Below are 115,343 nucleotides of genomic sequence, written 5' to 3' on the forward strand. Positions count from 1 at the left end.
TACTAGAAAATGCAGGTCTTGATGCTAAAGAAACTGCTAATGCAGTATGTGAAGCTTTAAGAGCAGAGTTTGTTCAAGCTATTGGTTTTAAGTTTACTATTTACAAGAGAAATATTGATGAGCCCAAGATACTTTTTCCAGGTCATGAACAGGCAAAAGCTAAGGTCAAAAATAACAATGTTACAAAAAAAGGTAAACCAACTAAAAGAGCAGTTAGATAATTAATTAGATTATTTTAGAAGAAATAAGTTAAAAAATATAGTGACAATTGGGAAAAATTGTATTATACTATTAACAATAAATTTAAATTAGCAATCTTATCAAGAGAGGCAGAGGGACTGGCCCTATGAAGCCCGGCAACCAGTATATTTTAATATACATTGGTGCTAAATCCTGCAGCAATTACGCTGAAAGATGAGTATAAACCCGTCATATGGCTTGAGTTTATACTCAAGCTTTTTTAATTGGCATATTTATATATATAAATAAATTAATATAATCAAAAGTGATGGGGGTATGTAACAGTGAAGATAGGAATACTAGGGTATGGAACAGTAGGAAGTGGATTAATAGATTTAATAGAGAATAATACTTTAAAAAGAGAAATAGAAATAGCTGGAATTTTAGTTAAAAATAAAGAGAAGCATAAATCAAAGAGATATTTTGATAAGGTAACAACAGATATAGAAGATATATTTAACAAAGATGTTGATATATTAGTTGAAGTAATTGGAGGACTAAATCCAGCTCTTGATTATGTAACAAGAGCTCTAAATAAAAAAATACATGTAGTAACAGCAAATAAAGATTTATTAGCTGAAAGAGGTAGTGACCTTATAGAGCTGGCTAACTTAAATGATGTTAGCATTAAATTTGAAGCATCAGTAGCAGGTGGTATTCCAGTTTTAAAGCCATTAATAGAATCATTAGAAGGTAATAATATAAAAAGTATAAATGCTATTTTAAATGGAACATGCAACTTTATATTATCAAAGATGTATGATGAAAATTTACCATATGATGTAGCTTTAAAACAAGCACAAGAACTAGGATTTGCAGAAGTTAATCCAGATGCAGATGTATTAGGATATGATAGTGCTAGAAAACTATCTATATTATCTACTTTATCTTATGGGAAAATAGTGTATTGGAAAGATTTGTTATTAGAAGGGATAACTTCAATAGATGAAAAGGATATAGAATATGCTAAGAAATTAAATTGTAAGATAAAATTAGTTGCTAGAAGTAAATATGAATTGGGAGAAGTAAGTGGATTTGTTAGACCTGCATTGGTGGATAATGATAATATGCTGTCTAAAATAGATAATGAGTTTAATGTAGTAATTATAGTGGGAGATTCTGTAGGAGAACTTTCTTTTGTAGGTAAGGGTGCTGGAAGAGGTGCAACAGGAAGTGCTGTTTATGCTGATATCATAGATATAATAGATAATAGGAGTTCAAATATAAAGTCTTTTTCAAAAGGTAAATTGGATTTGAGTGGGCTTATAGAAGATGAATGTAGTGCAGTAGTTAGATTTAGTGAATATAATAAAGATGGAATTTTAAAATGTTTAGATAAATATGTAGATAGCTATAATATTATAGATGAAGAAGAATTTGCTATTTTTATAAATGCAAAATCAGAACATGAAATTGATAGGTTCTTAGAAGATGTAAAGAGAAATGAATATAGTAAGTCAGTTAAAAAACTATTAAAAGTAGATTAAAATATCTATGTAATGACTGTAAAAATTTAAAGGTGAAGAAAAACAAAAAGTTTATTTTGTTTTTCTTCACCTTTTTAACAGCTGGTGACTTAATAAGATAATAGAAAAATAGATAGATTATAACATTTTACTTATTCAATAAAAAAATTTTCACTCGCCTCGTTAATAGCTTGTTGAGTTACCCTTATATATCGCTGTGTAGTGGCTACAGAGCTATGGTTTAAGAGTTCCTTAACTAATTCTAAGTTATTGTTACTCTTTTCAAATTGAGTAGTAGCATAGAGCTTTCTAAAGCTATGTGTGCTTATGTTATACAAATTTAAGTATTTACAAATTATTCTCAATTGTTTCTGGATAGCTTTTGTCTTTATATTTACTAAGTAGTCATCTGATTTAAGATTATACTTTCTTGCATGTTCATTTATAGATTCAATTATATTTTTGTTAACAGGTCTATACTGTAGTTTACCTGTCTTTTTTTCATTTATTTCCAACATATTACCTTTAAAATTACCTATTTTTAATCTTAAAATATCTGATATTCTTAGACCTAAATTAGCTTCTAACATTAGTGCTAATGCAACCTTAGGATTCTTTCTAAATCTTTTTTCAACGCCATTTTCACTATAAATAAAGCCCGTATGTAGTAGTTCCATTATCTTTTTATATTCGTCTATTTCTATAGGTCTTGTTGCCATTTTCAACCACTCCTCTTAGTTTGATTTGATAAGTTTAGGTCGGTATTTATTATATAATATAAATGAAATATTATATATTGGAAAAATATACCAATTACTTTATATAAGTGTGCTATATGTGATTAAGGAGAATTTTTGAAAAATATTGTTATAAAAAATTATCAAAATTGTGATGAAATAACTATGCTGATAAAGTAATTAAAAAGGTTATTAAGATTATGACAAATATAATTAGAAAATGGAAGCATTTAGTTAATTTTTATACATTTTATTTTTTTCGAAATAAGTTTTTTATAAAAAAAGTATTTTTATATCTAATTAATTTTCCACTTGTAGATAAATTTCTCATGTGTTTTTTAGCAACAAATAAAGCTGAAATTAAGTAGATTATTATTACAATTTGAAGAATAGTGTCATAATAGCTAAGATAATAGAACCAAATTAAGTTATTATATATAACATTATATGTATCAGCAAAGCTAGAAACTAATACAGTAGAGTTTGCAATAGGATAAAGTATAAAAATAAATAAACCTGCTAAAAGTCCATGTGCAAACTTACTTAATATGTATAATTTTAAGTCTATATCTGTTTTTGATAAAAATGTACAACATTGAGCTAGTATGGACAATCCGCTAAATCCTATCAGAAAACTAGCCAAAGATGCTCTTAGGATTTCTGGGGCACTTGTTATACTAGATACCTTATTACAACCAATTGTGATTTCAAATAGACCGCTTACAAATGCTTGACAGAGCTCCTTATTGACACCTAAAAGTGAAAGTGGTAAATATATAACTGATGCTATTAAAGAGATTACATTAAATAGTGATAGTATTTTAAATACTACCGAAAAAACAATTACAAATCCACCAACTGTAAGTAATGTATTTACTCCATTAAAGACAGCATTTCCAAATAGAACAAAAAAACCATTACCACTAGAACTTCTAATATTAATTATGTTTTTTATGTTTGTTTTTAAATCTAATTTTGTCTTTGGAAGATTTTCATTTCCATAATTTCTGAAAAAAAGACCAACCAATATAGTTCCCAAGTAATGGCATAAAATCATCAAGTAACCTAAATTTGAATTTTGAAACATACCTGTACCAACTGAGCCTATTATAAATAAAGGTCCTGATGTAGAACAAAAAGATACCAGTCTTTGGGCTTCATGCTTAGAAATCTGTTTATTGCTTCTAAATTCAGAAGCTAGACTTGCTCCCACTGGATAACCAGATACTGCTGATATTGCAAAAGCTAAAGCACTTTTTCCTGATACATTAAACACAAGTCTAGTTATGGGATTAATAATAAACCCTATAATATCTACTATTTTTAAATCAACAATTAGGTTTGCACCAATTATAAAAGGGAGTAGCGATGGGACTAGAACATTAGACCATATGGAAAAACCCTCTCTTGCAGATTTTATAGCTTCATTTGGGTATAAGATAATGCCTAAAACTAGAACCCCAACTATGATAGCTGGAGCGAAAAAACCAATAATTTTATTTTTTTTCATAATATCACCTGTAAATTTGAGTTATAAGATATTATATTAAAAGTAACAAAAATATATGAATGTAATGGCTTAAGATATATAATAGATATATATTATAACAACGACTACTACATGGGAGGAAAAAATGTTTAATAGTATAGCTAGTAAAAAAGTTTATGAACAAGTAATTGAGCAAATTCAATATAAAATATTAAATGGAGAGTTAAAAAAGGGTGATAAACTACTATCTGAAAGAGAATTATCTGAACAAATGAATGTAAGTAGAACCTCTATTAGAGAAGCTATCAGGGTTTTAGAAACTATGGGTGTGATAGAAAGTAGACAAGGTGAGGGTAATTTTATATGCACAAATATAGAAAAAACTTTAATAGAACCTTTATCTATGATTTTTAAACTGAATAATGGTACACTTGAAGACATACTAGAGCTTAGAATAATTTTAGAAATTGAGATTGCAAAACTTGCTTCAAAGAGAATAACTTCTTCTGAATCTATAGAATTAAAAAGTATAATAGATGAAATGAGAATAGAAACCAATAAAAAAGATAATAATCAAATTTTGGTTTTATTAGATCAAAAATTTCACAGCAAATTGGCTACAATAAGTAAAAATTATTTAATTCAAAGTCTTTTTATAACAGCCTCAAAATTGTTTGATGGATTTATAGAGGATGCAAGAGAGAAGATAATTGCAGAACCTTTAAATGAAACTATCTTGCTTAAGCAACATGAAGCTATATATAAGGCAGTTATAGAAAACAATACTGAACTTGCACATGAAAAAGCGAAAGAGCATATGAGATTTATAAGTAAAAACTACAGAAAAAATGAAAATTAAAAGTTTGTTATAAAATAAATTATTCTTGCAAATAGAAGATAATGGTACTATTATATAAATGTAAAACTGGTATGACCACATACCAATTTTATAGTTTATTATAATGGGAGATTAAAGATGGTAAAGTTAAAAGTACCTTATTCAAAGCAAGGAATGATTTTAGAAATACCTAACAAACGTTTTCTTGGTGTCTTGGAATCAAAATCGGATAATTATGTAGAACATAAGACACAAGAAGAAATAGTTGAAGAATCTATGAATAATCCAATAGGCTCTTTATCATTGGAAGAGTTAGTTAAAGGAAAAAAGAATGTAGTCATAATTACAAGTGACCATACAAGACCTGTTCCAAGTAAAGTAACTATGCCAATTCTTTTAAGAAGAATTAGGAAAGCTAATCCTAAAATTGATGTGAAGATTATAGTAGCAACTGGTTTTCATAGGCCAAGTACAAGAGAAGAATTAGTTTATAAGATGGGAGAAGAAATTGTAGATAATGAAGAAATAATCATGCATATATCTACTGATGATGAAGCTATGTGCAAGGTGGGTGTATTACCTTCAGGTGGGGATTTATATATAAATAAACTTGCATATGATGCAGAACTTTTAATCGCAGAAGGTTTTATAGAACCACACTTTTTTGCAGGTTTCTCAGGAGGAAGAAAAAGTGTACTTCCAGGAATAGCCTCTGCAAAGACTATAATGTATAACCATTGTAGTGATTTTATAGATAGTGACAATTCGAGAACTGGAAAATTAAAAAATAATCCTATTCATGAAGATATGGTATATGCAGCTAAGGTTGCCAAACTAGCATTTATATTGAATGTTGTAATAGATAAAGATAAAAAAGTAATAGCATCATTTGCTGGTGATGTCGAAAAAGCACATACCCGAGGTTGTGAATTTGTAACAGAACTCTCAAAAGTAAATTCCATAAAGTCAGATATTGTAGTGAGTACAAATGGTGGATACCCATTAGACCAAAATATTTATCAAGCAGTTAAGGGGATGACAGCAGCAGAGGCTACCTGTAAAGAAGGTGGAGTAATAATAATGATTGCAGCATGTAATGATGGTCATGGAGGTCAATCCTTTTATGAAAATGTAGCAAATGCAGATTCTCCAAAACAACTTTTAGAAAAAATTAGAAGTGTTGACAGATGTGATACAGTTCCAGACCAATGGGAATTTCAAATATTAGCAAGAATACTATCTAAGTATACTGTAATAATGGTAACAGATAAGTGTAGTCCTGAAATGATAAAGAAAATGCATATGAAACATGCATTTAATTTTAAGGATGCTTTAGAGATGGCTACTAATATAGTCGGTGAAGATAGTAAAGTTACAGTTATACCTGATGGAGTATCAGTGATAGTTAAATAAAAAAGGGGTGTAGTTTATGGAAATTTTGACATGTATTAAACAAGTACCTGGAACAACCACAGTAGAGGTTGATGAATCCACAGGTGTATTGAAAAGAGATGGAGTAGATTCAAAAATGAATCCTTATGATTTATATGCTTTAGAAACAGCACTTAGAATAAAAAACGACATAAAAGCTAATTTAAAAGTACTTACTATGGGTCCTCCGCAAGCAAAGAAGGTAATAGAAGAGAGTTTTATGATGGGGGCAGATGAAGGAGCTTTAATAAGCGATAGAAGATTTGGAGGGGCAGATGTCTTGGCAACTTCTTACACTATATCGCAAGGTATTAAAAAAATGGGTAGAGTAGACTTAATAATTTGTGGAAAACAAACTACTGATGGTGATACAGCGCAGGTTGGACCTGAAGTAGCCGAGTTTTTAGATATACCTCATGTAACTAATGTTACAAAATTAATTGAAATCAAAGAGAAAAGCATAGTTGTTGAAATAGATATGCCAAATGATTTACAAGTATGTGAAATTGAGTATCCTTGTTTGATAACAGTAGAAAAAGATATTTTTCAACCAAGATTGCCTTCATTTAAGTTAAAGTTAGAAACTAAAGAAAGAAAAATACCTGTGTACAGTTTAGATGATTTTGAAGATAAGGACGAAGATAATTATGGATTAAATGGTTCCCCTACTCAAGTTGTAAGAATATTTCCTCCTAAGCCAAATACAGATAAAAATATTATGAGAGGCAATCCAGAAGAGTTAAGTTCTGTGCTTATAAATAAATTAGAGGAATTAAAATTAGTCTAAGGGGGAAGAAGAAATGTCAAAAATAGTTGTAAATCAAGATAAAATAACTGATTTAAAAAGAGTACTAGAAATTTGTCCTTTTGGTGCTATAGAAGAAAAATCAGGTAAGGTAGAAATAAGTGCTGGCTGTAAGATGTGCAAATTGTGTGTCAAAAGTGGACCCAAAGGTGCATTTGAATTTATAGAAAGTAATAAAGCAAAAATAAATAAGGATGAATGGAAGGGAGTAGCAGTATATGTAGAACATCATAATGGAAATATACATCCTGTAACATATGAACTTATAGGAAAAGCTCGCAAAATGGCATCAAAAATAAAGCAACCTGTATATTGTGTATTTGTAGGAAAAGATATAAAAGATAAATGTAAGAATCTTATCTCCTATGGTATTGATGAAGTATTTGTATACGATGAAGATGAATTTAAAGAATTTAGGATAGAACCATATGCAAAGGCAATAGAAAACTTTATAAATAAAATAAAACCAACAATAATGTTGGTTGGTGGAACTACATTAGGTAGGTCATTAGCTCCGAGGCTTGCTGCTAGATTTAAAACAGGGCTTACAGCAGATTGTACAATACTTGATGTGCAATCAAATACTGATTTAGACCAGATAAGACCAGCATTTGGTGGAAATATAATGGCTCACATAAATACACCCAATAATAGACCTCAATTTGCCACTGTAAGATATAAAATATTTTCAGTTCCAGAAAAGGTAGAAAATGCTACAGGAAAAATAACTTTATGTGAAATAGAAAAAAAAGAATTAAAATCTAAGATTAAAGTACTGAGTGTAAAAGAAAAAAATAAAGAAGTTGGTCTTGAAGAAGCAGAAGTAATAGTAGTTGCAAGTAGAGCAATAAAGAAACAGGAAGATATGGATATGATATATAAATTAGCTGACAAGTTAAATGCTCAAGTAGCAGGAACAAGACCAATTATAGAAGCAGGTTGGATAGATGCTAAAAAACAAATAGGTCTTAGTGGTAGAACTGTAAAGCCTAAATTAATAATAACTTGTGGTGTATCTGGAGCTGTTCAATTTGTTGCAGGAATGCAAGGAGCTGATTATATAGTAGCTATAAATAAAGATGATAAGGCACCTATACTTGATGTAGCACACTTAGCTTTAATAGGAGATATTTATGATATTATTCCTAAATTGATAAAAAAAATAGAAAATAAAAAAAATGATAAGCAAATATATGTGGCATCAGCAGCTGAATAGGGGGATAGAGATGTATAAATCAATTGATAAAAAAGATATAGATTTTTTAATAGATATTTGTGGAGATGAAAATGTAGTAGTTGGAAGTGATATAAATGAAGATTTTTCACATGATGAACTTGGAGGAATAGAAAAATATCCTGAGGTTTTAGTAAATGTGATTGAAACCGAGCAAGTATCTAAAATAATGAAATATGCATATGAAAACAATATACCAGTTACGCCAAGAGGACAAGGAACTGGTCTTGTAGGAGCTGCTGTTGCCATAAATGGTGGAATAATGATTAATCTATGTAAAATGAATAAAATACTTGAGGTTGATTATGAAAATCTAACATTGACAGTAGAACCAGGAGTTTTGCTTATGACAATAGGTCAATATGTTCAAGAGAGAGACTTATTTTATCCACCTGACCCAGGTGAGAAGAGTGCTACAATAGCAGGTAATATAAATACTAATGCAGGTGGAATGAGAGCAGTAAAATATGGTGTTACAAGAGATTATGTTAGAGGTCTTGAAGTAGTATTACCAAATGGAGAAGTTATAAATATAGGGGGAAAAGTAGTTAAAAATAGTTCTGGATATAGTATAAAAGATTTATTAATAGGTTCAGAAGGAACTTTAGGAATAGTTACAAAAGCGATATTAAAATTGCTTCCTTTACCAAAGAAAAGTGTAAGTTTACTTATACCTTTTCCAAATTTATCAATGGCAATAGAAACTGTTCCTAAAATAATAAAATCGAAATCAATACCAACAGCCATAGAATTTATGGAGAGAGATGTAATATTGGCTGCGGAAGAATTTTTAGGTAAAAAGTTTCCAGATAATACATCAGATGCTTATCTTCTACTTACGTTTGATGGAAATAGTATTGAAGAAATTGAAAAAGAATATGAAAAAGTTGCTAATCTGTGTTTAGAAAATGGAGCATTAGATGTATTTATATCAGATACGCAAGAAAGAAATGATTCCATATGGTCAGCCAGAGGTGCTTTCTTAGAAGCTATAAAGGCATCTACAACAGAAATGGATGAATGTGATGTCGTTGTACCAAGAGACAAGGTAGCAGAGTTTATAAGATATACTCATGAGCTTCAAGATGAGTTAAAAATAAGAATAAAAAGTTTTGGTCATGCAGGTGATGGAAATCTACACATATATATATTAAAAGATAGTATGGATGAACATACTTGGAAAGTAAGATTAAAAGAAGCTTTTGATTGTATGTATAAAAAATCTAGAGAACTTAATGGTCAAGTCTCAGGTGAACATGGTATAGGATATGCAAAAAAAGAGTATTTACATGAATCAAAATCAGATGCCTATATGATGTTAATTAAAAATATAAAAATAGCTTTTGACCCTAAAAATATTTTAAATCCAGGAAAAATATATTAAATATATAAATGTTATTTTTAAACATAAAAGTTATAAAAAACAGGTTTAAATTTAATAACTTAAATTTACTTTTTAATGTTAATAGTATTTGTAAATATTAATATTATTTATAAAGATTTTAGGATGGCAATGTTTATTTAACTTTAGAAATATGAAATATTATTTAAGTTAAGTTGGTGTTACCATCCTAAAAATATGAATACACATGTGAAGCGTATTTTATCTATAAAAAATATTTGTAATTATAAATACATCTTATTAATTTAATGAGGTTATTTAAAAAACTTATTTTACATATATTGGACGAGTGTAAAAGTCCATAGGACCTTTTACTAAACCTTGATTATTTCTATAATATACTGAGTTGTATATATTTGTAGATTTTATATCATAACTTATAAGTGTTTTAAAAATAGCATCATCTAATGAAAATGATATATTTGAAAATTTATTTATTATGTCTATGTTAGATTTATTTTTTATCTCTTTTAGAACTTCTCTACCTTTGTCATTAAAAGCAAGTATTCTTATATAAGGAACAATATCTATATCTTTTACAAGGTGAATATCGCTTTTTTTTATGCCTAACAATATATTATTTAAAGTTCTCTTGATTTTAGTTAAAGTATATCTCTTAGATTTAATTGATAATTGTAATTCGTATAAAGAATTAGATGTAAAAATATCTTTGTAAATTTTATTTTCTATACCTTCATTTACTTCAAAATAATCCTTTAAATTGGATATGTCCCTAAGTATGATTGTCTTTAAAGTATCAAAAAATAATTCATCAAACATAGGAAAAAATTTATTATCTATTTTTTCGTTTAATATACTATAAGTTTTTTCTGGAATAACTTTTTTTAATTGAGAGATATTACAATTTTCCTTAAGTGAAGTTCTTATAGCAGTAGCAGAGCAAATACTATTATCAATTTCTTTAGAGTTGTACTCTGACTGAACTCTGGAAATAGTAAATGGCTTTATATTGCTGTTTAAATTGATAAGATTTTTTATATATTCTATACCAAGTATATTATTTGATGAATTTAATATTTTTAATAATTGTTCTTTTGTAGTTTTTTGAGATAAGTCGCTGTTTTCATATTGGTGTATATAATCAAAAAGTGAATTAGCTCTAGCCACTGGAAATAACATACCATCATCTAAATATTTTTTTAAAAGTAATTTAAATTCTTTTGGCTCATTTGCTAAAATCTCTGCAATACTATAAAGAATATCTGTGTTTCCCTCTTCACTACCAAAACATACAGAACTTATGCAGTTTAGAGAATTTAAAATTGTTATGGCACCATGAGAAAAAATTTCGGCACTTTGGCAAGCAAACATAGTTGGTAATTCTATAACTAAGTCTACACCATTTTCGACAGCAATTTTTGCTCTAGTATATTTATCAAATAAAGCGGGCTCACCTCTTTGAAGAAAGTTTCCACTCATGATTGCCACTGTATGTGTTGCATTTGTTTTTTCTATAGATTTAGATAAATGATAGATATGTCCATTATGAAATGGGTTATATTCAACTATTAATCCAAGTATATTCATAAAATGCTCCTTTTTCCTTTGTTTATTTTATCTATATTGTAATTTATTATAATATGTATAAAATTTAAATTTTTAATTACCTAGCTAAAAAACATAAAAAAATTTGTTAAAATGTAGAAATACTACATAACAAGAAATCAGTTAAGTGTTATTAAAATAACTTTATTAAGCCTTTATATTATATTATTATAGCAAATGGGAAAGAATAATCTACATTAAGTTAATTTGTTAATAAATTGTTATTAAACACACAATTTGCTGTAGTAGAAATATGATATAATATAAAAAAAAGTATATACTTTTATATTAAAAGGTGATATATTATTTATGAAAATCGTTTAATGTATACAATAATATATCTATGACAAAATAATAAAATATAAGTTTTTAGACATTTATTATGAATCAAAATTGATTACATATCATTTATAAAAATCTAAGGAGGAAATAATAATGAAAATATTAGTATTAAACTGTGGGAGTTCTTCATTAAAATATCAATTAATAGATATGAGTAATGAAGAAGTTTTATGTATAGGATTAGTTGAAAGAATAGGAATCGAAGGTTCTATACTTAAACATGAAAAAGCAGGAAGAGATGATAAATACATTGTTGAACAACCAATGAAAGACCATAAAGATGCAATAGCATTAGTATTAGAAGCTGTTGCTCACCCAGAATTTGGTGCAGTTAAAGAAATGAAAGAAATAGATGCAGTAGGGCATAGAGTTGTTCATGCTGGAGAAAAATTTGCAACTTCAGTAGTAATAACTCCAGAAGTAGAAGAAGCTTTAAAAGAATGTATAGATTTAGCTCCACTTCATAATCCAGCAAACATAATGGGAATTGATGCTTGTAAGGCTATACTTCCAGGTGTACCAATGGTAGGAGTATTTGATACTGCTTTCCATCAAACAATGCCTAAATCTTCATACTTATATGGTTTACCTCATGAATTATATACTAAATATGGAGTAAGAAGATATGGGTTCCATGGAACTTCTCATAACTATGTATCTCAAAAAGCAGCAGAGATGTTAGGAAAAGATATAAAAGACTTAAAAATAGTAACTTGTCACTTAGGAAATGGTGCTTCTATAGCTGCTGTTGATGGTGGAAGATGTATAGATACATCTATGGGATTCACTCCATTAGAAGGATTAATAATGGGAACTAGATGTGGAGATATAGACCCTGCTATACTACCTTTCTTAATGAGAAAAGAAGGTTTAGATGCTGATGGATTAGATAAATTAATGAACAAGGAATCTGGAGTATATGGAATGACTGGAATTTCTAGTGATTTCAGAGATATAGAAGATGCAGCTAAAAATGGAGATGAAAGAGCTCAAGCAACATTAGAAGCTTATGTTAAAAAAGTACAAAAGTATATAGGTGCTTATGCTGCTGAAATGAATGGATTAGATGTTGTAGTATTTACTGCTGGTGTAGGTGAAAATGGAAAGGCTATAAGAGCAGACATAGCTTCTAATATGGAGTTCTTAGGAATGAAACTAGATAAGGAAGCTAATGATGTTAGAGGAAAAGAAACAGTAATATCTACTGATGACTCTAAAGTAAAAATGCTTTTAATACCAACTAACGAAGAATTAATGATAGCTAGAGATACATTAAGATTAGTAAAATAATTTAATTAAACTTATGCCTATCAAGTAAAAATACTTGACAAACAAATGCTAGATTTGTATAATAAATTTGGTGATATGTTGAGGTGAACTTAATGAAAGTTAGCATAGAAAAAATAAATAGAAAAGAAACTGACAAAATAGACTTGAATTTTTGTGAAAAAATTGATACTATTAGTTATTGTGATGAGATTTACAAATTAGTATCACCTGTAAATTTAAAAGGTAAAGTATCAAAGACTAATAAAGGTTTGTATCTAGATATAGATGTTAATTTTACAATTGTTGACAATTGTTCAAGATGTCTTAAAGAAGTAGAAATACCATTAGAGTATTCTATACAAGGTTTTTTAGTAAAAGAAGAAGATTATGATGAAGATGAATTTGAGGAGTTTGATCCTTTTATATTTGATGGTGAAGAAATCGACCTTATTGATATAATAGAACAGACATTAGATTTTAATGTGCCTCATAAAGTTCTTTGTAGTGAAAACTGTAAAGGTCTTTGTCAAGGATGCGGAGCAAACTTAAATAAAGAAGAATGTTCTTGCAGTGAAATTACAAACGATGAGGAATACATAGATCCTCGTTTTGCTAAATTAAAAGATTTATTTAATTAAATTTTGACTAAGGAGGTGGCGTAAATGGCAGTACCAAAGCGTAAAACGTCTAAATCAAACACAAAAATGAGAAGAGCAGCTAACTCAAAGATGGAAGCAACAGGATTTGTAAGTTGCCCACAATGTCATGAGCCAAAATTACCACATAGAGTGTGTCCAGACTGTGGATATTATAAAGGTAAAGAAGTTGTATCTAAGTAATAGCTTCTAAAAAACATGTAGAGTGTACTCTACATGTTTTTTTTGTACATATAAAAAAGATGATTTACTAGAGAAATAAATGGATTTTATGCATATTAAAAATTAGAAAAATAATAATATAAGTATTGAAAATTTTTGTGTGTTACTATATACTACTATTAGTAGCTGGTACTAATTACAGCTATAAAATTTGGAGGGAACATGAAAAAGAAGAGTAAAGCCCAAAGACAACAAGAGCTTATAGATATGCTAAAGACTGATCCTTTTTATACTGATGAAGAATTATCAAGTTTGTTTAATGTTAGTATACAGACAATAAGATTAGATAGAATGAGTCTAAACATACCAGAGCTAAGAGAAAGAGTCAAATCAATAGCAGAAACTCAGAGTTCAAAAGTAAAGACTTTAGGAGTAAAGGAAATTACAGGCGAAATCATTGATTTATCTGTAGGGCAATTAGGTATATCTATGTTAGAAGTTACAGAGGACATGATTTACTCTAAAACTAATACTTTGAAAGATACGTATATATTTTCTCTAGCAGATTCATTAGCAATGGCTATAATAGATGCACCTAAAGTTATTATGAGAGTTGCAAATGTAAAATGTTTTAAGTTGATAGAACAACAAGACAGACTTATAGCAAAAGCAGAAGTGTATAGAAATATAGACAAAAAGCATTATGTAAAAGTTGTTATCAACAATAAAGCCCAAGAGCAAATATTTAGAGGGAAGTTTATCTTTGAAGAGTTAGATTAGGAGGAAAATCATGAAAATAGTAATAGATGGAATGGGTGGAGATAATGCACCAAAATCTAATGTAGAAGGCGCAGTAAATGCTATAAAAGAATATCAAGTAGATTTAATAATCACAGGAGATAAAGATTTATTAGAAAAGGAATTTTCAAATTATGAATTTGATAAAAATAAACTAGAAATAGTTCATACTACTGAGATTATAGAAAATGAAGATAAACCAGTTAAGGCTATAAGAAGCAAAAAAGATTCATCTATGGTAGTAGCATTAAACCTCGTAAAAGAAGGTAAGGCAGATGCTATAATATCAGCTGGAAACACAGGAGCTTTACTTGCTGGTGGATTATTTGTAGTCGGTAGAATAAAAGGAATTGATAGACCTTGCTTATGCTCAGCAATACCAAATGTAAAGCGAGGAATGACACTTATAGCAGACTGTGGTGCGAATGCAGATTGTAAATCTAAGAATCTAGTTGAATTTGCAGCTATGAGTAATATTTACTCAAGAAAAGTATTGGGACTTGAAAATCCTAAAGTGGCACTAGCAAATGTTGGACTAGAAGAAGGTAAAGGCAATGATTTAGTTAAAAAATCATATGAGGAAATTAAAAAATTAGATTTAAATTTTATAGGGAATGTAGAAGCTAGAGAGGTTATAAATGCATATACAGATATAATTATTTGTGATGGATTTACAGGTAATATATTACTTAAATCTGCTGAAGGGGTAGCCCTTTCAGTTATGAGTCTTATAAAGGAAACTTTTATGGCTAGTACAAAAAGCAAAATAGGAGCATTACTTATAAAAGATGATTTAAAAAAATTAAAGAGTTTTATAGATTATTCTGAGTATGGTGGAGCTCCACTTCTAGGATTAAATGGAGGAGTTATAAAGGCTCATGGTAGCTCTGATGCTAAAGCTATAAAAAATGCTATAAATCAAGGTATAAAATTTACAAAAGGAAAAGTTGTTGAGGATATCAATCAATTTATAAGTAAATATAATGAAGAAAATAAAAATAACGAAGATGAATAAACTCGTTTTGGAGGTTTAATATATAATGAATACAAAGGCTGGAATATTAGGTGTGGGAAGTTATCTACCTGAGAAATCATATGATAATTTTCACTTCGAAAAAATAATGGATACATCAGATGAGTGGATAAGCACTAGAACTGGTATTAAGGAAAGAAGATTTGTAGAAGATAATGAAGCAACTTCTGACCTAGCATCTAAGGCTGCTTTAAAAGCTATAGAGTGTGCAAAGTTAAACGTAGAGGACATAGAGTTGATTATTTTGGCAACAATTACTCCTGATATGTCTTTGCCTTCAACTGCATGTATAGTACAAGAAGCAATAGGAGCAGTGAATGCTACTGCATTTGATATATCAGCAGCTTGTTCTGGATTTGTATATGGAGTAACTATTGCAAAGCAATTTGTGGAAACTGGTTGTTATAAAAATGTACTTGTAATAGGAGCAGAAACTTGCTCAAAGTTTCTAAACTACAATGATAGGTCAACAGCAGTATTATTTGGAGATGGTGCTGGAGCAGCTGTTATTGGACCTGTAAGTGAAGGCGGAATCCTATCTACACATATGGGTTCTGATGGTAGGGGAAAAGATTGTTTAAAGATACCTGCTGGAGGTTCAAGACTTAGAGCAAGTAAAGATACTGTAGAAGCTAATCTACATACAATAGAGATGGCAGGTAGCGATGTATTTAAGTTTGCAGTTAGAAAGATGGCAGAAACATCTTTAACAGCTCTTGAAAAAGCAAATTTAAATACAACTGATATAGACTATCTAATACCACATCAAGCTAATATAAGAATAATACAAGCTTCTTCTAAGAGATTAGGGCTTGATATGAATAAGGTTTATGTAAATATAAATAAGTATGGAAATATGTCTGCTGCATCTATACCTGTTGCGCTAGATGAAGCATATAAAGAAGGAAAAATCAAAAAAGGTGATAATGTAGTTTTAGTTGGCTTTGGTGGAGGTTTAACTTGGGGAGCTTCAGTTGTTAAGTGGACTTTATAGTACAAAACATCTAAAATTCTTTAATTAACAAAATTAGCTTTATCTAAAAATTAAAGTTAATTTACAATAAAAAGTTTACTTTTGATTTTAAGTGAAGGAGAATGATATGAATAAAATTTGCAAACTGTTAAATATAAAATACCCAGTTATCCAAGGGGGAATGGCATGGGTAGCTACTGCATCATTAGCAAGTGCTGTATCTAACGCAGGTGGACTTGGAATAATAGCAGCAGGAAATGCACCAAAAGAAGCTATAAAGGAAGAGATTGTTAAATGTAAAGAATTAACAGATAAACCTTTTGGTGTAAATGTAATGCTTATGTCACCATTTGTAGATGATATAATAGATTTAATTATAGAAGAGAAGGTTCAAGTTATTACTACTGGTGCTGGAAATCCTGCAAAGTATATGGACAGATTAAAAGAAGCTGGAACAAAAGTTATACCTGTAGTACCAACAATAGCTTTAGCGCAAAGAATGGAAAAGTTAGGAGCTACAGCAGTAATTGCTGAAGGGACAGAAGGTGGAGGACACATAGGAGAACTTACTACTATGGTGTTAGTTCCACAAGTTGCTGATGCTGTTAATATACCTGTAATAGCAGCAGGAGGTATTGTAGATGGTAGAGGTATTGTTGCTTCATTTGCACTGGGTGCGAATGCAGTTCAAGTAGGAACTAGATTTATTTGTAGTGAAGAGTGTTCTGTACATTTAAACTACAAAGAATTAGTGTTAAAAGCAAAAGATAGAGATGCAATTGTTACAGGAAGAAGCACAGGTCATCCAGTAAGAACATTAAAAAATAAATTATCAAAAGAATTCTTAAAGATGGAACAAAATGGAGCTACTCCTGAAGAATTAGACCAAAAAGGTACAGGTGCTTTAAGATTTGCAACAGTAGATGGAGATATAGAAAAAGGTTCATTTATGGCAGGTCAAAGTGCTGCTATGGTAAAAAAAATAACACCTTGTAAAGAAATTATAGAAACTATGGTAAATCAAGCAAAAGAGATTATGCCAGGCATAGAACTGTAAATCAGGAGGAGCATGATGGGAAAAGTTGCACTAGTATTTCCTGGTCAAGGAGCCCAGTATGTAGGGATGGCTAAGGATTTATATGAAAATAACGAGGTTGCCAAAAATGTGATAGACGAGGCTTGTAGTGCCTTAAATATAGATTTAAAAAAGCTTATGTTTGAGGGTAGTGAAGAAGAACTTTCTAAAACTGAAAATACTCAACCAGCTATGGTTACACATAGTGTAGCTGTACTAAAAGCGATACAATCAAAAATAGATTTAAAATATGATGCATGTTTAGGTTTATCTTTAGGAGAATATAGTGCATTAGTTGCAGCAGATGCAATTGATTTTAAAGATGCTGTATGCCTAGTTAAAAAAAGAGGTAAATTTATGCAGGAAACAGTCCCAACAGGGGTTGGAGCTATGGCAGCGATTTTAGGTTTAGATAGAGAAATATTAGGAAGTGTTGTAAAAGACATACAAGGAGGGATTGTAGAAGTAGCAAATTACAATTCTCCTGGTCAGATAGTTATATCTGGTGAAAATGAAAAGATAGAAGAAGCAATGGTAAAATGTAAAGAGGCAGGAGCAAAAAGAGCTGTTAAATTAAATGTAAGTGGGCCTTTCCACTCATCAATGTTAAGAGAAGCTGGAGTAAAACTAGCTAGTGAATTAGACAAAGTTAATATGACTAAGCCTAAAGTTGATGTAGTAGCAAATGTAAATGCAGATTACTATGAAAATGAAGGTAAAGACTTGCTTATAAAACAAGTAAGTTCTTCTGTACTTTGGGAAGATTCTATAGAAAGATTATTAAATGATGGGTATGATACTTTTATAGAAATGGGACCAGGAAAAACTTTAAAAGCATTTATTAAGAAGATAGCCTCTAATAAAAAAGCAAGTGTGAATATTTACAATATAGATGGTATACATTCTTTAAATGAATTTGTACAAGATTATGGAAATGGAGAGATATAATGATAAATCTTACAGGACAAGTAGCAATTGTTACTGGTGGCTCTAGAGGTATAGGGAGAGAAATAGCAAAGAAACTAGCATCTCTTGGAGCTGATATAGTAATCAATTATACTTCTAAAGAGGATGAAGCCCTAAAAACTAAAAGTGAAATAGAAGGTATGGGTGTAAAATGTACTTCTATAAAATGTGATGTATCTAAATCTGATGAAGTAAATCAAATGATGGACTCTATTATAAAAGAGTTTGGAAAAATTGATATATTAGTTAATAATGCAGGTATAACTAAAGATGCATTACTTATGAGAATGAAAGAAGAAGATTTTGATAGAGTTATAGATATAAATTTAAAAGGTGTATTTAATTGTACAAAAGCAGTTATTAAACCTATGATGAAAAAGAAATATGGTAGAATAATAAATATGACTTCAGTAGTTGGAATCATGGGAAATGCAGGTCAAACTAATTACTGTGCATCAAAAGCTGGCGTGATTGGATTTACAAAATCTTCTGCAAGAGAATTAGCATCAAGAAATATAAATATAAATGCAGTGGCACCAGGATTTATAGAAACAGATATGACTAAAGTACTAAGTGATGAGGTAAAAGAATCAACACTATCAAATATACCAAAAAAATCTTATGGTAAACCAGAAGATGTAGCCAATGCTGTAGCATTTTTAGTTAGTGATATGTCAAGTTATATAACAGGACAAGTGTTAAATGTAGATGGTGGAATGGTAATGCAATAATAAAAAATAATACTTTAAAAAGTAGAGAAATCTATTTAAAATAAAAATTAAAATAAAAAATCTTAGGAGGAACACAATGTTTAATAAAGTTGTAGAAATAATAATAGAACAATTAGGAGTAGAAGATAAAGAAATAACTATGGAAACATCATTAATGAAAGATTTAGAAGCAGATTCATTAGATGCAGTAGAAATAATAATGGCACTTGAAGATGAATTTGGTATAGAAATACCAGATACAGAAGCAGAAAACTTCAAATCTATAGGGGACATAGTTAACTATATAGAAGCTAACAAATAGTCGAGCTTTAAAAAAGTGGAGGTATCAGATGAATAAAAGAGTAGTAATAACGGGACTTGGATGTGTTACACCATTGGGAACAGGAAAAGAAGAGTTCTGGAACAATATAAAATCTGGAGTATCTGGTATAGATAAAATAACTAATTTTGATGCTAGCACATATCAAACTCAAATAGCAGGAGAAGTTAAGAATTTTCATCCAGAGGAATATATAAGCAAAAAAGAATTAAAGAGATTAGATAAATTTGCTCAATTTGCAATAATTTCTGCAAAATTAGCAGTTGAAGATGCAAATCTTGATTTAGATAAAGTTGATAGAGAACGTGTTGGAGTTATAATAGGCTCTGGTATAGGTGGGGTTGAAGCAATAGAAACTCAACATAAAATTCTTTTAGAAAAAGGAAACAAAAGAGTAAGTTCACTATTTGTACCTATGATGATAGGAAACATGGCAGCAGGTCAAGTTTCAATATTTTTAGGAGCAAAAGGACCTAATACTAATGTATGTACAGCTTGTGCATCAGGAACTCATTCAATAGGTGATGCCTTTAAGGTTATACAAAGAGGAGATGCAGATATTATGGTAGCAGGAGGCTCTGAAGCTGCTGTAACAGGACTTGCATTTGCTGGATTCTGTAATATGAAGGCTATGTCAACTAGAAATGATGACCCTAAAACTGCATCACGCCCATTTGACAAGGACAGAGATGGATTTGTAATGGGAGAAGGAGCAGGTATTGTTATATTAGAAGACTTAGAACATGCTTTAGCAAGGGGTGCAAAAATATATGCAGAAGTAGTAGGATATGGTTTAACTGCTGATGCATATCATATGACAACTCCAGCTGAAAATGGAGAAGGAGCAGCTAGGTCTATGAATATGGCTTTAAAAGATGGAAATGTTCCACTAGAAGAAGTAGATTATATAAATGCTCATGGAACTTCAACTTATTATAATGACCTATATGAAACTATGGCTATAAAAACTGTATTTGGAGAAAATGCATATAATTTATGTGTATCATCGACAAAATCTATGACTGGTCATTTATTAGGAGCATCAGGTGCAATAGAAGCAGTTGTTTGTGCAATGAGTATAGAAGATAATTTTGTACCTCCAACTATAAATATACAAGAAGTTGGCGAAGATTTAGATTTAGATTATGTTCCAAATAAGGGTAAAGAAAAAGATATTAGATATGCACTATCAAATTCTTTAGGTTTTGGTGGGCATAATGCTACAATTGTACTAAAAAAATATGTATAAATAAATGACAAATATTAAAAATAACATTAAAAAACAAGCACTTGTTTTTGACCTTATAAATTTATATTAACTAAATTAAAAGTCCCCTAAATTAGAATAAATGTCTAATTTAGGGGACTTTTTTATTAAATTTTAATTCTAGCACATGTTGTAAATCATTTTGATATATTGTATCATAAATTATTGAGAGGTTATATATATGCAATTTTTCATTCTACAATATACAGAAGGAGGGCTAAAATTTTGAATTTTAGACTACCAAAGAAAAGTTTACCCAAAAAGATAATTTTTATAGCTATAATACTTATTAGTATTATTTTGTTTATAGGGTATGATCAAAATGGACTTAAAGAAAGAGAAATTATAAATAAGGGAAAATATATGTCTGAAAGTCTTGTGTCGGATAAGAAGTATGATGAAGCAAAAAAAATGGTCAAAACTTCTTTTGAATCTATCCCAGAAAAAAAATACAATAAAGTATATAATGAAGTTTGGGATATGTTAAAGACTATTTCATATGTCCCAGATGGAACGAAGATAATTATTGATTCGTTAGAAAAGATGAGAACATCAGATGTAAAATTATCTGATGAATGTAGATTTGGTATAGAGAAAAGACTAGCATCAGTGTACATAATGGATAATAATTATTCTAGCGCAGTAGATTTAACTGTAAAGTCTATAAAATTAGCTGAGAAATTAGGGGATAATTATGAAAAAGCAAGACTAGATGTTGATTTGGCGAGCATACTTTTAAAGGTAGGTGGATATGAAACAGGAGAAAAATTAATAAAGGATTCTTTTAAGATAGATGTTGATGAAGATGAAAAAAATGGAATGGTTAGATTATATGCTCTTATAAATTTAGCAGAAATATATGTAGAGTTGGGAGAATATGATAAAGCCATTGAAACATGTAGCAATGTAAAAGACTATAAAAAGTTTGTAAACATAGATGATTACAATGATTTTGAAATAATGGCTTCTATAATGCAGGCAAATGCACATGTAGGAAAAAATGAGATATCAAAGGCAAAGACTCTTTTAGAAAGAGCTGATTATCTTATAAAATATGATAAATCAATTCATATATTAGATAAAGGTATGTATTACTATATGGCAATGGGAAATTTGGAATATAAAAGTAAAAACTATGATTCTGCAATAGATAACTATAAAAAAAGCCTAGAGATATCTACTAAAAGAAAGTTAACTCAAGAGAAAATAAAAACCTTAAATGAAATATTGAATATATATGAGAAACAAGGGAATGTAAACTCTGTAAATAAGTACCAGAAGATATTAATAAATGAATATAAAGAGAGCAAAAGTATAAGAGATTCGGAAATTAGTTTTTATATAATTGATAAGGTATCACGTGAAAGTGAGTTTTTTGAAAAAAGTAAAAAAGAAATTAAGTCTTATAAAATATTATTTAGTGTAATTTTAATTATTACATTAGGTTCTACTTTTTTATATAATAGATTGAAGTACTTTAAAGCACAAAATTTACATGATGGACTTACAAATGTTTATAATAGGAAAAGTTTTGATATTATGTATAATAAGTACAGAGAAAAAGATGATAACTTTGCACTTGTAATGATAGATATAGATAATTTTAAACTTATAAATGATAATTATGGACATAAATTTGGAGACGTTGTCATAAAGGGTATAGTAAATACTATTTGTGTTATGCTTGAGCAAGAAGATAAAGTATTTAGATATGGTGGAGAAGAGTTTTCTGTATTGATAAGAGATAAATCTGGTGAAGAAGTGTTTGATATAATTGACAATATAAGAAATGCAATTGAAAATAAAAAATGGGGTGAAGATGTGACTGTAACTATAAGTGCAGGTATAGCCCATGTCTCTGATAGCAAAAATATATTAGAAGAAGCTGATAAAAATCTATATAAAGCAAAACAGCTTGGAAGAAATAAAGTAGTGTACAAATAATTGTATATTATATAGATATGAGGTATAAATATGAAGCAGTCAATAGCTATAGTAACAGATAAGATAACTAAACTATCATCTTTCTTGGAAGAAAATATACGATTAGTTTTAGAAAATTATCTTGATATAAATCATTATTATTTAGAAAATTTAAAAGATGATGATAAAATACAAGGTGATTTTGTTTTAGTAATGAATGATGACAGATTAAATAGCATGAGAAAGCATTTAGTACAAGATAGTAAAATTATAGTTGTGAGAAGAACTCTTAAAGAAAAAGAAATATATGGATTGTTTTCAATACCATATGGAACAGAAGTATTAGTTGTAAATGACACAAAAGAAACTACTTTAGAAACAATAAGTCTGTTTTATAAGATAGGAGTAAAAAATTTAAAGCTTACTCCATATATTGAAGGACAAACCTATGAAAATATAGATATAGCCATAACACCTGGAGTAACCCAAAAAGTACCAAATTATATAAATAAGGTAATTGATTTAGGAAATAGATACATTGATATATCTACTTTTATAGAGATAATAAATGGGCTTAAAATTGATGTGAAGGAAATAAGAAAAAATCTGATGGTATATTCTGAACGTCTAATAAGCTTAGATAATGGTGTCAAAGACAATTATAGACAATTATTTCTAAAAATAGAAGAACAAGATGTTATATTAAATTTGTCAAAGGATGGAATAATATTTACTTCAATAGATGGTGTTGTAAATACATTTAATAAAGAAGTATTAAAAATTTTAGGTATAGACAGAAATATACGAGGAAAAAACATAAAAGATATTATCTCTAAAGATTTGGATATTTTACTTGAAGATAAAGAAATTGCTGATGAAGTTGTATTTACAAATAAGAAATATATAAATGTAAATAAAAAAAATATATTTTCTATGGGTAATAAAGCTGGTATATACTACAATTTACAAGAAATAACCTATATAAAAAAATTAGAACAAAATCTTACCAATAAATTAAGAGAGCAAGGTCAAATAGCAAAGTACACATTCAAAGATATAAAAACTAAGAATAAGAGGATGACAAAGTGTATAGAGTTAGCTAAAAAAATATCTAAATCAGACCTTTCTGTTTTAATAATAGGAGAGAGTGGAACTGGTAAAGAATTATTATCCCAATCAATTCACAATAACTCTAATAGAAGTAATCAGCCTTTTATAGCAGTTAATTGCGCTGCAGTTCCAGATAGCTTATTAGAAAGTCAGTTATTTGGCTATGAAAAAGGCTCTTTTACAGGAGCATTAAGAGAAGGGAAAAAAGGTCTATTTGAACTTGCAAACAATGGAACTATATTTTTAGATGAGATTGGAGATATGCCTCCATTATTACAGACAAAATTACTTAGAGTACTTCAAGAAAAACAAGTTATGCCTATAGGTTCCCACAATGTTATAAATATAGATGTTAGAATTATAGCTGCGACAAATAAAAATTTACCTAAAATGATTAGAGAAGGTAAATTTAGAGAAGATTTGTATTATAGATTGAATGTACTACCAATAGACATACCATCATTGAGGGAGAGAAAAGAAGATATAATAACTCTCATGAATTTCTTTTTGGAAAAGGACATAAAAATTTCTCCTGAAGTTGAGGTTATTTTAGAAAAATACAATTGGCCAGGAAATATAAGAGAGTTGCAAAATGTTGCTTCTTATGTAAGTTTAATGTGTGAAAGTATGGTTTTTAAAGAAGACCTTCCACCTTATATAAAGACAGAATATATTAGTAGTTTTGATGATGGGGTTAGTTATACCAAAAAAGAATTTGAGTATATACTTAGAATACTATATGAAAGAAAAGATTTAACTTCTGGAGTTGGAAGAGGTTTTATAATAGAAAAACTTACAGAGGAGGGTATTGAAATATCTGAAAGTAAAGTAAGAAAAGTATTGTCTTATTTGAGTGAGTGTGGATACATATCATCTAAATCTGGAAGATGTGGAAGTCAAATAACACAAGAAGGTATAAAGTTTTACAATAATATAAATTAGGTATATTAAAGTAAAAGATTCTAAATAGAAATATCTTAGAACTTGGAAAGATATATATAAAAGTTAAACCATCTTATGCTCAAATTAACATTTAATACTATATATTAAAAGCATATAAAAATAAATTAAATATAAATAGGTTTAGACAATAGGTTTAGATAGGTAATAGGTTATAAGTAAATAACCCATTACCTATTTTTATTTGCAAAAAAATTTGTATTTATATCTAAAAATAAAAAAATATTTGATGGAAGCATTGTGAATACTTGATAAATAATAAATAAACGTAAAGTATAAATTTTGGCATATATATTGCTAACTATAGAGATAAGACAACAAAATAATTGGGAGGTTTAATTATGAAATACAAAACAACAGGGACTTGTGCTACAGAAATTGAATTTGAGGTAAAAGATGACAAAGTTACAAATGTAAATTTTGTTGGTGGATGTGATGGAAATTTAAAAGGATTAAAAGTATTGGTTGAAGGTATGAATATAGAAAATGTAATTCAAAAACTAAAAGGAATAGAGTGTAAAACAAAACCAACATCTTGTCCAGACCAACTTTCTCTAGCATTAGAGAATTATATAAATAAAAAATAAGTACATAAAACAATCAACTAGTTAGGAGTTTAATTATGAAACCAATAATAGGTATTTTAGGAAATCTGATAATAATGGAAAATGGAATGTTTCCTGGGCTTGAAAGATCCTATGTAAATAATGATTATATAAACGCAGTATTAAAGGGAGGAGGTAGCCCAGTTATTATTCCAGTAAATACAGATAGAGAAGTTATAAAGAGACAGATTGAGATGGTTGATGGAGTTTTAATATCTGGAGGATGGGATGTTAATCCTCAATTATATGGTGAAGAAACAAGAGAAGAAACAACGTTTATATATCCCGAAGTAGATGAATTTGATTTAATTGCTATAAGTATAGCTTTAGAACTTAAAAAGCCAATACTAGGTATATGCAGAGGGCTACAAATATTAAATGTAAGCCTAGGTGGAACTTTATATCAAGATAATAGTCTTGTTAAAGGAAGTTACATAAAACATACACAATCTTCTAAAAGACATGTAGCTACTCATAAGGTAGATGTTCAAGACGGGAGTATTTTAGAAGGTATTTTAGGAAAACAATTACTTACAAATAGTTATCATCATCAAAGTATTAAACAACTTGGTGAAGGATTAAAAGCCATAGCATACTCAAAAGATGGTATAATAGAAGCTATTGAAAAAGAGGATGAAAATTTTGTAGTAGGAATACAGTGGCATCCAGAAATGATGGTAGATTATTGTAATAAAATGGAAAAGTTATTTAAATATTTCGTAAATATTTGTTCAACTTTATAATATACCTTGGGGGGATTAAACATGAACGAAAAAAATAAAATGGGATTAATAAGTATTATACTTTTAGGTATTAATGCGGTTGTAGGAGCAGGAGTTTTCCTATTACCAGGAAACGCAATGAAGGCATTTGGTGTTGCGAGTATATTTGTATATATGTTTGATATGCTATTAGTTTTATCTATGGCGTTTTGTTTTGCTGAAGTGGCAGGTAAATTTAATAAAAATGGTGCTGCATATGTGTACACCAAAGAAGCATTTGGAGATTTTTTTGGATTTGAAGTAGGTCTTATGAAATGGGTAATAGGATGTATTTCTTGGGGAGCGTTAATAGTAGGTTTTCCTACATCTTTATCAGCAGTATGGGCTCCTGCAGGTGACCCACATATACAAAAAATTATAATAGTAGCTATGATAGTTGGACTTACAATTATAAATTTATTAGGAGTATCTTTATCAAAAATTGTACAAAATGTTATAACAGTAGGTAAGCTAATTCCATTAGTATTATTTATAGTAATAGGTGTATTTTTTATAAAAGGAGCTAATTTTACTAATTCAACGATGGTACCACCAGGAGCAGGAGTTACAGAATTTGGAGCAGCAGCACTTTTAATGTTTTATTCATTTACAGGGTTTGAATCTATAGCAGTAGCAGCAGAAGATATGGAGAATCCTCAAAAAAATATACCTATAGCAATTATAAGTGTAATAGTAATTGCATCAATAATATATATATTAAATCAAGTTGTGTGTGTTGGTATTTTAGGAGATAAATTATCCAGTACAGCTACTCCTGTTGCAGATGCGGCGAGAATATGTTTTGGAAATATGGGTGCAGGATTAGTTACTTTTGGGACATTAGTTTCTGTTGGTGGAATTTGTATGTGTGGTGCTTTTGTAAATCCAAGAAGCTGCGTAGCTTTAGCTGATGACAAAATGTTACCAAGAATGTTTGCAAGGAAAGATAAAAATGGCACACCATATGTAGCAATAATAGCAACTATGATAATTACTATACCAATAGCTTTGTCTGGAAGTTTTGCTGAATTAGCAGCAATAAGTGCAGTTGCTAGATTTATACAATATATACCTACTTCTCTATCAGTGTTAGTATTTAGAAAGAAAAGACCAGAATTAGTAGGGACTTTTAGAACTCCATTTGGAGCAGTAATTCCTTTAATTGCAGTGTGTGTTGGTACATGGTTATTATTCCAGGCGTCTATGCACCAATTAGTTATGGGATTAGGAGCATTAGCAGTTGGAGTACCACTATACTTTATAATGAAGTCTTATAACAGAAAAGTTTATGGAGAAGATTTAAAGAAAGTTGTTTAAATTATATTGTAAATACTATTTAACTAGCAGAGGAATATTATCAAAAAATTGAATATAAATAAATATATATAAGGTTATATTAAAATATTATTAAATTTTTATTTTAGTATAACCTTATATTGTTATTAATACATGAAAAATATTGTAATACATGTAAAATAATAGTATTATGTTTATTAGATAAAAAACTTGTTAGGAGGTAAATTTATGTCAGAAATAACTTTAAAGAATGGTATAGAAGTATCTATTAGAGAAGGCGTAAAAGAAGATGCCCAAGCTATTATAGATTTTTATAATGAAGTAGGTGGGGAAACTCATTTTCTTTCATTTGGGAAAGATGAATATAAAATATCTTTAGAAGACCAAGAAAATTCTATAGAGTCAGCAAAAGCATCTGATAACTCAATAAAATTAATTGCATTTATAGATAGAGAGATAGCTGGTATTGCTACAATTGATTCCAATCAAAAAGCAAAAGGAAAGCATGTTGGAGTTTTAGGAATTGTTGTTAAAGAAAAATACTGGGGAGCTGGATTAGGTAAAAGACTTATGTTAGACCTTATAGAATGGTGTAAATCAAATGGAATAACTAAGAAAATAACTCTTGTTACTAATGAAGAAAATCATAATGCTATAGAATTATACAAAAGAGTCGGATTTGAAGTAGAAAGTATATTAAAGAAAGAATGTTATTACAATGGTGTTTATACTGATTTGATAGGGATGTCACTTTTATTAGGAATATAATTAGTGTACATTTTATCTCGAAAAAATCATATTAAGTATGGTATAATTAAAAAAAGAATATAACTTAATATAATTTTGGAGGACGAATTATGAAAAATCTGTGTAAAATATCAGATGAATATTTAAATAGTAAACTTAAATATTTAAAGTTATTATCAAAACAATATCCAAGCATATCGAAAGCAAGTACAGAAATAATAAATTTAGAGGCTATATTAAATCTTCCAAAGGGAACTGAACATTTTATAACAGATGTACATGGCGAATATGAGCCATTTGTACATGTTTTAAAAAATGGTTCTGGTGTAATAAAGAGAAAAATAGAAGAATTATTTTCAAATACAATAAGAGATAGTGAAAAAAAGATGCTAGCAACTCTTGTATACTATCCTGAACAAAAACTAGACTTAATAATTAAACAAGAGGAAAATATAGATGATTTTTATAGAATAAATATCTATAGACTTATAGAACTTTGTAAGTATGCTTCCAGCAAATACACTAGGTCAAAAGTTAGAAAACTTTTACCAGAAAATTTTAAATACATAATAGAAGAACTTTTACATGAGCATATTAAAAGTGAACATAAAGAAGAATACTATAAAAGTATAGTTGAGACAATAGTTGATATAGGTATAGCTAAAGAGTTTATAATTGCAATTTCCACGGTTATACAAAAGTTAGTTGTTGACAGACTACATGTAATAGGTGATATTTATGATAGAGGTCCAAGACCAGATATAATTGTAGATAAGCTTATTGAACATCATTGTGTAGATATTCAATGGGGAAATCATGACATACTATGGATGGGTGCAGCATCAGGTGAAAAAACTTGTATAGCAAATGCACTTAGAATTTCGGCTAGATATGCAAACCTAGATATCGTAGAAGATATATATGGGATAAATCTATTACCTTTAGCTACTTTTGCAATAGAAATGTATAAAGATGACCCATGTAAAGAATTTATTCCTAAGATTAATGACCAAAGTGTGACAACAACAGAAAAGTCTTTGATGGCAAAAATGCACAAGGCAATAAGTATAATTCAATTTAAACTTGAAGGTGAAGTGATAAAGAGAAGACCTGAGTTTGAAATGAAGCATAGGCTTTTGCTTAACATGATAAATTATGAAGAAGGAACAATTACTTTAAAAGGAAAAACATATAAACTAAAAGATACTTATTTGCCTACAATAGACAAAAAAGACCCATATAAATTGAGTATTGAAGAAAAAAATGTTATTGAAAAATTAGTGTCTTCATTTAGAGGTAGCGAAAAATTACAAAAGCATGTTTCATTTTTATTTTCTAAAGGAAGTATATATTTAAAGGCAAACTCAAATTTATTAATTCATGGATGTGTCCCATTGAATGAAGATGGAAGCTTTATGTCTATGAATATAATGGGAAAAGAGTATAAAGGTAAAATCCTTATGGATAAGATGGAATCTCTAGCAAGAGAAGGTTTTTTCTTTAAAGATAAAGCAGAAGAAAAATTATATGGTATGGATATTATGTGGTATTTGTGGACTGGAAAATGTTCATCATTATTTGGAAAAGACGATATGACTACATTTGAAAGATATTTTATAGCAGAAAAAGAGACTCATAAAGAAAATAAGAATCCATATTTTAAGCTTAGAGAAAGTGACGTTGCTTGTGAAAGAATATTTGAAGAATTTGATTTAGAACTTGATGAATCGCATATAATAAATGGGCATGTTCCTGTAGAAAGTAAAAATGGAGAGAGTCCAATAAAAGCTAATGGAAAAATTCTTGTTATAGATGGTGGTTTTTCTAGAGCCTATCAAAAAACTACTGGTATAGCTGGATACACTTTGATATATAATTCTAGAACTTTACAACTAGTATCACATGAACCATTTAATTCTGCTGAAGAGGCTATTGCAAATGAAAGCGATATCTTATCGACAACTGTTGTAGTAGAGCATAAGGCAAAGAGAAAAATGGTTAGAGATACTGATGAGGGTGTAAAAATACAAGAAGAAATAGAAGACTTAAAATTGCTTTTAATGGCCTATAAAAAAGGGCTAATAAAAGAAATGTAGATAATAAAAAACTAAGATAACTCTATTCTTGAGAGTGGTCTTAGTTTTTATTTTTATAATAATTTACTTATTAAGTGAATCCTAAACAATAGGGTTCATTTTTTTATAGATAAATATTATTAAAAAAATTATATAGGTTTTGGTAATATTCCTTGTCCTTTATAAATAGAATTATATAAACAAAGGAGGAGGACAAGAAATGAATAAACTTTCAGATGAAATAATAAACTCTCTTTCTACAAACATAAGAGAGAAGGTAGAAAAAATCTCAGACAATAATCTAAACATAGAAGAAATTAGATTACGTTCACAAAAACCATTGATACTAAATGCAAACTCTAAAGATTATTTTTATAATCAAAAAACTATGGAACTTGATTTAAATCAGCACAATTCATATATAGTGACAAGGGAAGATATAGAGCAAACTTTTCAAATAATATGTAAATACTCAATACATTCATTTATGGATGATATAAAAAAAGGGTTTATAACTTTGAGAGGAGGCCATAGAGTAGGGTTAGTTGGAAAAGTAATAGTAGAAGATGGACAAGTCAAAAATATAAAACACATATCATCTTTAAATATAAGAGTATCAAGAGAAGTCATAGGATGTTCAAATAAGATTTTAAGTCATATCATAAAAGGTAAAAATCAAATTAATAATACTTTGATAATATCGCCACCTCTATGTGGAAAGACAACTTTAATTAGAGATATAGTAAGAAATTTAAGTAATGGTAATGAAGAATATGGATTTAAAGGATTGAAGGTAGCACTAGTAGATGAACGTAATGAGATAGCAGGAGCTTACTTAGGTGCTCCACAGATGGATGTTGGAATAAGGACTGATATAATAGAAACTTGCCCAAAAGATTTGGGTATTACAATGCTTTTAAGGTCAATGTCGCCAAATGTTATTGTGACAGATGAAATTGGAAGTGAGAAAGAAATAAAGGCATTATATACAGCATTAAATGGAGGTATTGGATTAATAACTACTGTACATGGAGATTCAATGGAAGATATACAAAATAGAAAAGAGTTAAACAGACTCTTAGACAAAGAATTGTTTAAAAAAGTTATAATTCTTTCTGCTAAGAAAGGTGCAGGGACAATTGAAAAAATTTATGATTTAGAAGAAAAGAGATGGTACTTTGCAAATTAAGATAATTATTATAGCACTCTTAATAGGAAGTAGTTATTTGATAGGTGAACATATATACAAAACCTATACACGAAGACACAAACAACTAAATGATTTAATAAGAGTTTTAGAAATATTAAGGATGGATTTATCTTTTGGGCTTTATACATTAGAAGAAATTTTTAGAAGGATAGGATGCAATAAAGACTTTTGTTTTTGGAGTTTTTTCTATCAAATTTCAGAAGAACTTCACAATGAACAAAGCAAAACTTTAGAAAAAATAATATCAGAGAATACTGAAATTTTAGTTAAAGAAACTTATCTTGGAAGTAAAGAAATTGAGGAATTAAAAAATCTAATTCTTACATTGGGAAAAAGTGATGTAGAGTCCCAACAAAGAATGATAGATTTATCTATAGAAAATCTGAAAAAACAAACCTATGAAACAAAAGAAGACATAAGTAAAAAAGGGTTGCTATATAAAAAATTAGTAACCTTTATAGGCATAGGTATATGTATTATATTGATTTAATATGGGGAGGTTTATTATGGAGATATCATTGATATTAAAGGTTGCAGGTGTAGGTATTCTAATATCAGTATTAAATATGATATTGGAAAAAACAGACAGAAAAGATTGGGCAGGGCTTACTACTTTGGCAGGTGTAATAATCGTGTTGGGGATGGTAATAACAGAAATAAGTGATTTATTCAATACTGTAAGAACAATGTTTCAACTTTACTAAAGAGGAGGGAGTAATTTGGAAATAATGCAATTAATAGGAATTGCAATCATTTCAACTACACTCTGTTTAGTAATAAAAAAAGATAGACCAGAAATAGCAAATTTCATAGCAATAATAACTGGAGTAACAATATTATTATCAGTTATGTTTAAGCTAAATTTTATAATAGATAGTATACAAGATTTAGCTAATAAAGCTAATATTCCAACTATGTATATATCTTTAATAATAAAATTAATAGGAATAGCATATTTAATGGAATTTGCAATACAACTTTGTAAAGATTGTGGGGAAGGAAACATTGCTTCAAAACTAGAGTTTGGAGGAAAAATAATAGTTATGTCAATGTCTTTCCCTATACTTTTATCCATTGTAGAAATGGTGGTGAATATAATTCCATAGTTATTTATATTAAGGTAGATAGCTATAGATATATTAGTTGTTATTTAAAGGATATTTTGTTGTATTGAGGTTTATAGAGTGAAGAGAGGCATGGTTGCTTATGAAAAAAAGATTTTTACCAATGATTATGGGATTTGTATTGACTTTCTTTTTTGTAAATATCTTTGCCATTATAATATTTGCTAATGAGGTTCCAAGTAGCGAAGATAAAGAATATGGTGAAGCTAAGAGTAGCATAGATAAATATATTGATGGTCAGTTAGACAAGTTAGATATAAATGAAATTCAAGATTATATAAATAAAGAAATAGTTATTAATGATGTTAATTTAAAATCGTTTGTAAAAGACCTAATTAGTGGAGAAAAAAATATTTTAGATTTATTTAATAAAGATGGACTGAAGATATTGATGTTTGATGAGTTTAAAGCAAGTTTAAAGGTAGTAGCAGTAATTTTAGTATTAGCTTTACTGTCATCTATTTTAAAAAGTTTAGAGAATTCTTTTTCATCAGGTGCAGTTAGTCAAATAGCAACGTATATAATATTTATTACAATGGTATCGCTCACTTTAATTGGATTTAAAGATGTACTACAAATTTGTTATGATGCAATAGACCATACTGTAGGTCTTATGCAAGTTATAATGCCAATACTAATAACATTTTTACTTTTAATTGGATTTCCAATAACATCTACTACTTTAAATCCTATTTTTATAGGAGGAGTGACATTTATAAATGTATTTTTCAAGAAATTTTTATTTGTATCAGTAACTGTTGCATTTGGAATTCTAATAATAAACAATTTATCAAAAAACATAAGGCTAAAAAGATTTTTTTCTTTTGTCAAACAAATAAATTATGTTTCTATTGGGGCTATGTTTACCGTATATTTAGGACTTGTATCTATACAAGGCTTATATGTAACTAGTTTTGATAAATTCAGTGTAAAAACTGCGAAGTTTGCTATAGGTAACTTTATACCAGTTGTTGGTGGATTTGTATCAGATTCTGTGGATATTTTACTATCTTCATCTCAACTTATAAAAAATATATTTGGTGGAATAGGGCTTATCTTACTCATTGGGATTTGCTTGCTTCCAGTGATAAAGATTTTATCCGTCATAGTGGTATATAAATTGGCAGCAATAATTGTAGAGCCTGTGGGAGAAGATGGAATATCAAATTTTTTAAATGAAGTTGCAAATCTAATGATAATAATGTTAGCATCAGTAATTGCTATAACAATAATGTTCTTTGTGACTGTAGCTATTTTGACCTCGATAAGTGTTGTAAGTCAAGGGTAATGTATAGATTAATAAAGAGTAATTACTTTTAATCTAAATATTTTAGAGAGGAGGATGCTATGTTAGAGGGCATAAAGGCATGGATAGTTAGTATTTTAATAGGAGCATTTATAGTAAATATAGTTGATATGATTTTACCTAGTTCCAAGATAAAGCCGTATGTGAACTTGGTGTTAAATTTTATATTCGTATTTATTGTAATAACTCCAGTGGTAGGATTTTTTTCAAAAGACATGAGCTTAGAAGATAGAATTTTAAAATCTATGGGAAATTACAATAAGGAATATGTAGATAGTACAAATGCTTTAGCAGAAGAGACTGGAAATACTAGCTTATCTAAGGGATATGAAGATGGTTTGAAAGAAGTGCTTAAGCTAAAGCTTGATGAATATGGTTATGATTTAGAAGATATAGAGCTTAATGGTGCAAATATAAATAATATAAAAATAAAAGAAAAAAATAATATGTCAAAGAGCAATAGTGATGAAGAAAATGAAAATAATAGTACTAAAGGAGATGAAGATAGCATAAACTCTAATGACAAAGAAAATTCTAAACAAGTTTTTAAAAAAGGTACAGAGTATGGACTGAATCTAAATGAAGACAAACTAAAAAATGACCTAATAAAAGTGCTTGATGTTTCTATAGAAACTATACAAATTGATAAATAGGAGTTGGAAGAATGTTTAAAAACTTAAACGACAAAGATAAGAGAAAGGTATATTCACTAATAACTATAGCTGGAATATGTGTGGTATCATTAGTACTATTATCTTGTTTTCCAAGTAGCAAAACTGATGAAAAAGTTGGAAAAACAGATGCTGACAAAAAGACTGAAAAACAAGTTGCTAAGGAACATGAAAAAGACGATTTAGAATCAAAATTAACAACAATACTATCTAAAATTGATGGAGCAGGAGATGTTGATGTAATGATTACATTTGAGTCAAGTGAAGAAATACAACCTGCTTTTAACTCAAACCAAACAACAGAAACAACAGAGGAGAAAGATGCACAAGGTGGAGAAAGAACAGTTACAACTTCAAGTGAAAATAAAACAATGATAACTTCAAATTCAAGTGACCCTGTAGTTATAAAAACTACAGAGCCAAAGATAAAAGGAGTGATAGTAGTAGCAAGTGGAGCTAGTAATCCAAATGTCAAAGAAACACTTTATAGTGCAGTTCAAACATCATTACAAGTAGCAGGTCATCAAGTAGAAATATATTCTAAATAAATACATATAACCGGGGGGATAAATGAATGAAGTTTAATTATAAGGGAAGAGGATTTGTAATAATAACTTTAACTGCAATGTTAGTAATAGTAGGAACAGTAAATTATCAACTTAGTAAGAAATCTTTACTAGAAACATCAAAAGAATTTAAAGCATATGAAGAAGCTCAATTACAGAAGAATACTACTGATGATAGTGATAGTAGCAATAAAGAAGACTCAGATGCTACAGATAAACAAAATAGCAAAGAGAGTGCTGACATTGATATAGTTGATAGTAAGGCTAGTAAGGTTAAGGAAAAAGTAACTGAAACAAGTAAAGAAATAAAAGCTCAATTATCATCTGAAAAGAATATGAAAAAAGCATCTTATATTTTAGATATGAAAATGAATAGAGAAAAACAAAGAAATGAATTAGTTCAGGATTTAAATGAAATGATAAATAATCCATCTACAACAGAGGAATCTAGAAAAGAAGCTTCTAATATGAAATTAAATATAGTTAAAACTCAAGAAAAAGAGCTTCAAATAGAAAATCTTTTGAGTACAAAGGGATATGAAGAAGCATTAGTTTATATAAGTGATAGCAAAGTCAATGTTGTTGTAAATGAAGCTAAATTAGATAAAAAAGATGCAGCAAAAATATTTGATTTGGTTGCAGAACAGGCTAATGTAAAGTATGAAAATATTAAACTTACAAATAATAATACTAAGTAAAATATAAACCTCAGAATTAACTGAGGTTATTTTCTTGCAAAGTAGAGTTGTATTTGGTATTATTATACTTATAAAAATAGTTCCTTAAAATCAGGAGGTAAGTTTTAATATGGAAGATAATAAATTTGGACAAGTAAAAATATCTAATGATGTAATAGCTACAATAGCTGGTTTAGCAGCATTAGAAGTTGAGGGCATAGAAACTACAGCAACATTAACAGATAAGTTGTTAAAAAATAATGGAGTAAAGATACAAATAGAAGAAGAGGATGTTAATTTAGACGTAATGGTTATGATAAAATATGGCATGTCAATACCAGATACAGCTTTTAAAGTTCAAGAAAATGTAAAAAATACTGTTGAGACAATGACAGGACTGAAGGTTTCTCAAGTAAATATACACATTCAAGGAATCAGCTTTAAGAAAGATAAAGCTGATAAAGAAGAAGTAAAAGCAACTAAGAAAAATTAATATTAGCCCTCTGAAAAGTCAGAGGGTTTTTTGTTGGCATTTGATTTTATATAGATAATTAAACTTAAAGGAGAATTTTAATTGATGAAAAAAGATAGGGCACAAAAAAGTACAACAAGGGAATATATAATGAAACTTATATACCAAATAAATATTAATAAAGAGGAGTTTGAAGGTTTAGACGATAAAGTGGATTCTTTCTTAAAAGATAATTCAGAACATATTATAAATAGATATGAAGAACTTACACTTAAGTACTCAAATAATGCAAAATTAAAATTAGAAGATACTAAACTTGAAGATATAGTAGATAGAGAATATATAAATACAGTATGTAAAGCACTAAGAGAGAATCATGATGAGATAGATGAATTAATAAATAAGCATGCTAAAAATTGGACAGTAGATAGAATGCCAAAGGTAGATGTGTCTATACTTAGATTATCCGTGTGTGAAATAGTTTATTTAGACACTCCTAATAAAGTATCAATAAATGAAGCTGTGGAGCTTGCAAAGATATATTGTGATGATAAATCTCCTAAATTTATAAATGGAATATTAGGAAGTGTTGTTGATGAAATTGGACAATAATATAATAATTGGAATTGATACTAGCTGCTATACTACTTCTATAGCAGCTATCTCTTTAGATAAAAAAGTTATTTTTAATGAAAAAATAATGCTAGAAGTAAAGGAAAATTCAAAAGGATTGAGACAAAGTGAAGCTGTGTTTCAACACATAAATAATTTAGGATTACTTAGTGATAGGATAAAATCATTTGGGGACAAATTTGTCATAGAGGGAGTTTGTTCATCTATTAAGCCTAGACCAGTTGAAAATTCATACATGCCTGTATTTAATGTTGGGTACAATTTTGGAAAGTTATTATCAAGTATACATGGATGTAAATTTTATGAAACGACTCATCAGGAAAATCATATTGAGGCTAGTTTATTAAATAGTAAATTAAAAAATAATAACAAATTTATTTCTGTTCATATGTCAGGTGGCACTACAGAGATACTTTTAATAACTAAGCATGATAATAATTATGATGCAAATAACAAAGATTTAGATGTAATAACTAAAATAAGCAATAAAAAAAACTTAGATGCAATAGCTAAAATAAATACTAAAAAAGATGATAAAAGTAAGTTATACAATAATTTTGGATATAATATAGATATAATTGGAGGAAGTAAAGATATTAGCTTTGGGCAACTTATAGATAGAATAGGTGTCAAGCTAGGATATAAATTTCCTTCAGGAAAATATCTAGATGAAAATGCTTTAAATTGTAATCTTAAAATAGAAAGTGGTCTAAAAACTTCTGTAAGAAAGGGATATATGAATTTATCTGGATTAGAAAATCAGGTGAATAAAATTATAGATGACAATAGAGATAATATTAGTAAAAATAAAAAAGAATATATATCTAAATTAGTACTGGATTCAGTAGTTAGAAACATGTTTAAATCTTTAATATATTTATGTGAAGCTTACAATGTAGAAGAAGTAGTTTTTGCAGGAGGAGTTTCTGCAAGTAAGTATATCCTCAAAGAATTAAGTTTAAAACTAAGTAAAAATTGTATAAAAGCTCATTTTACAGAGCCACAATATTCAACTGATAATGCTGTTGGGTGTGCTATAATAGGATTGAATAACTTTTTAGGAGAAAAAATATGAAACTAAGAGCTTTAGATATAAGTGAAGCAAATTCATATATTAAAAGAATTTTAATAAATGACCCAATACTTTCTAATCTTAAAGTTAAGGGAGAAATTTCTAATTTTAAAATACATAGCAGTGGAAATGTTTATTTATCGTTAAAGGATGAAACTTCAAAGCTAAACTGTGTAATTTTTAAAAGTAATTTTAATCGTAATCTAAAATTAGACAATGGAGTAAAGGTTGTAGCTAGTGGATATATATCAGTTTATGAAAGAGATGGTGCATATCAATTATATATTAATGAAATTGAAATAGAGGGAATTGGGAATTTACACATAGAATTTAACAAATTAAAAGAAAAACTTAATAAAGAAGGTTTGTTTGATTCCAAATACAAAATACCTATCCCTAGAATGCCAAATTCAATTGGAGTTATAACATCTCCAACAGGAGCTGTTATAAGAGATATAATAAATGTAATAAAAAGAAGATATCCAAAGGTCAATATAAAGCTTTATCCAGTAACTGTTCAAGGAGATAGGTCAGCAGAAGAAATATGTGAAGCAATTAGATTTTTTAATCATATGAAGAATGTGGATACAATTATAGTTGGTAGAGGTGGGGGTTCAATAGAAGAACTTTGGTCTTTTAATGATGAAATGGTAGCAAGAGAGGTTTTTAACTCTCAAATTCCAATAATATCAGCAGTTGGTCATGAAACTGATTTTACTATTTGTGATTTTGTGTCTGATATGAGAGCACCCACACCATCAGCAGCAGCTGAGATTGCAACTCCATCATTAGATGACATAAAATATAAACTTGGGAATATAAAAAGCAGACTTAACAAGTCTCTTATAAATCAAGTTGAATTAGACCAATACAAGTTAGAATCAGTGTTTAATAAAATAAATAACTATTTAGATTCTTACATAATAAAAGATAAAGTTATACAATTGGATAAAATATATGATAAAATAATTTTTGGAATAGAAAATAATTTAAAATTAGAAGATGAAAAATTAATAAAGGTTGGAGCATTACTTCATAACCTAAGTCCATTAGCCACTATGGACAGAGGTTATAGTATAGTTCAAAAAAACGGAAAAGTAATAAATAGTATAAAAAGATTGAAAACTGAAGATAACATAGATATAGTATTAAAAGATGGAAATTTAGAATGTATAATAGATAAAATTGAAAATAAAGAGGTATAATATGAACTTAACCTATGAAGAAGCTTACAAAAGATTGGAGAGCATTTTAAATGAGTTAGAATCTAAAAATGCTAGCTTAGATGAATCTTTAAGCTTATATGAAGAAGGAATTAGTCTTTATAAACATTGTAATAAGCTTTTGGATGATGCAAAATTAAAAATAAGTAAATTTAATCAATTAGGAATAGAAGAGGATTTTAGAATAGAGGAGGAATAAAAGTGGAATTTAAACAACATTTAAAAGAAAAAGCAAGTTTTATAGAAGATATACTTAAAGAATATATGCCAAAAGAAGAAGGTTATCAAAAAACTGTTATTGAGGCTATGAACTACAGCTTGAGCGCTGGAGGTAAGAGATTAAGACCAATACTTACACTAGAAGCCTGTAAGGTAGTTGGAGGAAATGAAGAAGAAGCTATACCTTTTGCTATTGCAATTGAAATGATACATACATACTCACTTATACATGATGACTTACCAGCTCTTGACAATGATGATTTAAGAAGAGGAAGACCAACAAACCATAAAGTATATGGAGAGGCAATGGGAATTTTAGCAGGAGATGCTTTACTGAACTATGCTTTTGAAGTTATGCTTGCAGGTTCAATAAATAAAGAAAATCCAGAAAAATATCTAAAAGCTATAAATGAAATTGCTAAAGGTGCTGGAATATATGGAATGATAGGTGGGCAAGTGGTAGATGTAGAAAGTGAAAATAAACAAATTGAAAAAGAAAAATTAGATTATATACATATGAATAAAACTGCTGCAATGATGGTTGGATGTATGAGAGCAGGAGCAACTATAGGTGGAGCAAATTCAGAACAAATGGAAGAAATAACTAAATATGCAAAAAATATCGGATTATCATTCCAGATAGTAGATGATATACTAGATATAGTGGGAGATGAAATAAAATTAGGGAAAAAAGTTGGCAGTGATATAGAGAATCATAAATCAACATATCCATCTCTTTTAGGATTAGATAAATCTAAAGAAATTGCACATAATTTAATAGATGAGGCAAAGAAGAGTATAGAAAAATTATCTGACAATGTAGATTTTTTAAAGGGATTGGCTGAATATATAATAGATAGAGAATATTAAAATATACAGCTAAAATCGAGGAGGGAAAAATGAACTTTTTTTCGGAGATTTTTAACAATGGGGCTTTGGGAATAAGTCTTATTGCTTGTTTCTTAGCACAATTTATAAAGATATTTACTGGGAAGGGAAAGAGAATTGAGTTTTCAAGAATACTCATTTCAGGAGGTATGCCTAGTTCTCATAGTTCTTTTGTTACAAGTTTAGCTACAGTGGTAGGCATTGAAAAAGGGTTTAATTCTACTGATTTTGCTATAATTACTGTGCTTGCACTGATTATAATGTATGATGCAGCAGGTGTTAGACGTGCTGTTGGGAAACAAGCTACTATATTGAATCAGATGGTAGCAGACCTTCAACATGGAAAGCATATAGAGCAGAAGAAATTAAAAGAATTAATAGGTCACACACCACTAGAGGTTTGGTTTGGAGCTTTACTTGGTATAGTAACAGCTTTAATATTGATGTAAATTTAAAATTTACAAAATAAAAGGTGAGGATAATATGTATAAATATTTAGATAAAGTAAATTCTCCAAAAGATATAAAAAATATGAGCATAGAAGAAATGGATTTACTTGCAAAGGATATAAGAAAGTTTTTAGTAAAATCTGTTTCCAAGACAGGAGGACACTTAGCTTCTAACTTAGGTGTAGTTGAGTTAACATTAGCACTTCATAAAGTGTTTGACAGCCCTAAAGATAAATTTGTATGGGATGTAGGACATCAGTCTTATGTTCACAAAATGGTTACTGGAAGAAAAGATTGTTTTGTATCTTTAAGACAATTCAACGGACTAAGTGGTTTTCCAAAGGAGAGTGAAAGTCCTCATGATATTTTCGACACAGGACATAGCAGTACATCTATTTCTGTGGCAACAGGTATTGCCTGTGCTAGAGATATAAAAAAAGAAAGCTATAGTGTTATATCTGTAATTGGAGATGGTTCTATAACTGGAGGTATGGCACTTGAAGCTTTAAATCAATTGGGATATATAAATACTAATATGATAGTAATTCTTAATGATAATGAGATGTCTATAGATAAAAATGTTGGTGGAATGTCTAAATATCTATCAAGTATTATAAGAAATTCAACAGTTGTTAAAATGACAGATGAAGTTGATAAGATTTTAAATGTTACATCAACAGGTGAAATTTTATCTAAGACTGCACATAGATTTAAGGACAAATTAATATATAGTTTTTCTCCTCAAGATTGTTCATTTTTTGATTCATTAGGTATAAAATATTATGGTCCTATAGATGGTCATAATACTAAAGAATTAATAGAAACACTTAGAAAAGCTAAACATAAAAAAGGACCTGTGCTTTTACATGTTATTACAAAAAAAGGAAAAGGATATAAATTTGCAGAGGAACAACCTGATAAATATCATGGAGTATCAAAGTTTGATATAAAGACAGGCGTAACATCTTCTAAAGTTAAGTCTATGTCGGTTAGTGTTGGTGAAAAATTGGTTGAGATGGCTAGCAAAAACGAAGAAATAGTAGCTATAACAGCTGCAATGCCATCTGGAACAGGATTAAACTTATTTGAAAGTGCTTACCCGAAAAGATATTATGATGTTGGTATAGCTGAACAACATGCAACAGGGTTTGCGGCAGGTCTTGCAAAAAATGGTATGAAGCCTTATTTTGCTGTATATTCATCATTTTTACAAAGAGCATATGACCAAGTTATTCATGATGTATGTATAACAAAAAAACCAGTTACTTTTCTTATAGATAGAGCTGGTCTAGTTGGAAATGATGGTGAAACTCATCATGGTATGTTTGATTTAAGTTACTTAAATTCTATTCCAAATATTATAGTGATGGCTCCAAAAGATACAAGAGAAATGGAACTTATGATGGATTTATCATTAAAATTGGATTCTCCATTGGCAATTAGATATCCAAGAGGAAATAGCTATTACCTAAATAAAGGAGAATACAAAGAAATTAAGTTAGGAAAATATGAGATATTAGATGATGGACAAGATACAGTCATACTTTCTATTGGGAATATGGTGAAACATGCTCTAGAAGCTAAAGAAATATTGTTAGAAGAAGGTATAAATCCAACAATAGTTAATGCTAGATTTTTAAAGCCTATGGATGAAGATATGTTGCATACTTTATTTAAGAATCATAAAAATGTAGTTACAGTAGAAGATAATGTTATTACTGGCGGATTTGGAAGTAGAATAAGTAAATTTATTATAGATAATGGATATAAAGTAAATATACTTAATATAGCAATACCAGAAGAGTTTATAAAACATGGCAATGCAGATGAACTATATAATTTTGTAGGATTATCGCCAAAGTGCATTGCTGATAAAATAAGAGAGTTAATATAAATAATATGGATTAAATTTAATATAAAATTTAAAATTTGTCACTTAGAATAAATATCAAGTGTGTTACTTCAAGCTACTTTAGTCAATATTAAAGTAGCTTTTAACAGAAAGGTAATTTTATGAAGAAAAGAATAGATTTATTGTTAGTAGAGCAAGGGCATTTTGAAAGTAGAGAAAGAGCTAAAAAAGCAATAATGGCTGGATTAGTTTTTGTTGATAATCAAAGATGTGATAAGGCAGGTACAGAAGTAAAAGAGGATTGTGCTATAGAAGTAAAAGGAAACCCAATACCATATGTTAGTAGGGGTGGATTAAAGCTTGAAAAAGCAATGAAGAACTTCGACTTAACTATTGATGGAAAAGTATGTATGGATATAGGAGCATCTACGGGTGGTTTTACAGACTGTATGCTAAAAAATGGAGCTATAAAAGTATTTTCCATAGATGTTGGTTATGGTCAGCTTGCGTGGAAATTGAGACAAGATGATAGAGTTGTGTGTATGGAAAGAACAAACATAAGGAATGTAACAATAGAAGATACAAAGCAATTTGCAGATTTTGCATCAATTGATGTATCTTTTATATCATTGAAACTAGTACTTCCAAAAGCAAAAGAATTAGTTATTAATAATGGAGAAATTGTAGCCTTGATAAAACCTCAATTTGAAGCAGGAAGAGAAAAGGTAGGTAAAAAAGGTGTAGTTAGAGAAAAATCTACACATATAGAAGTTATAAAAATGATTTCTGATTTTTCAGTACAAAATGGATTTGAAATTTTAGGATTAGATTTTTCTCCAATTAAGGGTCCAGAAGGAAATATAGAATATCTAATTCATTTAAAGAATGGAAATGAAGGATATGAATTTGATAGTGATATGTATGACAAAAAAATAGTGGAAGTCGTTGAGGCTTCTCATAATTTAGATAAATAGAATAAAAGGGGGCTTAGACTTGATCCTCGAATTATATATGAAAAATTGTGCCTTAGTTGAAGAACTAAGGCTGGGTATTGATAAAAACTTAAATATACTTACGGGAGAAACTGGTTCAGGAAAATCTATAATAATAGATGCGCTTGGACTTTGTCTAGGTGAGAAATATGACAGGTCTTTTCTAAGAAAAGGTACAGATAAGGGACTTGTTGAAGCTATATTTTTCTCAGATAACGTGTATCTAAAAAAGATATTAGATGAAAATGATATAAGTATAGAAGATGATAATTTATTGGTTATAACTAGATTGATATATTCAGATGGGAAAAGTACTGCTAGAGTAAATGGAAGGACTGTTAAAGTATCTTTTCTAAAGGAAATTGCATCTACACTTATAGATATACATGGTCAACATCAAAATCAAGCTTTATTCAATAAGGATACACACTTAAAATTTTTAGACTTATTTGGAGAAAATGAACTAGATAAGTTTAAAGATGATTATAGAAAAATTTATTACAAATACAGCGAAGTAAAGAGAGCTTTGAACTCTTTAACAGAAAATAAAGATGATATGCAGATTCAACGAGAAATAGATTTATTAAGGTTTCAAATAAATGAAATTGAGGCTGCAAATTTAAATAAAAATGAATATGAAGATTTATTAAAACAAAGAGATGTCTATAGAAATAGTGAAAAGATATATAATAATTTAAACTTAAGTTACAGTAAATTACATAATGGTGAATATAATGTTATTGACTTGATAGGTATTGCATCTAAAGAGCTTAATGATATATCTAAATATGACAGTGTTTTAAGTGAATATAGTGAAACTATAGAAAGAATAATGTATGAACTACAAGATATATCTAGTGATATAAGAAATTACAAAGATAATATAGATTTTGAACCTTATGAATTAGAACAGATTGAACTTAGAATTGATGAGATTAATAACTTAAGAAGAAAATATGGAGATAGTATAGAAGCTATATTTGAATATTATGAAAAGACAAAAGATAGACTAGATGAGATATTAAATAGAGATGAAAGAGTTGAACAATTAAAAAATCAATTAATAAAAATAGAAGAAGAGCTAAAAGTAAAAGCTAGCAAACTGACTAAAGCAAGAAATAAAGTGGCAATTCAATTAGAGGAAGTACTTCTTGATGAATTAAAGAGTCTAAATATGAAAAATGTAATGTTCAAAGTCAATTTTGAAGAAAGTTCATTTACTTTAAATGGAATAGATGATATTGAATTTATGATATCTTTTAATTTAGGAGAAGATATCAAACCTATATATAAAGTTGCATCAGGTGGTGAAATGTCTAGATTTATGTTGGCATTTAAGACTATATTAGCTGATATAGATGATATAGATACTTTAGTATTTGATGAAATAGATACAGGGATAAGTGGCATAGCTGCACAAATTGTTGGTGAGAAATTGAGTGATATAGCAAAGAAAAAACAAATAATATGTATAACTCATTTACCTCAAATTGCTGCAAATGCAGATACCCATTATTGTATAGAAAAAGATACTTCAAATAATAGAACATTTACAAATGTTAAGAAATTAAATCAATCTCAAAGAAAAAATGAAATTGCAAGACTTATAGCAGGTAATAATATAACAGAAAAAACTATAGAACATGCAAGCGAAATTATTGAAATGGCTAAAAAGTGTTAGTGAAAGAGCTTATTTTAAATAGATGTAGAGAATATTTAATCTAGATACTTTACATCTATTTTTTATGATGAAAATATTTTAAAATATTTTATCTGGATATCAAAAATAAATAAAAATTATAATTTAAATAAATCTTGTATAGACTTGTAACTGTAAAAATTTTAAGTTTTTGAGTATAATATTATGTATTAAAGTAGTAGTGGGGGGGTATTAAATGAATAAAAAAAATACTATGTACTTAATTTTTATAATCATAGTTATTATAGTATTAGGGTATATTTTATTAACTATTAATAGTATCAAGAATAATCTTGACACTTCTAATGATAAATTAGATTATTTATCACAAGAAATTATGAATACTAAGTCAGATATTAGCAATATAATTAATGAAGAAATGTCAAAAAGTTATATAACAAAAAGTATTGATTTAAAAGTTAAAAAATTAGAAAAAGACGAATGTGTAATTGATGTAGATACACAATTGAGCAAACTTGGCAAGGATGGAAAAGTAATCTTTATGTATAAAGCAGATAGTGATAAATGGAATGAGATTGAGATGACAAAGCATGGAGAATTATCATATACTTGTGAAATAAAAATAACTACAGGTAGTGAATATGATTATAAAGTAGTTACAAGTGGTACAATATCTGAAAGTTCAGATGTTCAAAAATTGACTAAGTCTGATTATATGCCTGAACCACCTGTATTTAATTATGGAATAAGGGACAATAAGGAATACTTTATTGAAATATTGGAAAACAGCAATTTATTTAATCATGAAAGTGAAAAATCAAAAAATAAAGTTTATGATGATATAAAGTTAGAAAATGTAGATATTATTGTAAATGAAGGTAAAGGTGATACTGTATATAAAGCTAAGTCTGCTAAATTATCAAATGGTAGTAAAGATGATAATATAGATAGAGAGCAAGTAAATTATGAGGCTAATTTTCCTAAAAAGGATATTAATGATATAATTTATATTAAAGCAAAGCTTACATACAATAATGGAATAGAATATATAAAAGATATAACTGAAGATATAAGTGTTGGTTTGGAAGATTTAGAGAAATAAATATATTTAAAATAATTTAATCAATAAAATAGAGTATAAATAAAACATCTATAATTTTATTTATACTCTATTTTTTTATTTATAATTTTAGCTCCATATATCTAGCCCCTTCAATTGGATTATAAGTATAAGGATTTATATCATAAAAACCAATTTTTTCGTATAAACCTTGAGCGCTTTTCATGCTTGGAAGAGTATCTAGTCTCATATATGTATATCCAATCTTTTTGGCTTCTTTTACGATTTCTTCTAATAATATTTTTCCTATTTTAAGTCCTCTAAATTTATCTCTTACATATAACCTTTTTAATTCACATACATCATTTTCAAGTTTTTTTAATGCAACACAACCTGCTAAATTTTCATCAACAAATGCTAGTATTAATGAGCCTGAAGGTTTTTTATACTTTCCTGGAAGTGTTTTTAATTCATTATTAAAGTCCTGGAAACATAAATCTATATTCAATGAATTTGAGTATTCAGTGAATAAAATCTTTACATTTTCAAGATTTTCTAAATCATTTGCTTCAACAAATTTTAAAATTACATTTTGAGTCATTTTATTTATCATTATATAAATATATTTATATAATGACTTCACCTCCTTGATAGATATATATTTTTATTAATATCAATTAGATTTTAATACCATGACCTTTTCTCCACCATAGTCAAGTTCTCCATTAAACTCAAATCCAAAGCTTTTGTAAAGTCCAATAGCCATTTTGTTGTTATCGAATATACTAAGGTATAACTCATTGCAATTATATTCATTTTTAAGATGATTTATAAGGAAATCTAAGGATGCTTTTCCATATCCTTTACCTTGATACTTTGAGTCAATCATGAATCTATCAAGCCAAACTCTGTCATCTTCTAGGCGACCGTACATAGCAAATCCTATCAGTATATTGTCATCATATATTCCAACAGGTATCCAAGCTGTTATAAACTTAGACTCAGCAATAGAAAGTGCATTGCTTTCTATATAATCTAATTGATTTTTATCTACAGACAAATTAACTAAATCATGCCAATTATTTATATCTGCAATTCTTACATTTAATTTCAAAATATTACCGCCCTTCAAACTTTTTACCACAATATAATACTATCATATTATAGGATAAAAAGCACTTAGTAAGATATACAACGAGGTTTTTAAATGAATAAATTTTTACGAAAAAGGAATTATAAATACATAATAATACAGCATAGGAGTAGATGAATATATGAACAAAATAAATAAGAATTTCAAAAATATTTGGATAATATTAGGAGCTGTATCGATTTTTATGATGGTTATAATTTTTCAAAATAAAAATTGTAATACAAATAAGGAGACCCCAATAGAAACTTTTACAATTAAGAATCATGATAAAAAATATGTATATCCACTTGGAAATATAATTGGAGTGAAAGCAAATACAGATGGTGTATTGGTTTTAGGATATGAGGAAGAGGATGTAGATTATATTGGAGGCATACAGATTGGCGACAATATAGTAAAAATAGATAATAAAAAAATAAAAGATAGTCAGGATGTATCAAAGATTTTAAATGAAGCTAAAAAAAGTAAAGTAGAAGTGACTTTTGAAAGAAAAAATAAATATAAAACAGAGACAATAGAAACTAAAAAAGAAAATGGTAATTATAAACTTGGATTATGGGTGAGAGATAAGATATCTGGAATTGGAACTATGACTTTTTATGACCCTAATATGGAAAAATTTAAAGCAATTGGTCATGCTATAAAAGATTCGGACACTAATGAACTATTAAAGATTAAGCAAGGGTATATATATAAACCAGAAAAACTAAAAATATTAAAAGCTAGTAATGAAAAAGTAGGCAGAATAAAAGGTGATTTTAATGATAGTAATCTGATGGGAAATTTTTCGAATAACTCAAAATTAGGTATAAGTGGTAATATTACAGAAAAACAAAATAAAGAATTTAATTTAGCAAATAAAGAATTACAATTAATCGAAGTTGGAAGACCTCAAGATGTAAAAATAGGGGATGCAATAATTCTTTTTGAAGACAAAAACAAAAATATAACAAGCTATGATATAAAAATAGAAAGTATAGTATATGATAAAGGAAATTATAGAGATATGGTAATAAAAGTTGTAGATGATAAGTTATTGGAATACACAGGGGGGATTGTACAAGGGATGAGTGGGGCTCCAATAATACAAAATAATAAAATTATTGGTGCAATAACTCATGTTTTTAGAGATAATCCGAAAAAAGGATATGGTATTTTTATAGATGAAATGATAAAATTGTAGGTGAGGCATTAAAAAAATTTATTATTTTATCACTTATCTAGGAGGAATATAATTTTGAAGTGTCGAATATGCTTTAGAGTAGATAATTAGGAACAATTTGTGTAAAAAGTTTAGTTTTCTGTAATAAGAAGATGTTTTTTAATGGGGGGATTTTTAGTGGAAAAAATCAAAATAGTTTTAGCAGACGACAATAAGGATTTTTGTCAGGTATTAAAAGAGTATTTGTCTAATGAGGATGATATCGATATATTAGGCATAGCTAAAGATGGGATTGAAGCATTAGATTTAGTAAAAAAGACACAACCAGATTTATTAATATTAGACGTAATAATGCCACATCTGGATGGATTAGGTGTAATTGAAAAATTAAATACTATGGATATACCTAAAATGCCAAAAATAATAGTACTATCAGCAGTAGGTCAAGATAAGATAACTCAAAGCGCAATAAATCTAGGAGCAGATTACTACATAGTAAAGCCGTTTGATTTTGTTGTGTTTATAAACAGAATTAGAGAACTAGTTTCTAATAGAGTTACTCAAGTAGAGCCAAAGCCTAGACCAGTTCAAGAAACTCAAATGACAAGAAGTGATTTCGTTAAAAATGTAGGTAATATAGAAACAGAAATCACAAATATAATACACGAAATAGGAGTACCAGCTCATATAAAAGGGTATTTATATCTAAGAGAAGCTATAAAAATGGTCATTGATAATGTTGAACTTTTAGGTGCAGTAACAAAAGAGTTATATCCAAGTATAGCTAAAAAATTCAATACAACACCAAGTAGAGTTGAGAGAGCAATAAGACATGCCATAGAAGTTGCATGGAGTAGAGGCAAAGTTGACACAATAAATCAATTATTTGGATATACGGTACACAATACTAAAGGAAAACCAACTAATTCAGAATTTATAGCAATGATTGCTGATAAATTAAGATTAGAACATAGTATGGTTAAATAAATAGACAGAAAAAGTAAGACCTTTTAATGAAGGTATTGGCAATAAATATGCATTACAAACAGCAAAACGGTATAACCAATAGGGTTATACCGTTTTGCTGTTTTAATATATAATAAAAGCTTTATTTTTTCTTTATTATTTATTTAATATAATTTTATTATAATATGGCCATATTATGTACCTTTGTCAGTTGTAGATTAATGTTGATTTGTTTTTTAATATAAAAATATACTTTAACAAGTCGAAACATTAATTTTTAAAGTATATTACAAAAAGTATTAAATAAAAAAATCATAAAATATAGTGTTATAATGATTAAAGATGTAAGACCAACTTAAAACATTTATTTTATTCTTAAGTAATGCTATAATATAATGTGATTTTAATAATGATAGTGGAGGTTTAAAAATGAGAGTCGAGGCCCCTATAAAAGTAGATCGAAAAACTAAAAAGCTTGCTAAAAGAGTTGAAAGTGGGGAAATAGCAGTTATAAATCATATAGACATAGATGAAGTTGCTGCAAACTCTTTGGTAGAAGCCAAAATAAAACTTGTCATAAATGCGGCTCCTTCTATAAGTGGTAGATATCCTAATAAAGGTCCAGGAATATTGACTGAGAATAATATCTTAATAGTTGATAATATTGGAGAAGAATTATTTGAAGAATTAAAAGAAGGACAGACTATAGAAGTTATAGATGGAAAGATATATAGAGAAGGAGAATTTTTAGGTGCAGGTGAAGTTTTAGATAAGTATGAAGTTTCGTATCAAATAAAGGCTGCTTATGAAAACTTAGCCGTAGAATTAGATAGATTTATAGACAATACTATAGATTATGCTAAAAAAGAAAAAGGATTTATACTTGGTGAAGTAGAAATTCCAAAAGTACAAACTAATTATGCAAATAAGCATGTATTAATAGTTGTAAGAGGTCAGGACTATAAAGAGGATTTAAGTACAATGCTTTCATACATAGAAGAGGTAAAACCTGTTCTAGTTGGTGTTGATGGAGGCGCAGATGCTTTAATTGAGTTTGGATATACTCCAGATGTAATTGTGGGAGATATGGATAGTGTAAGCGATGAAGCTTTAAAAAAAGCTAGTGAAATAGTAGTACATGCTTATACAGATGGTAGAGCACCAGGTCTTAAGAGAGTTCAAGAACTAGGTTTGGATGCAGTTGTATTTCCTGCACCAGGAACTAGTGAAGATATAGCTATGCTTATTGCGTATGAGTATAAAGCAGAGTTAATAGTAGCAGTGGGTACACATTCAAATATGATTGATTTCCTTGAAAAAGGAAGAAAGGGAATGGCAAGTACTTTTTTAGTTAGACTAAAGATAGGTTCTAAGCTTATAGATGCTAAAGGAGTTAACTTGTTATATAGAAGTAAGCTAAAGATAAAGTACATATGGGCGTTAATAGCAACAGCATTATTTCCTGTGTTGGTAGTTGCATCATTGTCACCAGGAGTTCAACAATTTATACAGTTAATGCAATTGAAATTTAAGGTATTATTACAGATGTAAATTTTAGGAGGATAAATATGCATATTAATATGAAATATTATATAGTCACTATTGGGGCTATATTTATAGCTTTGGGTATAGGCATGTTAGTAGGATTTAATTTAAATAATAATCAACAATTAAGCGAGCAGCAAGCAAATATAATAAATGACTTGGATGATAAATTTAATATTTTAAAAGAAAAAAATGATAAACTTGATGTAGATTTAGCAAAGGTAAATAAAGATTATGAAGAAGCAATTAATTTTATAAATAAAAATGTGGACAAGGTTTTAATTGGTTCATTAAGTGGAAAAAGTATAGGAATAATATCAGCTAATGAAAATGATGATTATACAAAAAATATAGAAGATATAATAAACAAATCTAATGGTAGTGTTGCATTTAACATAGTGTTAAAAGAAAATATAACAAATCCAGAAAAATTAAAAGAAATCTCAAGTAAATTAGGTACAGAAATTAAAAATACAAATGATGCAGTTAATTATATAATTGATACCTTGAAAAAGGAAGATGCAAGTGACATTTTGACATATCTTCAAGAACTAGATGTAATAAAATTTAACTCTATTGGTGACACATATCTAAAATATGAATCTGTTGTAATAGCTGGTGGAAATGATGCAAAAGATAATACAAAACAATTTGACAAAATAGAAAAATTTGTAGTTTCAAAAATAAAATCAGAAAATAAATATTTAGTAGAAGTTCAAAATACAGGAGTTAAAACTTCTTATGTAGAATTATATTCTAAAAATAAAGTTGCAACTATAGATAATATTGATGAAGGTGTAGGAAGTGTATCTCTAGCTATGCTTTTACAACAAGGTAATATAGTTGGTAATTTTGGTAGATTAGATACTGCAACTTCATTGTTGCCATCTATAAAATAGAAATAATTTTAAGGAGAGAAAAAATGGATTCTTATATAAGTATAATAATACCAGCTTATAATGAAGAAAGTAGAATAAACTATACATTAGAAAGTATAGTTGGAATTAAAGAAATAAATGAAATAGTAGTTGTAGATGATGGTTCAACAGATAATACTGCTAAGGTTGTATCTGAATTAAAGAATGAAAAAATTAAATTTTTTAAGTTAGATAAAAACAGAGGTAAAGGATATGCTTTAAACTATGGGCTTAAAGTATCAATGAAAAGCGCAAATATTATAGGATTTTTGGATGGAGATCTAGGTAGTTCGGCTAAAGAAATTGAAAAATTAATTGTACCAATATTAAATGGTGAAGCTGATGTTACTATAGCAAAGTTTCCTCCTGCAAAGAAAAAAGGAGGTCTGGGATTTGTAAAAGGTTTAGCTAAAAATTCTGTTTTTGAGATGACAGGAGTTGAACTAGATGCAACTCTGTCAGGTCAAAGAATATTTAAAAGAGAAGTTTTAGAAAAATTTGATGAAATACCTTTTGGATATGGTGTTGAAGTTGGAATGACGATTGATATACTAAAGTATGGTTTTAAAATTAAAGAAGTATTAGTAAACATGACTCATAATGAAACTGGCAGAAATTTAAAAGGATTTATTCATAGAGGCAAGCAGTATTATCATATAAAAAAGGTTTTAGGACAAAAAAAGAAAGAATGGAGGTAGTATCTTAGTGAAAGATTATATACTTTATACCATTTTATTATTAACAGGATTATTTGGAACCTATGCTGCAATACCACTATTTAAAAATTTATTGATAAATGGAAATATACTTAGACCAAACTACAAAAAAGATATGATACCAGTAAGTATGGGAATTGTATTTTTACCTATGCTTGTGATTAATGGAATAATACTTGCATTTTTTACTACAGAATATAGAGATTTAGCATATATATTTATGTTTATGTTTGGTATGATATCCATGTTTTTTGCAGGAATACTAGACGATATTATTGGAAATAGAAATGTAAGTGGTCTAAAAGGTCACTTTAAAAGTTTATTTAAAGGAAGTCTTACAACTGGAGGCTTTAAGGCCTTGTTTGGTGGATTTGTAGGACTTATAGTTTCTGTGTCTATATCAAAAGACATAATAGATATAATAGTAAATACATTAATAATAGCTTTATCAACCAATTTAATGAATCTTTTAGATTTAAGACCAGGAAGAGCAATAAAAGCATATTTATTTATAATGGTGATTGTATTTTTAACATTGACAGGATTTGTTCAAGTTCTTCCACTGCTTATAGTTCCAAATGTACTTGCATACTTTAATTATGATTTAAAGGCAAGAGCAATGATGGGAGATACTGGTTCAAATGTTCTTGGAATGTCTATTGGAATTCTAATTTCTTTTGGATATCCATTTAATATCAGACTGGGATGGTTAATATTTGTAGTTATTATGCATATATTTACCGAAAAATACTCATTGACTAAAATAATAGAAAAAAATAAATTATTAAATTTTATAGATAAGTTGGGAAGGTAGCATTATGATAAGCAAAAGAGTGGGGATTGTTGAGTCAATTGTAAGTCAAACTGAAACGTTGGATGATATAAGAGTAAATATAAATGGAGAAATACAAAGAGCATACAATTATCCAAAACTGTCTGGAGTAGTAGATATAGGGGATGAAGTAGTTTTAAATACAACAGCAGTAGAACTAAGTCTAGGAACTGGTGGATACCATTTTGTAATAACTAATTTAAACAATTTGGAATCTAGTTTAATTGAAGGTGGTCATATAATGAAACTTAGATATACACCACTTCAAATAAAGGTAGACGCTGTTGAGGAACAAGAAAGCATTTATCATGATAAATTTGATGATTTTACAGAGTTAGAAGGCCTTCCTGTTGTAGTAGGAACTCTTCATAGTATGTTAACTCCATTTGTAGCTTCATTTAAAAGAAATAACCCTAATAAGAAACTAGTATATATAATGACTGATGGAGCATCTCTTCCAATTTATTTAAGTAAAAATGTAGATACTTTAAAAGAAAAAAAATTAATAGATAGTACAATAACTATAGGAAATGCATTTGGGGGAGACTATGAGTGTATAAATATATACACTGCATTGATTACAGCAAAAGAAATATTAAAAGCCGATGTAGTATTTGTAAGTATGGGACCAGGAATTGCTGGTACAGGTACTAAATATGGATTTACAGGAATTGAACAAGGTCCAATTCTTGATGCTGTAATAAAGCTTGGAGGACAAGCAATAGCAATTCCAAGAATTAGTTTTGCTGACAAACGAGAAAGGCATCAAGGTATTTCACATCACAGTATGACTGTATTTGAAGAAATTGTAAATGTAAATATAGATATACCAATAACTATATATGATGATGAAAAATTAAAATTTATAAAAGAACAAGTTAAAGCTAGTGGTTTAGATAAAAAGCATAATATAATTTATATAGATAATAATAAAACGAAAGAGGATTTAGACTATTTTAATCTAAAAGTAAAAAGTATGGGAAGAAATTATGAGCAAGATGAGGCATTTTTCAAAGCTGCAAGTACAGCAGCATATTACTTAATGGAGGTTTAAGATGGTATTAGAAGAAAAAACTATTAGTAGTGATAGAGTTTATACAGGTAAGGTAATTACTTTAAAGGTCGATACTGTTGAAATTCCAGGACAAGGATATCAAAAGAGGGAATTAGTAGAAGTTGGTGGTGCAGTAGGAATAGTTGCAATTACAGATGATAATAAAGTTGTATTAGTGAAGCAATTTAGAAAACCTATAGAAAAACCAATTTTTGAAATTCCAGCTGGTAAGCTAGAAAAAAATGAAAGTCCTAAAGAATGTGCTGAGAGGGAGCTAAAAGAAGAAACTGGTTATAGTGCAAAAAATATTAAGCTAATACATAAATTTTTCACTTCAGCAGGTTTTTCTAATGAGATAATGTTTGTATATTTGGCAACAGGTCTTACTCCAGGAGAAAATAATCTAGATGCAGATGAATTTTTAGATGTTTACGAAGTTGAACTTGAAGAAGCCTATAATATGGTATTAAAAAATGATGTTGAAGATGCAAAAACTTCTATTGGATTATTATTAGTAAAAGATATGTTTAAAAATTAATATTTATAAAAATGAATAACCCCTTGTCCTACAGCATATTATTTTATAAAGGACAAGGGGGAATAAAATTGAGAAAAACATATAGAAAAAATGATTTTAGAGAATTAAATAGACAAATAATTATTATAGGATTGTTGTTTATGATGTCTATTGTTATTGGGTCCTATATAAATAAAATATTACCAGGTTCTAATGATAATATATTAAACAATATAAATCCTGCTGTAGAGTATTATAATCTGAATATAAATGTAAAAGATACCGTTCTACAAAATTTAAAGTCAGATACAATCTTTATGGGCTCGATAGCTCTATTAAGTCTATTTGTAGTAACAATTCCAGCAGTATTAGTAATTTTTGTATTAAAGGGAATGTCAATTGGATATACAATAAATAGTTTTATATTGGCATTAAAATTTAAGAGTGCAAAAATGATTTTGATAATATTATTTAAAAATTTGATTATTATTCCATGTGCAATCATATTAACATTAATTAGTTTAAGCTATTTTAAAGAGATGGTTTATGAATTTAAAAAGAAAAATAGAAGAAATATGCAGTTTTTAATTAAGAGGTACATACTAAATATTATAATTATAATAGCACTATCATTGGGGTTGCAATTAATATTAAATACTGTAAGTATTGGTATTATTAAGTTCCTAGTTAAATAAAGGAGTTTATAATGGATATTATAGAGGGATATATAGATTACATAAAAGATAAAAAAAAATTATCAGAGAACACAGTGGCATCATACTTTATGGATATAAAAAAATATATGGAATATATAAATCAAAAAAGCATTAAACTAGTAGATATAGTAGAAAATGATATTATAAGTTATTTAATAAAGTTGGAAAAAGATAATGTATCAATAGCTACAATAGCAAGGATGATATCATCTATAAAATCTTTTCATGATTATTTATTTTTAAATCATGTATGTACAAATAATCCTGCAAAGGATATAAAAAAACCTAAGGTAAAAAAAGAAAATATAAATATACTTACAGAAGAAGAAATTGAAAGATTATTAAATTTTCCTAAGTTAACAACACCTAAATTAATTAGGGACAAGGCTATTTTTGAAGTATTATATGGTACAGGTATAAAAGTATCAGAGCTAGTAGATATGAATGTAGACGATGTTGACTTGGATATTGACTATATATATTGTAGTTCATGCTGTAAAAGCCAAAGAGTGATACCTCTTTGTGATATTACAAAACTTTATTTAGAGAAATATTTAAAAGAAGCAAGACCTAAAATAGCTGTAGAAGGTGAAAAGTCATTATTTGTAAGTTCATTAGGACAAAGATTTACACGACAAGGTCTTTGGAAAGTTATAAAAAAATATTCTAATTTAGCTAATATAGATAAAAACATAAATCCTACAATGCTTAGACATTCATTTGCTATTCATCTTTTGAATGAAGGTGCTAACATTGCTGTTGTAAGTAAAATCTTAGGAAATGTTAATTTGTCTAGTTTACAAGTATATTTAAACCACATAGATAAAAACGTGAGAAGAGAAATAAAAGAAAAACATCCTAGAAATGATATTGATATAGAGTTACAAAAAGTAGAAGCTAAATAGACTCTATAGCAAATTTTATAATTTAAAAGGAGCATATTTATATGAGCAGAGTAATTTGGATTGTAATTGATAGTGTTGGAATAGGAGCATTACCTGATGCTGAAAATTTTGGAGACAGTAAGGATGTAAGTACTCTTGGAAATATATTTAAAGAATATCCAGAAATACAAATTCCTAATATGAGAAAATTAGGTATAGGAAATATAGATGGTGTAGATTTTTTTGAAGATGAAAAAGAGCCAATAGGATGCTTTGGAAAATGTAAGGAAATGTCTCAAGGAAAAGATACTACTACTGGTCACTGGGAAATGACTGGGATAATAGTTGATAAACCTTTTAAAACATTTGAACATGGATTTTCAAAAGAAATTATAGAAGAGTTTGAGAAAAAAACTGGAAGAAAAGTAGTAGGAAATAAGCCAGCTTCAGGGACTGTGATAATTGATGAATATGGAGAACATCAAATAAAAACTGGAGATGTAATAGTATATACTTCAGCTGATAGTGTATTTCAAATAGCAGCTAATGAAGAGGTGATTCCACTAGAAGAGTTGTATAGTATGTGTAAAATAGCTAGAGAAATAATGATGGGTGATAATGCAGTGGCTAGAGTAATTGCTAGACCATTTATAGGTAAAAAAACAGGTGAATTTGTTAGAACTTCAAATAGAAGAGATTATTCACTGGACCCATTTGAACCAACTGTACTTGATAATATAAAAGAATCAGGTCTTGAAGTATTAGCTGTTGGAAAAATAGAAGATATTTTTAATGGTAAAGGAATTACAGAAGCTATTCATACTAAAAGTAATATGGATGGAGTAGATGAAACTTTAAAGTATATGAAACAAGATAATAAAGGCTTGATATATTCAAACCTTGTTGATTTTGACTCAAAATATGGTCATAGAAGAGACCCAGAAGGATATAAGAAAGCACTTGAAGAGTTTGATAATAGACTTCCTGAGATAATGAGCAATATGAGAGAAGACGATATTCTTATAATTAATGCAGACCATGGAAATGACCCAACATATAAAGGTACAGACCATACAAGAGAATATATTCCAGTAATGATTTATGGTAGTAAGATTAAAAAAGGATTTAATTTAGGAATAAAAGATACTTTTGCTGATATTGGAGCAACTGTTGCAGATATATTGGATGTAAAACTGCCTAAACATGGAACGAGTTTTAAAAAAGATTTATTTTAAATATTAAATAGAAGATAAATATATAAGCTAATAAAAATTATCTTAATAGAATGAATGGAGGGATTGGAATGTTTGAAAAGATAGAACAAAGTAGTAAATTTATAAATTCTAAAATTAATATAAAGCCTAAAGTTGGTCTAATATTAGGTTCTGGGCTTGGTGATTTAGCAAATGATATAGAAGATTCTGTCATAATTAAATATAGCGAAATTCCAAATTTCCCTGTTTCAACAGTAGAAGGACATGCTGGGCAACTTGTTATTGGAAAGCTTGCAGGAAAAGAAGTAATTGCTATGCAAGGAAGATTTCATTACTATGAAGGTTATTCTCAAAAAGAAGCCACTTTTCCAGTTAGAGTTATGAAAGCTCTTGGAGTCGAAATTATTGTAGTAACTAATGCTGCTGGTGGTGTAAATAAGCAATTTAAACCAGGGGATTTGATGATTATAAGAGACCATATAAATTTTAGTGGTAGTAATCCATTAGTAGGAAAAAATGATGATAGACTTGGAGATAGATTTCCAGATATGTCAGATGCATATTCATGTAAATATATAGATATAGTTAAAGAGTGTGCTAAAGAATACAATATAGATGTAAAAGAAGGTGTATATATGTTCTTTAGTGGACCCAATTATGAAACACCAGCAGAAGTAAGAATGGCTCAAATATTGGGGGCTGATGCAGTTGGAATGTCAACAGTTCCAGAAGTTATAGTAGCAGCACATTCTAATATTGATGTTATTGGTATATCTTGTATAACTAATATGGCTGCTGGTATCTTAAATCAACCATTAAGTCATGAAGAAGTTATACAAACTACTCAAAAAGTCAAATCAGAGTTTTTGAACTTAGTTAAGAGTACAGTTAAGAATTTATAGAGGATTTAAGTAAATTTATTATAAAATAGATAATGTACAATTTGAAAATAATTAATAAGGAGCTGTCTTGATATAGAAAAGTATTTCTAATAAGAGACAGTTTTTTATAATATTATAATATATAAATATGTTTATAAATTTATTTACATTATTACAGGTTAGAATGGAGATTTCAAGTATGAGAATGTATGATATTATAAAAAAAAAGAGAGATAATTTAGAACTTAGCAAAGAAGAGATAAATTACTTTATAGAAAACTATTCTAAAGGAGATATACCTGACTATCAAGCTTCTGCACTATTAATGTCTATTTATTTAAATAAGATGAATAGACAAGAAACTGTATATCTTACAGAGGCAATGATGCACTCTGGTGATATGATAGAGCTTTCAGATATCGAGGGTATAAAAGTAGATAAACACAGTACAGGTGGTGTCGGAGATAAGACTACAATAGCTCTTATTCCTTTAGTTGCTTCATGTGGAGCACCAGTTGCAAAAATGTCTGGAAGAGGTCTTGGACATACTGGAGGAACTATTGATAAATTGGAAGCTATACCAGGTTTTTCTACAGAAATGGATATAAATAAATTTATTGATTCTGTAAACAAGCATAAAATAGCAGTTTGTGGTCAAAGTGCAAAGGTAGCAATTGCAGATAAAAAAATCTATGCTCTTAGGGATGTTACAGCAACTGTAGACAATATATCATTGATAGCATCTAGTGTAATGTCTAAAAAGCTAGCTTCCGGAGCTGATGCAATCGTATTAGATGTGAAAACTGGAAATGGGGCATTTATGAAGACTTTAGAGGAGTCTTTTGAATTGGCAAAAGCTATGGTTGATATAGGTGTTGGTATGAATAAAGATACCATAGGAATTGTGACAGATATGGATGAACCTCTAGGCTTTGCTGTTGGGAACTCTTTAGAGGTTATAGAAGCAATTGAAACCTTAAAAGGAAATGGACCAAAAGACCTTGTTGAATTATGTGAAGTTTTAGGAGCATATATGCTGGTTTTAGCAAAAGTTGCATGTAACTTTGATGATGGTATTGAAAAGATACAAGAATCAATAAAATCTGGTAGAGCTATAGATAAACTTAAAGAGTTCATAGAAAATCAAGGTGGAAATAAAGATATAGTTGATGATTATTCTCTATTTAAAGAATCAAAGTATAAGTATCCAATCAAATCAGATAAATCTGGGTATATAAGTAAGATTAAGGCAGAAGATATAGGCATATCAGCTATGATTCTTGGAGCTGGTAGAGAAACTAAAGATGATATTTTAGATTTATCAGTAGGAATAATTTTAGAAAAAAAAGTTGGAGATTATGTAAAAAAGGGTGAAGTTTTAGCATATATGCACTATGATGATGAGAAAAAACTTACATTAGCAAAGGATAGATTCGTCAATTCATATTCTATTGTAGATGAAGAAATAGAAAAAAATAAATTAGTATATGGTATTGTAACTAAAGATGAAATTAAAAAATTTTAGAAAATTTTAGAAAAAGTGATTATAAAAAGCCTAACATGTTAAAAATAGTGTTAGGTTTTTTATTTTTTTGAAAAGTTTGAGAAGTATTAAATATATAATAATAAAAATATATTTTAAAGTATTTTTTTATAATATAAATAAGTTTATTCGACAAGATGATTGAAAATTACAGTGCTTAGTTTTATAATAGAAAATGGACAAATATACATAAGGAGTAGATTATATTATGAATTTTAAAAAAAATAGATTGAAAATAGTAGCATTAATAGTTGTTATTTTAATTGTTGTGGTAGGTATATTTGTGTCTATGCAAATAGGTCCTTATGACAAAAATAACAAAGAAGATGTAATTATTGACATTCCAAGTGGAGCATCAGTTGGAAAAATATCTGACATACTATATGAAAATAAATTAATAAAAAATGAATTATTGTTTAAATTGATAGTAAAAGTAAGTAATAAGGCACCATCTATAAAATCAGGAACATATTTACTTAATCAATCGTATTCAAATAATGATATAATAAGCCTTTTAGCTTCAGGAAAAATATATCATGATGGTGTAAAAGTAACTATTCCAGAAGGGTCTACATCTAAAGAAATTATATCAATATTAGTAAATAAAAACTTAGGAGATAAAACTACCTTTGAAAATCTAATAAAAAAACCTCAAGAGTTTTATGACAAGTTTACATTCTTAAAAGAAGATGGAATAACTTCTTTAGAGGGATTTTTGTATCCAGAAACATATTATTTTAATTCAAAGAAACAATCAGAGGAAGATATTTTAAATGAAATGTTAAACGTATTTGATAGTAAATATACAGACAAATTTAAAAAGAAACAAAAAGAATCAAAGATGACTCTTCAAGAAGTAATGGAGATGGCTTCAATAATTGAAAAAGAAGCTGTACTTGATAAAGATAGACCAATAATTGCAAGTGTATTTTACAATAGACTTAAAGTAGGTATGCCTCTTCAATCAGATGCAACAATACAATATATATTTGAAGAAAGAAAGAAAATTGTAACTTATAATGATTTAAAAATTGATTCACCATATAATAGTTACAAAAATAAAGGATTACCTCCTACACCAATATCAAATCCTGGTATAAAATCTATTGAGGCAGCACTTTACCCAGATAAAACAGATTACTTGTATTTTGTAGCAAAGATTGATGGAGGAAATAACTATAGTACAAACTATCAAGACCATTTAAAATATGTTAAAGAGTACAAGGAAGCGAGAGATAAACAAGGTAAAGATACAAAAACAACAAATAATGAAAATACCACAAAATAAACAATGATTATAAAAAGTCTAACAGGGTAAGAATAATGTTGGGCTTTTTTATTGAAAATTGTTATTCTTAGATTTATAATAAAGAAAGTGTAAATATACAGAGCAATATGAATTTAAAAAATAATAAATTAAGACAAAATTTTGATGTTTATTATTTTAGGGAGTGTTTTTTATGAGTAATATAGTTAATGACTTGGTTGAAGATTATATAAGAGTAACATTAAAAGAAAAAGAAGGACTTTTAAAAGATTTGGAAATTTATGCTGAAGAAAATAGTGTTCCTATAATACACAAAGAAGTTTCAGACTTGTTAAAAGTTTTATTAAAGATTCAAAAGCCGAAAAGAGTTTTAGAAGTAGGATGTGCAATTGGTTATTCTTCTATTTTCTTTGCAACAATCATAGGAAAAGGTGCAGATATAATAACTGTTGAAAGAAGCGAAAAAATGATAGAAAAAGCAAAAGAAAATATAAAATTAGCTGGATTTGAAAATAATATAACTATACTAGAAGGAGATGCAGAAGAAAAATTGAGTCAAATCCAAGGTGAATTTGACCTTATATTTATAGATGCAGCAAAAGGTCAATACAAGCTATTTTTTGATTTAGTTATAGATAAGCTAAAAGATGGTGGACTATTAGTTTCTGATAATATTTTATATAAAGGAATGGTTGCACATGATGATTTTGTTGTAAGAAGAAAGAAAACCATAGTAAAAAGAATGAGAAATTATTTAGATTATATATGTAATTGTGATTATTTGAGTACATCATTGATACCAATCGGAGATGGTGTGGCATTAAGTTATAAAGAAAGTAAAAGAGGTGACGTAGATGGAATTAAATAAAGTTGAACTTTTAGCTCCAGCAGGTGATTTGGAGAGATTAAAAATAGCTATAACATATGGAGCAGACGCTGTCTATATAGGTGGAGAAATCTTTGGAATGAGGTCTGCTGCAAAAAACTTTAGTAAAGAAGATATGGCAGAAGGTGTAGCTTTTGCACATGAGAGAGGGAAGAAAGTCTTTGTAACAGTAAATATAATACCTCACAATGAAGATTTCCTACAATTAGAAGCTTATTTATTGGAGTTAGAAGAGATAGGAATAGATGCAGTTATAATAGCTGACCCAGGTGTTCTTAGTGTAATTAAAAAAGTAATTCCAAATATGGAAATACATTTAAGTACACAAGCAAATACAACTAATTATCTTAGTGCCAATTTTTGGTATGAACATGGAATAAAAAGAGTTGTAGTGGCAAGAGAATTATCATTTGATGAAATATCTGAAATAAGAGCTAAAACACCTTTAGATATGGATATAGAAGCTTTTATGCATGGAGCTATGTGTATCTCTTACTCAGGAAGATGTTTGATAAGTAATTATATGACTGGAAGAGATGCAAACAAAGGTTCTTGTGCTCAATCTTGCAGATGGCAATATCATTTAGTTGAAGAAAAAAGACCTGGTGAATATTTCCCTATATATGAGGATGAAAGAGGTACATTCTTTTTTAACTCAAAAGATTTGTGTATGATAGAATACATACCAGAATTAATTAAATCTGGTATAACAAGCTTAAAAATAGAAGGAAGAATGAAGACATCATATTACGTAGCAACAGTTGTAAGAGCATATAGAATGGCAATAGATGAATTTTATAAGGACCCTGAAAACTGGAAATTTAATCCTATGTGGATGGAAGAGTTGAAGAAAGGGAGCCATAGACATTTCACATCAGGTTTTTACTTGAATAAGCCAACAACAGAAGACCAAAATTATCAATCAGCATCATATGTTAGAAACTATGATTTTATAGGTATAGTTAGAGAGACAGAGGATGAAAATGGGCTTATTGTAGTTGAACAGAGAAATAAAATGTGTGTTGGTGATGAAATAGAAGTTATGGGACCTTATAAAGAAACTATGTTTACTAAAATAGAAGAAATGTACAACAAAGAAGGAGAGCCTATAGAATCAGCTCCTCACCCTAGACAGATAGTTAAGTTAAAACTATCTGTAAAAGTTGAGAAAGATTATATGCTTAGAAAAGTTATAGAAGAAAAAGTTGAAGAGTAATAAAAATTTAATAAAAATAGTATTAGCCCCTTAGAAATTGTCAATAATGAAATTATCTAAGGGGTGATTTCATGTCAAAAAAGAAGACTCCATTTTTTAAAAAAGTGGGAAAGAGAAGCTGGTATATATTTACTATAATTTTAATAATTTATAGTGGTTTAATATATAGGCTAGTTGATATACAGGTATTAAAAGGTGATAAGTACAAAAAAAATGTTGAATCGCAGAGTGTTGAGAAAGTAGAGTTAAATAGTGGACGAGGCATAATTTATGATAGAAATAATAAGAAACTTACAGATACAAGTAAAGTTCAGATTTTAGTTGTTGAGAAAGAAAAATTAAATAACAACTATAAAATACTGGAACTTGTTAAGAAGGCTACGAAGATGGATGATTTGGAAATATATAAAATTATACAAGAACAATTGGCACATCCTATAATACAAATTCAGACCGAAAATATTGATAATAGCATGAAAAAACAACTTGAGAAGAATGGTATAATGTTAGAAGAAAAGACTATGCGATATTCACAGGATGGTTTATTATCACATACAATAGGTTATATAAAAGATGATGATAAATCAGGTCAATTGGGGATAGAAAAAAGTATGGATAGTGTGCTTAGAAACTCAAATGAAAAATATATAAGTGCCTTTAAAGCAGGAGATGCGGGAAACGAAAAATCTCTAAATATTTTAAAGGGAAGTGTAAAAACAATTGATGAAAAAGATAAAGATAAACATTTAAAAACTACTATTGATTATGATATTCAAAAAAATTTAGAGCAAATACTAAATAAAGAAGAAAATCCAACAGCAGCAGTGATTTCAGACGTATCTACAGGTGAAATTCTTGCTATGTGTTCTAGACCTAATTTTGACCAAAATAACATAGCAAAGAGTTTAAAGAGTAAAAATGGAGAATTTGAGAATAGAGTCATAAAATCGACATATCCGCCAGGTTCTGTGTTTAAGATGGTAGTGCTATTTTCTGCGCTTGAAAATGGAGTTGTAGATGAGAATTATACCTATAATTGCAAAGGTAAAACTAAAGTTGGAAATAGTAATGAAATATTGCGATGCAATAAACTAGATGGACATGGTCTTCAATCCTTACAGCAAACTTTTTCTAATTCATGTAATCCAGCATTTTTAGATATAGCAATGAAAGTTGGTAAAGAGAAGATATTAAAATCTGCTGAAAAATTACATTTATTTGAAAAGGTTGATATTGGTCTTGATGAAGAACGAATTAGAGAAGCTCCAAAAAATATATCAATACGTAATTTAGCTATAGGTCAAGAAAATATAGAATTTACACCACTCCAAATAAATCAAATGACCCAGATAATAGCTAATAATGGAACATTTGAACCATTATATTTATATAAAAGTCTTGTAAATAATGATATGGAGACAGTAAAAACCTATAAGTCTTCAAAAAAAGAAGAAATTATTTCTCCTTATGTATGCACACAAGTAAAAGAAATTATGAAATCTGTTTCTAAAGTTGGAACAGCTAAAGTCCTAAAGGATTTAGAAGGAGGATGTGGGGTAAAAACTGGTACAGCTCAAAGTAGTCTGAATAAAAAGCCAATAGATCATGGTTGGATAACTGGATTTTATCCAGAGAAAAGACCTAAGTATGTAATAACTGTGCTAGTAGAAGGAACTCAAAAGGAAAGTAAATCAGCAATACCTATATTTAAAGAAATATGTGAAAGTATAAAATAAAGTCATGTATTATAAAATTTAAGGATATATCGTAATTTTAATTTTTAGGCAAGTTGTTTTGTCTAATGTTATACGATATATCCTTCTAAAAATATAATATTAATTTTCTTGAACAAGCTCTTTTTCTAGTTTTTTAAGAGCTTTTTTTTCGATTCTGGACACATATGATCTAGAGATATCAAGTCTTTGTGCTATTTCTCTTTGAGTTTTATACCCATAAGGAGTTAACCCGTATCTTAACTGGACAATTTCTCTTTCTCTAGGAGTAAGGATTTTGTTAAGTTGTTCATATAGTTTTCCAACTTGAACTTTTAACTCAACTTCGTCAAGAACATAGTTGACATCTGTACCAAGTATATCCAAAAGACTTATTTCATTACCTTCTTTATCTGTTCCGATAGGGTCTTGTAGAGATACTTGTGATTTGTTTTTTTTGTTAGATCTGATATTCATTAAAATTTCATTTTCAATACATCTAGAAGCGTATGTTGCCAATCGAGTTCCTTTATCTATATTATAAGTTTCTATAGCTTTTATTAATCCTATTGTACCTATAGATATTAAATCATCTTGATCTTCTGTCGAATTGTTATATTTTTTTGCGATATAAGCTACTAATCTCATGTTTCTTTCAATCAATATATCTTTTGCACTTTTATCATTTTCTATTTTAAATTTAGTTAAATACTCAATCTCTTCTTCAGGGGTTAAGGGTTTTTCAAAAGATTTAAGCGCTGCCAATAAGTCACCCCCCTTTTTAACGGTCACTTTAAATTATATGAAGGAGACTTATCCAAGTTGACTGTTATTCAATAAAATAATATGTATACTGTTAGAATTTAAAACATATATTTACAAACTTTTGGCTGTAATATAACATTAAAAAGAAGAATTTAAGTTTGATTTTTTGTTGAATATATAAAAAATAAGACGGATAAATTATTAGTTTATTTGGTATAAATTGAATTTTAGATGTCAATAAATAAAAGGGAGAAAGATATGATTATAAATAGCGAAACAAAGCTTATATGTCTTTTAGGACATCCAGTGAAACAAAGCTTCTCACCAATCATGCATAACTACTTATTTGAAAAATACAAACAAAATAATGTTTATGTATGCTTTGATGTAGAGCCAAAAGACTTATGGAAAACAGTAGAGTCCATAAAAAGTATGGGTGTAGAGGGTTGTAATGTGACAATACCTCATAAGGTAAATATAATTAAATACTTGGATTATATTGATTACAAAGCAAAATTAGTTGGAGCAGTTAATACGATTAAGAATGAAGGAGGTAGATTAAAAGGATATAATACTGATGGAGTTGGATTTGTAAAAGCTGTAATTGAAAATGGGTTTGACCTAAAAGACAAAAAGGTCATGATATTAGGTTGTGGAGGTTCGTGTAGAAGTATTGCTATTGAACTTGCATTTAACAATGTAAAATCTATAGAAATAAGAAATAGAAGTATAGATAAAGCAAGGGAAATATCAAATATAATAAAATCCAGTTTTAAATTAGATGTAGTCTATAGCACTAAAGAAGTTGATAAAAATGATTTAAGCAAAATTGATATACTTATAAATACTACACCAATAGGTATGGGGAATAACTTATGTCCAATAGATGAATCATTGATTCCAAGCAAAAAAATACTAGTATGTGATATAGTATACAAGCCTCATGAAACAAGCCTTATAAAATGGGCGAGAAAATACAATTTAGATGTTATATTTGGAATTGATATGTTAATAAATCAAGGTCTAAGTGCATTTTGTATATGGACTGGAATAAAGTTAGATAGTAATGAAAATAGTTGTATAAAAGAGCTTTATGAAAAGAATTTATAACTAAATCCTTAAGATTTAATTTATAGAATAAAAATATTAATGAGAGGTTTTTTATTATTGAAAACGAAAAAGAGTGGTTTTATATCAATTGAATGTATAATGAGTATCGCCATATTATATGTAGCTGTGTATTTGGTATCTACATCTTTATATAACTGCTATAGTTTTATTAGTAAAAATGTATCCAATAGAGAAATGTTAAATATTGCAAAGAAATACTTGGAAGATGAGAAATATAAAATAAAAAATAATGAATATCAATTGACTGAGGATGAAATAAATAAAAACTACATAAAAGGTTATGAGATAAATAGCACAGTGAAACAAATTTTAAACTATTATCAATGTTATGAGATAAATATGGAAATTAAGAGTGATTTAAAACAATTAAGATTTAAGAGTTATGTTACGAAATAATAAAGGTTCTATATTAATAATAACATTGATAATATTTTCTATTATAAGCACTGTATGTATTATGTGTATAGGTTTAATTTATAGTAATGATAACTTATTTGAATTAGAATATAAAGATGCTAAGTTAAGGGAAGTTTCTTTAAGTGGTATAGAAATATCAATAAGTAATGTTCTTTGCTGTGTGGAAGAAGCTATTAATATATCTAATAATGAAGAAGAATTTAGAGACTATTTCTTAGGAAATAATATGATTGATTGTATAAAAAAAATAAAAGATATATCTTATAGTAATTTAGAAGAAGTTCATTTAAAAATAGAAAACAATACTATATATGACAAAGGAGATTTTTTTGAATTTGACATAACAAGTACAGCTAGAGAGAAAGACTTTTTAAAAGTAATAAAAGTGAGCGTGAAAATTAAAAATCCATGGGTAGGAGTTGATATTAAAGATTATACAGAGGCTGATTATAGTGATAAAGATTCTATTGAAACATCTGATGAGTCTAAATCGTTTGACCAAATAGAACTTTCAACTATATTTGAGACTGACAGTAAAGATTTTGATAATCAAAACACTAATGGAGAAGAAGAAATCGACCAAGAGATAATAGAAAATATAAAAAAGAACTTTGATGAAAAAAACTTAGTATATATATATAAGTATAGGGGTGTATAACTTTGAAAAAAGAAGGAATGTGACTGTAATAGAATTAGTAGTATCCATAAGTATAATACTATTGATAACTACAATATGTTTTCCAAAAGATAATCTTGAAAATCATAAAATAAATTTATTTGCACGTCAACTTTGTTCAGATATAAGGTATGTTAGACGAATTAATATGTTTAGCAACTACAATACATATATATACTATATAAAACAAAAGGAACAAGAAGGATATGTATTGAGAAAAGATGGCAAAGATGTTAAATCCATAGTACTGCCTAGAAATGTAAGAATCGCAAGAAGTATTGAAACTATAAAATTTAAATCTGATGGCTCACCTCAAAGAGCAACTACAATAGAGATATATAATGGTAGATTAAATAAAACTATAACAATAACACCTGTAAGTGGAAGAGTACTTTTGAAAGAGGGAAAATATGAAACGTAAATGTGGATATTTACTTTTAGAAAGTGCAGTATCTTTAACTGTAATTGTAGTACTGGTGATAACTTTATATTCTATATTTATACTTACAATGAATTTAAAAGTTAAAATAGAAGATAAAATGGAGTTACAACAACAAAGTATTGAAATTACAAAATCTATAGAAGGAATCATTGGTAATTCTAAGGGTATAATAAACTTATCTTCTAATGATGAAGGTTTAAAAAAAATGACATCCATAAAATGTAGATATATAGATGAAAATACAACTTATAATGAAGCATATACAAGCAACAAAGAAATTATATTAAATGAGAGACGAAATAAGTTGTTTGTAAATTCTTTAAATGGTGAAAGTAGTCAAGCTGGTGGATATGAAATTGGTGATTATGTAGATGAAATGTATGTCTCAATGTCTAATAATGGAGAATATATTAATATAATCTTGAAATTATCAAAACGTAATCAAAGATATGAAACTGAGTTTAAAGTAAAAATATGGAATTTTATTAAAAATGTATAATTTTAAGTAACAGTATAATTTTTAGGTAACAGTATTATTAATGAAGAAAAATGTTTTAAATTTTCATAAAAGTTATTCTGTAAAAATCTAAAAAATTATGTTTATCCATTGTTTTTAAATAAAAAGTAATGAGTAATAGTGGAAAGTATAGTTGTAGAGATAAATAATATCAACATATAAAATGTATAAAGTGTGATTATAGATGTAAATAATAAAAATATAGGATAAGTAATCTGCCAAATACTTGTTTATATTGTATAACTTATGATATTATGATATTAGTAAAAATTTGTAATCCTGACTTGACAGAATTCAAGTAAGAGATATAATTTTAAAGGCATAGTAATGTAAAATTTACTAAAAAATAAGAAATTTATTTTAATATGGAGGAACAAAAAATGGTATCAGCAGGTGATTTTAGAAAAGGTGTTACATTTGAAAAAGATGGACAACCATGTTTAGTAGTTGATTTTCAACACGTTAAGCCAGGTAAAGGAGCTGCTTTCGTTAGAACTAAATACAGAAATTTAAAAACAGGAGCTATAAGAGAAGAAAGTTTTAATCCAAGTGAAAAATTCCCTAAAGCTGTAATAGATACAAGACAAATGCAATATCTATACAATGATGGTGAGTTATATTATTTTATGGACCAAGAAAATTTTGAACAAATACCATTAAACTATGATCAAGTTGAAGATGCAATTAAATTCTTAAAAGAAAATGAAGTTGCTACAATAAGATTTTATCAAGGACAACCATTCCAAGTGGAAGCTCCGAACTTTGCAGAGTTAGAAGTTGTAGATACAGAGCCAGGAATAAAGGGTGATACAGCAAGTAATGTAACTAAAGCAGCTACAGTTGAAACTGGTGCAGTTGTTCAAGTTCCATTATTTATAAATACTGGAGATAAAGTAAAGATAGATACTAGAACAGGTGAATATTTATCAAGAGTATAAAAATTTATGTATATAAAAGCTTATATGTCTTAATAATATAAGATATATGAGCTTTTAGTTTATATATTAAAAAGAAAGCGAGGGGTGTTACATGAAACATTTATATGAAGAAGTTGCATACTTAAAAGGTTTAGCAGAAGGTTTAGAAATAAGCACTGAAAGTAAAGAAGGGAAAATGATACATAAAATAGTTGATGCATTAGAAGTATTTGCAGAAGCTATTGTAACATTGGATGAAGAACAGGAAGAACTTCAAGATTTTGTTGAATCTATAGACGAAGATTTAGCAGATTTAGAAGAAGATATTGCTGACATGGAAGATGACCTTTACGAAGAAGATGAAGAAAATGATGACGATGAGGACTTCAGCTATATAGAAATGGAATGCCCAAATTGTGGAGAATTAGTAGAAATAGACGAAGATTTATTATATGATGATGACGTAGATGTTGTTTGTCCTGATTGTAAGGCTGTAATATTATCATCAGAAGATGATTATGATGATGATGATTGTACATGTGGTGGTTGTTCGAATTGTGATGATAGAGAATAAAAATTCATAAGAAATAAAACTGCCTATGATGCCTATGAGATATTTTGTTTCATAGGTAGTTTTATTTTTATGAGGACAAGTATTTTAGATTTTGGTTTTGCAATAGTTGCACAAAAATAGTACACTAGAATTTATAGAATAGGATTTTGGAGGGATGTAATAATGAAGATAAGTAAAAAATTACTAGATAATATACAAAGATTTGAAGATGTTATAAATTATAAATTTAAAAATAAAGAATATATACTAGAAGCTCTTACACATAGTTCATATTCTAATGAAAATAAGAGATATAATTTTAATGAAAGATTAGAATTTTTAGGAGATTCAGTTTTAGGCATAGTGATAAGTGATTATTTATTTAATGAAGAATCTAATCTGCCCGAAGGGGAATTGACTAAGCTTAGAGCAAATATAGTTTGTGAGGATTCATTAAGTGAAGTTGCAAATGATATAAATTTAGGGGTTCATATGTTACTGGGTAGAGGTGAAGAAGCTACTGGAGGTAGACATAGAACTTCAATATTAGCAGATGCATTTGAGGCTGTAATAGCAGCAATATATCTTGATGGAGGATTTGAAAGTGCAAGACAATTTATATTACACCATATGGAAAATATAATTTACGATTCAAGAAAGGGAAATATATTTAGAGACTATAAAACACATCTTCAAGAAGTATTACAAGGAAATGGAGAAAATAATATTTGGTATAGGCTTATAGAAGAAAAAGGACCAGACCATAATAAAAGGTTTGTTATGGAAGTGGGAATTAATGAAGGTGTTTTGGGGATAGGAGAAGGTAAAAGTAAAAAAGAAGCAGAACAATTGGCTGCTAAAGTAGCTTTAAAGAAAAAATTATGGGAAAAATAAATATAATATGTAAAAATATAAAAAGAAATATTTAGATTAGAAGGATGTTGTAGATGAAAAAGAGAATTATACCTATATTTGTTCCTCACAAAGGTTGTCCTCATGATTGTATATTTTGTAATCAAAAAAAAATAACAGGTGTGAGTACTGATGTTACTAGTGAAGATGCAAGAAATATAATTGAAGAATGTCTAAAGACTATAGATAAGGATGCTGATGTAGAAATAGCATTTTTTGGTGGAAGTTTTACTGCCATAGATGTAGATATACAAAAAAGTTTATTAGCTGTTGCCAAAGAATATGTAGAAAAAGGTTTTATAAAAGATATTAGAATGTCCACAAGGCCAGATTGTATTAGTGAAGAAATATTGGAAATGTTAAAAGAATATAAGACAAGTATAATAGAGCTTGGAGTACAATCCTTAGATGAAAAAGTATTGTTAGATAGTATTAGAGGTCATCAGTCAGAAATTGTATATAAGAGTTCAAAGTTGATAAAAAATAGTGGAATTAAACTTGGTTTACAAATGATGGTTGGGCTTCCAGCTGATACAGAAGAAAAATGCATATTTACAGCCAAAAAATTTGTAGAGCTTAGACCAGATTGTGTAAGAATTTATCCAACTTTAGTGGTAAAAGAGACTGGTCTGGAAAAATTGATGGAGCAAAACGAATATAAGCCATTTACACTTGACGAGAGTATAAGAATAGTAAAAAAAGTACTTGTATTATTTTATGTTAATGATATAAATGTAATAAGAGTCGGGCTTCAAGCTACTGATGATATACAAATGGGAAAAGCTGTCTTAGCGGGTCCATATCACCCTGCTTTTAGAGAATTAGTAGAAGCTGAGATGATAAAAGATTATTTAGAATTTCTTATTTTACAAAATAAAAATATAAATAACGTGTTGGTGAAGTCTAATAAAAAGAATATTTCTAAAATAATAGGAAATAAAAAAACAAATATTAAATATATGAAAGAAAATTTTGGTGTGATTTTAAAAACACAAGAATCAGATTTAGATATAAATCAATTAGAAATTGTGTTAGATGGGAAAAGTTTAATTATTGCTAATATGAGAGACATCCATAGAAAATTGTATGACATTTATAACCTTTAGTTTTAACAATGAAGGGAGAGAAACGATTTGTATTTAAAGAGACTAGAGTTAAAGGGATTTAAATCCTTTCCAGTAAAGACAGATATTATTTTTAAAGAAGGAATAACAGCGATAGTAGGACCAAATGGAAGTGGAAAAAGTAACATATCTGATGCCGTAAGATGGGTATTAGGAGAACAAAGTATCAAAAGTCTTAGAGGAGACAAACTTGAAGATGTAATATTTGCAGGTACAGATACAAAAAAACCCATGAATTACTGTGAAGTAGCTCTTACTATTGACAATTCTGAGAATCAATTAGAATTAGACTTTACAGAAGTGACTATAAGAAGAAGAGCTTATAGAAATGGAGAAAGTGAATTTTTTCTAAATAATAAGAGTTGCAGATTAAAGGATATAAAAGAAGTCTTTTTAGATACTGGTATTGGAAAAGATGGTTATTCAATCATAGAGCAAGGAAAAGTAGATGAAATATTGAGTAATAATCCTTTAAGTAGAAGAAAAGTTTTTGATGAAGCTTGTGGTATATCAAAATATAGATATAAAAAACAGGAAGCAGAAAGAAATTTAAGTAATACAAAAGAAAATTTAGAAAGAATAGATGATATATATATAGAAATTGAAAATCAATTAAAACCTCTTTTTAATCAACAAACAAAAGCAAAAAAGTATTTAGAAATAAGTGAAAAATTAAAAATATTAGAAGTCAATAATTTTATAAGAGAAATTGAAGGAATAGAAAAAGAACTGAGTGAAGTTGATGAGCATAGTAAAGTTCTTGAAAAAGAACTTAAAGAAAAAGAAGAACAAAAAAATGTTGTAGAGAAAAAACAAGAAGATGTTGATAAGGAGATAGAGGTACTACAAGATGTAATTGAAAAATCTGTAGATTATATAAATTCAATTAAAGGTGTTATATCAAAAAAAGAGTCACAGATAAATTTAATTAAAGAAAGAATAAAAAACTTTACAAATGAAATTCATAGAAAAAATTCTGAAATAAACAATATAAAAGAAAAGCTAAATGAAAATAAGGTATACATAAAAGAATTAGAAAGTAATAAGTCTTCAAATAGCGAAGAGTTATCGATATTACAAGAGAATATAAAAAAGTTAGAATCTAGTAAAGAAAATCAAAGGATGAAGTTGGAATCTTTAAATAATGATATAGAATTATTTAAAGAAAATATAATAGATATATTAAATAAGAAGCAAGAATTTAGTAATAAGTTATCTGCTTTAAATGCAAATAAAGAAAATATGAATATCAGAGATGAAAACATAAACTCAGAAATAGCAGAGTTAAACCAAAATGTCCAAACAAAATCTTCTGAATTAGATAGTATAAATAAAGAATTTAATATGAAAAAAGAAAATTTAAACAATGTGAATAACAGAAATAAAAAATTAACTGCTGATTTACAATATTCTATTAATGAACTCAATAAGGTAGAAGATGAAATACAGAAAAGTAAATACAATCTAAATGGATATAACTCAAAGTTAAATGTTTATATAGATATGGAAAATCATTATGAGGGATTTAATAGAGGTGTAAAAGAAGTATTAAAAAATAAGGATTTAAGAGGTATTCATGGAGCGCTAGGACAGATTATAAATGTTCCTGAAAAATATGAGAAATCCGTAGAAGCAGCACTTGGTGCTTATATGCAAAATATAATAACTGATGATGAGTTTAGTGCTAAATCTGCAATAAACTATTTAAAGAAGAATAATTTAGGAAGAGTAACATTTCTGCCATTAAATATAATTAAATCAAATAAAATAAGTTTGGGAAATTTAAAAGCAAATACTAAATTTATAGGAATAGCAAGTGATTTAATTACGTTTGATGAAAAATATAGAAATATAATTGAAAATATACTTGGAAGAACGATATTTATAAATAATATAGATGAGGGGATAAAATTTGCAAAAGAAACTGGTCATAGATTTAAAATAGTAACTTTAGATGGTGAAATCTTAAATCCAGGAGGTTCTTTAACAGGAGGTAGTTTAAAAACTAACGGAAATATATTATCAAGAAAAAGATTTATTAACGAATATACAGAAAAAATAAATGATGTTAAGGTTGAGATTTCAGGTCTAGAAATTACAAAAGAATCTCTAAATAAAAATATAAAAAATATAAAAAGTGAAATTGACTTAGTTGAAAATGAAGTAAAAGATTTAGAAAAAAGCATTATAATAAAGAGTACAAGTATAGAAAATATCGAATCTGAGATTGAATCTTTAAAATCTAGCATTACTAGATTAAATAATGAGAAAAGTGATTTGGGTTCTAACTTGAATTATACTCTCGAAAAAAGTGACATTGTTAAAAAAGAGATGGAAGCACTAGAAAATACATACAATCAAAATAAAGAAAAAATTGATATATTAAGTGATGAAATAAAAAAATATAATGATTTGTATGATAAAGAAAAATCTGAATTTGATGAATTAAACCTAACTTTAGTAAAGAAAACAGAAGCTTATAATAGTATAGTTAGAGATATAAAAAGAATATCTGGTGAAAATTACGAGTTAGAAGAAAAAACCAAACAATTAGATGAATCATTAAATTATGAAGAACAAGAAATAGTTAAGTTACAAGACTCTATATCTATTGAAGAAAAAGAAAAAGAAAACTTAATTAAGCAATTAGGGGACAGCAATAGAAATCTTGAAACTAGAAAAATAGCTAAAGATGACTTGAAAAATAACTTTGATGAAATTGGTAAAGAGTTAAAAATTATAGATAGACAACATATAGAACTTAAAGAAAGTTTATTTAAGGTTGGTGGAAGATTAGAAAGATTAAAAACTAGTCAAGACACATATATAAATAAGTTATTTGAACAATATGAAATGACTTTAGTACAAGCATTGGAAATCAAAGATGAAAATCTAGAGATAGATAGAAAATTCTTAGAAAATTTAAAGAGAGAAATAAGAAGTCTTGGGAATATAAATATAGATTCTATCAAAGAATATGAAGAAATAAAAGAAAGATATGATTTTTATAGTGAACAAAAACAAGATTTAGAAGAATCTATGGAGGAAATAGAAAAACTTATACATACATTAGAAGAAAATATGAAATCTGAATTTGAGGTTAAATTTGAAGAAATAAGTAAAAACTTTAAGTATGTGTACAAAAGACTTTTTGGTGGTGGATGTGGAGAATTAACTATTTTAGATAAAGAAAATTTATTAGAAAGTGATATATTAATAACAGCTCAACCACCTGGTAAAAAAATGAAGAATTTAAATCTACTGTCTGGTGGAGAAAAAGCTCTAACTGCAATAAGCATATTATTTGCAATATTAATTACAAAACCAACACCATTTTGCATATTAGATGAAATTGAGGCTCCACTTGATGATGCAAATATATTCAGATTTGGAGAATTTTTAAAAGATTTATCTAAAGAGACACAATTTATATCAGTAACTCATAGGAGAGGAACTATGGAAGCTGCTGATTATATATATGGGGTTACAATGCAAGAAAAAGCTATTTCAAAAGTTATTAGTTTAAAACTAAAAGAAGCTCAAGAGATAACTGATATTATATAACTTAGATTGACATAGGAGGAAGAATAGTGTTAAAAAAATTATTTGGTTTTGGCAAAGACAAGGATAAGGAATTAGAAAAAAAAGATGTTGGCTCAGAAGAAGAAATAGAAACTGGTGCTGACAACTTAGAAAATGTAGAAGAAACAATTTTTTCAGGGTTTGAGGAGGAAGTTGTAGATAAAGTAGAAGATATTCCAGAAAAAACTGAAGAAGAAGTTGTTGATGAAAGTGCTGAAGAAGATAGAGAGATAGAAGATAAGATAGATACTAATGAACAAGATGTAGAAGAGATAATAAATAATGATTCTCTAGGTAGTGAAATAGAAGCATTAAACAATGATAATAATGATGAAGAAACTGAACATGAAGATTATGAAAATAAAGAAGAGAAATATGAAGAAAAGAAAGTTAATTTGTTTGAAAGATTAAAACAAGGATTAACAAAGGCAAAACAAGGAATAACTGATAGAATAGATGAGGTTTTAAAATCATATACAAAAATAGATGAAGAATTGCTTGAGGATTTAGAGGAAATTTTAATAACAGCAGATGTTGGTGTAAATACAACTATGGACATAATTGAGAAACTAAGAGATAAGATAAAGCAAAAGGGAATTACTGAACCAATAAAGGTAAGAGAAGAACTTAAATCTATAGTTGAAGATATCCTTACAAATGAAAACTCTACATTAGACATAGAACCAGCTCCATGTATAATCCTAATGGTAGGTGTAAATGGAGTGGGTAAAACTACTACGATAGGAAAATTGGCAAATAGATATAAAAAAGATGGAAAAAAAGTTTTATTAGCAGCAGCAGATACATTTAGAGCAGCAGCAACAGAGCAATTAGAAATCTGGGCAAATAGAACTAATGTAGATATAATAAAGCATCAAGAAGGAGCAGATCCAGGAGCAGTAGTGTTTGATGCCATAAAGGCAGCAAAAGCTAGAAAGGCAGATTTATTAATATGTGATACAGCCGGAAGATTACACAACAAAGCTAATCTTATGAATGAACTTGGAAAAGTATTTAAAATAGTAGATAGAGAATTTCCAGAAGCAAAGCGTGAGGTACTTCTTGTAGTAGATGCCACAACAGGTCAAAATGCAGTTGTTCAAGCTAAAACATTTAAAGAAGTTGCAGATATAACAGGTATAGTACTTACAAAACTTGATGGAACAGCAAAAGGTGGAGTAGTGCTTGCAGTAAAGTCAGAAGTAGATGTACCTGTAAAACTTATTGGAGTTGGAGAAAGAGTAGAAGACTTACAGGATTTTGATGCAAAATCATTTTCAGATGCATTATTTGGTAACTAGTATTCTTTTAAAAATAATGGTTGACAAGAGTGTTTATATGATATAAAATACAATAGTGTAAAGTAAATAACCTTTACAGTATACTGCTAGGAAGTGTAAGATATGAATATAGAAAAAATGGTCGAAATTGGATTGTTATTTGAACAGTATAAAGAATTACTAACTGATAAGCAAAAAGAGATAGTAGCTCTATACTATGAAGAGGATTACTCTTTAGGTGAAATCAGTGAGAATTTAAGTGTATCAAGACAAGGTGTATATGATACATTGAAACGTTCAGAAAAGATACTAAGAGATTATGAAGAAAAGCTACATTTAGTATCTAAGCTTCAAGAACAGGAAAAAAATATTAAATTTATAAGAAATAAAATTATTGACATTAAAGAAGATTTATTGCACAATAGAGATTGTGCTAATTTAATCCCTAAGCTAGAAAATATAGAAGATGTATGTAGGGAGATGATAAAATGATATTTGAAGGATTGTCGGATAAACTACAAGGGGCATTCAGTAAGTTAAAGTCAAAAGGAAAACTTACAGAAGCAGATGTAAAAAATGCTATGAGAGAAGTTAAACTTGCTCTTCTTGAAGCAGATGTTAACTTTAAAGTAGTTAAAGATTTTATAAAAAAAGTTCAAGAGAGATGTGTTGGACAAGAGGTTATGCAAAGTTTGACACCAGCTCAACATGTAATAAAAATTGTAAATGAAGAACTTACAAGTTTAATGGGAGATGTACAAAGTAAAGTAATGATTTCCTCAAAACCTCCTACAATCTTAATGATGGTTGGATTGCAAGGTGCAGGTAAAACTACGACAGCAGGAAAACTTGGAGGATATTTTAAAAAGCAAGGTAAGAAGCCTCTATTGGTGGCTTGTGATATTTATAGACCAGCAGCTATAAAGCAACTTCAAGTTGTTGGTGAAAAATTGGATATACCTGTATTCAATATGGGAGATAAAGAAAGTCCAGTAAATATTGCCAAGGCAGGTTTAAGTCATGCAATTAAAAATGCTAACGATTTGGTTATTATAGATACTGCTGGTAGACTTCATATAGATGAAGTGCTTATGGATGAGTTAAAGTCAATTAAGTCAGAAGTTAAGCCACATGAAATACTTTTAGTTGTAGACTCTATGACAGGACAAGATGCAGTAAATGTTGCAGAAAGCTTCAATGAAGCACTTGGTGTTGATGGAGTAGTATTAACTAAATTAGATGGAGATACTAGAGGTGGAGCTGCACTTTCAATAAGAGCAGTAACACAAAAACCTATAAAGTTTATGGGTATGGGAGAGAAACTAGATGATATAGAACCTTTCCACCCAGACAGAATGGCATCAAGGATATTAGGTATGGGAGATGTATTAAGCCTAATAGAAAAAGCACAAGAAAGTATGGACTTAGAAAAAGCTAAGGAATTAGAACAAAAAATCAAAAAACAAGAACTAGATTTTGAAGATTTTTTACAACAAATGGAACAAATACAAAATATGGGACCTCTAGACAAGATACTTGGTATGATGCCTGGTATGGGAAATATAAAAGACCAACTTGGAGATGTAGACTTGAATGGTAAAGAAATGAATAGAACTAAAGCCATAATTCAGTCAATGACTACATATGAGAGACGTAACCCAGGAATATTAAATGCTTCTAGGAAAAAAAGAATAGCTAGAGGTAGTGGAACTACTGTTCAAGATGTAAATAGACTTATAAAACAACTTAATGAAATGAAAAAAATGATGAAGATGTTTGCTGGTTCACAAAAAAGTATGAAGAAAAGGGGCGGCTTAGGCGGTTTACCTTTTTTTAAATAAAATATAAAAAATAGTAAAAATTATTCGGAGGTGACTGTAATGGCAGTTAAAATAAGATTAAAAAGAATGGGAGCTAATAAAAAACCTTTCTACAGAATAGTAGTAGCTGATTCAAGAGCTCCAAGAGATGGAAAATTCATAGAAGAAATAGGATACTATAATCCAATTTCTGAACCTAAACAAGTAAGAATAAATGATGAAAAAGCTATAAAATGGTTAGCTACTGGTGCTCAACCAACAGAAGTAGTTAAAAAATTACTTGTAAAAAATGGAGTAATAGAAAAATTCGAAGCTTCTAAACAAGCAAAATAATTTTCTCTTAGCAATTAGTATAAGTAAATACTTATTGTTGAGGTTACTTTAGGAGATGAAATATATGAAAGAGCTAGTTGTAGATATAGCTAAGGCTCTAGTTGATAATCCTGACTCAGTTGTTGTTGAGGAATTTAAAGACAATGACGGTATCGTCTTAAAGCTTACAGTTGCTCAAGATGACATGGGTAAGGTTATTGGGAAGCAGGGAAGAATAGCTAAAGCTATAAGAACTGTCGTAAGATCTGTTGCAAATAGAGAAAACATAAAAGTTTCTCTTGAGATAGTGTAAAGAGGAGGATTAGGTATAGTGCCTAGTCCTTTTTGTATAACTGTGTACAGTTTTGAGAATTTATGATGATATGGTAACATAAGATTAAATTTTTTTGAGAAGGTGATAACATGAAAGAAAAATTAACTCATTTTAAGGTAGGGCAAATAGTAAACACACAAGGTCTAAAAGGTGAGGTAAGAGTTTATCCACTTACTGATGATATAGATAGATTTGATGAATTGAAAGATTTTTATTTAGGAAAAGATTTAAACAACAAGTGGACTGTAGAAAATGTAAGATATAAAGGTTCTATGGTTATAATGAAGATAAAAGATATAGACACTATAGAAAAAGCAGAAAAGCTAAAAAATAAATTTATGTATGTGTCTAGAGAAGAGAGTAGAGACCTTGAAGAAGGCGAGTTTTTTATAGCAGACATGATTGGTTTGGAAGTTTTAACTATAGAAGGAAAGTATGTAGGAGTCTTGGAGGATGTACTTCAATATTCTGCAAATGATGTCTATGTAATAAAAGGTGAAGAAGATAAAGAATTTATGATACCAGCTATAAAAAAATTTGTACCTACTATAGATATGGATGAAAGAAAAATGATTATAGACCCTATTAAGGGTATGATAGATTAGGTGGTAATATGAGATTTCACATAATGACGCTTTTTCCAGAAATATTTAATTCATACATGAATGAAAGTATAATGAAAAGAGCAGTTGAAAAAGGCATAATTGATGTGCATATATATAATATAAGAGATTTTTCTAATAATAAACATAAAAAAGTAGATGATTATCCATTTGGAGGAGGAGCTGGTATGGTGATGACTCCTCAACCTATATATGACACATATAAGCATATAATAAAAACTCATAATATAAACAATCCAAGAGTAATTTATTTAACTCCCAAAGGTAAAGTATACAATCAATCTATAGTCAAAGAGATGTCTATCCAAGAGGATATAATACTTTTATGTGGTCACTATGAAGGAATAGATGAGAGAATTATTGATTTAATAGTAACTGATGAAATTTCAATTGGAGATTATGTACTAACTGGAGGAGAACTGCCTGCACTTATAATGATAGATTCTATATCAAGGTTAATTCCAGGAGTATTAAATCAGGACGAGTCATTTGAAGAGGAGTCATTTAAAGATAATCTATTGGAGTATCCTCATTACACAAGACCTAGAGAGTTTGAAGAGTTAAAAGTACCAGAAGTGCTTTTATCAGGAAATCATAAAAAGATAGATGAGTGGAGACGAGAAGAATCTATAAGAATAACTAAGGAAAGACGATTAGACTTATATAAAAAATCTCAAGAAAAATAAAAACATATACAATAAAATTTAATATACATGTATACAATAAAGTGGGTATAAATGGAATTAAAAATATAAAAATGCTTGTAATAACTATAGAAGTATAGTATAATATAAAATGTTGAAAATACGGGCGTTCCTCTGTTTACACTGGTCGGGTAGTTAAGAACGTCTATGATATTTAGGAGGAAGAAAGATGAATGAAATGCTAAGAGCAATTGAGCAAGAACAATTAAAAAATGAAGTTCCTAATTTTGGACCTGGGGACACAGTTAAAGTACACGTTAGAATTATAGAAGGTAAAAGAGAAAGAATACAAATATTCGAAGGTGTAGTATTAAAGAGACAAGGTGGAGGAGCAAGAGAGACTTTTACAGTTAGAAAAATGTCTTTCAATGTTGGTGTAGAAAGAACTTTCCCAGTTCACTCTCCAAAAATAGAAAAAATAGAAGTAACTAGAAAAGGTAAAGTAAGAAGAGCTAAACTAAACTACTTAAGAGGTAGAGTAGGTAAAGCTGCTAAGATAAAAGAAGCTAGAAATAGATAATTAAAAACTTTACTTATAAATGGGGGGCTGATTTATCAGTCCTCTTTCTATTTTAACTGAAATCATAACAAATAATTAAATTGTAAGCAGATATGATTATTTGTTGAAAATATACTATTTATTGATAGATTTAGGAATTTTAAAATTGAAAATAAAATCAATAAATATTGGATTATATTTTGAAATAATACTAAAAATAAGAAGATAATATTATGTAAAGTATGATGTTAAAAGGGTGACAATGTAAGGTTTTAAGTAGATATATTTTTTAGTAAAATTAGGTAACAATAACATACTATTTTAAAGGAGTGATATACATGTCAAATGAATATGAAGAGTATCTTATGGATAATAATCTACATATAAACTGGTATCCAGGCCATATGAAGAAAACCAAAGAATTAGTAAAAAATAACTTAAAACTAATTGATGTAGTGGTTGAACTTTTAGATGCTAGAATACCATTTAGTAGCAAAAATCCAGATATAGATATGCTTGTAGGAGATAAGCCTAGGGTAGTTGTATTAAATAAAAGTGATATGGCAGATAGAGATAAGTTAAATCAATGGATTGAGTACTACAAAAAGAATAACATAAAAGCTATACCAGTAGATACATTAAAAGGTGTAGGTGTAAATAAGATAGTAGAAGAATGTAAGAATGTAACTAGAGAAAAAATGAGTTCTTTAAAAGATAAAGGAAGAAAAGAAAGAGCTATAAGAATAATGATAGTTGGTGTACCAAATGTAGGAAAATCATCTCTTATAAACAAATTAACAGGTAGAAAAAGCACTCAAACAGGAGATAAACCAGGAGTAACTAAAGGTAAGCAATGGGTTAGATTAAAGGGAAATCTTGAACTTTTAGATACACCTGGAATACTTTGGCCAAAGTTTGAAGACCAAGAAGTTGCTTTAAACTTAGCATTTAGTAGAGCTATAAAAGATGAGATTTTAGACGTTGAGACCTTAGCTTTAAGACTTATAGAAAAACTTATGGTAATAGAGCCAGAAAAGTTGAAAGCTAGATATAAATTAGATTCTTTAGGAGAAACTCCAATTGAAACAATGGATATGATTGGTCATAAAAGAGGATTCATAACAGGTGGGAAAGAACTTGATTATACACGCATAGCTGTAACTGTCTTAAATGAGTTTAGAGATGGAAAGATAGGCAATATAACACTAGAAGTACCAGAGAGTGTTAAAAGATAGATTTTAAAGCTGGGTTAAAAAATTAATATTATAAGTAAAAAAAAACCTTTTTTTAAAAGGTTTTTTTTCTTTTCTGAAATATAGACAAAAATTGTCACATGAAAGTATAAATTAGATTAGAAAACTTTCAAAAATATTAATTTAAGACAAATATACCTAATTTTTTGAAAATTAAAATCAGTATGATAATTTGCAATTTTGGTATATTGACGTGCTTGTTTCATATAATATATAATAAGCACAAATAAATACAATATATTAAAAATTTAATTTATTTAATTTTATTAATTTAATAATAGATTCTTATTGTTTTAGTTAATTTATTTATGCAAACGTGAACAATTGAGAAATTTTGTTAATTTAATAAGGTTAAAAAGGGGGATTTTATAATGGGTAAGACCAAAGATGTAATAGTATTTGGATTTGCATTATTCGCAATGTTCTTTGGAGCAGGTAACTTAATATTTCCACCATACTTGGGAATAATTACAGGTCCAGAATGGTTAATTGCCTTCTTAGGATTTACATTTGCCGATGCTGGTTTGGCACTTCTAGCAGTAATGGCTACAGCTAAATTCGATGGAAACGTAGTAGAAATGTTTAAAAGATGTGGTATGAAATTGGGAATTCTTATAGGTTGTGTAGATATTTTATGTATAGGACCATTCTTAGCTATACCAAGAACAGGTGCAACAACTTATGAGATGGGTATGATGCCTTTATTTGGAAGCTCAATTCCAGTGTTATTATTCTGTATAGTTTATTTTGCGATATCATATGTATTAACAGTAAGACCATCTAAGGTCGTAGATATAGTTGGACAGTTTTTAACTCCAGCTCTTCTAATAGCTTTAGCATTTATAATTATAAAAGGTGTTATATCTCCTCTTGGAGAGGTAATAGATAAACCTATGATACCTAATGTATTTGCAGAAGGTATTGGTCAAGGTTACCAGACAATGGATGCATTTGCAGCAATAGCACTTGCATCAGTACTGATAGTATCTCTAAATGAAAAAGGATATACTAGTATTAGTGAAAAGTTAAAGATGATTGGTAAAGCAGGTATTCTTGCTTGTGGAGGATTGGCACTAGTTTATGGTGGATTATGTTTCCTTGGAGCAACTGTATCAACAATGTATGGAACAGATGCAGTACAATCACAAGTAATAGTAAATATAACACAAGGATTACTTGGAAATGTTGGAAAAGTTATTTTAGCAATAGTAGTATCTCTAGCATGTTTAACTACATCTATAGGTCTTACATCTGCAACAGGGCAATATTTTTCTAGACTTACAAAAGGTAAGTTAAGTTATGAAAAAATAGTATTAGCCGTATCTGTATTCAGTGCAGTAGTAGCATCTTTTGGTGTTGGAACTATAATAAAGATAGCATCTCCTATACTAAGTATAGTTTATCCACCATCAATTGTTTTAATAATATTGGCTTTCTTTAATGAAAAAATTAAGAATGATAATGTATACAAAGGAGCAGTATATATGTCATTGCTTGTAAGTATATTAACAGTTATATCTAGTTATGGAGTAAGCGTTCCAGTAGTAAATTCTTTACCTCTTCATACATTAGGATTTAACTGGGTAGTTCCAGTTATAATAGCTGGAATAATTGGTAATTTTATACCATCAAAGAGTCAATCTAATACACTTGGTACAAATTAAAACTTATTTAATTGAAATATAAGCATCTGAAAATAAAAGAGTTATCTATAATAAATGAAACTATTTATATAGATAACTCTTTTTATTTTTGAGTATATACTAATTATTTGCATTTAATATAGTAAAAATTAGCTAGAAGTATTAAAAAAAAATAATGTTTATTTTTTAACAATAATGAGTATTTATAAAAGCTATTTAAAGGAATATTAGAAGTTCAGATATGTGTATTAGTTGACTTTTACAAAAATATTATATAAATAAAATTGTGACAATAATAAAATAATAAAATAAAATTTAAGGCATTTGAACATATAAATAACTTATGTAAATTACTAAATTGTTTTTTAATTGGATTATATTAAGATTATTTAGTAAATTCTAAAAAATAAGTAAACTAAGATGAATACTAGCAACTGCAAAGTTTTAACAAGTTGGAACTTATAATATAGTTTCTATGAAGAAAAATAAATCAACAAATCATAATAAAAAATTTTCAGAAAAAATGATTTGGAAGCACTCTAGCAAGTAAAAAGTCTATAAGCGTAGAATTGGAATTACGTAAAATTAATAGTGAATTTAGCAAAATAAATACAAAATACTACAAGAATTAACGTAAATAGAAGTTATGACAAAAGGAAAACGATTTTCTAAGTATCATAATTTTGAAAATTAAAAAAATTAAAAATCATATTGACTGCTTTTTTTTCAGATTATATAATAAACACAAAATATTTAAAATTTAAATTGAAATTAAAAGATTATACAAAACAAAAAGGAGAGTGATGTATACATTAATATTGTCTATAAAGCAATATAAATTGGAAATAATGCAAATAATTGAAAAAGTCGCACAATTAAGATGATTTAAAAGTTTTAATTTTGTCAAGAAAAATTAAATAAAAATAAAAAAAGCATATATGTTTAAAGTATACATGTTAATTTTATTTAATTAAGAAAGTTGTACTAAATATTGCGAAGATTTTATAAATTATGAAACATAATTGACAAGTTTAAGTCAAAAATGTATAATTAAATAAAATCTCGTCAAAAGGTTTTCATTTAAGAAGAGATTGGACTTATTTTTTGGTAAAATGTAATAAAAAGTAGTAAAATTCAAATGGGGGTGCTTTAAATGGGTGAGAAACAAATCAAGTTTAAAGATGTAATTGTAATTGGATTTGCACTATTTGCAATGTTTTTTGGTGCTGGGAACTTAATATTCCCTCCATATCTAGGAGTTTTATCCGGAGGTAGCTGGCTAGTAGCTTTCATAGGATTCCTTTTCGCAGATGGTGGTTTGGCATTATTAGCAGTTATAGCAGCAACTAAGTTCAATGGAGACACATCAAAAATGTTTTCAAGAGCTGGTAAAGGATTAAGTGTTGTATTAGGATGTGCAATGGTAATCTGTATAGGGCCACTTTTGGCAATACCTAGAACAGCAGCAACAACTTATGAAATGGGTATATTACCTACAATAGGTTCAGGAATAAGCCCAGTAATATTCTCTATAGTATTCTTTGCTATAGTATTGGTTTTAACAATAAGACCATCAAAAGTTGTAGATATAGTTGGATCAATTTTAACTCCAGCTTTACTTATAGCTTTAGCAGTATTAATAGTTAAAGGTATTGTATCTCCACTAGGAGACATAAGAGATACTTCTTTAATACAAAATGTATTTGCAGAAGGTATAACTCAAGGATATCAAACAATGGATGCATTGGCAGCTAGTGTATTTGCATCAATTATAATCATGTCAGTAATAGCTAAAGGTTATACAGGTGAAAAAGAAAAGATGAAAGCTACAGTAAGTGCAGGTGTTATAGCGGTAATAGGTATGGCACTAGTTTATGGTGGACTATGTTACCTTGGAGCAACTGTATCTAAGATATATGGACAAGATGTTCAACAAACAGCTTTAATAGTTTCAATAACAGCATCATTACTTGGAAATACAGGTAAAATTCTATTGGCTATTATAGTTGCATTAGCATGTTTAACAACAGCTATAGGTCTTTCTTCAGCAGCAGGTCAATATTTCTCAACACTTACAGATGGAAAATTAAAATATGAGCATATAGTTATAGTAGTTTGTGTATTTAGTGCAATCATATCAAACTTTGGAGTAAGTACAATAATAAAATTCTCTTCTCCTATATTAAGTATGGTATATCCAGCAACTATAACTCTAGTTATACTAGCATTATTTAGTAATAAAATTAAAAATGATAACGTATTTAAATGCGCTGCATATATGGCATTGTTAGTAAGTGTATTAACAGTTGCAACAAGCTTTGGTATAAATATACCTTTAGTTAATAGCTTACCACTAGCTTCATTAGGATTTAACTGGGTAGTTCCAGTTGTAATAGCAGGGATAATAGGAAACTTTATTCCATCTCAAAGTAGTAAAGCTGTACAATAATAAAGAATAATTCATACATATAGGAATTGCCTTAAAGTGATTAAAATCATTTAGGAGGCAATTCCTTTTTGATATGTAAAACTTTATATGTATTTATATGTAAATGGATATTAAATTAAGTAGATTAAAGATAGATTATTGTTAGGTTGAATTTTGTTATATATATTTACAAATAATATTTATGGGATGTAGCATATTTGTATGGAAAATATAAAGAATTTATTAATAATTTCAATGGAAAATAATGGAACAATAAGGATAAAATTTATAAAAAAATAAAGTATATAAGAGTATAATTACACTTTTATATACTTTTTTATGTTATTTTTAAGTTTTTAATAGAAGATATTTAGAATATAAAAAATTCATTTACTTAATTGAGAAAACTATAAAGCGTGTTATATTGAATATAAAATAGTATAATATATATTGTGTAAGATAATTAATATGAAAACATGCAAATATAGAAAAAAGTTTGTTTAGAATTACAACTAATAGGTGTATTAATGTAATACTAATTTATTGGAGGTCTAAAAATGAAGTACATAATAAAAAGAGATGGGACAAAAGAACTTTTTAGTAAAAGTAAGATTGAAGATGCTGTCTATAAAGCTAGTATAAATAGTGAAGGTGGAGTAGATAGAGATTTAGCATATGATATATCAAGAAAAATTGCTAATGATTATAATTCTATGGAAAAATGTTTATCTGTAGAAGAAATCCAAGATATAGTTGAAGTATTACTTATGGAATCAAATAGAAAAGATATAGCAAAACACTACATATTATATAGAGAAAGACGTTCAGAAATAAGACATAAGGCTTGGGAGTTTGATGAATTACAAAAATCAATATGGAAAAATAAGTATAGACACGATGGAGAAAGTTTTGATGAATGGATAAAGAGAATTTCAAATAATAGTCCAAGAATATCAAAGTTAATAAGACAAAAGAGATTTTTATTTGCAGGTAGAATTTTAGCAAATAGAGGTTTACATAAAGAAGGTAAAAAAGTAACTTACTCTAATTGTTATGTAATAGAGCCACCAAAAGACAGTATAGAAGATATTTTTGACACTGCAAAAAAACTTGCTAGAACTTTTAGTTATGGTGGAGGGGTTGGAATTGATATTTCAAAATTAAGACCCAAAGGTGCAAAAGTAAATAATGCTGCAAAATATACAACTGGAGCAGTGTCTTTTATGGAACTTTATAGCATGACGACAGGTTTGATTGGTCAAAGAGGTAGAAGAGGAGCTCTTATGATTTCTATGGATGTAAATCATCCAGAAATAGAGGAATTTATAGATATAAAAACTGATTTGGAGAAGGTTACTAAAGCAAATATTTCTGTAAGAGTAACAGATGAGTTTATGCAAGCTGTAAAGGAAAAAAAGCTGTATAATTGTACTTTTGAAGTTGAAACTACTGGAGAAAAAATAGTCAAAATAGTAAATGCATATGATTTGTTTAATAAGTTTGTTAAAAATAACTGGGATTATGCAGAACCAGGAATATTATTTTGGGACAAAATAAAAACATATAACCTTATGAGTGAAGATAAGTCTTTTTGTTTTTCAGGTGTAAATCCTTGTGCAGAAGAGCCACTTCCAAGTGGAGGAAGCTGTTTGCTTGGCTCAATAAACTTATCAGAGTTTGTAATACAACCATTTGGGGAACATGCTACCTTTGATATTAATAAGTTAAAATCTTGTGTTAGAGAAGCTGTGGTAGCTTTAAATGATGTATTAGATGAGGGATTAAATTTACATCCATTACAAGAACAAAGGGATAGTGTCTATAAATATAGACAAATAGGATTAGGTGTAATGGGTATTGCTGACATGCTTATAAAGATGGGGATAAGATATGGTTCTGATAAATCTTTAGAATTGTGTGATTTAATTGGTAAGACTATGCTTAACGAAGCTGTAAAACAATCAGCTTTGATTGCTAAAGAATATGGCACATTTAGTGAGTATAAATATGAAAATATTTCTAAATCTAGATTCTTTATAGAAAACCTAAATGATGATATTAAAGAGATGGTTGAAAAGTATGGGCTTAGAAACTCACAACTTTTAACTATACCTCCTACAGGTTCTATATCTACAATGATAGGTATTAGTGGAGGAATAGAACCTATATTTAATCTTTCATATATAAGAAAAACTGAAAGTTTGCATGATGAAGATGTGTATTATAAAGTATATACTCCAATAGTTAAAGAATATATGGATAAAAAAGGCATTACAGATGAAGAATGTTTACCAAATTTTTTTGTTACTGCTATGAATATAGGATATGAAGAAAGAATAAATATGCAAAAAGTATGGCAAAAGTATATTGATGCTTCTATATCATCTACAATAAATATACCTTTTGAAACTACAATTGAAGATGTTTTCAACATATATGTTAAGGCATGGGAAGCTGGTCTTAAGGGAGTGACAATATTTAGAGATGGATGCAAAAGGAGTGGAATCTTAATAAATGAAAAAAAAGAAGATAATAAAAAAGAAAATAACAAAAAAGAAGATAATAAAAAAGAAGATAATAAAAAAGAATCTCATAAAGATAATAAAGAAGAAAAAGATAATAAAGAAGAAAAAGCCAAAGAATTAAAAAGTAAAAATTTTGAAGAAGATGAAAAGTTTGTATGCCCTGAGTGTGGTAGTGAAGGAATAGCACATACAGGTGGATGTAGTATATGTTTAAAATGTGGATATAGTGGATGCAATTAAATTCTAAGTTAGTGAGTTTTTAATATATTTAAGAGAAGAATATTTTTACAGGTGAAAGATGAGGGGATAGCATGCAGAACAAGAGTGTGAGGGAGATTAAAGAAATAATTGAGGCTTTAGAAGTTGAAAAGTATATGGAATATATAGAAATATTAAGAGTGGACGAAAGAAAATCTGTTCAAAGTTTGGCTATAAAACTTGCTAAGAAACTAGATAATATTAGAAAAGAAGCAGAAAGATTAGAAACTATAAATACGTTTGAAAATGAAGGATATAGTAAAGGATATTTATATATTGGAGGAATTGATGAAGCTGGAAGAGGACCACTTGCAGGTCCTGTTGTAGCTTCTGTTGTAGTGTTTAAGAAAAATACAAAAATAGAAGGCGTAAATGATTCTAAGAAACTAAGTGAAGCAAAAAGAGATGAGCTTTTTGAAGTAATAAAAAAAGAAGCATTAGATTATGGAATAGGGATAGTAAATAACGAAGAAATAGATGAATTTAACATATTAAATGCCACGTATATGGCAATGAAAAAAGCAATAAATTGTTTAAAACAAACACCAGATTACTTACTTGTTGATGCAGCGACAATACCAGGAATTGATATAGTTCAAAATCCAATTATAAAAGGAGATTCAAAATCTATATCAATAGCAGCAGCAAGTATATTAGCGAAAGTTACTAGGGATAGTATAATGTATCAATATGATAGAGTATATCCAGAATATGGATTTAAATCTCATAAGGGATATGGAACAAAAGAACACTATGAAGCTATTGAAAAACATGGGATAACTCCTATACATAGAAAAAGCTTCTTGAAAAATATACTATAAACATAATATGATATAATATATATTATATAAATTACTATAATTAATGGGGGATTAGAGATGGATTATAATGAACTATTAAAAAATGCTAGAGAAAATTTAAATGGAAGTTGTAAAGTTTGTAAAGTTTGTAATGGAGTTGTCTGTGCAGGTGAAGTACCTGGTATGGGAGGTAAAGGAAGTGGTTCTTCTTTTATAGAAAATAGCAAGAGTTTAGAAAAAGTAAAAGTAAATATGAGAGTAATACATGATGTTTCAAATCCTGATACATCTATAGAAATGTTCGGAAAAAAAATGAGTGCTCCTATATTTGCAGCTCCAGTAACAGGAACTACTTTAAATATGGGTGGAAAAATAAATGAAAGAGATTACATAGAACCAGTAGTTGCAGGATGTGTCAATAGTGGTATCTATGCAATGGTTGGAGATACAGCAGTAGATGCATTTTTAATGGAAAATTTAGATGTAGTTAAAAAGTATAATGGTGCTGGAATTGTATTTATTAAACCTTGGGACAATGAAAATATTATAAAAAAAATAAGATTGGCTGAAGAAGCTGGAGCATTTGCAGTTGGAGTTGATATAGATGCTTGTGGTTTAGTAACTTTATCACTACATGGAAAACCAGTACTTCCTAAAAATGTTGACCAAATAAAAGAATTAGTTAAATCTACTAAATTACCATTTATATTAAAGGGAATAATGACTGTAGAAGATGCGTTAATGGCAGTTGAAGCAGGTGTAGATGCAATTGTTGTATCAAATCATGGAGGAAGAGTACTTGACTGTACTCCAGGAGCATGTGAAGTTTTACCAAAGATTGCTGAGTCTGTTAAAGGTAAAGTTACAATACTTGCAGATGGTGGAGTTAGAACAGGGTTGGATGTATTAAAAATGATAGGTCTAGGGGCAGATGCAGTATTAATAGGAAGACCTTTTGTAACAGCTTCATTTGGTGGAGCAACTGATGGTGTAGAAACTTATGTAAATAAACTTCAATCAGAATTAAGTGGTTCTATGATATTAACTGGATGTCAAACTATAAAAGATATTGATGGAAAAGTTATATACAAATAAATTTTTATACAAAAAAGAGGAAAAATCATTTTAATGTAGAACAATTATACAAAGGGGGAATTTATATGAGTAAAAAAGCTTATGAAGAAGCCTTAGTAGAATTGGAAAAATTTATTGATGAGAGAAAGCAAATAGTTAAAAGTGCGGAGGAATGTATCGATAAGTACATAGTTGACAGAACGCTACCTTTTGATTACAAAGATAAATGTGTGGAATGGCAACAAGAGTTACTTGACATTGCAGAAGCACAGATTTTAGAAGCAAATGAATTGAATGTATTATTGGAAGAAAAAAAGGAACTTGAGGAAGATTAGATTTTGTTGACCAAGTGTAAATCATATTACTGACTTACACTTGGTTTTTTGTTGTATAAAATATATTCTAGTTAAGATGGCTTTATAAACACTAGATTATGAACACTAGATTATGAAATCTAAAGTAAAATATGGTAATAAATATGATTAATCTAAAAAATAAAACCAGTCTTAAAGACTGGTTTAATTATTATTTTTCGGATTTAGAATATGTTTTTTCATTTCTTCTAATACGATTGTATAGGATTTACATTGAGCAGCAGCTAATTCCGATAAAGCAAATCTCTGAGCTTTATTTAAAAAGTCTTTATCTGTACTACATAATTGTTTTGAACAATCTTGTATCATAAGCATCTTAATTAATTTTACAATCTCAAAGATATCTCCTGAATGAAATTTATCGTGGTATAATTTAAGCCGCTTCTTTCTATCAAAAATCCATATAGCATCTGTTTTGTTAATAGATTGGATAAAATTATCAATTTCATTTTCGTTCATAATTGGACGGACACCAATCTTGTCAGCATTCAGAACAGGAATAGAAATTTTAAGAGTACTATTGAAAATGACAGTTAATTCGTAGTATTTCTGCATATGTTTATTTATTTCCTTGGTTACAATATCACTTACATAACAGGCTCCCTCTTTTGGATACATCACACTTTCACCGATATTATACATATGTTAGTTATACCTCCAAACTGAATTTTAGATATTGCAATTTGGGTACAATGCTTTAATTATCTAATAATTAATATTATATCATAAAACTATTGACAAGTCAAAAATATTAATATATAATACTAAGTTTAGCATCAAAAGTGGTTAAAACCAACTATAAAACTAACTATAAAAATATAATATAAAATAATTTAACATCTTGAAATATTATGTTAGTATTGTATAAAATTATAGACTAACTATATTTAGTAATCATTAGTTTTTTGCAAAATCTCTTAATTTAAAACTTCCAGCTGTTACAAATACTATTCCAATAAGTATTAGAACGATTACATTTATTAAAATGCTATCATTGCTTTTAATAGCGTTTATAGTCCAGTAAAAAGGTGTAAGCTTTGATAGATTAGCCATAAATGATAATTCATTCATTGATGGTATCAGACTAGATATAGATATAGCTAAACCTATTAAAGAATAAAATGTAGTTACAAGGCTTATAGAGTTTTCATTTTTGAATACTCTAGCTATACAAAATACAAATCCAGTGGAAACAAAACTATTTGCTAGTACAATCATTAATACATTTAGAGTTAATTTAAAATCTCCAACAAATGTAAGGCATCCAAGTATTAAAGTGTATACAATTGCTTGAATAAAAAATAAACCTAAGAGTATGCTAAAAATTATTTTTATATCTTTATGTTTTGTAGAAATAAGCCTTCTTAAAACATTTGATTTTTTTAATGAAAATAAGTCAGAAGCAAGATGCGCTGCGTTAATATACATAAAATAACATATTAAGAAAACTGGTAAAAATAAATTTGTGTTTTTATCAGGTTTGTTGTCAACTATAGTTGTTTTAGTTAATTTTTCATCCAGATTTCTATCTATTTTTGATTTTAAAGAATTATTGATAAAAGATTCTATTTCTGATTCTGCCCAAAGACTACCACCACCATTTTCAGTTTTAAAACATTTAACAGCAGGTCTTTTTAAGTTATCTATATCAGTTGAAAAATTTTTGTCTAAAACAAATACTGCAGAAACTTTATTATTTTTTAGTAAGTTCATAGCTTTATCTTCTTCATTTAATCTAAATGTGTTTTCCTTTAACTTTGAATTATTTATCAATTTATGTTCATATTTTCCTGAAGAGTTAGATACAACTGCTACTGGAGAAAAGTACATAGATTGATTGTCTGATTTACTAGAAAAAAGGTTAAGAGAAACAACTAATATAATAGGAATCATAACCATACTAGCTAAAAGAGAAGGATTTTTTATATATCTTTTTATATTTGCAAGAATTAATCTAATCATTATTAAATCTCCCTCCATTTATATTTTTCTTTTACAATAGAGAATATAATCAATATTGTAGAGGCAACTAAGCATGTTACAATTAAATTACTTATTGAACTTAAAGTATTGAAGCTTTCATAGTCACTATATAGAGCTCCTATCAAATAAGTTGGAGATAAACTAGTAAACTTAGTAAAAGTTTCACTTATCATGTTAAAAATACCTCCAAAAATTGTCTGTAAGAAAAGTAACATATAAACTATGAATGTACCATATTTTTTACTAAAAAAACTAGTTACAAAAGTAGATATCGAAGTCATAAAATATGATGACAAAGCACATAGTAAGGTCAATATGGCAAGATTACCTTTAAATGTTATTCCTAGTATTCTAAAAAATAAAACATATAATAATAGAAATATAAATGAGTAAATCCATAAACCTACAAAGTCGTAAATTAAATACTGCACTCTAGTTATAGGCATAGAATAAAGTCTTTTTGAAAGCCCTTTTGATTCACTTATATAATTTGACAAAATATTATTCATTATGAAAATTATTACAAGGAATCCCAATGAAACTAAAGCAAAGTATTCATATGAGTTTTGTTCGATATCGCTTTTTATTATAGAAGTAGCAATGGAACTTTTATTAAACAACTTAGAAAAATCTTCTGAACTTAGTTTTTGAGAATTATTTAAATATAATTTTTCATGATAAGTATCTAATATGTTTTGAAGTAGTATTGCTAAGTCATCATTAGTTCCAAGTTTTTCTATATTTAAAGTATTTGATTTTTCATTTAGAATATTGTTTTCGTATCCCTTAGGTATTGTAAGTTTTAAATCTGCATCAGAATCATCTTTGTTTATTTTTAGTACAGAAGATAAATCATCTTTTAAAAAGTTTGTCAAATTACTTGATAACTTGGAACTATCTTTGTCATATACAACGATTGATATAGGTTCTGTTTTTATAGGATTTTGAAACATATCTCCTGTTACCATTCCAAGGAACCAAGCTAAAAGTAAAGGAAGAGCCAAGAAATATAGCAAACTAATCATGAAGGAACTTTTCAGACCTTTTAACATAGTTTTTACACTTATATATAATTTCATAAAATCACCCCTATTAGTCTCTTAAATTTTTACCTGTTAGATTTAAGAATACATCTTCTAAACTAGGTTCTTCATAAGATATACGTACTACCTTTAAATTGTTTTTATCAACAGCAGAAAGTGCATCTGTTAGCAGAAAGTTTTTATCTACATCTAATGCTATTACTGAAGTATTTTCTAAAACAGATATAACTCCTTTAGTATTTTTTAAATCAAATATAAGTTGAGCATTTATATTTTTTATTTCCATAATTAATTTTGTACTTGTAGATACTATTGATTTTAGATAATTATTATCCCCAAAAGCAACTTCTTTACCTTCATCCATAATAAAGATTTTAGAACAAAGATGTTCAACTTCTTCCATATAATGAGATGTATATATAATAGTAGTTTTTTGTTTTTCAGATATATCTTTTATAAAATTAAAAATGTGATTTCTTGATTGAGGGTCAACACCTACAGTTGGTTCATCTAATATTAATATTTTAGGGTGGTTTAAAAGTGCTATCCCAATATTTAATCTTCTTTGCATACCACCAGATAATTTTTTTACTTTTTTCTTTTTAACTTCAGCTAGACCTGTAACTTCCAAGGCCTCATTGATTCTATCTTGAAGTAACTTGCCCTTCAATCCATAGAAAGCTCCAAAGTATTCTAAGTTATCAAAAGGAGTTAGTGTTTCCATAATTGCTAATTCCTGTGGAACTAATCCTATTATAGATTTTGCACTCATAGGATCTGCCGACAAATCTATACCATTTATTTGAATATTACCACTATTTGGTAAAGTAAGATTGGTAATTATACTTATAAGTGTAGATTTACCAGCACCATTTGGACCAATAAGTCCAAATATTTCCCCTTCTTTAACAGAAAAGCTAATGTTATCAAGTGCTAACTTATCATTAAATCTTTTTGTTATATTATTTACTTTAACTATATCCATAAAAATCCCTCCCAAAATATTTTTGTGTAATTTAAAAATCTATAATATTATAATAAAGAATTAATAGGTGTATTTCTATTACTATAAGTCACTAAAAAAAGTGACTTAAGTCACTTTATAGTTTTATATTTATTATAAGTTAAGTTTTTTAAAATTTTGTTTATAGTTTAGCTTTTTTATTGACATATTATATTACAATTTTATTTTTGAAAGCAAATATAGCCAATTGAGTCCTATCTCTAAGTTCCAATTTACCTAAAATATTAGTTATATTATTTTTTATGGTACCCTCAGATAAAAATAATTCTTGACTTATTTCTTTATTACTAAGCCCATCTGCAATTAACTTAATTATGGATATTTCTTTTTCAGTTAAATTATATATATTAGAAATATGTTCGTGTTCGACAGTTTTTTCAACTGACATAATTTTTTCAATTACATTTTTGTCAAGTACAACATTGCCAAAAAATGAAGAGCGTATTCCCTCATGTAACACTTCATCAGAGCTGTCTTTTAAAAGGTAACCTGAAGCTCCAAATTTCATTGCATCCTTTATATATTCATCATCATTAAATGTAGTTAAAATTAATAGTGCTATTGACTCATCATATTCTTTTATAAGTCTTGTACCTAAAACACCATCACAAATATTCATTCTAATATCCATAAGAACAACATCTACCTCATTTGACTTACAAAATTCTAAAGCCTCATATCCATTAGAGGCATCTCCAATTATCTCCAAATCATCATAAGATGACAATATAATCTTAAGACCTTTCCTAATTAGTTTTTCATCATCAACTATAAGAACTTTGATTTTACTCAAAAAAATCACCCCCTAAAAATTTGGGAAAAGAAGCTCTAATTGTAAATCCATCATTGTGATTATCAAATTCAACTTTTCCATTTAGTTCATATATTCTTTCGCTAATACTGTTAATTCCATTTCCTTTTTTTATATTTTCACATCCTATACCATTATCACTAATCGTAACTATAAGATTTGAAGGATTAAATGTTATAAAAATTTTGATTTTACTTGCTTTTCCATGTCTTGATGCATTGGAAAGCGATTCTTGAATAAGTCTATATAAAGCTATAGACTGAGCTCTAGATAGGTTCCAAGTGTTTTTTGATATAGTTAGTCTTACATTAATATTTGTAAGCTTAATAAAGCTTTTAATTAGTTCTTTAATTTTAAATAAATTTTGATAATTTTCATATTCAATAGGTTTTAACTCAGATATAGCTCTTCTAACATCTTGAAAACTTTCATTTACGAATTCTCTGAGTTCATGTACTAAATCAGATACTTCTGGCTTATCAGTTAAGAGCTTTTCTATAGCACTTAGCTGTATTATTGTTGTAGAAAGAGAATGTCCAACACTATCATGTATTTCTCTAGATATTCGGTTTCTCTCTTTTAAAATGGCTAGTTCTTCTATAGAACTTGCATAAATTTCTAAATCAGAATTAGATTTTTTTAATTTATCTTTAGAAATTCTAAGTTTATCATAAAGATTTTGATTGTATAATTTAGATATATTTTCACTTTCTATATATATAGAAAGTATAGATATAATCAATAATATTGAACTTGATTCCAACGCTAGATACAAGTTTTTGTCTAAACTAATAATAAAAGAAGATACTATAATGAAAAATAATAATATGTATTTGTATTTTTCATTTATAAAAAATGATATGTCCAAAATTAAAGGAACAAAGTAAACTGAATTAAAAGTCTTTGTACAATTATATAATATGAAAATTAAAGCAAATTCTAAAAAATAAGAAATAAGTACAAGTCTACTATTATTTGATAAAGAAAAAAATCTGACTTGATTATTTATTATAATTAGAAATAATATTATTATGGTTATAACTGGATACAATATATTTTCAGTAGTGTTTAAAGAACTTACAAGTACTATAAATAGGGACAAATATCGTATAAAAGTAACTAATTTTTTTCTATTCATTAAAAGGACTCCTCCATAAAAATAAACTTTCCTTATGAAAACTAGGATAATATCATAAAAGAATAAAGTCAATAGAAGTATCTATTAATATTAATAGAAATAAAATCAATCTAAAAAATTTGAATAGTTAAATCGTATACTGACCATAATCAAAAAGTAAAAATTTAATGTATTGGAGTAAAAAATGAATAACAAAGAAAAAGGTGATTTTGGAGAAGAAGTAGCAATTAATTATTTATTGTCAAAAGGCGCAAAACTATTAGAAAAAAACTACAGATTAAAGATTGGAGAGGTCGATATAATAGTAAGGATAGATGATGAGATTGTATTTGTAGAAGTAAAATCAAGGTCTAGTTTAAGGTATGGTTATCCTTGTGAATCTGTAAATTTCAAGAAGAGAAAAAAGATAGTTGAGATTGCTAAATACTATATCACAAAAAATAATTTACATAATATTCCCATAAGATTTGATATTGTAGAAGTTTATTTATCAGAAAAAAGAGTAAATCACATAATGAATGCTTTTTAAGAAAGATAAAGGTTTGGAAAGGATTATTATATGTTAAGTATTATTAACTCAAGTAATTTAATAGGAATTGAAAGTTTTCTAGTAAAGGTTGAGGTGGATACAAGTAATGGTATACCTAGCTTTAATATTGTCGGTCTTCCAAGTAAGGAAATTAAAGAGGCGAGAGAGAGAGTTAAATCAGCTATTATAAATAGTGGATATAAATTTCCAAATACAAGAATTGTTGTAAATTTATCACCAGCAGATATAAAAAAAGAAGGTGCTTTTTTAGATTTATCAATAAGTATAGGTCTTTTAAGAGGGTTAATAGAAAAAGATGAAAATTATATAAGAGAAAGTATGTTTATAGGAGAATTATCACTAGATGGAAAAATAAGAAAAGTAAGAGGGATATTACCAATAATTATAGGTGCAAAAACCCAAAATATAAAGCGTATTTTTATACCAGTTGACAATATAAGAGAAAGTTTATTTATAGAAGAAATTGATATAATACCTATTAAAAGTTTAAAAGAATGTATAGGTTTTTTAAATGGAGAAATAAAAGTCGATAAAGAAAAAATAATGTCTTTTTTAAATGAAGAAATAGAAACAAATGGGAATTATACATATTGTAAATATCCTGAGTTTTATGATACAAAAGAAAGCAAACATGATGAAGATTTTAAGGATGTTAGAGGAAATTATTTTATAAAGAGAAGCGCAGAGATAGCCGCTGCTGGAAATCATAATATGCTTATGATTGGGCCTCCAGGTTCAGGTAAAACAATGATTGCAAAACGAGTAATAACAATTTTGCCAGATATAAGTATAGAAGAGATGGTAGAAGTAAGTAAGGTTTATAGTGTATTGGGTATGATAGATGAAAATAAAGGCATAATCGATAAGAGACCTTTTAGAGCGCCTCATCATACAACTACAAAGCAGTCTTTAATTGGTGGAGGAACAGATGCAAGACCTGGAGAAGTAGCACTAGCACATAGGGGGATTTTGTTTTTAGATGAAATCGCTGAATTTGATAGGAAAATACTTGAGACTTTGAGACAACCTATAGAAGATGGGTATGTAAATATATCTAGAGTAAAGTATAGTACAAAATATCCCTGTAGAGTATTACTAATTGCAGCTATGAATCCATGTCCATGTGGTTATTATATGTCAAATACAGAGTGTAGATGTAGGAGCAATGAAATTAATAAATACATAAATAAAATATCAGGACCATTATTAGATAGGTTTGATATTTTTGTAGAAGTAAATACTGTAAAATATGATGATTTAAATTCATCAAAACAAGAAGAAAGTTCTCAAAAAATAAAGACGAGAGTAGAAAATGCTAGAAAAATACAAATAAATAGATTTAAAGAAGATAATATAAAAAATAATAGTGAAATTAAGGCTTCTAATTTATTAAAATATTGTAAATTAGAAAAAGAAGCTTCAAAAATGGCTAAAGTAATATTTAATAAATATAATTTAAGTAGTAGAAGTTATACAAAACTTTTAAAGATGGCAAGAACAATAGCTGATTTAGAAGGAATAGAGTTGATAAATTCACAGTGTATTATAGAAGCTTTTTCATTTAGAAGAGCTTATTATAGCTATTTTAAATAAGTTTTTGAGGTGTATTTTATGGAGAAAAAAGATATCTATTTATGGTTAAAATCAATTAGTGGAATAACAACAAAAACAATTGAAATAATAGAAAATAATATAGTAAATATTGAAGATATATTTGATTTTTCTGAAAAAGAAATATATAATTTAAAAAATATAAGCTTGAATATTAGAAAAAATATAGTAAAATATAGAGGTCACGCTTATTTAGAAAATATAAAAGAACTACTTTACAAAAAAACAATTAAATATATTTGCCAATATGATGAAGAATATCCTGAAAATTTGAAGAATATATACAATGCTCCAAAGTTATTATTTTACAAAGGTGACATAAGTTTAGTTAATAATAATTTTAATATAGCTATAGTAGGTTCAAGAAAGCCTACAGCTTATGGAATTAATTGTGCAAAAACAATGAGTTGTCAATTGTCTCAATATGGAGTTAATATAGTAAGTGGATTAGCCATAGGAATAGATGCATATTCACATATAGGTTGTATGAATGGAAAATCTAAGACTATAGCGGTTCTTGGTTCAGGAGTAGACAACCCTCTTCCAAAACAAAATTTACATTTATCAAATAAAATATTAGAAAATGGGGGACTATTATTATCAGAGTATAATATTAACTCAACAGTAGCTCCATATCATTTTTCTAATAGAAATAGAATTATTAGTGGATTAAGTGATGGAGTAGTGGTTGTAGAAGCAGCAATACGAAGTGGTGCATTAATAACAGTAGAGTTTGCTCTTGAACATGGAAAAAATGTTTTTGCAGTACCTGGTAATATAAATTCTCAAATGAGTAGAGGATGTCATAAAATTATAAAAGAAGGTGCGAAATTAATTGAAAATATAGATGATATTTTGAATGAGTATAACATATTTAATATTATCAATAAAAAAATAAATCAAAAATATGATAATATAAGTTTAAATGCCAAGTCTAAGCAAATAATTGAAGCTATAAAAAGAGAAGGAAGCTTGCATATAGATAGTATTTGTGATTATACTGGTATAGAAATAAAGTATGTAAATTCAATAATCAATGAATTAGTACTAAATGAGTTAGTAATAGAGATGAATAATAAAACGTACAGTTTAAATGTATAAATTAAGATTAGGTAGTGGGGGTGTGTGGTTTTATGGCCAAAACATTAGTCATCGTAGAATCGCCTGCAAAAGCTAAGACCATAGAAAAATTTTTAGGTAAAAGTCATTATACAGTAAAAGCATCAGTTGGTCATGTTAGAGATTTACCTAAAAGTAAATTAGGTGTAGATATAGAAAACAATTTTGAACCTCAATATATAAATATACGAGGAAAAGGCGATGTAATAAAGGAATTAAAAAAAGAAGCTAAAAAATCTAAACAAGTGTATCTAGCAACTGACCCTGATAGAGAAGGTGAAGCTATATCATGGCATTTAGCTCATATACTAAATTTAGATGAATCTGATGATTGTAGAATTGAGTTTAATGAAATAACTAAAGATGCAATTAAAAAAGCAATTAAGCATCCTAGAAATATTGATATAAACTTAGTAGATGCACAACAAGCTAGAAGAGTATTGGATAGACTTTTAGGATATCAAATAAGCCCTATATTATGGCAAAAGGTTAGAAAAGGTCTTAGTGCAGGTAGAGTACAATCAGTAACAACAAAATTAATTTGTGATAGAGAAAAAGAGATAAAAGCGTTTATTCCAAAAGAATATTGGACAATAGATGTTGAAGCAAAGACAGCAAAAGATAAAGATATAACTTTAAAATTTTATGGCAAGAACGATGAAAAAATTGAATTAGAAAATGAAGATGCTGTTAATGAAATACTAAAAGAAATGGAAGGAAAGGATTTAAAAGTTGAAAAGATAGAATCTAAATCAAGACGTAAATCAGCTCCAAAACCATTTACAACAAGTATGCTTCAACAAGAAGGTGCAAATAAGTTGTTTTTTACTACTAAAAAAACAATGATGATAGCGCAAGAACTATATGAAGGTATAGATATAGAAGGTGAAGGCACTGTTGGTCTTATATCATATATAAGAACTGATTCTAAGAGAATATCTGATGAAGCAAAAGAAAAAGCTAAGAATTATATAATAAGTGACTTAGGTGAAAATTATTATAAAAACCCTGTAGAAAAAAAAGAAAAACCAGACACTAAAAAGGTTCAAGATGCACATGAGGCAATAAGACCAACTTCCGTTGATAGAACTCCTGATAGCATAAAAGCTTCATTGAGTAAAGACCAATATAAGCTGTATAATTTAATTTGGAGAAGATTTATAGCAAGTCAAATGGAGGATTCAGTATTCGATATACTAAATGTAGAATGTAAGGCTGGAGATATTGTATTTAAAGCCACTGGTTCAAAAATGAAATTTGATGGATATACTAAGGTATACAATTTTTCAGAAAGAGAAGATAAGATTCTACCAAGTATAGAAAAAGGAGATATATTAAGTATAGAAAATATATTGCCAGACCAACATTTTACACAACCACCAGCAAGATATACAGAAGCCAGTTTGGTAAAAACATTGGAAGAACTGGGAATTGGTAGACCAAGTACGTATGCTCCAACAATAGCTACTATATTAAATAGAGAATATGTTGAAAAGCAAGGCACAAGTCTATGCCCAACAGAACTTGGAATAATAGTTACTGATATTTTAGAAAATAATTTTCATAAATTTATAGATGTAGATTTTACTGCTGATATGGAAAGTAAGCTTGATGTCATAGAAGAGGGAAATACAGATTGGAAAGAAATTGTATCTGAAGCATATGCACCACTTAAAGAAGCCATTGAAGAAGCACTTGAGAATATAGAAAAAATAAATATGGATGAAGAAACTGATGAAATCTGTGAAAACTGTGGCTCTAATATGGTTATAAAATATGGTAGGTTTGGAAAGTTTATGGCTTGTAAAAACTATCCTGATTGCAAAACGACTAGACCAATTATGAATAAAATTGGTGTTAAATGTCCAAAATGTGAAGAAGGAGAAATTATCCTTAGAAAATCCAAAAGAGGGAAAGCTTTTTATGGATGTTCTAATTATCCAAACTGTGACTTTGTAGCTTGGAATAAGCCAACAGGAGAGTTTTGTGAAAAGTGTGGTTCATATATGGTTGAAAAAGTGACTAAATCTGAAACGAAAACAGTATGCTCCAATAAAGAATGTAACAAAGAGTCAAAAGAGCATAATGACGGAAAAGAGTGAAAATTGAAAAAAATCACATAATTATCTTGAAAAAGGTTCCAAACTATGATAATCTTTCAAGTGTGAACAACTAATATAAAAATAAATTTTCATTAAAAGTGAGAATAATATTAGAAAATATAAAGGTTATTAAAAGGCCTAAATTTCATGAGGAGATGATTAAATGGCAAGTGAAGTATTACAAAAAACAAGAAAAATAAATAAAACATTACAAACAAGTGGTGGAAGCAGTGTCTCTTTTGATTTACTGGCCGGAGCATTAGGAGATGTATTAAATTCTAATGTTTATGTAGTAAGTGCAAAAGGTAAAGTTCTAGGGCTTCATTTAAATGATATTGAAGATAGCTCAGTTATAGAAGACGAATATACTAAGCAAAAAAAATTCTCAGAAGAATATACTCAAAACTTATTAAAAATTGATGAGACACTAGAAAACTTAAATGGTGAGAAGATATTAGAGATTTTCCCTGAAGAACAAGGAAGATTACAAAAATATACTACTGTAGTACCAATATTAGGAAGTGGACAAAGACTTGGAACATTAGTACTTTCAAGATATTCAATGTCATTTAATGATGATGATTTAGTGATAGCTGAATACAGTGCAACTGTTGTTGGTCTTGAGATATTAAGAGCAATAGGTGAAGAATTAGAAGAAGAAATGAGAAAAAAAGCTGTAGTTCAAATGGCAATAGGCACTCTGTCCTACTCCGAGCTTGAAGCAGTTGAACATATTTTTGCTGAATTAGACGGTAAAGAAGGCTTACTTGTAGCAAGTAAAATAGCTGATAGAGTTGGTATAACTAGGTCAGTTATAGTAAATGCACTTAGAAAATTTGAAAGTGCAGGTGTGATAGAATCAAGATCATTAGGTATGAAAGGAACTCATATAAGAATACTTAATGATAAACTTACAGATGAATTAAAAAAATTAAAAAACAATCAATAATCTAAATTTTATAGATTGTGATTAGAAAAGGTATCTATTTCAAATAGATACCTTTTTTAGACGGATTATTGGGATAATAATCATGAAATATTTTTTTTGAATAGGAGTGGGAATATGCCTTTAGCAGATAAAATAAGACCAAAAACAATGAATGATGTAATAGGTCAAAGTCATATAATTGGTAATGGAAAAATATTGTCTAAGATATTACAGACTAATTTTTTGCCAAATATGATATTTTTTGGTCCACCAGGTGTTGGAAAAACTACTGTAGCAGAAATTGTCGCAGAAAAAAGCAATAAAAATTTTTATAAAATAAATGCCACTAATTCATCACTAGAAGATATAAAAAAAGTAATAGCAGAACTTGGAAGTATAAATAATATAAATGGGGTTTTACTATATATAGATGAGATACAAAGTTTTAATAAAAAACAACAGCAGTCGATATTAGAATTTATGGAAAATGGTAGTATAACTTTGATTGCTAGTACTACAGAAAATCCATATCATTATGTATATAAAGCTCTTCTAAGTAGAGCGACTATATTTGAATTTAAGCCTTTAGAAAAATTAGATATAGAAAAAGGCTTAAGAAGGGCAATTGAAGTTTTAAATGAAGATAGTTATATGGATATTGAATGTAATAATGATGCTATTGAGGATATAGCTATTATCTCTGATGGAGATATGAGAAGGGCTTTAAATGCTTTAGAATTAGTAGTTTATTCAACTAAACCAAATAAAGATAACATAATCTATATAGATTCAGATGTAGTAAAAAAATCTACATTTAATAAAATTATAAACTATGATAAAAATGGTGATAGTCATTATGATATTTTAAGTGCATTTCAAAAATCTATAAGGGGAAGTGACCCGCAGGCATCCATACACTATTTAGCAAGACTTATAAAAGGTGGAGATTTAATCAGTATCTGTAGGAGACTTTTAGTAATAGCTAGTGAAGATATAGGTTTAGCTTATCCAAATGCAGTTGTTATTGTAAAAGCCTGTGTAGATTCCGCTATGCAGCTTGGATTTCCTGAAGCAAAAATACCATTAGCAGAAGCTACTGTTCTTTTAGCTACATCACCAAAATCTAATTCTGCATGTATGGCAATAATGAAAGCATTAGATGAATTAGATAGAGAGTTTGTTAAAGACATACCAAACAGTATAAAAGATGCTCATTATTCTGGTTCTAAAGATATAGGTAGAGGATGTGGATATAAATATCCTCATAACTTTAAAAATCATTATGTAAAACAACAGTATTTGCCAGATAGCATAAAAGATAGTATTTACTACATACCACAAGAAAACAAAACTGAGAAAAATATAAAGAAATATCTAGAATATTTGGATAGCGATTTTTAAGTTGAATTTTATGTATCGGGGGTAGATATTATGATTATAAAGCTTAACTCAAGTTATCATAGTAGAGTTATGAAATATTTAAAAAAAGAACCTGAGTACAATTTATTTATAATAGGGGATATTGAAAGATATGGATATGGAAATAACTTTTTAAATTTATGGGCAGATATAGGTTTAAATGGTGAAATCAGAGCAGTACTACTTAAATATTTTGAATTTATGATGTTTTATTCAGATGGAGAGTACGATGTTGAAGGCTTTTATGAATTGCTTTGTGACACTGATTACGAAGAAATTTCTGGAAAAATAAGTGCTGTAGATGCTTTAGCAAAGCGATTAGGGCTTGATAATTTAAAAATAGTTGATTTTTGTAAGCTTCGAACTAAAAAATTTTTAGTTGACAATCATTGTAATGAAAAGGTAAAGAGAATTAGACTTGGAAATCTAAAGAAAACAGTTAGGCTTTATGATTTGATAGATGAATTCCACAGTACAACTTTAGATAGTTTAAAAAATGGTTTAAGAACAGGTAGAGGATATTGTATAGAGATTAACAAAGAAGTAGTATCAATGGCAAAGAGTACATCAGAAAACAGGACTCATGCAATGATAATTGGAGTAGGTACACATCCTAAATATAGAGCTAGAGGGCTTGCTACAAAATGTTTAATTAAACTATGTTCAGAACTTTTAAGAGAGAATAAAATGCCTTGTTTGTTTTATGATAATGAAGAAGCTGGAAAGATATATAAAAAATTAGGATTTGAAAACATTGGAAAATGGGGGATTTATTCAAAATAAAAAAATTAAAATTAATCTTGACAAAATTAGTAGGGTATAATAAAATTATGTTGAAAGTAATTCCTACTAAAACAGTATGAATTAGATTTCTATATAGAGGTGATAATGTATGAAGTTGTCTACTAAAGGTAGATATGGACTAAAGGCAATGTTTGAATTAGCACTAAATCAAGATAATGGACCAGTGTCATTAAAATTTATTGCTAAAAAGCAAAAAATATCGGACCAGTACTTAGAACAAATATTTTCATCTTTAAAAAAATCGGGTCTAGTAAAAAGTGTAAGAGGTGCTCAAGGAGGATATTTGCTTTCAAAGAATGCTGAAGACATAACAGTGGGAGATATACTTGTAGTATTGGAAGGTCCAGTTGCATTATCTGACTGTGTACTAGATGAAGATGTCTGTGAAAACTCAAACATGTGTGTAACAAAAATAGTTTGGGAAAAGATGAAAAAGGGTATAGAAGATGTTATAGATTCAATTACTCTTAAAGATATGATAAATGACTATAACAAAAATAAATTAGAAAATGATATAACAAATATAACTAAAAAATAGATTTGGAGATGAATGTAATGGAAAAAAGAAGATTGTATATGGATTATTCTGCAACAACACCTGTTAAAAAAGAAGTATTAGATGCAATGATGCCATACCTAACAGATTATTTTGGCAATGCATCTAGTTTTCACACATTCGGAAGAGAAGCAAAAGATGCTTTAGATAAAGCAAGAGAACAAGTAGCAGCCCTTATAAATGCTGAACCTAGTGAAATATATTTTACAGCGGGTGGTTCAGAAAGTGACAACTGGACATTAGAGGGTGTAGCTTATGCTAATAAAAATAAAGGTAATCATATAATAACTTCAAAAATAGAACACCATGCAATACTTCATACATGTGAATACTTAGAAAAACATCATGGATTTGAAATAACTTATTTAGATGTTGATAGCGAAGGAAAAATTGATTTAAAACAATTAGAAGATTCAATAAAAGATACTACTATACTAATAAGTATAATGTTTGCAAATAATGAAATAGGAACTATACAACCTATTAAAGAAATATCTGAAATAGCTAAAAAACACAGTATATTATTCCATACTGATGCAGTACAAGCTTCAGGTAATATTCCAGTAGATGTTAAAGAATTAGAAATAGATTTAATGAGTATGTCTTCACATAAAATATATGGACCAAAAGGTGTTGGAGCTTTATACATAAGAAAAGGTGTAAGACTTCATAACTTTGTCCATGGTGGAGCACAAGAAAAAAGTAAAAGAGCAGGTACAGAAAATATACCTGCAATAGTTGGATATGGAAAAGCAGCAGAATTAGCTAAAGCAAATATGCAAAACCATGTTGAGACTTTAACTCGTCTTAGAAATAAGTTAATAGATGGTGTTTTAGAAAGAATACCTTATACAAGAATAAATGGTAGTTTAGAAAATAGATTACCAGGAAATGCAAACTTTGCATTCCAATTTATAGAAGGTGAAGGAATACTTTTACTACTAGATATGTTAGGAATTGCTGGTTCAAGTGGTTCTGCATGTACTTCTGGTTCATTAGACCCTTCACATGTATTACTTGCAATAGGTTTACCACATGAAATAGCACATGGTTCATTGAGACTTACAGTTGGAGATTTTACAACGGATGATGATATAGATTATATATTAGAAAATTTACCAAAAGTTATAGAAAGACTTAGAAGTATGTCACCACTTTACGATGATGCAAAGAAACAAGGATTAGTAAAATAGACAAAATAGATAAGACATAAAAAATAGGCATAAATTAATGTAGGAGGAAAAAATAATGCAATATAGTGATAAAGTTATGGAACATTTTATGAACCCAAGAAATATGGGAGAAATTGAAGGTGCAAGTGGTGTAGGTGAAGTTGGAAATCCTACATGTGGAGATATAATGAAGATATTTTTAGACATAGAAGGAGACATAATAAAAGATGTTAAGTTTAAAACATTTGGCTGTGGTTCAGCTATAGCAAGTTCTTCTATGGCAACTGAAATGATAAAAGGAAAGACTATAAAAGATGCATTAGACCTTACAAATAAAGCTGTTGCTGAAGCTTTGGATGGTTTACCACCAGTAAAAATGCACTGTTCAGTTTTAGCAGAACAAGCTGTAAAAGCAGCACTTATAGACTATGCTAAAAAGAATAATATCCATATACCAGAATTAGATGGATATGTTATAGATGATGCTCATGACCATGATATTGAGGAAGAAGAATAAAATAAGGAATAATTTTCCAAAAAAAGTTTAAAATCATTTTAAAAAAGTGTATAATGGTATAGTAAGATGAAAAATAGCCGTTTTAAAGAAAACGGCTATTTTTTATTGTTAAAACTGCCATTCTAGCCCGTTTTGGAAATTAATGAAATAATAAAAAAATATACACATCCATAATATTTAAACATTAAAAAATATAAAAAATCTCAGCAAATCAATCGTTTACGAGGATTTCATATAAAAATATATTTTCAGAAATTTTTACTTAAAAATGCTATTTTCTTTAAAAAGGCACATTTCAACTAAATACAATATTAGGGGGAACAGTTATGAAAATACCAAAGAGGATAGCAGCAATACTTACTATATCATTAGTAGTTAGCAGTGCGACAACAGGCATATCAAGTGCTCAAACAAACAGTGATACACTTAAAGGTTCAGGTAGATGGGAAACTGCCATACAAATAAGTAAAAAAGGATGGGATACATCTAAAAATGTGATATTAGTTAATGATAATACTATAGTAGACGCATTGACTGCAACTCCTTTTGCTGGTTCTAAGAATGCACCAATTCTTTTGACACAAAACAATAAATTAGATGATAGAACTAAAGCAGAAATAATAAGGTTAAAAGCAGAAAAAGTATATTTAATAGGCGGGACAAAAACTTTAGGTTCAGAGGTAGAGACACAATTAAAATCATTAAAAATTGATACAGAAAGAATCTCAGGAAATGATAGATATCAAACTTCTTTAGAAATAGCTAAAAAATTAGATGAGTCTCTTGGAAGAAAAACAAGTAGTAATATTTCAGAGATAGTTGTAGTTAATGGAGAAAAAGGTCTTGCTGACGCAGTAAGTGTAGGAGCTGCGGCTGCTCAAAATAAAATGCCAATAATTCTTTCTAGTCCAGAAGATGGAATAAAACAATCAAATCAATTTATAAAAGATAAAGGTATAAAAACATCTTATGTAATAGGAGGAGTGCAGTCGATTTCAGAAGCTACAAAAAGCACTTTACCTAGTCCTAAAAGATTATCAGGAAAAGATAGAAATGAAACTAATGCGGCTGTTATAAGTGGATTATATGGTTCAAAAGAGTTGAAAAATGCATATATAACAAAAGATGGTATGAATAAACAAGGAGATCTTATAGATTCATTAGCAGTAGGTTCATTGGCAGCAAAAAATAATTCACCAGTAGTTTTAGTTGGAAATAAATTAAATAAAGAACAAGAAAAAGTATTAAATACTAAAAGCTTAAAAACAGTTACACAGGTTGGTGGTTCAGGCAATGAGAATGCTTTTTCTGAGATAAAAAAATCACAATCTACAACAACATATGAAGTTAAAAATATAGAAGAGTTAAAAATAGCTTTAGATAAAGCTGATGCAAATGATATTATAAATATTAAGCCATCAGGAACTATGTCAAATGATTTATCATTGAGTACTAATAATTCAATTTCTGTAAATTTAAATGGTACATATACAGGTACGATAGTAGTAACTGCTCCAAATGCAGATATAGTAAATAAAGGTACAATAAATAAAGTTTTGGTTAAGGATAGTAAAGGTGGAACAATAATAAATGAAAGTGGAGCAAAAATAGAAAAAGTAGAAATACAAAATAATTCTAGCAATGTTGTAGTTAAAAACAACGGAAAAATAACAAACATAAAAAATGATGCTACAGGAACAAATATAAAAAATGAAGGAACAATAACTGACAAAGTAGAAGGTTCTCAGACTCCAAGTGTAGATGGCACTAAACCAGGTGGAAGTTCATCTGGAGGCTCTTCATCAAGTGGAGGAAGTTCAAGTGGTGGTTCATCTGTAAAAGATAAATTGATAACATCAATAACAGCACTTGATAATTCAATAAAAGTACAAAATGTAGAAAATGGAACAGAATTAAGTAAGTTAAACTTACCAAAAGAGTTATCAGCAACTGTGTCTGGAGTGGCTAATACAAAAGTAGGTGTAACTTGGAAAAGTACACCAGAATATGCTAGCCAAGTAGCAGGAAAGTATATATTTAGTGCAAGTCTATCAAGTGGATATAAGCTATCAGAAGGAGTATCACTTCCAACTATTACAGTAACGGTAGCTGAACCTGCTAAAGTGGAGACAATAAAGATTACTGATACTGATACATTAGAAGAAGCACTTGCTTTACAAGAAGATGGTCAAGTGTGGGAAATAAGTGGACAAATAGATGTTAAAAAGCCAGTTGTTATAGATAAAAAAATAGTTATAAATGGTATTAATAATGCTGAATTGAAAAAAGCTGTAGAATTTACTGATACTAAACCAGGGTACGAAAATATAGTAACAATAGACAGAAAAGATGGTGTAAAAATAAACAATCTAAAAGTAACAGGTTTAGATTCAGACAAATTAAATAAATCAGGAATGCATGTTTATTTATCACAAAATGTTGAATTAAACAATGTAACTTTAAATAATAATAAAGGGGCAGGTTTAATAGTAAATGGTTCATCAGTAATAGCTTCAAATCTTGTAACAAGTGGAAACGGATGGTATGGAGTTAATGTAGAATATGTAAAAGATGATGGAATTGTAAATGAAACTAATGCAAGTCTAGATTTAATAGGTGATTGTAAGATAAGTGAATATACTCCAATAAAAACTGATAACTATGATAAAGATAAAGTGATTGTTAATGGATATGGAGATTGTATATTATTACAAGATTCAAAAACTGCTACTTGGGGTAAAGCTTCTATAACTATAAATGAAAATAATGATATAGCTAATATAACGGAAGAGAATAAAATAGATGAGGATGAAAATGGCAGTATACCTAAGTTTGAAAGTGTAGATGGTAGAACTCCTGTAAAGATTACACTAAATAAAGGCAAAAATGATTATAATAATGTAAGAGTTCAAATAAGACCAGAAGAAGGTTCAGCAGAGTTAGGTGGAATACAACTAATTGCTAAGGATAGCAATGGAAACTGGTTTAACATAGTAAAAACAGGATGGGGACCAATGGAAGGTTTTCCATTACAAGGTGCAACAACAGAAGTTTATCTAGTTGGAAATAAAGAAGGTACTTATAAGGTGAAAATAGAACTAGTTGATGTTAGTAATTCTAAGAATATAATAACAGAAACAACAGCGTCAGTAGTGGTAGTTAATAAATAAAAAATTACCCTTAAATCTTTTAAAATTACCTAATAATATTATTTTTTTTAGAAAATAGAGCAAGCTATATTTTAAATAAATACAATGCTTGCTCTATATGGTATAATAATAAGTAATGCAAAAGATGAGGTGAAATTTGTTTATGAATAAAAAAGTAATGATAGGTATGAGTGGAGGAGTAGATAGTTCTGTAGCTGCATATCTTTTAAAACAGCAAGGATACGACGTCATTGGTGTTACTATGAAATTATGGCAAGACGATGACGAAGTTGAAAATGAAGGTGGTTGTTGCTCTTTATCAGCAGTTGAAGATGCTAGAAGAGTAGCAAATAAAATAGGAATACCATTTTATGTTCTTAATTTTAGAGAAGTATTTAAAGAAAAAGTAATAGATTATTTTATAGATGAATACTTAGAAGGAAAAACTCCTAATCCTTGTATAGCTTGTAATAAACATATAAAATTTGACGATTTTTATAAAAGAGCTAGACAAATAGGATGTGATTATGTGGCTACAGGTCACTATGCAAAAATAGAAAAAGATGAAGATACAGGAAGATATTTATTAAAAAAATCTGTTACAGATAAAAAAGACCAGACTTATGCACTTTATAATCTTACACAAGAACAATTAAAACATACACTACTACCAATAGGTGATTATGAAAAGGATAGAGTAAGAGAAATTGCTAAAGAAATGGGAATGGCAGTCCATAATAAACCCGATAGTCAAGAAATTTGTTTTGTTAAAGATAATGACTATGCAAATTATGTAAAAAAACATTCTGAAAAGCGTATTGAAGAAGGTTTTTTTGTAGATACTAAAGGAAATGTACTTGGAAAACATAAAGGGATACTATACTATACAATAGGACAAAGAAAAGGTCTTGGAATTACTTTTGGCAAACCAATGTTTGTAGTAGATATAAATCCAATAAATAATACTATTGTCCTTGGAGACAACGAAGAATTATTTAAAAAAGAACTTATTGCAAAAGATGTTAACTTTATATCAATAGACAAACTAGAAGAGCCATTAAGAGTTCAAGCAAAAATAAGATACTCTGCAAAACCATCACCAGCTACTATTTATAATGTTGGAGAAAATACTATTAAAATAGTATTTGATGAAGCTCAAAGAGCTATTACAAAAGGTCAATCTGTTGTAATGTACGATGGAGATATTGTAGTAGGCGGAGGAATAATAGAGAAAAGTTTATAAAAATATCCAAGAAACTTATAAAATAAGTAATATAGTCTATAAATCTAAAACAAAGTTTATAAAATAAATTTATTGTATATGAAAATATAGTATTGATTAATTTTGTAAAATTTAGTAATATAATTATTATATTAATTAAAAACAAATACAGTGATAAGGAATAGTAAAGTATTTGATGTCTTACAGAGAGAGGGAACATGCTGAAAGCCCTTAGAATAAAATATTTGAAGCAGCCTTTTAGTAGCAATTTTGAACAATGTACTTTGAATTAACAAGGTAGATTTAAGTAGAGATTGACGGTAGTTACGTTATAGCTAAGGTTTTCCGAAGATATCATAATTTTTTATGATAATTAGGGTGGTACCGCGATTGTCCTCGCCCCTATAAATTTATTTATAGGGACGAGGTTTTTTATTTAAACGAAAAAATATAATTTATTAGGAGGAACATAATATGGAAAAGATGGGACTAAACGAGATAAGAAGTAAGTTTTTAGAATTTTTTGAGTCAAAAGGTCACTATGTAGCAGATAGCTATTCTTTAGTACCAAACAATGACAAGAGTTTATTGCTTATAAACTCAGGTATGGCACCTTTAAAAAATTATTTTTCAGGTGTAGAAGTACCTCCAAGTTTAAGAATGTGTACATCTCAAAAATGTATAAGAACTGGAGATATAGAAAATGTAGGTATAACTGCAAGACATGCCACTTTTTTTGAAATGATGGGTAACTTCTCATTTGGAGATTACTTTAAAAGAGAATCAATTAAATGGGGATGGGAATTTGTCACAGAATGGCTAAGTATCCCAGAAGATAAAATATGGGTAACTGTATATGAAGAAGATGACGATTCTTATGATATATGGGCAAAAGAAATGAATTTTCCAGAAGAAAGAATGGTTAGACTTGGTAAAGATGATAACTTCTGGGAGATAGGTACAGGTCCTTGTGGTCCTTGTTCAGAAATATATTTTGATAGAGGAGAAGAATATGGATGTGATAATCCAGACTGTAAACCAGGTTGTGATTGTGACAGATACCTAGAATTCTGGAACCATGTATTTACTCAGTTTGATAGAGATGAAGAAGGAAACTATAGTTTATTAGAAAGTAAAAATATAGATACAGGTATGGGCCTTGAAAGAATGGGATGTATCATGCAAGGTGTGGACACTATCTTTGAAGTAGATACTATTAAGTCTATATTGGAAGCAGTTGAAAAGTTAACAGGAGTAAAATATGGAGTAAATCCAAAAAATGATATATCAATAAGAATAATAACTGACCATATAAGAGCTGTGACATTCCTAGTTAGTGATGGAGTACTTCCATCAAATGAGGGAAGAGGCTATGTTCTTAGAAGACTTCTTAGACGTGCTGCTCGTCATGGTAAACTATTAGGTGTAAAAGAATTATTCTTACAAAAACTGATAGATGAAGTTATAAAGGTAAATGATAAAGCATATCCAGTTTTAGTTGAAAAAGAAAGTTATATTAAAAAAGTTGTTGGAATAGAAGAAGAAAAATTCAATGAAACTATAGACCAAGGAACAGAAATATTGAACTCATATATAGAAGTATTAAAGAATGAAGGAAAAACTGTTTTAAGTGGTCAAGAAGCCTTTAAACTGTATGATACTTATGGATTCCCTATAGACTTAACTAAAGAAATTTTGGAA

The 115,343-nt window shown here is 28.2% G+C and carries 111 protein-coding genes, 1 riboswitch and 1 other annotated feature (2 of these 113 running past the window's edge); of the genes, 99 read left to right on the forward strand and 12 right to left on the reverse strand.

All coding sequences use genetic code 11. From position 1 onward, the window contains the following. Together IC175_RS12925 and IC175_RS12930 are read left to right on the forward strand one after the other, a co-directional pair. Window positions 1-221, forward strand: partial view of a YhbY family RNA-binding protein gene (locus tag IC175_RS12925; protein ID WP_227434088.1) — the 3' portion only. The gene continues 148 nt to the left of window position 1, outside the view; 221 of the gene's 369 nt are visible here — the last part of the coding sequence; the start codon falls outside the window, past its left edge; the stop codon is at window positions 219-221. A 93-nt stretch (window positions 222-314) separates the two neighbouring features. Beyond that, a riboswitch (SAM riboswitch) is annotated at window positions 315-421 on the forward strand. A 103-nt stretch (window positions 422-524) separates the two neighbouring features. After that, the gene (locus IC175_RS12930) at window positions 525-1,727 is read left to right on the forward strand and encodes a homoserine dehydrogenase (RefSeq protein ID WP_227434089.1); all 1,203 of its coding nucleotides are present in this window, start codon (window positions 525-527) and stop codon (window positions 1,725-1,727) included. A 131-nt stretch (window positions 1,728-1,858) separates the two neighbouring features. Here IC175_RS12930 and IC175_RS12935 read toward each other — a convergent pair whose 3' ends face one another. Further along, entirely contained in the window at window positions 1,859-2,425 is a 567-nt protein-coding gene (locus IC175_RS12935) for a tyrosine-type recombinase/integrase (protein ID WP_227434090.1), read from the reverse strand. A 268-nt stretch (window positions 2,426-2,693) separates the two neighbouring features. Then, the gene (locus IC175_RS12940; protein WP_227434091.1) at window positions 2,694-3,953 is read right to left on the reverse strand and encodes a sporulation integral membrane protein YlbJ; all 1,260 of its coding nucleotides are present in this window, start codon (window positions 3,951-3,953) and stop codon (window positions 2,694-2,696) included. A 124-nt stretch (window positions 3,954-4,077) separates the two neighbouring features. On the opposite strand from IC175_RS12940, the gene IC175_RS12945 reads away from it, so the two are divergent. From IC175_RS12945 to IC175_RS12965, 5 genes are all read left to right on the forward strand, one after another. Continuing rightward, entirely contained in the window at window positions 4,078-4,791 is a 714-nt protein-coding gene (locus IC175_RS12945) for a FadR/GntR family transcriptional regulator (RefSeq protein WP_227482189.1), read from the forward strand. Window positions 4,792-4,908: 117 nt separating this feature from the next. Then, window positions 4,909-6,183, forward strand: coding sequence for a nickel-dependent lactate racemase (gene larA, locus IC175_RS12950; RefSeq protein ID WP_227851602.1), 1,275 nt, complete (start codon window positions 4,909-4,911; stop codon window positions 6,181-6,183). 16 nt (window positions 6,184-6,199) lie between these two features. Beyond that, entirely contained in the window at window positions 6,200-6,988 is a 789-nt protein-coding gene (locus tag IC175_RS12955; RefSeq protein WP_227434094.1) for an electron transfer flavoprotein subunit beta/FixA family protein, read from the forward strand. Window positions 6,989-7,001: 13 nt separating this feature from the next. Then, window positions 7,002-8,222, forward strand: a complete 1,221-nt coding sequence (locus tag IC175_RS12960; RefSeq protein ID WP_227851603.1) for an FAD-binding protein — start codon at window positions 7,002-7,004, stop codon at window positions 8,220-8,222. Window positions 8,223-8,232: 10 nt separating this feature from the next. Continuing rightward, entirely contained in the window at window positions 8,233-9,624 is a 1,392-nt protein-coding gene (locus IC175_RS12965; RefSeq protein WP_227834665.1) for an FAD-binding oxidoreductase, read from the forward strand. A gap of 285 nt (window positions 9,625-9,909) precedes the next feature. On the opposite strand, the gene IC175_RS12970 is transcribed toward IC175_RS12965, so the two are convergent. Continuing rightward, complete coding sequence (locus IC175_RS12970; RefSeq protein WP_227851604.1) at window positions 9,910-11,190, reverse strand: nucleotidyltransferase; 1,281 nt, start codon at window positions 11,188-11,190, stop codon at window positions 9,910-9,912. A gap of 453 nt (window positions 11,191-11,643) precedes the next feature. Between IC175_RS12970 and IC175_RS12975 the strand changes: the two genes are divergently transcribed. The 37 genes from IC175_RS12975 to IC175_RS13155 all read left to right on the forward strand — a co-directional run bounded on the left by IC175_RS12975 (window position 11,644) and on the right by IC175_RS13155 (window position 46,392). Beyond that, complete coding sequence (locus IC175_RS12975) at window positions 11,644-12,840, forward strand: acetate/propionate family kinase (RefSeq protein WP_227434098.1); 1,197 nt, start codon at window positions 11,644-11,646, stop codon at window positions 12,838-12,840. A gap of 92 nt (window positions 12,841-12,932) precedes the next feature. Further along, entirely contained in the window at window positions 12,933-13,457 is a 525-nt protein-coding gene (locus IC175_RS12980) for a YceD family protein (RefSeq protein WP_227434099.1), read from the forward strand. A gap of 24 nt (window positions 13,458-13,481) precedes the next feature. Continuing rightward, complete coding sequence (gene rpmF, locus IC175_RS12985; RefSeq protein ID WP_003419113.1) at window positions 13,482-13,658, forward strand: 50S ribosomal protein L32; 177 nt, start codon at window positions 13,482-13,484, stop codon at window positions 13,656-13,658. Window positions 13,659-13,859: 201 nt separating this feature from the next. Next, on the forward strand, window positions 13,860-14,417 hold the full coding sequence (fapR, locus tag IC175_RS12990) for a transcription factor FapR (RefSeq protein WP_227434100.1): 558 nt from the start codon (window positions 13,860-13,862) through the stop codon (window positions 14,415-14,417). A gap of 10 nt (window positions 14,418-14,427) precedes the next feature. Next, the gene (plsX, locus tag IC175_RS12995; RefSeq protein ID WP_227482194.1) at window positions 14,428-15,450 is read left to right on the forward strand and encodes a phosphate acyltransferase PlsX; all 1,023 of its coding nucleotides are present in this window, start codon (window positions 14,428-14,430) and stop codon (window positions 15,448-15,450) included. A gap of 25 nt (window positions 15,451-15,475) precedes the next feature. After that, a complete protein-coding gene (locus IC175_RS13000) occupies window positions 15,476-16,462 on the forward strand; it encodes a beta-ketoacyl-ACP synthase III (protein WP_227434102.1) in 987 nt (328 codons plus the stop codon). Between the two features lie 106 nt (window positions 16,463-16,568). Next, window positions 16,569-17,498 carry an enoyl-[acyl-carrier-protein] reductase FabK gene (gene fabK / locus IC175_RS13005; RefSeq protein ID WP_227434103.1) on the forward strand — a complete coding sequence of 310 codons (930 nt, stop codon included), beginning with the start codon at window positions 16,569-16,571 and terminating at the stop codon, window positions 17,496-17,498. Window positions 17,499-17,513: 15 nt separating this feature from the next. Beyond that, window positions 17,514-18,464, forward strand: a complete 951-nt coding sequence (fabD, locus tag IC175_RS13010) for an ACP S-malonyltransferase (protein ID WP_227851605.1) — start codon at window positions 17,514-17,516, stop codon at window positions 18,462-18,464. Continuing rightward, window positions 18,464-19,213, forward strand: a complete 750-nt coding sequence (gene fabG / locus IC175_RS13015; RefSeq protein WP_227434105.1) for a 3-oxoacyl-[acyl-carrier-protein] reductase — start codon at window positions 18,464-18,466, stop codon at window positions 19,211-19,213. The genes fabD and fabG overlap by 1 nt, the downstream gene beginning before the upstream one ends. 76 nt (window positions 19,214-19,289) lie before the next feature. Beyond that, window positions 19,290-19,514: an acyl carrier protein gene (gene acpP, locus IC175_RS13020; protein WP_227434106.1), complete on the forward strand. Its 225-nt coding sequence runs from the start codon at window positions 19,290-19,292 to the stop codon at window positions 19,512-19,514. Between the two features lie 28 nt (window positions 19,515-19,542). Further along, window positions 19,543-20,781, forward strand: a complete 1,239-nt coding sequence (fabF, locus tag IC175_RS13025; protein ID WP_227851606.1) for a beta-ketoacyl-ACP synthase II — start codon at window positions 19,543-19,545, stop codon at window positions 20,779-20,781. A gap of 243 nt (window positions 20,782-21,024) precedes the next feature. Next, complete coding sequence (locus tag IC175_RS13030) at window positions 21,025-22,743, forward strand: tetratricopeptide repeat-containing diguanylate cyclase (protein WP_227434108.1); 1,719 nt, start codon at window positions 21,025-21,027, stop codon at window positions 22,741-22,743. A 30-nt stretch (window positions 22,744-22,773) separates the two neighbouring features. After that, window positions 22,774-24,774, forward strand: coding sequence for a sigma 54-interacting transcriptional regulator (locus IC175_RS13035; protein ID WP_227851607.1), 2,001 nt, complete (start codon window positions 22,774-22,776; stop codon window positions 24,772-24,774). Window positions 24,775-25,133: 359 nt separating this feature from the next. Further along, window positions 25,134-25,379, forward strand: coding sequence for a TIGR03905 family TSCPD domain-containing protein (locus IC175_RS13040; protein WP_227434110.1), 246 nt, complete (start codon window positions 25,134-25,136; stop codon window positions 25,377-25,379). Between the two features lie 35 nt (window positions 25,380-25,414). Continuing rightward, window positions 25,415-26,140: a gamma-glutamyl-gamma-aminobutyrate hydrolase family protein gene (locus IC175_RS13045; RefSeq protein WP_227434111.1), complete on the forward strand. Its 726-nt coding sequence runs from the start codon at window positions 25,415-25,417 to the stop codon at window positions 26,138-26,140. A gap of 21 nt (window positions 26,141-26,161) precedes the next feature. Then, window positions 26,162-27,475, forward strand: coding sequence for an APC family permease (locus tag IC175_RS13050; protein ID WP_227434112.1), 1,314 nt, complete (start codon window positions 26,162-26,164; stop codon window positions 27,473-27,475). Window positions 27,476-27,682: 207 nt separating this feature from the next. Then, window positions 27,683-28,222, forward strand: a complete 540-nt coding sequence (locus IC175_RS13055; protein WP_227434113.1) for a GNAT family N-acetyltransferase — start codon at window positions 27,683-27,685, stop codon at window positions 28,220-28,222. An 89-nt stretch (window positions 28,223-28,311) separates the two neighbouring features. Beyond that, on the forward strand, window positions 28,312-30,297 hold the full coding sequence (locus tag IC175_RS13060; protein WP_227845702.1) for a fructose-1,6-bisphosphatase: 1,986 nt from the start codon (window positions 28,312-28,314) through the stop codon (window positions 30,295-30,297). Between the two features lie 199 nt (window positions 30,298-30,496). Next, window positions 30,497-31,465, forward strand: a complete 969-nt coding sequence (gene spoIIIAA, locus IC175_RS13065) for a stage III sporulation protein AA (protein WP_227851608.1) — start codon at window positions 30,497-30,499, stop codon at window positions 31,463-31,465. Next, window positions 31,455-31,976 (forward strand): stage III sporulation protein AB, encoded by a 522-nt coding sequence (locus IC175_RS13070; protein ID WP_227823630.1) that lies wholly within the window; start codon window positions 31,455-31,457, stop codon window positions 31,974-31,976. The genes spoIIIAA and IC175_RS13070 overlap by 11 nt, the downstream gene beginning before the upstream one ends. A gap of 16 nt (window positions 31,977-31,992) precedes the next feature. Then, window positions 31,993-32,190, forward strand: a complete 198-nt coding sequence (gene spoIIIAC, locus IC175_RS13075) for a stage III sporulation protein AC (protein WP_009888937.1) — start codon at window positions 31,993-31,995, stop codon at window positions 32,188-32,190. Window positions 32,191-32,214: 24 nt separating this feature from the next. Further along, entirely contained in the window at window positions 32,215-32,592 is a 378-nt protein-coding gene (gene spoIIIAD, locus IC175_RS13080; RefSeq protein WP_227434329.1) for a stage III sporulation protein AD, read from the forward strand. 100 nt (window positions 32,593-32,692) lie between these two features. Next, the gene (gene spoIIIAE, locus IC175_RS13085) at window positions 32,693-33,898 is read left to right on the forward strand and encodes a stage III sporulation protein AE (protein ID WP_227434117.1); all 1,206 of its coding nucleotides are present in this window, start codon (window positions 32,693-32,695) and stop codon (window positions 33,896-33,898) included. 59 nt (window positions 33,899-33,957) lie between these two features. Further along, the gene (locus tag IC175_RS13090; RefSeq protein WP_227434118.1) at window positions 33,958-34,569 is read left to right on the forward strand and encodes a stage III sporulation protein AF; all 612 of its coding nucleotides are present in this window, start codon (window positions 33,958-33,960) and stop codon (window positions 34,567-34,569) included. Between the two features lie 11 nt (window positions 34,570-34,580). Next, entirely contained in the window at window positions 34,581-35,135 is a 555-nt protein-coding gene (locus IC175_RS13095; RefSeq protein WP_227434119.1) for a stage III sporulation protein AG, read from the forward strand. A 26-nt stretch (window positions 35,136-35,161) separates the two neighbouring features. Next, window positions 35,162-35,851, forward strand: a complete 690-nt coding sequence (locus IC175_RS13100) for a SpoIIIAH-like family protein (RefSeq protein WP_227434120.1) — start codon at window positions 35,162-35,164, stop codon at window positions 35,849-35,851. Between the two features lie 109 nt (window positions 35,852-35,960). Next, complete coding sequence (locus IC175_RS13105; RefSeq protein WP_227836211.1) at window positions 35,961-36,323, forward strand: Asp23/Gls24 family envelope stress response protein; 363 nt, start codon at window positions 35,961-35,963, stop codon at window positions 36,321-36,323. Window positions 36,324-36,407: 84 nt separating this feature from the next. Beyond that, window positions 36,408-36,914: a transcription antitermination factor NusB gene (nusB, locus tag IC175_RS13110; RefSeq protein ID WP_227831238.1), complete on the forward strand. Its 507-nt coding sequence runs from the start codon at window positions 36,408-36,410 to the stop codon at window positions 36,912-36,914. Continuing rightward, window positions 36,898-38,010, forward strand: coding sequence for an O-sialoglycoprotein endopeptidase (locus tag IC175_RS13115; RefSeq protein WP_227851609.1), 1,113 nt, complete (start codon window positions 36,898-36,900; stop codon window positions 38,008-38,010). Before nusB ends, IC175_RS13115 begins: the two co-directional genes overlap by 17 nt. Continuing rightward, window positions 38,007-39,212, forward strand: coding sequence for an exodeoxyribonuclease VII large subunit (gene xseA, locus IC175_RS13120; RefSeq protein WP_227834660.1), 1,206 nt, complete (start codon window positions 38,007-38,009; stop codon window positions 39,210-39,212). Before IC175_RS13115 ends, xseA begins: the two co-directional genes overlap by 4 nt. Before the next feature lies 1 nt (window position 39,213). Then, window positions 39,214-39,429: an exodeoxyribonuclease VII small subunit gene (xseB, locus tag IC175_RS13125; RefSeq protein ID WP_227434125.1), complete on the forward strand. Its 216-nt coding sequence runs from the start codon at window positions 39,214-39,216 to the stop codon at window positions 39,427-39,429. A 2-nt stretch (window positions 39,430-39,431) separates the two neighbouring features. Beyond that, window positions 39,432-40,319 (forward strand): polyprenyl synthetase family protein, encoded by an 888-nt coding sequence (locus IC175_RS13130; RefSeq protein ID WP_227434126.1) that lies wholly within the window; start codon window positions 39,432-39,434, stop codon window positions 40,317-40,319. Window positions 40,320-40,348: 29 nt separating this feature from the next. Next, the gene (locus tag IC175_RS13135) at window positions 40,349-40,786 is read left to right on the forward strand and encodes a divergent PAP2 family protein (protein WP_227434127.1); all 438 of its coding nucleotides are present in this window, start codon (window positions 40,349-40,351) and stop codon (window positions 40,784-40,786) included. 34 nt (window positions 40,787-40,820) lie between these two features. Next, complete coding sequence (gene dxs, locus IC175_RS13140; protein WP_227851610.1) at window positions 40,821-42,680, forward strand: 1-deoxy-D-xylulose-5-phosphate synthase; 1,860 nt, start codon at window positions 40,821-40,823, stop codon at window positions 42,678-42,680. Window positions 42,681-42,799: 119 nt separating this feature from the next. Beyond that, window positions 42,800-43,612: a TlyA family RNA methyltransferase gene (locus IC175_RS13145; RefSeq protein WP_227434129.1), complete on the forward strand. Its 813-nt coding sequence runs from the start codon at window positions 42,800-42,802 to the stop codon at window positions 43,610-43,612. A gap of 19 nt (window positions 43,613-43,631) precedes the next feature. Beyond that, entirely contained in the window at window positions 43,632-45,311 is a 1,680-nt protein-coding gene (gene recN / locus IC175_RS13150; protein ID WP_227434130.1) for a DNA repair protein RecN, read from the forward strand. A gap of 214 nt (window positions 45,312-45,525) precedes the next feature. Then, window positions 45,526-46,392: a hypothetical protein gene (locus IC175_RS13155; RefSeq protein ID WP_227482206.1), complete on the forward strand. Its 867-nt coding sequence runs from the start codon at window positions 45,526-45,528 to the stop codon at window positions 46,390-46,392. A 79-nt stretch (window positions 46,393-46,471) separates the two neighbouring features. Here IC175_RS13155 and IC175_RS13160 read toward each other — a convergent pair whose 3' ends face one another. Both IC175_RS13160 and IC175_RS13165 read right to left on the reverse strand, forming a co-directional pair. Beyond that, window positions 46,472-46,951: a GNAT family N-acetyltransferase gene (locus IC175_RS13160; RefSeq protein ID WP_227851611.1), complete on the reverse strand. Its 480-nt coding sequence runs from the start codon at window positions 46,949-46,951 to the stop codon at window positions 46,472-46,474. A gap of 72 nt (window positions 46,952-47,023) precedes the next feature. After that, window positions 47,024-47,464 carry a GNAT family N-acetyltransferase gene (locus IC175_RS13165; protein WP_227434133.1) on the reverse strand — a complete coding sequence of 147 codons (441 nt, stop codon included), beginning with the start codon at window positions 47,462-47,464 and terminating at the stop codon, window positions 47,024-47,026. 160 nt (window positions 47,465-47,624) lie between these two features. Between IC175_RS13165 and IC175_RS13170 the strand changes: the two genes are divergently transcribed. From IC175_RS13170 to IC175_RS13250, 17 genes are all read left to right on the forward strand, one after another. Continuing rightward, entirely contained in the window at window positions 47,625-48,686 is a 1,062-nt protein-coding gene (locus IC175_RS13170; RefSeq protein ID WP_227482207.1) for a SpoIVB peptidase S55 domain-containing protein, read from the forward strand. Window positions 48,687-48,827: 141 nt separating this feature from the next. Continuing rightward, complete coding sequence (gene spo0A / locus IC175_RS13175) at window positions 48,828-49,652, forward strand: sporulation transcription factor Spo0A (protein WP_003424711.1); 825 nt, start codon at window positions 48,828-48,830, stop codon at window positions 49,650-49,652. 408 nt (window positions 49,653-50,060) lie between these two features. Continuing rightward, window positions 50,061-51,182 carry a putative cytokinetic ring protein SteA gene (steA, locus tag IC175_RS13180; protein WP_227851612.1) on the forward strand — a complete coding sequence of 374 codons (1,122 nt, stop codon included), beginning with the start codon at window positions 50,061-50,063 and terminating at the stop codon, window positions 51,180-51,182. Between the two features lie 17 nt (window positions 51,183-51,199). Then, window positions 51,200-52,075, forward strand: a complete 876-nt coding sequence (locus tag IC175_RS13185; protein ID WP_227434136.1) for a copper transporter — start codon at window positions 51,200-51,202, stop codon at window positions 52,073-52,075. A gap of 23 nt (window positions 52,076-52,098) precedes the next feature. After that, window positions 52,099-52,791 carry a glycosyltransferase family 2 protein gene (locus tag IC175_RS13190; protein WP_227434137.1) on the forward strand — a complete coding sequence of 231 codons (693 nt, stop codon included), beginning with the start codon at window positions 52,099-52,101 and terminating at the stop codon, window positions 52,789-52,791. A gap of 7 nt (window positions 52,792-52,798) precedes the next feature. After that, window positions 52,799-53,623 (forward strand): glycosyl transferase, encoded by an 825-nt coding sequence (locus IC175_RS13195; protein ID WP_227434138.1) that lies wholly within the window; start codon window positions 52,799-52,801, stop codon window positions 53,621-53,623. Between the two features lie 4 nt (window positions 53,624-53,627). Beyond that, on the forward strand, window positions 53,628-54,695 hold the full coding sequence (locus tag IC175_RS13200) for a DUF3866 family protein (protein WP_227851613.1): 1,068 nt from the start codon (window positions 53,628-53,630) through the stop codon (window positions 54,693-54,695). Window position 54,696: 1 nt separating this feature from the next. Next, window positions 54,697-55,233 (forward strand): NUDIX hydrolase, encoded by a 537-nt coding sequence (locus IC175_RS13205; protein WP_227434140.1) that lies wholly within the window; start codon window positions 54,697-54,699, stop codon window positions 55,231-55,233. A 68-nt stretch (window positions 55,234-55,301) separates the two neighbouring features. Further along, a complete protein-coding gene (locus IC175_RS13210; protein ID WP_227434141.1) occupies window positions 55,302-55,907 on the forward strand; it encodes a stage II sporulation protein M in 606 nt (201 codons plus the stop codon). Window positions 55,908-55,918: 11 nt separating this feature from the next. After that, entirely contained in the window at window positions 55,919-56,833 is a 915-nt protein-coding gene (locus IC175_RS13215; RefSeq protein WP_227434142.1) for a tyrosine-type recombinase/integrase, read from the forward strand. 41 nt (window positions 56,834-56,874) lie between these two features. Beyond that, window positions 56,875-58,047: a phosphopentomutase gene (locus tag IC175_RS13220; RefSeq protein WP_227434143.1), complete on the forward strand. Its 1,173-nt coding sequence runs from the start codon at window positions 56,875-56,877 to the stop codon at window positions 58,045-58,047. A 68-nt stretch (window positions 58,048-58,115) separates the two neighbouring features. Then, window positions 58,116-58,928, forward strand: coding sequence for a purine-nucleoside phosphorylase (locus IC175_RS13225; RefSeq protein ID WP_227434144.1), 813 nt, complete (start codon window positions 58,116-58,118; stop codon window positions 58,926-58,928). Window positions 58,929-59,106: 178 nt separating this feature from the next. Continuing rightward, the gene (locus IC175_RS13230; protein ID WP_227845708.1) at window positions 59,107-60,432 is read left to right on the forward strand and encodes a pyrimidine-nucleoside phosphorylase; all 1,326 of its coding nucleotides are present in this window, start codon (window positions 59,107-59,109) and stop codon (window positions 60,430-60,432) included. Between the two features lie 226 nt (window positions 60,433-60,658). Continuing rightward, window positions 60,659-61,738: an endolytic transglycosylase MltG gene (gene mltG, locus IC175_RS13235; protein WP_227482211.1), complete on the forward strand. Its 1,080-nt coding sequence runs from the start codon at window positions 60,659-60,661 to the stop codon at window positions 61,736-61,738. A 172-nt stretch (window positions 61,739-61,910) separates the two neighbouring features. Further along, window positions 61,911-62,585, forward strand: coding sequence for an O-methyltransferase (locus IC175_RS13240; RefSeq protein ID WP_227434147.1), 675 nt, complete (start codon window positions 61,911-61,913; stop codon window positions 62,583-62,585). Continuing rightward, window positions 62,572-63,819 (forward strand): peptidase U32 family protein, encoded by a 1,248-nt coding sequence (locus tag IC175_RS13245; protein WP_227845709.1) that lies wholly within the window; start codon window positions 62,572-62,574, stop codon window positions 63,817-63,819. Before IC175_RS13240 ends, IC175_RS13245 begins: the two co-directional genes overlap by 14 nt. A 71-nt stretch (window positions 63,820-63,890) precedes the next feature. Continuing rightward, the gene (locus tag IC175_RS13250) at window positions 63,891-65,555 is read left to right on the forward strand and encodes a peptidoglycan D,D-transpeptidase FtsI family protein (RefSeq protein ID WP_227482213.1); all 1,665 of its coding nucleotides are present in this window, start codon (window positions 63,891-63,893) and stop codon (window positions 65,553-65,555) included. Window positions 65,556-65,654: 99 nt separating this feature from the next. Here the strand turns inward: IC175_RS13250 and sigK are convergent, their stop codons facing one another. Continuing rightward, window positions 65,655-66,296 (reverse strand): RNA polymerase sporulation sigma factor SigK, encoded by a 642-nt coding sequence (gene sigK, locus IC175_RS13255; protein ID WP_227434150.1) that lies wholly within the window; start codon window positions 66,294-66,296, stop codon window positions 65,655-65,657. A 258-nt stretch (window positions 66,297-66,554) separates the two neighbouring features. Between sigK and aroE the strand changes: the two genes are divergently transcribed. From aroE to IC175_RS13380, 25 genes are all read left to right on the forward strand, one after another. Continuing rightward, window positions 66,555-67,406: a shikimate dehydrogenase gene (aroE, locus tag IC175_RS13260; protein WP_227845268.1), complete on the forward strand. Its 852-nt coding sequence runs from the start codon at window positions 66,555-66,557 to the stop codon at window positions 67,404-67,406. A gap of 57 nt (window positions 67,407-67,463) precedes the next feature. Beyond that, on the forward strand, window positions 67,464-67,823 hold the full coding sequence (locus IC175_RS13265) for a hypothetical protein (RefSeq protein WP_227823637.1): 360 nt from the start codon (window positions 67,464-67,466) through the stop codon (window positions 67,821-67,823). Then, window positions 67,810-68,502 carry a hypothetical protein gene (locus IC175_RS13270; RefSeq protein WP_227831229.1) on the forward strand — a complete coding sequence of 231 codons (693 nt, stop codon included), beginning with the start codon at window positions 67,810-67,812 and terminating at the stop codon, window positions 68,500-68,502. Before IC175_RS13265 ends, IC175_RS13270 begins: the two co-directional genes overlap by 14 nt. A 19-nt stretch (window positions 68,503-68,521) precedes the next feature. Next, window positions 68,522-68,941 (forward strand): hypothetical protein, encoded by a 420-nt coding sequence (locus tag IC175_RS13275; RefSeq protein WP_227434154.1) that lies wholly within the window; start codon window positions 68,522-68,524, stop codon window positions 68,939-68,941. Further along, window positions 68,931-69,461, forward strand: a complete 531-nt coding sequence (locus tag IC175_RS13280; RefSeq protein WP_227434155.1) for a hypothetical protein — start codon at window positions 68,931-68,933, stop codon at window positions 69,459-69,461. Before IC175_RS13275 ends, IC175_RS13280 begins: the two co-directional genes overlap by 11 nt. A gap of 398 nt (window positions 69,462-69,859) precedes the next feature. Continuing rightward, the gene (gene efp, locus IC175_RS13285; protein ID WP_227434156.1) at window positions 69,860-70,417 is read left to right on the forward strand and encodes an elongation factor P; all 558 of its coding nucleotides are present in this window, start codon (window positions 69,860-69,862) and stop codon (window positions 70,415-70,417) included. Between the two features lie 91 nt (window positions 70,418-70,508). Then, on the forward strand, window positions 70,509-70,970 hold the full coding sequence (locus IC175_RS13290; protein WP_227434157.1) for a CD1247 N-terminal domain-containing protein: 462 nt from the start codon (window positions 70,509-70,511) through the stop codon (window positions 70,968-70,970). Between the two features lie 162 nt (window positions 70,971-71,132). After that, the gene (gene rnc / locus IC175_RS13295) at window positions 71,133-71,843 is read left to right on the forward strand and encodes a ribonuclease III (protein ID WP_227434158.1); all 711 of its coding nucleotides are present in this window, start codon (window positions 71,133-71,135) and stop codon (window positions 71,841-71,843) included. Between the two features lie 53 nt (window positions 71,844-71,896). After that, window positions 71,897-72,967: an elongator complex protein 3 gene (locus IC175_RS13300; protein WP_227434159.1), complete on the forward strand. Its 1,071-nt coding sequence runs from the start codon at window positions 71,897-71,899 to the stop codon at window positions 72,965-72,967. A gap of 27 nt (window positions 72,968-72,994) precedes the next feature. Beyond that, on the forward strand, window positions 72,995-76,549 hold the full coding sequence (smc, locus tag IC175_RS13305; RefSeq protein WP_227845270.1) for a chromosome segregation protein SMC: 3,555 nt from the start codon (window positions 72,995-72,997) through the stop codon (window positions 76,547-76,549). Window positions 76,550-76,575: 26 nt separating this feature from the next. Then, on the forward strand, window positions 76,576-77,868 hold the full coding sequence (gene ftsY / locus IC175_RS13310) for a signal recognition particle-docking protein FtsY (RefSeq protein WP_227845271.1): 1,293 nt from the start codon (window positions 76,576-76,578) through the stop codon (window positions 77,866-77,868). Window positions 77,869-77,970: 102 nt separating this feature from the next. Further along, window positions 77,971-78,339 carry a YlxM family DNA-binding protein gene (ylxM, locus tag IC175_RS13315; RefSeq protein ID WP_227482226.1) on the forward strand — a complete coding sequence of 123 codons (369 nt, stop codon included), beginning with the start codon at window positions 77,971-77,973 and terminating at the stop codon, window positions 78,337-78,339. Then, window positions 78,336-79,688: a signal recognition particle protein gene (gene ffh, locus IC175_RS13320; protein WP_227434163.1), complete on the forward strand. Its 1,353-nt coding sequence runs from the start codon at window positions 78,336-78,338 to the stop codon at window positions 79,686-79,688. The genes ylxM and ffh overlap by 4 nt, the downstream gene beginning before the upstream one ends. Window positions 79,689-79,727: 39 nt before the next feature. Further along, entirely contained in the window at window positions 79,728-80,000 is a 273-nt protein-coding gene (gene rpsP, locus IC175_RS13325; RefSeq protein ID WP_003419338.1) for a 30S ribosomal protein S16, read from the forward strand. A gap of 64 nt (window positions 80,001-80,064) precedes the next feature. Next, window positions 80,065-80,292 (forward strand): KH domain-containing protein, encoded by a 228-nt coding sequence (locus IC175_RS13330; protein WP_227434164.1) that lies wholly within the window; start codon window positions 80,065-80,067, stop codon window positions 80,290-80,292. Between the two features lie 110 nt (window positions 80,293-80,402). After that, window positions 80,403-80,918 carry a ribosome maturation factor RimM gene (rimM, locus tag IC175_RS13335; protein ID WP_227482227.1) on the forward strand — a complete coding sequence of 172 codons (516 nt, stop codon included), beginning with the start codon at window positions 80,403-80,405 and terminating at the stop codon, window positions 80,916-80,918. Between the two features lie 8 nt (window positions 80,919-80,926). Then, window positions 80,927-81,622 carry a tRNA (guanosine(37)-N1)-methyltransferase TrmD gene (gene trmD / locus IC175_RS13340; protein WP_227434166.1) on the forward strand — a complete coding sequence of 232 codons (696 nt, stop codon included), beginning with the start codon at window positions 80,927-80,929 and terminating at the stop codon, window positions 81,620-81,622. Window positions 81,623-81,809: 187 nt separating this feature from the next. Next, window positions 81,810-82,160 carry a 50S ribosomal protein L19 gene (gene rplS, locus IC175_RS13345; protein ID WP_227434167.1) on the forward strand — a complete coding sequence of 117 codons (351 nt, stop codon included), beginning with the start codon at window positions 81,810-81,812 and terminating at the stop codon, window positions 82,158-82,160. A gap of 317 nt (window positions 82,161-82,477) precedes the next feature. Then, window positions 82,478-83,374 carry a ribosome biogenesis GTPase YlqF gene (gene ylqF / locus IC175_RS13350; protein ID WP_227836155.1) on the forward strand — a complete coding sequence of 299 codons (897 nt, stop codon included), beginning with the start codon at window positions 82,478-82,480 and terminating at the stop codon, window positions 83,372-83,374. A gap of 389 nt (window positions 83,375-83,763) precedes the next feature. Continuing rightward, complete coding sequence (gene brnQ / locus IC175_RS13355; protein WP_227434169.1) at window positions 83,764-85,056, forward strand: branched-chain amino acid transport system II carrier protein; 1,293 nt, start codon at window positions 83,764-83,766, stop codon at window positions 85,054-85,056. A 1,132-nt stretch (window positions 85,057-86,188) separates the two neighbouring features. Next, on the forward strand, window positions 86,189-87,484 hold the full coding sequence (gene brnQ / locus IC175_RS13360; RefSeq protein WP_227434170.1) for a branched-chain amino acid transport system II carrier protein: 1,296 nt from the start codon (window positions 86,189-86,191) through the stop codon (window positions 87,482-87,484). Window positions 87,485-88,020: 536 nt separating this feature from the next. Then, window positions 88,021-90,228, forward strand: a complete 2,208-nt coding sequence (locus IC175_RS13365) for an adenosylcobalamin-dependent ribonucleoside-diphosphate reductase (RefSeq protein ID WP_227851614.1) — start codon at window positions 88,021-88,023, stop codon at window positions 90,226-90,228. Between the two features lie 71 nt (window positions 90,229-90,299). Next, entirely contained in the window at window positions 90,300-91,067 is a 768-nt protein-coding gene (locus tag IC175_RS13370) for a ribonuclease HII (RefSeq protein WP_227434172.1), read from the forward strand. Between the two features lie 57 nt (window positions 91,068-91,124). Next, window positions 91,125-92,141, forward strand: a complete 1,017-nt coding sequence (locus IC175_RS13375) for an alpha-hydroxy-acid oxidizing protein (RefSeq protein WP_227434173.1) — start codon at window positions 91,125-91,127, stop codon at window positions 92,139-92,141. A gap of 65 nt (window positions 92,142-92,206) precedes the next feature. After that, window positions 92,207-92,455, forward strand: coding sequence for a hypothetical protein (locus IC175_RS13380; RefSeq protein WP_227434174.1), 249 nt, complete (start codon window positions 92,207-92,209; stop codon window positions 92,453-92,455). Between the two features lie 183 nt (window positions 92,456-92,638). Here the strand turns inward: IC175_RS13380 and IC175_RS13385 are convergent, their stop codons facing one another. From IC175_RS13385 to IC175_RS13410, 6 genes are all read right to left on the reverse strand, one after another. Continuing rightward, window positions 92,639-93,136: a CarD family transcriptional regulator gene (locus IC175_RS13385; RefSeq protein WP_227434175.1), complete on the reverse strand. Its 498-nt coding sequence runs from the start codon at window positions 93,134-93,136 to the stop codon at window positions 92,639-92,641. Between the two features lie 255 nt (window positions 93,137-93,391). Continuing rightward, window positions 93,392-94,456, reverse strand: coding sequence for an ABC transporter permease (locus tag IC175_RS13390; RefSeq protein WP_227851615.1), 1,065 nt, complete (start codon window positions 94,454-94,456; stop codon window positions 93,392-93,394). A 2-nt stretch (window positions 94,457-94,458) separates the two neighbouring features. Next, window positions 94,459-95,556, reverse strand: a complete 1,098-nt coding sequence (locus IC175_RS13395; RefSeq protein WP_227482233.1) for an ABC transporter permease — start codon at window positions 95,554-95,556, stop codon at window positions 94,459-94,461. 13 nt (window positions 95,557-95,569) lie between these two features. Next, window positions 95,570-96,505 carry an ABC transporter ATP-binding protein gene (locus tag IC175_RS13400; RefSeq protein WP_227851616.1) on the reverse strand — a complete coding sequence of 312 codons (936 nt, stop codon included), beginning with the start codon at window positions 96,503-96,505 and terminating at the stop codon, window positions 95,570-95,572. Between the two features lie 187 nt (window positions 96,506-96,692). After that, window positions 96,693-97,337, reverse strand: coding sequence for a response regulator transcription factor (locus IC175_RS13405; protein ID WP_227434179.1), 645 nt, complete (start codon window positions 97,335-97,337; stop codon window positions 96,693-96,695). Next, on the reverse strand, window positions 97,330-98,493 hold the full coding sequence (locus IC175_RS13410; protein WP_227434180.1) for a sensor histidine kinase: 1,164 nt from the start codon (window positions 98,491-98,493) through the stop codon (window positions 97,330-97,332). The genes IC175_RS13405 and IC175_RS13410 overlap by 8 nt, the downstream gene beginning before the upstream one ends. A 184-nt stretch (window positions 98,494-98,677) precedes the next feature. Here IC175_RS13410 and IC175_RS13415 point away from each other — a divergent pair, with 184 nt between their 5' ends. The 13 genes from IC175_RS13415 to alaS form a co-directional block, all read left to right on the forward strand. Beyond that, on the forward strand, window positions 98,678-99,022 hold the full coding sequence (locus IC175_RS13415) for a YraN family protein (RefSeq protein ID WP_227434181.1): 345 nt from the start codon (window positions 98,678-98,680) through the stop codon (window positions 99,020-99,022). 30 nt (window positions 99,023-99,052) lie between these two features. Continuing rightward, window positions 99,053-100,636 carry a YifB family Mg chelatase-like AAA ATPase gene (locus IC175_RS13420; protein ID WP_227434182.1) on the forward strand — a complete coding sequence of 528 codons (1,584 nt, stop codon included), beginning with the start codon at window positions 99,053-99,055 and terminating at the stop codon, window positions 100,634-100,636. Between the two features lie 18 nt (window positions 100,637-100,654). After that, window positions 100,655-101,755 (forward strand): DNA-processing protein DprA, encoded by a 1,101-nt coding sequence (gene dprA, locus IC175_RS13425; RefSeq protein ID WP_227434183.1) that lies wholly within the window; start codon window positions 100,655-100,657, stop codon window positions 101,753-101,755. A 32-nt stretch (window positions 101,756-101,787) separates the two neighbouring features. After that, entirely contained in the window at window positions 101,788-103,875 is a 2,088-nt protein-coding gene (gene topA / locus IC175_RS13430) for a type I DNA topoisomerase (RefSeq protein WP_227434184.1), read from the forward strand. A gap of 163 nt (window positions 103,876-104,038) precedes the next feature. Next, entirely contained in the window at window positions 104,039-104,824 is a 786-nt protein-coding gene (codY, locus tag IC175_RS13435; protein WP_227434185.1) for a GTP-sensing pleiotropic transcriptional regulator CodY, read from the forward strand. A gap of 114 nt (window positions 104,825-104,938) precedes the next feature. Beyond that, window positions 104,939-106,204 (forward strand): replication-associated recombination protein A, encoded by a 1,266-nt coding sequence (locus tag IC175_RS13440; RefSeq protein WP_227434186.1) that lies wholly within the window; start codon window positions 104,939-104,941, stop codon window positions 106,202-106,204. Between the two features lie 30 nt (window positions 106,205-106,234). After that, window positions 106,235-107,005 (forward strand): GNAT family N-acetyltransferase, encoded by a 771-nt coding sequence (locus tag IC175_RS13445; RefSeq protein WP_227434187.1) that lies wholly within the window; start codon window positions 106,235-106,237, stop codon window positions 107,003-107,005. A gap of 109 nt (window positions 107,006-107,114) precedes the next feature. Continuing rightward, window positions 107,115-107,564 (forward strand): RrF2 family transcriptional regulator, encoded by a 450-nt coding sequence (locus IC175_RS13450; protein WP_227434188.1) that lies wholly within the window; start codon window positions 107,115-107,117, stop codon window positions 107,562-107,564. A gap of 17 nt (window positions 107,565-107,581) precedes the next feature. After that, on the forward strand, window positions 107,582-108,775 hold the full coding sequence (gene nifS / locus IC175_RS13455; protein ID WP_227434189.1) for a cysteine desulfurase NifS: 1,194 nt from the start codon (window positions 107,582-107,584) through the stop codon (window positions 108,773-108,775). 55 nt (window positions 108,776-108,830) lie between these two features. After that, on the forward strand, window positions 108,831-109,271 hold the full coding sequence (nifU, locus tag IC175_RS13460) for a Fe-S cluster assembly scaffold protein NifU (protein WP_227434190.1): 441 nt from the start codon (window positions 108,831-108,833) through the stop codon (window positions 109,269-109,271). 326 nt (window positions 109,272-109,597) lie between these two features. After that, entirely contained in the window at window positions 109,598-112,441 is a 2,844-nt protein-coding gene (locus tag IC175_RS13465; RefSeq protein ID WP_227851617.1) for a cell wall-binding repeat-containing protein, read from the forward strand. A gap of 142 nt (window positions 112,442-112,583) precedes the next feature. Further along, window positions 112,584-113,663 carry a tRNA 2-thiouridine(34) synthase MnmA gene (gene mnmA, locus IC175_RS13470; protein WP_227482242.1) on the forward strand — a complete coding sequence of 360 codons (1,080 nt, stop codon included), beginning with the start codon at window positions 112,584-112,586 and terminating at the stop codon, window positions 113,661-113,663. A 141-nt stretch (window positions 113,664-113,804) separates the two neighbouring features. Beyond that, window positions 113,805-114,049: a binding site (T-box leader), on the forward strand. A gap of 67 nt (window positions 114,050-114,116) precedes the next feature. Then, a protein-coding gene (gene alaS, locus IC175_RS13475) for an alanine--tRNA ligase (RefSeq protein WP_227851618.1) crosses the window boundary here: on the forward strand, window positions 114,117-115,343 show its 5' portion. The gene runs 1,413 nt beyond the window's last position; the window shows 1,227 of its 2,640 coding nt (coding positions 1-1,227); it begins with the start codon at window positions 114,117-114,119; its stop codon lies beyond the right edge, outside the window.

The organism is Clostridioides sp. ES-S-0123-01 (assembly GCF_020658415.1).
Taxonomy (GTDB): Bacteria; Bacillota; Clostridia; order Peptostreptococcales; family Peptostreptococcaceae; genus Clostridioides.

What these genes read in the sequence shown, in the direction of transcription:
- IC175_RS12935 (WP_227434090.1), bottom strand. Translation starts at nt 2,425, where the DNA reads ATGGCAACAAGACCTATAGAAATAGACGAATATAAAAAGATAATGGAA.
- IC175_RS12940 (WP_227434091.1), bottom strand. Translation starts at nt 3,953, where the DNA reads ATGAAAAAAAATAAAATTATTGGTTTTTTCGCTCCAGCTATCATAGTT.
- IC175_RS12945 (WP_227482189.1), top strand. Translation starts at nt 4,078, where the DNA reads ATGTTTAATAGTATAGCTAGTAAAAAAGTTTATGAACAAGTAATTGAG.
- larA (WP_227851602.1), top strand. Translation starts at nt 4,909, where the DNA reads ATGGTAAAGTTAAAAGTACCTTATTCAAAGCAAGGAATGATTTTAGAA.
- IC175_RS12955 (WP_227434094.1), top strand. Translation starts at nt 6,200, where the DNA reads ATGGAAATTTTGACATGTATTAAACAAGTACCTGGAACAACCACAGTA.
- IC175_RS12960 (WP_227851603.1), top strand. Translation starts at nt 7,002, where the DNA reads ATGTCAAAAATAGTTGTAAATCAAGATAAAATAACTGATTTAAAAAGA.
- IC175_RS12965 (WP_227834665.1), top strand. Translation starts at nt 8,233, where the DNA reads ATGTATAAATCAATTGATAAAAAAGATATAGATTTTTTAATAGATATT.
- IC175_RS12970 (WP_227851604.1), bottom strand. Translation starts at nt 11,190, where the DNA reads ATGAATATACTTGGATTAATAGTTGAATATAACCCATTTCATAATGGA.
- IC175_RS12975 (WP_227434098.1), top strand. Translation starts at nt 11,644, where the DNA reads ATGAAAATATTAGTATTAAACTGTGGGAGTTCTTCATTAAAATATCAA.
- IC175_RS12980 (WP_227434099.1), top strand. Translation starts at nt 12,933, where the DNA reads ATGAAAGTTAGCATAGAAAAAATAAATAGAAAAGAAACTGACAAAATA.
- rpmF (WP_003419113.1), top strand. Translation starts at nt 13,482, where the DNA reads ATGGCAGTACCAAAGCGTAAAACGTCTAAATCAAACACAAAAATGAGA.
- fapR (WP_227434100.1), top strand. Translation starts at nt 13,860, where the DNA reads ATGAAAAAGAAGAGTAAAGCCCAAAGACAACAAGAGCTTATAGATATG.
- plsX (WP_227482194.1), top strand. Translation starts at nt 14,428, where the DNA reads ATGAAAATAGTAATAGATGGAATGGGTGGAGATAATGCACCAAAATCT.
- IC175_RS13000 (WP_227434102.1), top strand. Translation starts at nt 15,476, where the DNA reads ATGAATACAAAGGCTGGAATATTAGGTGTGGGAAGTTATCTACCTGAG.
- fabK (WP_227434103.1), top strand. Translation starts at nt 16,569, where the DNA reads ATGAATAAAATTTGCAAACTGTTAAATATAAAATACCCAGTTATCCAA.
- fabD (WP_227851605.1), top strand. Translation starts at nt 17,514, where the DNA reads ATGGGAAAAGTTGCACTAGTATTTCCTGGTCAAGGAGCCCAGTATGTA.
- fabG (WP_227434105.1), top strand. Translation starts at nt 18,464, where the DNA reads ATGATAAATCTTACAGGACAAGTAGCAATTGTTACTGGTGGCTCTAGA.
- acpP (WP_227434106.1), top strand. Translation starts at nt 19,290, where the DNA reads ATGTTTAATAAAGTTGTAGAAATAATAATAGAACAATTAGGAGTAGAA.
- fabF (WP_227851606.1), top strand. Translation starts at nt 19,543, where the DNA reads ATGAATAAAAGAGTAGTAATAACGGGACTTGGATGTGTTACACCATTG.
- IC175_RS13035 (WP_227851607.1), top strand. Translation starts at nt 22,774, where the DNA reads ATGAAGCAGTCAATAGCTATAGTAACAGATAAGATAACTAAACTATCA.
- IC175_RS13040 (WP_227434110.1), top strand. Translation starts at nt 25,134, where the DNA reads ATGAAATACAAAACAACAGGGACTTGTGCTACAGAAATTGAATTTGAG.
- IC175_RS13045 (WP_227434111.1), top strand. Translation starts at nt 25,415, where the DNA reads ATGAAACCAATAATAGGTATTTTAGGAAATCTGATAATAATGGAAAAT.
- IC175_RS13050 (WP_227434112.1), top strand. Translation starts at nt 26,162, where the DNA reads ATGAACGAAAAAAATAAAATGGGATTAATAAGTATTATACTTTTAGGT.
- IC175_RS13055 (WP_227434113.1), top strand. Translation starts at nt 27,683, where the DNA reads ATGTCAGAAATAACTTTAAAGAATGGTATAGAAGTATCTATTAGAGAA.
- IC175_RS13060 (WP_227845702.1), top strand. Translation starts at nt 28,312, where the DNA reads ATGAAAAATCTGTGTAAAATATCAGATGAATATTTAAATAGTAAACTT.
- spoIIIAA (WP_227851608.1), top strand. Translation starts at nt 30,497, where the DNA reads ATGAATAAACTTTCAGATGAAATAATAAACTCTCTTTCTACAAACATA.
- spoIIIAC (WP_009888937.1), top strand. Translation starts at nt 31,993, where the DNA reads ATGGAGATATCATTGATATTAAAGGTTGCAGGTGTAGGTATTCTAATA.
- spoIIIAD (WP_227434329.1), top strand. Translation starts at nt 32,215, where the DNA reads ATGCAATTAATAGGAATTGCAATCATTTCAACTACACTCTGTTTAGTA.
- spoIIIAE (WP_227434117.1), top strand. Translation starts at nt 32,693, where the DNA reads ATGAAAAAAAGATTTTTACCAATGATTATGGGATTTGTATTGACTTTC.
- IC175_RS13090 (WP_227434118.1), top strand. Translation starts at nt 33,958, where the DNA reads ATGTTAGAGGGCATAAAGGCATGGATAGTTAGTATTTTAATAGGAGCA.
- IC175_RS13095 (WP_227434119.1), top strand. Translation starts at nt 34,581, where the DNA reads ATGTTTAAAAACTTAAACGACAAAGATAAGAGAAAGGTATATTCACTA.
- IC175_RS13100 (WP_227434120.1), top strand. Translation starts at nt 35,162, where the DNA reads ATGAAGTTTAATTATAAGGGAAGAGGATTTGTAATAATAACTTTAACT.
- IC175_RS13105 (WP_227836211.1), top strand. Translation starts at nt 35,961, where the DNA reads ATGGAAGATAATAAATTTGGACAAGTAAAAATATCTAATGATGTAATA.
- nusB (WP_227831238.1), top strand. Translation starts at nt 36,408, where the DNA reads ATGAAAAAAGATAGGGCACAAAAAAGTACAACAAGGGAATATATAATG.
- IC175_RS13115 (WP_227851609.1), top strand. Translation starts at nt 36,898, where the DNA reads ATGAAATTGGACAATAATATAATAATTGGAATTGATACTAGCTGCTAT.
- xseA (WP_227834660.1), top strand. Translation starts at nt 38,007, where the DNA reads ATGAAACTAAGAGCTTTAGATATAAGTGAAGCAAATTCATATATTAAA.
- xseB (WP_227434125.1), top strand. Translation starts at nt 39,214, where the DNA reads ATGAACTTAACCTATGAAGAAGCTTACAAAAGATTGGAGAGCATTTTA.
- IC175_RS13135 (WP_227434127.1), top strand. Translation starts at nt 40,349, where the DNA reads ATGAACTTTTTTTCGGAGATTTTTAACAATGGGGCTTTGGGAATAAGT.
- dxs (WP_227851610.1), top strand. Translation starts at nt 40,821, where the DNA reads ATGTATAAATATTTAGATAAAGTAAATTCTCCAAAAGATATAAAAAAT.
- IC175_RS13145 (WP_227434129.1), top strand. Translation starts at nt 42,800, where the DNA reads ATGAAGAAAAGAATAGATTTATTGTTAGTAGAGCAAGGGCATTTTGAA.
- IC175_RS13155 (WP_227482206.1), top strand. Translation starts at nt 45,526, where the DNA reads ATGAATAAAAAAAATACTATGTACTTAATTTTTATAATCATAGTTATT.
- IC175_RS13160 (WP_227851611.1), bottom strand. Translation starts at nt 46,951, where the DNA reads ATGACTCAAAATGTAATTTTAAAATTTGTTGAAGCAAATGATTTAGAA.
- IC175_RS13170 (WP_227482207.1), top strand. Translation starts at nt 47,625, where the DNA reads ATGAACAAAATAAATAAGAATTTCAAAAATATTTGGATAATATTAGGA.
- spo0A (WP_003424711.1), top strand. Translation starts at nt 48,828, where the DNA reads ATGGGGGGATTTTTAGTGGAAAAAATCAAAATAGTTTTAGCAGACGAC.
- steA (WP_227851612.1), top strand. Translation starts at nt 50,061, where the DNA reads ATGAGAGTCGAGGCCCCTATAAAAGTAGATCGAAAAACTAAAAAGCTT.
- IC175_RS13185 (WP_227434136.1), top strand. Translation starts at nt 51,200, where the DNA reads ATGCATATTAATATGAAATATTATATAGTCACTATTGGGGCTATATTT.
- IC175_RS13190 (WP_227434137.1), top strand. Translation starts at nt 52,099, where the DNA reads ATGGATTCTTATATAAGTATAATAATACCAGCTTATAATGAAGAAAGT.
- IC175_RS13200 (WP_227851613.1), top strand. Translation starts at nt 53,628, where the DNA reads ATGATAAGCAAAAGAGTGGGGATTGTTGAGTCAATTGTAAGTCAAACT.
- IC175_RS13205 (WP_227434140.1), top strand. Translation starts at nt 54,697, where the DNA reads ATGGTATTAGAAGAAAAAACTATTAGTAGTGATAGAGTTTATACAGGT.
- IC175_RS13215 (WP_227434142.1), top strand. Translation starts at nt 55,919, where the DNA reads ATGGATATTATAGAGGGATATATAGATTACATAAAAGATAAAAAAAAA.
- IC175_RS13220 (WP_227434143.1), top strand. Translation starts at nt 56,875, where the DNA reads ATGAGCAGAGTAATTTGGATTGTAATTGATAGTGTTGGAATAGGAGCA.
- IC175_RS13225 (WP_227434144.1), top strand. Translation starts at nt 58,116, where the DNA reads ATGTTTGAAAAGATAGAACAAAGTAGTAAATTTATAAATTCTAAAATT.
- IC175_RS13230 (WP_227845708.1), top strand. Translation starts at nt 59,107, where the DNA reads ATGAGAATGTATGATATTATAAAAAAAAAGAGAGATAATTTAGAACTT.
- mltG (WP_227482211.1), top strand. Translation starts at nt 60,659, where the DNA reads ATGAATTTTAAAAAAAATAGATTGAAAATAGTAGCATTAATAGTTGTT.
- IC175_RS13240 (WP_227434147.1), top strand. Translation starts at nt 61,911, where the DNA reads ATGAGTAATATAGTTAATGACTTGGTTGAAGATTATATAAGAGTAACA.
- IC175_RS13245 (WP_227845709.1), top strand. Translation starts at nt 62,572, where the DNA reads ATGGAATTAAATAAAGTTGAACTTTTAGCTCCAGCAGGTGATTTGGAG.
- IC175_RS13250 (WP_227482213.1), top strand. Translation starts at nt 63,891, where the DNA reads ATGTCAAAAAAGAAGACTCCATTTTTTAAAAAAGTGGGAAAGAGAAGC.
- aroE (WP_227845268.1), top strand. Translation starts at nt 66,555, where the DNA reads ATGATTATAAATAGCGAAACAAAGCTTATATGTCTTTTAGGACATCCA.
- IC175_RS13270 (WP_227831229.1), top strand. Translation starts at nt 67,810, where the DNA reads ATGTTACGAAATAATAAAGGTTCTATATTAATAATAACATTGATAATA.
- IC175_RS13280 (WP_227434155.1), top strand. Translation starts at nt 68,931, where the DNA reads ATGAAACGTAAATGTGGATATTTACTTTTAGAAAGTGCAGTATCTTTA.
- efp (WP_227434156.1), top strand. Translation starts at nt 69,860, where the DNA reads ATGGTATCAGCAGGTGATTTTAGAAAAGGTGTTACATTTGAAAAAGAT.
- IC175_RS13290 (WP_227434157.1), top strand. Translation starts at nt 70,509, where the DNA reads ATGAAACATTTATATGAAGAAGTTGCATACTTAAAAGGTTTAGCAGAA.
- rnc (WP_227434158.1), top strand. Translation starts at nt 71,133, where the DNA reads ATGAAGATAAGTAAAAAATTACTAGATAATATACAAAGATTTGAAGAT.
- IC175_RS13300 (WP_227434159.1), top strand. Translation starts at nt 71,897, where the DNA reads ATGAAAAAGAGAATTATACCTATATTTGTTCCTCACAAAGGTTGTCCT.
- ylxM (WP_227482226.1), top strand. Translation starts at nt 77,971, where the DNA reads ATGAATATAGAAAAAATGGTCGAAATTGGATTGTTATTTGAACAGTAT.
- ffh (WP_227434163.1), top strand. Translation starts at nt 78,336, where the DNA reads ATGATATTTGAAGGATTGTCGGATAAACTACAAGGGGCATTCAGTAAG.
- rpsP (WP_003419338.1), top strand. Translation starts at nt 79,728, where the DNA reads ATGGCAGTTAAAATAAGATTAAAAAGAATGGGAGCTAATAAAAAACCT.
- IC175_RS13330 (WP_227434164.1), top strand. Translation starts at nt 80,065, where the DNA reads ATGAAAGAGCTAGTTGTAGATATAGCTAAGGCTCTAGTTGATAATCCT.
- rimM (WP_227482227.1), top strand. Translation starts at nt 80,403, where the DNA reads ATGAAAGAAAAATTAACTCATTTTAAGGTAGGGCAAATAGTAAACACA.
- trmD (WP_227434166.1), top strand. Translation starts at nt 80,927, where the DNA reads ATGAGATTTCACATAATGACGCTTTTTCCAGAAATATTTAATTCATAC.
- rplS (WP_227434167.1), top strand. Translation starts at nt 81,810, where the DNA reads ATGAATGAAATGCTAAGAGCAATTGAGCAAGAACAATTAAAAAATGAA.
- ylqF (WP_227836155.1), top strand. Translation starts at nt 82,478, where the DNA reads ATGTCAAATGAATATGAAGAGTATCTTATGGATAATAATCTACATATA.
- brnQ (WP_227434169.1), top strand. Translation starts at nt 83,764, where the DNA reads ATGGGTAAGACCAAAGATGTAATAGTATTTGGATTTGCATTATTCGCA.
- brnQ (WP_227434170.1), top strand. Translation starts at nt 86,189, where the DNA reads ATGGGTGAGAAACAAATCAAGTTTAAAGATGTAATTGTAATTGGATTT.
- IC175_RS13365 (WP_227851614.1), top strand. Translation starts at nt 88,021, where the DNA reads ATGAAGTACATAATAAAAAGAGATGGGACAAAAGAACTTTTTAGTAAA.
- IC175_RS13370 (WP_227434172.1), top strand. Translation starts at nt 90,300, where the DNA reads ATGCAGAACAAGAGTGTGAGGGAGATTAAAGAAATAATTGAGGCTTTA.
- IC175_RS13375 (WP_227434173.1), top strand. Translation starts at nt 91,125, where the DNA reads ATGGATTATAATGAACTATTAAAAAATGCTAGAGAAAATTTAAATGGA.
- IC175_RS13380 (WP_227434174.1), top strand. Translation starts at nt 92,207, where the DNA reads ATGAGTAAAAAAGCTTATGAAGAAGCCTTAGTAGAATTGGAAAAATTT.
- IC175_RS13385 (WP_227434175.1), bottom strand. Translation starts at nt 93,136, where the DNA reads ATGTATAATATCGGTGAAAGTGTGATGTATCCAAAAGAGGGAGCCTGT.
- IC175_RS13390 (WP_227851615.1), bottom strand. Translation starts at nt 94,456, where the DNA reads ATGATTAGATTAATTCTTGCAAATATAAAAAGATATATAAAAAATCCT.
- IC175_RS13395 (WP_227482233.1), bottom strand. Translation starts at nt 95,556, where the DNA reads ATGAAATTATATATAAGTGTAAAAACTATGTTAAAAGGTCTGAAAAGT.
- IC175_RS13400 (WP_227851616.1), bottom strand. Translation starts at nt 96,505, where the DNA reads ATGGATATAGTTAAAGTAAATAATATAACAAAAAGATTTAATGATAAG.
- IC175_RS13410 (WP_227434180.1), bottom strand. Translation starts at nt 98,493, where the DNA reads ATGAATAGAAAAAAATTAGTTACTTTTATACGATATTTGTCCCTATTT.
- IC175_RS13415 (WP_227434181.1), top strand. Translation starts at nt 98,678, where the DNA reads ATGAATAACAAAGAAAAAGGTGATTTTGGAGAAGAAGTAGCAATTAAT.
- IC175_RS13420 (WP_227434182.1), top strand. Translation starts at nt 99,053, where the DNA reads ATGTTAAGTATTATTAACTCAAGTAATTTAATAGGAATTGAAAGTTTT.
- dprA (WP_227434183.1), top strand. Translation starts at nt 100,655, where the DNA reads ATGGAGAAAAAAGATATCTATTTATGGTTAAAATCAATTAGTGGAATA.
- topA (WP_227434184.1), top strand. Translation starts at nt 101,788, where the DNA reads ATGGCCAAAACATTAGTCATCGTAGAATCGCCTGCAAAAGCTAAGACC.
- codY (WP_227434185.1), top strand. Translation starts at nt 104,039, where the DNA reads ATGGCAAGTGAAGTATTACAAAAAACAAGAAAAATAAATAAAACATTA.
- IC175_RS13440 (WP_227434186.1), top strand. Translation starts at nt 104,939, where the DNA reads ATGCCTTTAGCAGATAAAATAAGACCAAAAACAATGAATGATGTAATA.
- IC175_RS13445 (WP_227434187.1), top strand. Translation starts at nt 106,235, where the DNA reads ATGATTATAAAGCTTAACTCAAGTTATCATAGTAGAGTTATGAAATAT.
- IC175_RS13450 (WP_227434188.1), top strand. Translation starts at nt 107,115, where the DNA reads ATGAAGTTGTCTACTAAAGGTAGATATGGACTAAAGGCAATGTTTGAA.
- nifS (WP_227434189.1), top strand. Translation starts at nt 107,582, where the DNA reads ATGGAAAAAAGAAGATTGTATATGGATTATTCTGCAACAACACCTGTT.
- nifU (WP_227434190.1), top strand. Translation starts at nt 108,831, where the DNA reads ATGCAATATAGTGATAAAGTTATGGAACATTTTATGAACCCAAGAAAT.
- IC175_RS13465 (WP_227851617.1), top strand. Translation starts at nt 109,598, where the DNA reads ATGAAAATACCAAAGAGGATAGCAGCAATACTTACTATATCATTAGTA.
- mnmA (WP_227482242.1), top strand. Translation starts at nt 112,584, where the DNA reads ATGAATAAAAAAGTAATGATAGGTATGAGTGGAGGAGTAGATAGTTCT.